The sequence below is a fragment of the Ancylobacter sp. 3268 genome (genome assembly GCF_031456575.1).
GTDB lineage: Bacteria > Pseudomonadota > Alphaproteobacteria > Rhizobiales > Xanthobacteraceae > Ancylobacter.
On record NZ_JAVDUX010000020.1, the window covers coordinates 1 to 105,991 of the forward strand.

Here is a 105,991-nt window from a genome sequence, read left to right on the forward strand (position 1 = left end):
TCTCTTCAGGCTTATGCTTCTTCTGCGCCATGGCGCCATCCTCCAAAGGCCCGAAAGCCTACTTCACGGAGGACCACTTTCCAGGGAGCAGGCCAGTGTAGCTCGCGCAGGATGGCGACGGCTTGCGGCGGAAGGGGAACACGATGCGGACGACGCATCTTCATGCGTTCGGCAGGGATCGACCAAATCCCCTTGTCGAGGTCGAACTCCGGCCAAGTTGCCAAGCGCAACTCACCGGGACGGGGAAACAGCAGCGGCATGAGGCGCAACGCCGCCGTGCTCGCTGGTTGCCCCGCGTAGCCATCGACCGCACGCAACAGCGCGCCAAAAGCCGTAGGGGTGGTGACTGCTGCGCGATGCGTCACCTTGGGCGTCGTCAAGGCATCGCGCAGGGCGAAGGTCGGGTCGTTTTCCGCTCGCGCGGTGGCGATGGCATAACGGAACACGGCGCCGAGTGCGGCCCGCATCCGGCGTGCCGTTTCGTGCCGGCCGGTTTCCTCTACGGTACGGAGAACGTCCAGCAACTCCTTTGCCGTGATCGTGGCAACGTCGCGCTCGCCGAGCACGGGATAGGCTAAGCCAAGAAGCCAGCGCCGCTTGTTCAGCGTGATATCGGCGAGGCCTTCGCGCGCCAGCTTCGCCAGATGTTCCTCGGCGATCGAGCGGAAGGTGTTCGTGATGGCTGCCTTGGCCTTTTGCCGCGTCTCCTTCTTGAGCGCGGAAGGATCGACGCCGTCGGCGATATGCCGCCGTGCCTCGGTGCGCCACTCGCGGGCTTTGGCAAGGGGTATGTCGGGATAGGGGCCTATAGCGAGCAACTTCTCGCGCCCGCCGATCCGGTACTTCAGGCGCCAGAGGCGCGAGCCGATCGGATTGATCAGCAGATAGAGGCCGCCACCGTCCGCCAGCTTATAGGGCCGTTCTCTCGGCTTGGCGTTGCGGATCGCGGTTTCGGTGAGCGCCAAGGGGAACTGCCCGACATGAGGTTTTTTAGCGATACCCCCTCAAATACCCCCAAAAGCGCCAGCTTCCAACGGAAAAAGCTAAACCTTCCCGGAACCTCTTGGCTCCAGGAATTCAGCATTTTCAACGATTTTAGGAAATCTCTGGACCTTGCAAAAAGGTCAAATGGTGCCCAGGAGAGAGGGCCAGAAGGCACCATCGTTAGAGGAACTTACGGACAAGTGGGACGAAAAATCGCCCATTGATCCAAAAGGCTTTTTCGGCGGGGACGTCCCACCGGAAGAGCCCGAGGAATGAGCGACTTTCCCGACCTCATGGAGGCTGTCGCGCGGCGGCTGCTTGGGGAACCGAACCGGGCACACTCGAAGCATGACGAGTGGCGGTACGGCTCCAATGGCAGCCTGGCGGTGCGCGTTGGCGGCCCGCACAAGGGCACCTGGCGGGACCATGAGGCCGGCGAGGGCGGGGGCGTGCTCGACCTGATCGCCCGCATCAAGGGCGGCGGGCACCATGACGCGATCACCTGGCTGAAGCAGGAATTCCCGGACTTCGCCGGCCAGCCGGAGATCTCGCCGAACAAGACCCGCACGGTCGCGACCTATCCCTATCTCGACGAGGCCGGCGAGCTGCTGTTCGAAGTGGTGCGGCTGGAGCCGAAGAGCTTCCGCCAGCGGCGGCCGGACGGCGCCGGCGGGCATATATGGAGCATCAAGGATGTCCGGCAGGTGCCCTACCATCTGCCGGAGCTGATCGAGGCCATCGGTTCCGGGCACCCGATCTACATCGTCGAGGGCGAGAAGGATGTCGACCGCCTGCGGGCGCTGAACATCCCGGCGACCTGCAATGCCGGCGGCGCCGGCAAGTGGCGGCTGGATTATGTCGAGCACTTCCTCGGCGCCGATGTCGTCATCCTGCCCGACAATGACGATACCGGCCGCGAGCATGCCGAGAAGGTGGCGCGGGCGCTCGCCCCCGTCGCTTCCCGCATCCGCGTGCTGGCGCTGCCCGACCTGCCGCGCAAGGGCGACGTGTCGGACTGGCTCGCCGCCGGCGGCACGGTGGAGCGGCTACACCAGCTCACGGGCGCAACGCCGAACTGGCGCCCGGCCGCCGTCACCCGCCTGCCGGCGGTGTGGTGGGGCGACGAGGACAAGCAGCCGCCGTTGGCCTGGCTGGTGAAGGGGCTGCTGATCGAGGGCGGCCTGTCGACGGTGTACGGGCCGCCCGGCACCTCCAAGAGCTTCCTTGTGCTCGACCTCGCCCTGCACATCGCCCATGGTCGCGACTGGTTCGGCCGGCGCGTCGCCGAAGGCGGCGTGGTCTATGTCTCCGGCGAGGGCGGCTCCGGCATGCGGATGCGCATGAAGGCGTGGCGCAAGGAGAAGGGCGGCGAGCCGGGCAAGCCCTTCGTGCTGATCCCCTCCTCGGTGAACCTGTTCGACGATGAGGAGGGCGTCGAGACGCTGATCGCCGATGTGAAGGAGCATCGGGCGGCGATGACCGCGCCGCTGCAACTGGTGGTGCTCGACACGCTGTCGCGCATGATCGGCTCGGGCGACGAGGACAAGGCCCGCGACATCAATGTCGTGGTGAACAAGGCGGAGCGGATGCAGCGCGAGCTGGGCTGTCATGTCCTGGTCGTGCACCACTCCGGCAAGGACCGCGACCGCGGCGCACGGGGCTCCAATGCCCTGCTCGGCGCGGTGGACGCGGCCATCGAGATCACCCGCCACGAGACGGGTGTGTGCGAAGGCAAGATCGCGAAGGTGAAGGACGGCGGCGAGATATCGCCCCTCAAGTATGAGCTGCTGCAATCGGTCCTCGGGACCGACGAGGATGGTGATGACATCACCTCCTGCGTCGTCATGCCCACGGATGCGAGCACCGGCGAGACCAGGGGCACACCGCGGCTCTCCGACCAGGCGCGCATCGCGCTCGACGCACTGAAGCAGGCCATTGCCGAAGAGGGCGTGCCCTCGCCCGGCGGGCAGATCCCCAACAGCGTACGCATCGTCCCCGTCGATACCTGGCGAGATTATGCCTACCGGCGCGGCCTTGGCGATACGCCGGAGGCGAAGAAGAAGGCCTTCCAGCGCGCCCGCGAGAACCTGTCGAGCAAGCAGATCGTCGCGATCAGGGAGCCATGGGTATGGATCGTCTGAGGAAGCGGGACATAGATGTCCCGGCGGGACAGTCCCGATTGTCCCGGTGGCAGCGGGACACGGGACATCCCCCCAAGGGGGGTGTCCCGTGTCCCGACACCCCGACCACCGCCGCCCTGCTGGATCTGGCAGGGAAGGTGCGGCGGCTGGTGCCGAGCCACCGCGATCCGGAGGCGTTCCACGAGGCCAAGTCGGAGATCGAGGCCGAGCTCCGGCGGCTAGCGTGGGTCCTCCCCGGCGCTGATGTATGCGGGCGGCGACAGCGCATGACCTCGCTAGATGAGCCGGATTTGAGCGCTAAACTCCGGCGCTTGAGAAAGGGTTGAGGATGCAGGATTTGCATGGCTCATCCCTGTTCGGCGACCATACCCCTCCGCCGGCGGACACCCTCTCCAAGAAGGGCTTCGCCGAGCTGATCGGCGTGTCGCCGGGCCGCGTCTCGCAGCTGATCGCCGCCGGGCTTCCCGTCGAGCCGAACGGGCGCATCCATGTCGCCCGCGGAAAGGCCTGGGTGGCGGAGAACGTCGACCCGAACCGCCGCCGCGCCTCGCTCGACGCACCGTCACTCGCTCCGATCTCGGCCAGGGCGGTGCGCGATGCCGCCGAGGCGGAGATCGCCCGGCTGAAGGCCGAGCGCATGGGCCGCCAGCTGATCGACCGCGCCGCGACGCTGCGCACCATCGAGGCCCGCGCCCGTTTCGAGCGCGATGCCTGGCTCGGCTGGGTGAACCGCGCGGCGCCGGAGATCGCCAGCACCGTGGGCGCCGACCTGGCCGCCGTGGTCGGCGTGCTCGACCGGCTGGTGCGTGCGCAGCTCGTCACCATCGCCGATATGCCGCTGGAGGATATCCCGCATGACTGACCTTGCCGACCTCACCGCAGAGCTGGTCGACGAGGCCTGGCGGCGTGGCTTGCGGCCCGAGCTGCAGCTGACCGTCACCGAATGGGCGGACGCCAACCGCATCCTGCCCGGCACCAATGCCGAGCCGGGGCCGTGGCGGACGTCGCGCGTGCCGTACCTCAAGGCAATACAGGACTGCCTCTCCACCTCTTCGCCGATCGAGCGCGTGGTGCTGATGAAGGGGGCGCAGACCGGTGGCACCGAGGCCGGGCTCAATGCCATCGGCTACTGGATCGCCCATGCGCCGGGGCTGGTGCTGGCGGTGCGGCCCTCCATCGACATGGTGCGGCGGAACTCGCGCACCCGCATCGATCCGCTGATCGACGGCACGCCAGCGCTGCGCAGCCGCATGGCGCCGGCGCGGGCGAAGGATCCCGGCAACACCGTCGGGCTGAAGGAGTTTCCGGGCGGGGCGCTGGTGATGACCGGCGCCAACTCGGCGACCGGCCTGCGCTCGACGCCGGCGCGCTATCTGGTGCTCGACGAGGTCGACGCCTTCCCGGCCGATGCCGACGGCGAAGGCGATCCGGTGGCGCTCGCTGTGCAGCGCACCGTCACCTTCCGCGGCAGGCGCAAGATCTTCCTCATCTCCACCCCGACCGAGGCCGGGGTGTCGCGGATCGAGAAGGCCTATGCCGAGAGCGACCAGCGGCGCTACTTCGTGCCCTGTCCGCATTGCGGCACGCACCAGGTGCTCGTCTGGCGCGGCGTGACCTGGCCGGAGGGCGAGCCGCGCAAGGCGTTCTATGCCTGCGATGCCTGCGGCGGCATCATGGAGGAAGCCGACAAGCCGGCCATGCTGGCGAAAGGCGAATGGCGGGCGACGGTGGAGGGCGATGGCCTCACTGCCGGCTTCCACCTCTCGGCGCTCTACTCACCCTTCGAGAGCTGGGGCGAAATCGCCGCCGACTTCGTCGCCTCGAAGCGCGACCCGGCTCGGCTGAAGTCCTGGACCAACCTGAAACTCGGCGAACCCTATGAGGATCGCGACATGGCGCCGCTAGCGCCGGACACGTTGCAGCAACGCGGCGTCGCCTGCGACACCCCATGGACCGAGCTGCTACCTGACGGCGTCGCCATCGTCACCGCCGGCGTCGATACCCAGGATGACCGCATCGAGGTGGAGTTCGTCGGCTGGGGCCGCGGCGAAGCCAGCTGGTCGCTCGACTACGAGATCCTGCACGGCGACACCTCCAGGACGGGGGTGTGGGAGGCGCTCGACCGGCTGCTGCTGCGCCGATTCCGCCATCCCCGCGCCATCCCGGATCTGCCGGTGCTGGCGGTCGCCATCGATTCCGGTGGGCATCGCACCGACATGGTGATGAAGTTCTCGGCCGAGCGGCTCAACCGGCGCGTCTGGGCGATCAAGGGACGCGGCGGTCCCGGCGTGCCGCCCTGGCCGAAGCGCCCGCCCAAGCTGCGCATCGCCAACCTGGCGCCGGTCCACATCGTCGGCGTCGACACGCTCAAGCACGGGCTGCTCTCGCGCCTGCGGATCGAGGATGGCGGTGCGGGCGCCTGCCATTGGCCGGTGGATCGCGACTATCTGTGGTTCACCGGCCTCGTCGCCGAACGGCCGGTGCGCCGCTACACCAAGGGCATCGCCCGCATCGAGTGGGTGCCGGATCCCGGCGTGCGCAATGAGCCGCTCGACTGCCGGGTCTACGCCACCGCCGCGCTGCATGGGCTCTATGCGGCGGGGATGAGTTTGCAGGAGGCGATTGCCAGGCATGACGCCGCAGGCGCCAGTGCCGACACCTCCACCCCCGCTTCCGCGCCCGCAATGCCATCCGGCGTCGTTCGCTCCAAGTGGTTGTCAGGAGCATGACGATCGTACCGGGACACGGGCGGACGCCACGGATGCCGGGCTGTGGCTGATTTGCCAAATTGGCACCATCCCGGAAAGGCGCCATATACCAAGATCAAGAACAGTCCAAATCCTGAATGACGTATGGTCAACGCGTTGTAGGACCGAGCTGCGAGCGGGAGGCCGAAATGACGAATGAACTCAAGAAGCTGATCGAGGCGGCCAAGCGTGTGGAACCGTCCCCCGAGCACCGCGAAGAGCAACGGCGCAGCTTCGCCTATGGCAACACCCATTTCGAGAATTCGCGCATCACGCGAGAAATGGTGAATGAGCAGGCTGAGAAGCTGGCGCAGGAGCGTGATAGACACTGATTGCCCGACCCAGCGTTATAGTGCGCCAATAACGCCGAACTGATCACTCGTCCGCTACTAGAGGCAGAGACGGAAACTCTCAACGGCCTTCTGCCAGCGCTCACCTTGGCCATCGCTCCGACGGACATCTAGCGGGTCAATGGCACGGTTGCGCATTAACGCAACGACCACCATTCCCATAGAGAAGTCACTTCGATCGACTAAAGTGACGCAAGCGGTAGAATGACAGAAGTAGCGAACAATAATTATGATTATTCATCAACTTCTGCGTCCAATGCATCCAATTCATCGTCAATTTTGGCAACATCAAATTGCATTCCCAATATTTCAAGCGCACTCTCTTCTAAGTATGTATAAAATGGAATTTTGATGTCTATTATAGGAGATGGGTTGTCATTTATATATGGACGGAATGATCCATTATCATTCTTTCTTTTATTTCTTTCAAATATTTCCCTATACCTACGAGGCGAAACCCCATAAAAATGCTCAAATCTTACAGATGGGTATTGCTGATAATGACCACGATCATTACCTTCAATATGAATTGAATCTGAATGAAGATCGTATGCAAGACTTTTAGGATATGGCTCCAAAAATATCACATTTGTTACGCCAGATGCCACTATATGCTTAGCGCACATATGACAGGGGAATGTCGTACAATATAACGTGCCCCCACGAATTGAACTTCCCACTCTTGCAGCGTCGGATATTGCCGACATTTCAGCGTGCACGATGCGTCCGTACTCCAATGCATCCATAAATTGAGAGTCTTGAATTTCTTTACTTGATATTATTTTATCTATATCGCAATCTGGAGATATTATATTCAATATCTCTACAAGAATCTCTCTTTTTCTTTGATCATTCGAGTCATGGCCTCGAATAAATTCACGATCATCTACACCTTCATCTGACCAATACGTGCCACCCAGCGCCTTCGGAACCTCATTCGAGCCAAGCGAGAGCACCTCTCCCGTCCCGGAAAATATAGCAGCCCCAACCTGCCTGGAAAGATCTAGCGTTCGGAGCGCCGCCGCCTTCGCAAGAAACATTCCATATTCAATACGGGTGGGAGAAATCGCGTTAGATCCAAAGAGAAGCTCACAGAATCTGAAAACTTGTCTTTTGACAGAAAGTTCAACATCTAAATTTATAATAAGATCCGCATCATGAAATATCTTCGCTACCCTCTGTCCATGACTCTTAGCGACTTCGTTTTCATCATTTTGAATCAATTTTTCAGCCTGATACCGGAAGCGATTCGATCCAGCTGAATTTTCACTACTTGCAAATTTCCTAGAAAGATAATCAACTCGCGCCCCACGGCGGGAATACAAGGAAACCTGAAAAAACAATCGACCATACACCGATCTAAATAATTCTATTTCTTCTTTTCTTTTGAATTGATTTATAAAATACACTGTTTTTTGAAATTTATCGAATTCAGAATTATATTTCTGCCTTATACGCTTCTTAACAATTATCTGTATCGTAAGCTTACTCAATATTGAATTATCATCAAAATGCTCCCTTAACTGATTTCCATAATTTATATATGAATTATATCGATCAACAAGAGGAGATTTTTTTAAATCCATTTCAGGAATTATATAGTTTTTCATCACATTAAATACATCAGTTACTTTTATGTCTATCACTTTATATTTTTTTTCTTCAAAATATATTCTGAATTCTTTGATTATAGGGGCAACATCGGCTCCAATTGGCGCGACGAACCCGACGAACAATTCCGGAAATTTTATGGAGTTGAAACTGTCAACCATAGATTCACTCTGACGGAGTTATCTGATAGGGTTCGCTTGCCAAAAAGGGAGGGTATATCAATGGCCGGATTGCGTCCTGAAAGAAGGTCCCGTCAGGAAATTATCGAGGCCAATCAGAGTCTTATAAAGCGCAGTCGCGATTTCCGTGATTCGTGGGTAGCCGCATCCAACGAACACGACCGATCAGTCTGGGCTCATGACAATGGCGATTCGAACAACTCCTCCACTTCAGCCTCGGAACATAGCTCCTACAATATTTCCGATTCAATTCTGAATTGTAAATAGTGTGGCCGCCCCGTTCTAGGGCACAAATTTTCTTTGTCGGCGTTAATAACGAAGCGGGATAAAATTTCGCTTCGTTATTGATGAACTCCATGAACGAGCCGGTATCAGTCCGCGTTGACCAGCACTGCCGGATGGCTGCGGAGATCGCGATCAATCAGATTCATCACGACGGCCGCGATGTGCAGGGCTTCATGGCAGCCGAAGGAGCCAGGTGCAAAATCGACCGCGAGTTCGGCGGCGCTGGTTTCCCGATCAGCGACGGCCTCGGCCAGTTCTTCGAGCCGATGCTGCTCGACCTTGTCCGCGCTGAAGGATACCGCCGGCATGAAAGCGGTTCGGCTCATTGGTGATGCTCCTTCAACCTCAGCCTGTACCTTTGCCATTCTCTTCAGGCCTTTTCACCGCTTCGTCATGGTCCTTGCGGGCCGCCTCACGTGCCAACGCTCGTACCAGTTCCTTGAGCCGTTCATCGATCAGGCGGGGATGGCCTACGTTCTCTCAAGGGTTCTTCCTCAGCCGCACGCCAGGCCCTTCGCCGTTCTCCGCGACGAAGATGGCGCCGACCTTCTCCAGTTCGAATCGCACGACGCGCTCATCCTCCGGCAGGCGCTTCAGGCGCCTTGCGCTGGAGCTGGCGAATTGAGTGCATAGGAGATTCAGCAACGTAATACCGTGCTGTGGGAGCACATCGCGGCGGCGTTCATCATACAGCCGACGTTGCATCCCCCGATGAACACCACTGACAGTGAGTGTGTTAGGCTTGTCGAAGTGGTTGACGGCCTCAAAGTGCTGGCGTTCATGATATTCGACAACAAGCGAGAGGTCGGGATAGTAGGCATCAACCGCGAGCTGTGTGCGCCGGCCGGACTTTCCGGGATCGCCGAGCAGAAAGTGGAACCTGTGCTGGCGAAGTGACATCCTGCCCAACACTTTGTCGCATAGATCGAGGATGTAGGCCTCGTCGCTCTCAACTCGAGATCGGTGCATTCTTCTTCCGAAGCCTCCCCCAGCACTGCCCAATTCTCGGCCGTGAATGCGATTGTCGCAACATTCGCCGCCGCGTACCACTATCGGCCGATTCGGTGCCGATCGATCACGATCGCCTCGTAGATCGCCAGCAGGGCCGCACACCATTGGTCGCGCTGCGTCGGCGTCATGCGACTGTAGGACAGGATATTGGATGCTGGCGGCATCTCCACGAGCGCGAGTTCGTCCGCCAGAAGCAGCAGCTCAAAGGACGTCCGGAGTTCGGGAGGGAAGTCGGCTGGCCTCAGTGGGCGTAGTCGCCCCATTACCACCTTCATCCGACGATCGAGGTCCCATCGACCCCGCAGCAAAGTCTCGACGCTCTCGGTGATGCGAAAGCATAGAGAGGAATCCTCAACCCAAGTTGGTCGCGAGCGCGTCACCTCAACCGACCTCTCGTGTTTTTCTCAATCTCACCCCAGGCCCTTCGCCGTTCTCGGCAACGAAGATGACGCCGGCTTCCTCAAGGGCACGCTTCACCGCAGCGACATTGTTCGTCAAACCTGCGGCGGGGCCAGCGCTCGCCTCCATGCGCCTCAACGTCGGCACCGAGATGGAAGCAGCCTCCGCTAGCTGGGCTTGTCCTAGGCCCGCGAGTACTCGGCCTGCAGCTATCTGGCGGCCTGTCAGGTGATCGTTTTCGCTCACTTTGATTGATACCTATTGACAACCGCTCATTGTGAGCGAAAGGTATCAACATTGACGTTTTCAATCAATGGAGCACGCGCATGGGCACCCATGTTCGCGAACGGGAAAGCCATGTCCCCAGCCGGCGCCAGGCGCTTTGCCTTGGCGCGGCTGCCGTCGCCGTGCCGGCCGGTGTCGTCGCCTTCGGGCCGACGCCGGACCCCATCTTTGCCCGCATCGCCGAGCATCGGCAGCTCATGGCGCCGGTGCGGGCCTGCGACACCACGGTCGACGGCGAGGACCGGCTCGCCGAGCTGGTCGATATAGCCGACGAGCAGTTCGCCGAGCTGCTGGGTACCGTGCCGACCACGCTGCCGGGCTTGCTCGCGTTGGTCCGCTATGTCGGCGTCGCCAATCCCGATCTCCCGCTCGGCACGCAGGAAGATGCGGATGGCACCACCTTCGAGGAGCTGTTGCTCGACACGCTCGCCGCGGCGCTCGGCCGTCTCGTTGCGGAGGGCCGGGCATGAACGCGCATGTTCGCCATTTCACCATGGTGGAGGAGGGCGCCCTGCGCCAGCGGATCGAGGCGGCGATCGAGAGCATGGTCGCGCTTCTCGATCAGCTCGACGGCGATCCCGACCTCGAGCCCAGCCTTGGCGGCAATCTCCCCTATCTCGACGCCGACCCGCAGCTGGTCGACATCGAGGGCGATGAGGTCGAGTTGCTCGAGGGCTACGACGAGGACTCTGAGGAGGACGACCCAGCCGAGGACGAGCACGACCGGGAATACACCTCGATCGAACGCCACGGCATGAGCTTCAGTTGTCCATCGCCGGACGACGAGGAAGGGGAGGCGGGCATATGATCACCCGTCGCCGCCTGTTGATCAGCGCTGGCCCGGCGCTCGTAGCCACACCGGCAGCGGCTGTATGCCTTGCGCCTGTGACGTCGCCCGCCGATCCCATGGAGCGTGCCCGCCGCGCCTGGTCGGACTTCTCGGCCGCCATGGACGAGATGACGGCCGATGCCCAGGGCTGGCTCATCATGGGCGCCGGGCATCGGCGGGCATCGGATCACCTTTGGGAGAGGGAGAGGCGGTGGCTCAACATCAACCGGCTCGACATCATCGAGGATGACGAGGCGGCTGGCGTGTTGCGCGACCACCCGACGCGCATCCGGATCGAGATGTGAGGTGGATGCTCCACCGAACCTCATGACGGGGTCCAGTTGACCCCATGCTGAAGTTGTGCAGAATGGGGTCATCGGTTCACTATTTTCGAGAGCGCCACATGACCCCCGAACGCCCCTTCACCATCGGCCTCGCCTGCGAGGCGCTCGGCATCAAGGTCGAGCGCTTCAAGACCCTCCGCCGCCGCGATCATCTGCCCTTCATCGACCAGTCCCCCGAAGCCAGCGAGCAGTATCAGCTCGAGCCCAGCCCGGCCGGCCTGATCGAGCATAACCGGGCAATCGCTGAAACCGCCGATCGCAGCGGCTGGATCCGCTACACCGTCGAAGAGATTGCGCTTCTCTCGGCGCAGATCGAGCTCGTCGACGTGATGAAGCTGGATGTGGCCGCCGCTTCCCGCATGCTCGCCAATGCGCGTGGCACCTACGAGGGCGAACATCCTGCGACCGCCAAACCCTTCGCCGACATCTGGATCGGCGCGGTGATCTTCGGCGGCGACGACGAGGGGCGAGCACATATCGGCGGCACGCTGGAGGAGGTGAGTGCCCGCATCGCCAAGGAAGCCGCCGCGATGGCGGTTGAATACGGCTCGGCGCCCAGCCAGATCGTGCTGGTCAATCTCTCCAAGCACTTCCGCAAGATCCGTGCGGCTCTGGCCAAGGTGGTGTGATGCTCGCCGGTCTCGCCACCCTCTTCGACCGCAGCAAGGGCGCCTGGCGCTGGTGGGCACGCTCCTATGAGGGCGCGTCCGCCGGCCGGCGCACGTCCGGCTGGGGCAAGATGGCGAACCAGCACGGCGCGGCACAGGCGGCCCGAGCGCCGCTCGCCCAGCGCGCCCGCTATCTGGTCGCCAACAACCCGCACGCGGCAGCCGCGAAGGCGGCGTGGGTGGCAGCACTGGTCGGCACCGGCATCGTGCCGGCGACCACCGGCAAACTGGCGGAGCGCTGGACGGCCTGGACCGACGAAGCCGACGCCGATGGGGTGTGCGATTTCTATGGCCTGACCGCGCTGATGGTCGGCGGCATGATCGTCGACGGCGAAGCGCTGGCGCTGATGATCGCCACCCCGGGCGGCCTGCGGATCCGCGTGCTGCATCCCGACCAGCTCGACGCCTCGCTGACCCGCCCGCTTGCCGCTGGCGGGCGCATCGTCAACGGCGTCGAGTTCGACGTGTTCGGCACCCGCGTCGCTTATTGGATCATCAAGGAGCGGCCGGAGATCGGCCTCGGCCTCAACCTCCAGCCGGTGCGCGTGCCGGCCGAGGACGTGATCCATCTGTTCCGCCCCGATTTTCCCGGCCAGGTGCGCGGCGTGTCGTGGTTCGCCCCGGCGATCCTGCGGCTGGCGGAGCATGACGAATGGCACGGCGCCCAGCTCACCCGTCAGAAGGTCGGCGCACTGCTCGCCGGTGTCATCACCACCAATGACGGCGCGGTGCCGTTCGGCGGCGAGGCGCAGGGCGAGGCGATCATCGGCTCGCTGGAGCCCGGCGCCATGGTGGTGCTGCCGCCGGGTAAGGATGTGAGCTTCTCCAATCCTCCGGCGATCGCCCAGGAGGCGAACGACTTCGCCCGCATCACCCTGCATGAGATCGCCGCCGCGCTCGGCCTGCCCTATGAGGTGCTGACCGGCGATCTGTCGGAGGTGAACTATTCCTCGATCCGCGCCGGCCTCGTCGAGTGGCGCCGACGGATCGAGATGATCCAGCACAATGTCATTGTCTTCCAAGCGCTCCGCCCGATCTGGCGGCGCTGGGTGATGCTGGAGAGCCTCGCCGGCCGCATCGAGGGTCGGATCGAGGATCTGCTCCCCGTGCGCTGGATCACCCCGAAACAGCAATGGGTCGACCCGGGCAAGGACGTGCAGGCAGAGATCGACGCCATCAATGCCGGGCTGATGAGCCGGCGCGAGGCCGTCGCCGCCCGCGGCATGGACGTCGCCGCGCTCGACGCCGAGATCGCCGCCGACAAGGCCCGCGAGGCCGGTCTTGGCCTCAGCTTCGTTACCCCGGCCAAGGCGCCGGCTTCCGCGCTCTCCAACATCGGGGGCGCGGCATGATCGGCGACAAGCTGCAGCCACTGTGGAGCCGGTTCTGGCACGCGGCCTTCCCGCTGCTCGATCCCGAGAAGATCTCGCTCGACGAGCTGCGCCGCCTCGAGCTGGCGGCGCACTATTGGCACGCCCACGTCAAGCGCGCGCTGGACAAGCGGCAGGCCCGCTACGGGAGGAAGGCCACGTGAACGCCCCCTCCGACATCATCATCCGCCGCGCGCCTCTGGCCGCGACCAGCTGGAACCCGGACGAGCGCACCTTCGAGGTGGTGTTCTCGACCGGGGCCACGGTCGAGCGCCAGGACGCGCGCGGCGTCTTCCTCGAGCGGCTTTCCTTGGCGCAGGACTGGAGCGCCTTCATCGGCGCGCCGGTCCTGAACAGCCACCGCCGGGGCATCCTGACCGACGTGCTGGGCTCCGTCCTCACAGCATGGACGGTCGGCGGGAACCGTGAGGCCCGCGCGATCATCAGGATGTCCCGGCGGGACGACGTCGAGCCGATCATTCAGGACATTCTCGACGGGCACCTGCGCGGTGTCTCCGTCGGCTACGCCGTCCACGACTGGAGCGAGACCACCGAAGGCGGCCGGCGGGTGAAGACCGCCACGCGCTGGACCCCGGTGGAGCTCTCCATCGTCCCGATTCCCGCCGACCGCCAGGCCATCATTCGAGGGAATGAGACCATGACGGCACCTGCCCAGCCGGAGCCCGCTCCGGCGCCGACCCCGCCCGCCGCGGCGGCCCCCACCCCCACGGCGTCCGCGGACCGGGCCGCCGTCAATGCGGAGATCCGTTCCATCGGTGCCGTCGCCGGCCTCGACCAGGGCTGGATCGACGGCCAGATCGATGCCGGCGCCAGCGCCGACGCCGCCCGTGCCGCCGCCTTCCAGGCGATGCAGACCCGCACCGCGCCGCTGCAAACCATCCGCACCGTCGCGCCGACGGTGACGATGGACCACTCCGACCCGGCGTCGATCCGCTCGGCGATGGGCGACGCGCTCGCGCACCGTCTGGCGCCGGGCCGGGTCAAGCTGGAGGGTCGCGCCCGCGACTTCGCCGGCTACCGCATGCTCGACATGATCGGCGGCCTTGCGGAGGCGCGCGGCGAGCGCATCAACCTGCGCGACCAGAATGCGCTGATGGAGCGCGCCGTCGGCGCCCACTCGACCAGCGACTTCCCCCTGCTGCTGGCGGATGCAGCCAACAAGAGCCTGCTCGCCAACTACGCGGCGGCCGAGCCGACCTATCGCCGCTGGGCCGGCCGGCGCTCCTTCACCGACTTCCGCGATCATTCCTTCCTGCGCATCGGCGACTTCCCGCAGTTCCAGGAGACCGCCGAGAATGGCGAGCTCAAATACGGCACCATCAGCGAGAACCGCGAGAAGGTACGGGCGAAGGAGCTCAATGCCGGCATCGCCATCGGCCGGCGGGCGCTGATCAATGACGACCTGTCGGCGCTGGCCGACTTCTCGTCGATGATCGCCATCCGTGCCGCGGCCGACGAGAATGCCCGGGTCTATGCGCTGCTCGCCGCCAATGCCGCCCTGTCGGACGGCATCGCGCTCTTCCATGCCAGCCACGGCAACAAGGCGGCGGCCGGCGCGGCGATCAGCGTCGCCTCGCTCGGCGCCGCGGTGGCGGCGTTGCGCACGCAGAAGAGCCTCGACGGCGTGCCGCTCAATCTCGCGCCGCGCTTCCTCGTGGTCGGGCCGGAAAAGGAGCTGGAAGGCCGCCAGGTGCTCGCCGCCGTCACCGCCGCCAAGGCGGGCGACGTGAACCCGTGGGCGGGCACCATGGAGCTGGTGGTCGACGCCAACATCGCCGGCAATGGCTGGTACGTCGTCGCCGACCCGGCGGCGGCGCCCAGCGTGGTCTATGGCTATGTCTCCGGCGCCGAGGGGCCGCAGATCCGCACCGAGATCGACTTCGACACCCGCGCCGTCAAGGTGGCGGCCGGGCTCGACTTCGGCTGCGGCGTCATCGACTTCCGCGGCCTCTACCAGAACGAGGGGGCATGATGGCCGACGCCGCCACCCTCGAACAACGGCTTGAGGCGTTGCGCGGCCTTCGCGCCAGCGGGGAGGCGCGTGTGCGCCTCTCCGACGGGCGCGAGGTGCACTACCGCACCGATGCCGAGATCGCCGCCGCCATCGCCGACCTTGAGCGCCAGCTCCGCACGGCGAGCGCCACGCCCAAGGTCGTTTATCTCACTTCAAGCAAGGGGTTGTGAGGCGATGGCGCGCACCAAGACCCGTTTCAAGGCATCCGACGTCACCCGCGCGCTGAAAGGCGCGCAGGCGGCGGGCATCGCGTTTCCCCGCCTGGAGATCGATCCCGACGGCCGCATCGTCCTCGTCACCGAAAAGATCGTTCCGGTGGCGGTCGCCGCGACGGACGAACCCGCCCCGAACCCTTGGGACGAGGCGCTGTCCTGACATGGCTCGCCCGAACCCGCCCCATCTGTCCCGTGATACGGACCGGCACGGCAATGTCCGCTGGTATGTGCGCATGCCGGGAAAGCCGAAGGTCCGCATCCGGGCAGAGTATGGGACACCGGCGTTCTGGGCAGCCTATAGCAACGTGCTAGCTGGCCGGCCGATCGCCAAGAAGATCGGGCAGCGTGTGGAGAAGGCGCCGGCGGTTTCCGGCTCGCTGCGCGCGCTTTGCGAGGCCTATTATCGCAGTGCTGAATATAAGGGCCTCGACCCGACGACCCAGCGGGTCCGTCGCGGCATTCTTGAGCGTATGTGCCAGGAGACGACTCCCTCGGGCAAGCCCTGCGGCGACCTCCCCTACGCGCCAATGCTGCCGCGGCACATCCGCGCCATGCGGGACAAGCGCGCTGAAACGCCGGGTGCGGCCAACTCCATGGTGAAAGCGCTGCGGCAGATCTTCGCCTTCGCGATCGCCAATGATTTGGCGGACACCAATCCGGCGAAGGAGGTGCCCTACTTCCCGGCGGTGCGGGCCGATGGCATTCCCGCCTGGTCGGATGAAGACGTCCAGGCGTTCGAAGAGGCACACCCGCACGGCACCATGGCGCGGCTGGCGCTGATGCTGTTCCTCGAATTCGGCCAGCGGATTTCCGATATTCACCGGCTGGGGCCAGCAATGGTGAAGGACGGGGCCATCACCTTCACGCAGTGGAAGAACCGTCGGCGCAAGCCGGTGCAGCTGACACTGCCGATCAGTGCCGAGTTGCAGACCGTACTGGGCACACTTCCGACCGGGCGGGAGACATTCCTGGTGAGCGAATGGGCCCGGCCGTTCAAATCGACCAAGACCTTCGGCAACAAGTTCCGCGACTGGTGCGACGAGGCCGGCCTGTCCGGCCGCTCGGCTCATGGCCTGCGCAAATATTTCGCCGCCAAGCTCGCCGAACATGGCGCGAGCGACCGCGAGATCATGTCGATGACCGGTCACCGGACGTCAAAGGAGGTAGATCGCTATACCCGTTCCGCCAGCCAGAAGCAGCTCGCGAAGGCCGCACGGTTGAAGCTGTCGGCGATCGAGATTGTCCCACCGTTTTCGGCGACTTCGGAAAGTGGGACGAAAAATGCAGCTAAGTCTCTGCCAGAAAAAGCTTTTTCTAGCGAGTTGGTGCCCAGGAGAGGACTCGAACCTCCACGGTGTTACCCACTGGTACCTGAAACCAGCGCGTCTACCAATTCCGCCACCTGGGCACATGCCTTGCGGCACGGCGGCGACACATAGTCGGGGGACCTCCCGCTTGTCAACGAGGCAATCACATCAATCACGCTTCTCCTGTGGGGAATTTTCATCCGGCCCTTCCCCTCGCCGCACCCCCGACACCGTCGCCGCGACAGGTCGGTGAGGTGTAGGATGAGGACGATGAGCGCCGATGAGACCGACAGGGCGCCGAGCCGGGCCGCTCGGTGCTGGACGCTGGCGCGGCGGCGCGCTAATCGTCTGGCATACACGATTGACGGGCCGGGAGAGCACCATGGTCGACGCCGCCACCTCCGATGACATGCCGCTTCCCAGCGAAGCGGAACTGGAGGCACGCTCCGCCCCCATGGAGCGCCTCGTCACCATCTATGGCGGTTCCGGTTTCGTCGGCCGCCATGTGGTGCGCTCGCTCGCCCGCATGGGCTGGCGGGTACGCGTCGCCGTGCGCCGCCCGGATCTCGCCGGCCATCTCCAGCCGCTTGGCGCGGTCGGCCAGATCAATCCGGTACAGGCCAATCTGCGCTATCCGGCATCGGTGCTGCGCGCCGCCGAAGGGGCCGAGGTCGTCATCAACCTCGTCGGCGTGCTGCATGAGGGCGGGCGCCAGAGCTTCGAAGCGGTGCACAATTTCGGCGCCAAGCAGGTGGCGCTGGCCGCACGTGAGGTCGGGGCGCGGCTGATCCATGTCTCGGCCATCGGCGCCGATCCGCAGTCCGCCTCGTCCTATGCCCGCACCAAGGCGGCGGGCGAGACCGCGGCCCGCGAGGCGGTGCCGGAAGCGGTGATCTTCCGCCCCTCCATTGTGTTCGGCCCGGAAGACAATTTCTTCAACCGCTTCGCCGCCATGTCCCGCCTTGCCCCGGCACTGCCGCTGATCGGCGGCGGCACCACCCGCTTCCAGCCGGTCTTCGTCGGCGACGTCGCCACCGCGGTGGCCAAGGCGGTGGACGAGATCGCCAGGCCCGGCACCGTCTATGAGCTCGGCGGGCCGGAGATCCTCACCTTCAAGCAGCTGATGGAGCTGATGCTGAAGGAGATCGACCGCAAGCGCCTGCTGGTGCCGATGCCCTTCGGCGTCGCAGCGCTGCAGGCCCGGCTGCTGGAGCTGCTGCCCAACCCGCTGCTCACCCGCGACCAGGTGAAGCTGCTGGCGCATGACAATGTGGTCTCCGCCCAGGCGATCGCCGAGGGCCGCACGCTCGAAGGCCTCGGCATCCACCCGACCGCGCTGGGCGCGGTGCTGCCGGGCTATCTCTGGCGCTACCGCAAGGCCGGCCAGTTCACCCGCATCGTCGCCTGAGCCGGCTCCCTCAAACGAAAAAGGCCGCCGGGGAAGGCTCTCCGGCGGCCTTTTTCATGATGGCTGGGCGTCAGCCCACCAGCGCCAGGGCGATCAGCCCGACGCCGCCCACCGCGATGCGCCACCAGCCGAACGGCGTGAAGCCGTGGCGGGACACGAAGCCGATAAGCGTGCGCACCACCAACAGCGCCGCGATGAAGGCGGCGACGAAACCGACGCCGATGATGACGCCGTCATCCATCGAGAGGGCGTCGCGGTTCTTGTAGAGATCGTAGGCAAAGGCCCCGGCCATGGTCGGCAGGGCGAGGAAGAAGGAAAACTCCGCAGCCGCCGGCTTGCTGACCCCGAGCAGCAGACCGCCGACGATGGTGGAGCCGGAGCGCGATACGCCGGGTATCATCGCCAGGCATTGGATGAAGCCGATCTTCAGCGCCAGCAGCGGCGGCAGCGCCATCGCATCGGTGTGGCGGGGACGGATCTTCAGCGTGTCGACCCACAGCAACACGATGCCGCCGAGAATCAGCGTCACGCAGATCAAGGCCGGCGATTCGAAAAGCACCTCCTTGATGAAGCCGTGCGCCAGGGCGCCGATCACCGCCGCCGGCAGGAAGGCGACGAGGATGCCGAACACGAAATTGCGCGAGCGCGGGCTCGACGGCAGGGTGATCAGCACCTGCCAGAAGCGCTGGAAATAGGCGACCACGATGGCGAGGATGGCGCCGAGCTGGATGAGCACCTCGAAGACCTTGCCCTGGCTCTCGAAGCCGAGGAAATGGCCGGCGAGCAGGATGTGGCCGGTGGAGGAGACGGGCAGGAATTCGGTGAAGCCTTCGAGGAGGCCGAGCAGAAACGCTTCGAGCAATGTGCCGAACGACATGAAGGCAATCCGGGTGAGTGACGGCGGAGGGACGCCCGTCCGCCGATGAACGACGGGCGGGGGCGAGCGGCGAAGGACGGCGAACCGGGCGCATCCTGTCCGGTTCGCGCCCAGGGATCAACGTGACGCAACGGCGGTATTTGGTGATCGACGCCGCGTCGACACCGTGCCATCACGATTCCGCCTCACGAAGGTAATCCATTTCCCCCGGGTCGGCGTTGTAGACACGATGCAACGTCCTGGAGAATACGCATGAAACGTCTTTTGGCCGCGATGGGGGCTCTCATCGCCCTCACCGGCGCGGCAGCCGCGCAGACGGGCGGCTTCGTCACCACCAATGTGAATCTGCGCGCCGGGCCGGGCACAGACTATCCGGCGGTGGTGGTGCTCGGCACCGGAACGCCGCTCACCATATTCGGCTGCCTCGACACCTATAGCTGGTGCGATGTCGACTGGCGCGGCTATCGAGGCTGGGTCGCCGCCGCCTACCTCGAATATGACTATCGCGGCCGACGGGTGGAATTCCCCACTTATGCCCCGATGATCGGCGTGCCGATCATCGGCTTCAGCGTGGACAATTATTGGGGCCGTTACTATCGCGACCGCCCCTGGTACGGCGAGCGGTACCGCTGGGGGTCGCCTCCCGGCCGGCGTCCGCCGCCCCCGCCCCCGGGCGGCGGCTGGTATGGCGGCCCTCCCGGCCCGCCGCCGGGTGGCGGCTGGAATGGCGGCGGCTGGAATGGCGGGCAACCCCCGCGCGGCGGCTGGAGCGGCGGCCAGCCCCCGAGAGGGGACTGGAACGGTGGTCAGCCGCCACGCGGCGGCTGGAATGGCGGCCAGCCCCCGAGAGGTGACTGGAATGGCGGCCAGCCTCCGAGAGGGGATTGGAACGGCGGCCAGCCGCCCCGCGGCAATGGCGGTGGCGGCCAACCGCCGCGCGGCGGCTGGGATGGCGGCGGACAGCCGCCGCGCGGCAATGGCGGGCCTCCGCCCCAACAGGGGCGCCCGCCGCAGCAGGCCCAGCCTTCCGCTCCGCCGCAGCAGGGACGCCCGCCGGGACCGCCGCCGCAGATGGGCGAGCGCCCGGGCCCGCAGCGCAGCGACGATGGCTGCCCGCGCGTGCAGATGCAGAAGGGCGAGTGCTGATCATCGAAGGCACGCTTCGAAGCCAGGCGCGCGACGGCACGGACGAATTACCGCGCCCGTGCCGTTGCGATGGCTGACGGCTCTTGAAATGACGGGCCCGCTCCTGTATGGGGTGCGGCCTTGTTGAACCGCCCGGCCAATCAGGGCTGCCGTGGCGGTTCGGATGCTCACCATCAACAAAATGGCCACGCGTGCCGCAAGGCGCGCCTCCGGCCGCGGAGACCGAGCCAAATGCCCAAGATGAAGACCAAGTCCGGAGCGAAGAAGCGCTTCAAGCTCTCCGGCACCGGCAAGGTGATCATGGCCCAGGCGAATAAGCGCCACGGCATGATCAAGCGCACCAACAAGCAGATCCGGAACCAGCGTGGCACCTCCGTCATGGCCGAGCCGGATGCGGTGGTTGTCCGCAAGTATTTTCTGCCCAACGGCTGACGCCAGCCCTAGCCCGTACCAGGAGATAGTCCCATGGCCCGTGTTAAGCGCGGCGTAACTTCCCACGCCAAGCACAAGAAGGTGCTGAAGGCGGCGAAGGGTTATTTCGGCCGCCGCAAGAATACCATTCGCGTTGCCAAGCAGGCCGTCGAGAAGGCGCAGCAATACGCCTATCGCGACCGCAAGGCGAAGAAGCGCAATTTCCGCGCCCTGTGGATCCAGCGCATCAACGCTGCGACCCGCGAGCTCGGCTTCACCTATGGTCGATTTATCGACGGTCTCGGCAAGGCCGGGATCGAGGTCGACCGCAAGGTGCTCTCGGATATCGCCATCCATGAGCCCGAGGCGTTCAAGGCGCTGGTCGAGCAGGCCAAGGCCGCTCTGGAACAGCCCGCCGCCGCCTGATCTCCAGCAACTGCCGGGACCGAAAAGAGGGAAGAGCCCCGCGCGTCCGCGCCGGGGCTCTTCGCGTTCGTGCGGCCTTTCGCGGTTCCGGTGACCCGGCCGCTTTGCGCCCGCATCCGGCCTCGCTATAAGCGCCGCGTCCGCCGCCTCCGAGGAACCGCCGAGGAACTCCCAAGGAACCCGCCATGTCCGTCGCCGCGTCCACCGCCCTGCCCGATCTCGCCGCGCTCGAAGCCGAGCTCAATGCCGGCGTCGCCGCTGCCGCCGACGAGGCCGCCCTCGAAGCCCTACGCGTCGCCGCGCTCGGCAAGAAGGGCTCGGTGTCCGAACTGCTCAAGAGCCTCGGCGGCATGAGCCCGGAGGAGCGCAAGACCGCCGGCCCCGCCATTAACGGCCTGCGCGACCGCCTCAACGCCGCGCTCGCTGAGCGCCGCACCGCGCTGAAGGCCGCCGCGCTGGAGAAGCGGCTGGAGACCGAGCGGCTCGACGTCACCCTGCCGGTGCGCGAGGCGCCGGCCGAAACGGGGCGCGTGCACCCGATCAGCCAGGTGATCGACGAACTCACCGCCATTTTCGCCGATATGGGCTTCGCGGTGGCCGAGGGGCCGGACATCGAGGACGACTTCCACAATTTCACCGCGCTGAACTTCCCCGAAGGACATCCGGCGCGCGAGATGCACGACACCTTCTACCTGCCCACGAAGGAAGACGGCTCGCGCCTCGTGCTGCGCACCCACACCTCGCCGGTGCAGGTGCGCACCATGCTGGCGAACAAGCCGCCGATCCGCGTCATCTGCCCCGGCCGCACCTATCGCTCGGACAGCGACCAGACCCACACGCCGATGTTCCATCAGGTGGAGGGCCTCGTCATCGACAAGGGCTCGCATCTCGGCCATCTGAAATGGATCCTGCAGGAGTTCTGCAAGGCGTTCTTCGAGGTGGAGAACGTGACGATGCGGTTCCGGCCGTCCTTCTTCCCCTTCACCGAGCCGTCGATGGAAGTGGACATCCAGTGCGACCGCTCGCGCCCCGGCGAGATCCGCTTCGGCGAGGGCAGCGACTGGCTGGAGATCCTCGGCTGCGGCATGGTGCATCCGAACGTCATCCGCAATTGCGGGCTCGACCCGGACGAGTATCAGGGCTTCGCCTGGGGCATGGGCATCGACCGCATCGCCATGCTGAAATACGGCATGCCGGATTTGCGCGCCTTCTTCGAGGCCGATGTCCGCTGGCTCTCCCATTACGGCTTCCGCCCGCTCGATTTCCCGACGCTGGCCGGCGGACTGTCGAACTGAGCGCGCGCAAGGAGCAGATACGATGAAATTCACCCTCTCCTGGCTGCGCGAGCATCTTGCCGGCGGCTACACGCTCGACGACGTCACCGGCGCGCTCAACCGCATCGGCTTCGAGGTCGAGGGCGTCGAGGACAAGGCGGCCAGGCTCAAGGGCTTCACCATCGCCTATGTGATCTCCGCCGAGAAGCACCCGAACGCCGACAAGCTGCGCGTGTGCCTGGTCGATACCGGGCACGGCGAGCCGGTGCAGGTGGTGTGCGGCGCGCCGAACGCCCGCACCGGCATGAAGAGCGTGTTCTCGCCGCCCGGCACCTATATTCCCGGCAAGGACATAACGCTCGGCATCGGCTCGATCCGCGGCGTCGAGAGCCGGGGCATGCTGTGCTCGGCCGCCGAGCTGCAGCTCTCCGAGGACCATGACGGCATCATCGACCTGCCGGACGACGCCCCGGTCGGCGCGACTTACGTCGACTGGATCGGCGCCGGCGACCCGGTGGTCGAGATCGCGGTGACGCCGAACCGCGCCGACGGCCTCGGCATTCACGGCCTCGCCCGCGACCTCGCCGCCGCCGGGGTGGGCACGCTGATCGACGACGCGATCGTCCCGGTGCCCGGCGCCTTCCCCTGCCCGGTGCAGGTGACGATCGCCGACGACGCTCCCTGCCCGGCCTTCGCTCTGCGCCTCATCCGCGGGGTGAAGAACGGCCCGTCGCCCGACTGGGTGCAGGCGAAGCTGCGCGCCATCGGCCTGCGCCCGATCAATGCGCTGGTCGATGTGACCAACCTCCTCACCTTCGACCAGAACCGGCCGCTCCACGTCTTCGACGCCGGCAAGGTGCATGGCGATCTGGTCGTCCGCCGCGCCCGCGATGGCGAGACGCTGCTGGCGCTCGACGGCAAGACCTACACGCTCGACGCCACCATGTGCGTGATCGCCGATGACAAGGCGGTGGAATCGCTGGCCGGCATCATGGGCGGCGAGGAATCCGGCTGCGACGAGGCGACCGTCGACGTGCTGGTCGAATCGGCGCTGTGGGAGCCGATCAACATCGCCCAGACCGGCCGCAAGCTCGGCATCAACTCCGACGCCCGCTTCCGCTTCGAGCGCGGCATCGATCCGGCCTTCACCGTGCCGGGGCTGGAGCTGGCGACCAAACTGATCCTCGATTTCTGCGGCGGCGAGCCGTCCGAAGTGGTGCTGGCCGGCGCCATCCCGGACACCACCCGCAGCATCGCCTTCCCGCTGACGCTCACCCAGAAGCTGGCCGGCCTCGTCGCCAGCGACCACGAACAGGTCGAGGTGCTGCAGAAGCTCGGCTTCAAGATCTCCGCCCCGGCGGAGACGGTGAACGTGATGCCGCCCTCCTGGCGCGGCGACATCGAGGGCAAGGCCGATCTCGTCGAGGAGGTGGTGCGCATCATCGGCCTCGACCGGGTGCCGGCGACCCCGTTCCCGCGCGACGAAACCGCCCGCCAACCGGTGCTCACCACGCTGCAGCTGCGCACCCGCAAGGCCAAGCGGTCGCTCGCCACGCGTGGGCTTGTCGAGGCGGTCACCTGGTCCTTCGTGCCCAAGGCCTCGGCCGAGCTGTTCGGCGGCGGCAGCGAGGCGCTGGCGCTCGCCAACCCGATCGCCGCCGACCTCTCCGACATGCGCCCGAGCCTGCTGCCGGGCCTGATCCGCTCGGCGCAGGCCAATGCCGACCGCGGCTATGGCGACGTCGCGCTATTCGAGGTCGGGCAGGTGTTCAAGGGCGACCGGCCGCAGGACCAGTTCATCTGCGCCACCGGCCTGCGCCGCGCCTTCGCCAAGCCTTCAGGCGCCGGCCGCCACTGGTCGGGCAAGACGGCGCCGGTCGATGCCTTCGACGCCAAGGCGGATGCGCTCGCCGTGCTGGCCGCCTGCGGCGCGCCGGTGGCCAATCTGCAGATCACCACGGATGCGCCGTCCTGGTTCCATCCCGGCCGCTCCGGCAGCTTCCGGCTCGGCGCCAATGTCATCGGCCATTTCGGCGAGCTTCACCCGGCACTGCTGGAGGCGCTCGACGTCGACGGGCCGCTGGTCGGCTTCGAGATCGTGCTCGACAAGATCCCGGAACCCAAGGCCAAGGCGACGAAGGTGAAGCCGCTGCTCGACCTCTCGCCCTTCCAGCCGGTGGAGCGCGACTTCGCCTTCGTGGTGGCGCGGTCGGTGGCGGCCGGCGACATCGTCAAGGCGGTGGCCGGCGTCGACCGCAAGCTGATCACCGCGGTCAACGTGTTCGATGTCTATGAAGGCGAGAATCTGAAAGCGGCCGGCATCGACGCCGACAAGAAGTCGGTGGCGCTGTCCGTCACCCTGCAGCCGCGCGAGAAGACGCTGACCGACGCCGAGATCGAGGCGGTGGCCGGCCGCATCGTCGCCGAGGTGGCGAAGAAGACCGGCGCGACGCTGCGCGGCTGACGGAGCCGCCTGCGAGATTGTCGCCTGTCTCATCCTCTCCCCATTGGGGAGAGGCGGCCCGCGCAGCGGGTCGGTGAGGGGCGATGCGGCTGCGGGGTGAAGAAGACCCCTCACCCCATCCCTCTCTGCCAACATCGGATCTATCCGATGTTGGCAGAGAGGGAGCTACCGGTCTATGGGGAGAGGGAGCCTCCGTGCTATGACGGGCCGCCGGTGAGGCGGATGGCGCGCTCGGCGGCGATCTCGCCGGAGTTCCAGGCCCCGGTGAGCGTGCCCCAGCCGGTCGGCGTGGTGTACTCGCCGGCGAAGACGATGCGGCCCAGCGGCGCGGCGAACAGGCTGCGCTGCGCGCCCTGCCCCGGCGCCGCCACCGCCATGGCGCCGCGGATCAGCGGATCGGCGCTCCAGTTCGAGACCACCGCCTTGCCGATCTCGCCAATGCCGAAGGCACTGCGCATGAAGGCCTGCGCCGCCTCCCGCGCCACCGCCTCTCCCTTGCCGGAGAAGGCCTGCGCCGCCGCCGCGCCGAAGCGCAGGCTGTGCACATCGCTGCCGCCGATGCGCCCGCGCAGCAGCGCCGGTGGGCCATTGCCGAGCCGGGCCAGCACGGTCTCGTTGTCGGCGAGCCGCAGCGGGTTGCCCGGCAACAGGAAAGCCACCTGCTCGATCGCCCCGGACAGGCAGCTGCGCAGGGCGAGCGCGAGGCGGGCGGGCAACACCGGGTTGAAACGGATGGCGCCGGACGCCAGCACCGCCGCCGGCACGGCGAGAATGACCGTGCGCGCCCGGATCACGCTGCGTTCCCCCCGCAGGGACAGCGCGTAGAAACGCCCGGCATTGGTGATCTGCGTCACCGGCGCGTCGGTGCGCAGATTGGTCCAGGCGGCCAGCCGTTCCAGCAGGGTGCCGACGCCGAGCGCGCAGGTCACATCGTCCGGCGGCGGCAGGCGGCGGGCGAGATCGAGCGTCGACACCGCCGCCAGCGCCTGCCCGCAGCCGAGCGGCCCGAGCATCGCCTCGACGCTCGCCGTCCACGGCCCGCGCGTGGCGACCAGCGCCGCCGCCGGCCCGTCCTTGCCGGCATCGGCGGCGGCGAGCAGATCGCGCCGCACCCGGCCAAGGGCGAGGGCGAAGGCGTCGTAATCGCCCTCCGGCGCCTCGCGTCCATCGACGAACAACCGGGCCGATGCCGCAACCGCGCTCAGCGGCAATCCGGCTTGCTCGGCGGCATCGGCCAGGGTGCCGTCCATCCGCGAGAACGCCACCGCCCCGAGATCGACCGCCGGTCCGAGAGCGGCATCGGTGCGCGCCCGTCCGCCGACGCGCGGGGCTGCCTCCAGCAGCACATAGCTGCGCCCGGCAGCCGCGAGCTTGCGCGCCGCCGCGATCCCGGCCGCACCGGCGCCGACGATCGCGACATCGACGCCGGTGCCGGCATTCTGCGCCAGCGCCGGGGTCGCCAGCGCCGCGGCGGAAAGGCCGGCGAGAAACGCACGGCGCGAGGGACGAGGGAATCGGTTCATGCGGCGAAGGCTCTCCGGCAACGGCCGTCACGCTAGCACGAGCGGCGACCCGCCGGAACGCGCCGTCGCCCCGTCAGAGCGCGCCGGCCGGCGCCGGAGGGAATCATGGTTTGTTCGGGGGGAACGAATCGCGACCCGACTCGCCAATCACGATTCGGCAAGCGAAAAATCGCACCGCGGGCGCTGCGGAAGCCGCGCACCCCCTTTGAACCGGCGCCGCCCGTCACTAGGTACAGCCTCCCTTCACGTGCGAGACGCCATGCTCCAGGACGCCGTCGCCGCCTTCGGGCGCAGCTTCTCCCCGGCCTATCGCCGGGTGCTCATCCGCTCGGTCCTCATCGCCCTCGGCCTGCTCGCCGTGCTCGGCATCGGCGCGCATTGGGCGATGACCTATTTCGTGACGCTGCAATGGGGCTGGGCCGAGCTGACGCTCGACATACTCGCCGCGGTCGGCATCTTCATCGGCGCCATCTTCCTGGTGCCGCCGGTGACCTCGCTGGTCGCCGGCCTGTTCCTCGACGAGGTCGCCGAGCGGGTGGAGACGGAGGATTTCCCCGCCGATCCGCCCGGGCAGGCGCTGCCCTTCGTCCGCTCGCTGGCGATGACGCTGAAATTCTTCGGCGTGATGCTGGTGGTGAACCTGATCGCGCTGGCGCTGCTGCTGGTGCCCGGCGTCAACCTCGTGGTGTTCTACATCGCCAACGGCTATCTGCTCGGCCGCGAATATTTCCAGCTCGCCGCCATGCGCTTCCGCGGCGAGGAGGAGGCGGCCGAGCTGCGGCGGCGCTACGGCATCAGCATTTTTCTCGGCGGGCTGGTCATCGCGGTGATGGTGTCGATCCCGATCCTCAACCTCGCCACCCCGGTCTTTGCCACCATCTTCATGGTGCGGCTGCACAAGCGGCTCACGCGGCGGGGGACGCCGTAGGCGCGGGGGCAGTCGCGGGGGCAGGCGTCTTGGACGGCCAGCGGCACAGGTCGGCGATCAGGCAGCGCCAGCATTCCGGCACCCGCGCCTTGCACACATAGCGCCCGTGCAGGATCAGCCAGTGATGGGCGTGCAGCTTGAAGCGGCCGGGGATCACCCGCTCCAGCCCGAGCTCGACCTCGAGCGGATTCCTGCCGGCGGAAAGCCCGGTGCGGTTGGCGACGCGGAACAGATGGGTGTCGACGGCGATGGTCGGCAGGCCGAAGGCGATGTTGAGCACCACATTGGCGGTCTTGCGGCCGACGCCGGGCAGGGTTTCGAGGATGGCGCGATCGGCCGGCACCGCGCCGCCGAACTCCTCCACCAGACGGCGGGAGAGCGCGACGACGTTCCTCGCCTTGCCGCGATAGAGGCCGAGGGTGCGGATATGGGCGGCGACGCCCTCCTCGCCCAGCGCCATCATCGCCTGCGGCGTCGGCGCGGCGGCGAACAGGGTGCGTGTCGCCTTGTTCACCCCGACATCGGTGGCCTGCGCCGAAAGCACCACCGCGACCAGCAGGGTGAAGGGATCGACGTAATCCAGCTCGCCCTTCGGCTCCGGATCGGCCGCCTCGAAGCGGGAAAAGGCTTGCGCAACCTCCGCCGGCGTCCAGGGCGTGATGTCGCGCCCGGCGAGCGCGGCGGCGGCATTCGCCACCGCCCGGCGGCGCTTGCCGGCCTCGGGAGTCGCCGGCGCCACGTCCACTGGCGCCGCCGCACGCTTCCGCCCGGCGGCAGAGGAAACCGACGGCGAGGCGGGTTTCGCCGCCGCCTTCTGCGCCAGCTTGCGCGGGGATTTCCGGGGCGGGGATTTCTTGTCGTCGCGAACCATTTGCGAGCTATAATCTCCAGCCATGAGCGCTGCCAAGGGCTTTACCGACAGCTTTGCCAACGGCCGGACCGCCGGCTCCTTCGCCGGAGCCGAGGCGACGGGCGAAGAGCCGACCCTCTTCCGGGTCCGCCTCGCGCCGCACCGCTCGCTGGATGAGCGCGGCTTCCGGCTGGTGATGCTGCTGGTCGCCGGGGTGAGCCTCGTCTGCGGCACGGCCTTCCTGATGATGGGCGCCTGGCCGGTGTTCGGGGTGTTCGGGCTCGATGTGCTCGTCCTCTACATCGCCTTCCGCATGAGTTTCCGCTCCGCCCGCGCCCGCGAGGAGATCACCGTGACGCCGAGCCTGATCGAGGTGCGCAAGATCGATCCGCGCGGCGCCGCCGACGAGGCGCGGCTGAACCCGTTGTGGACGCGGCTCGACAAGGAGTTCCATGAGGATTACGGCCTGCAGCGCCTCAGCCTCACCTCGCGCGGCGCCCCGGTGGTGGTGGGCGGCTTCCTGCACACGCAGCAGCGCGAGGAACTGGCTGAAGGGCTCGACCGCGCACTGGCGCAGGCCAAGCGCGGCGTGGTGCGATCGCAGCCGTGAGCGAGACCGCGTCGAAATCGGGTGGCCACGTTGCGGCGCGTGTGTCCAGATGGGCAGAACAGGAGGACACCGCCGTGCTCGCGCCAACTCTGGAGAATGCCCGTCCGCTCGAAATCGCCGCGAACGACTATGAGACCGTCCGTCGCGCCGTCGAGTTCGTCAATCGCCGCTTCCGCGACCAGCCCGAGGTCGAGGAGATCGCCCGTGCCGCCGGCGTCACGCCGCGCGCGCTCACCGATCTGTTCCGCCGCTGGTGCGGCCTCAGCCCCAAGGCCTTCCTGCAGGCGGTGACGCTCGACGCCGCCCGGCAGGTGCTGGCCGAATCCGACAATGTGCTGGAAGCCGCCTATGAGCTCGGCTTCTCCGGCCCCGGCCGGCTGCACGATCTGTTCGTGGTGCATGAATCGCTCTCGCCCGGCGAGTGGAAGACCGGCGCGGCGGGGCTGATCATCCGCTGGGGCTTCCATCCCTCGCCGTTCGGGCGGGCGCTCGCCATGGCGACGCCGCGCGGCCTGTGCGGCCTCGCCTTCGCCGACGAGGGCGGCGAGGACGAGGCGCTGGCCGACATGCGCCGGCGCTGGCCCAACGCCATCTATGTCGAGGACCCGCTGGCGACCGCGCCCTATGCGGCCCGCATATTCAACCAGGATTGCTGGCGGCCGGACGACCCGCTGCGCATTGTGTTCATCGGCACCGATTTCGAGGTGCGGGTGTGGGAGACGCTCATGCGCATCCCCATGGGCCGGGCGACCACCTATTCCGCCATCGCCGGCCATATCGACCGGCCGAAGGCCGCGCGGGCGATCGGCGCAGCGGTGGGCAAGAACCCGATGTCCTTCGTGGTGCCCTGCCATCGCGTGCTCGGCAAGAGCGGCGATCTCACCGGCTATCACTGGGGCCTCACCCGCAAGCGCGCCATACTCGGCTGGGAAGCCGGGCAGGTCGGCGGGAAATAGGCGGCCGGGCGCCTGCGTCACTCTTTACCTCTCCCCGAGGGGGAGAGGGAGAAAAGCGGACAGCTCCTGGATCACCCTCATCCTGAGGGGCCCGGCCGCAGGCCGAGCCTCGAAGGTTGACCTTCCGGGCGCGCGCGCCTCAGGATGAGGACCGTGTTGCGGAGTCGGGTCCGCCCCTCACGTCATCGTCAGCCGCCGCACCACGTCGCGCCAGTCGGCAGGCTTGCTCTCGCGCAGCGCCGCCAATGCGACTACGCAAAACATCCGCCTTGTGGCATTCAGCGAGCCGGACGAGAGTGGCAACATGCCGTCTCCCCTCATAACTCGCTCGGTGATGTTTGAGCCGCTGCTTGCAGCGGACCCGTCTTTCCGTCCGCGCTGGAACGAATTCATCGCCGAGTGGGAGGAAGAGGGTGATTTCCCTCTCTATCTGGCGCTTCATTCTCTGGCCGAGCACATACTGGAACGCCACAAGGACGGTGATACGGTGAGATTCAGCGATATCTTCGCCGTGGTCGAGTGCTGGCACACAGAAGGCGACGACTATGTGAAGGAAGCCGCCACGATCGGGTTTCTGGAGTCACTGCAGAACCTCTCTGGCGGCAACGACAGGCAGATCGCGACCATCGAGCCGTGGCTTGGCCTGGAGACAAGGCGCTGGTGGGATAAGCTGGATCGCTTCTGGGACGGCGACGTTGTGGCGTTACGCGATGATGGATGATGGCATCTCCGCTTCCCTCACGGCATGGTCAGGCGCCGCACCACGTCGCGCCAGCCGGCGAGCTTGGCCTCGCGCAAGGCCGGCTCCATGGTCGGCGTGAAGCGCCGGTCCAGCCGCCAGCGATCGGCGAAGCGCGCAGGCTTCGGCAGCACGCCGGCGCGCAGGCCGGCGAGATAGGCGGCGCCCAATGCCGTCGTCTCCCGCACCACCGGGCGATCGACCGGCGCGGCCAAGAGGTCCGACAGCCGCTGCATGGCGAAATTCGAGGCGACCATGCCGCCATCGACGCGCAGCACCGTCTTGGCGCCGTTGCCGCCGGCCTGCGCCCAGTCGGCGCGCATGGCGTCGAGCAGGTCGGCGGTCTGGTAGCAGACGCTCTCCAGCGCCGCGAGGGCGATCTCCGCCCGCCCCGTGCCCCGCGTGAGCCCAAACAGCGCGCCGCGCACATCCGGGTTCCAGTGCGGCGCGCCGAGCCCGACAAAGGCCGGCACCAGATAGACCTGCTGGGCGGGATCGGCTGCCTCGGCCAGCGCCTCGCTTTCGGCCGAGGCCTTGATGATGCCGAGCCCGTCGCGCAGCCACTGCACCGCCGCGCCGGCGACGAAGATCGAGCCCTCCAGCGCATAGGTGCGCTTGCCGTCCAGCTGATAGGCGATGGTGGTGAGCAGCTTGTTCCTCGAGGTCACCGCCGTCGTGCCGGTGTTGAGCAGCGCGAAGCAGCCGGTGCCATAGGTCGACTTGATCATGCCCGGCTGAAAACAGGCCTGGCCGACGGTGGCGGCCTGCTGGTCGCCGGCGATGCCGCAGATGCGGATCGCCCCACCCAGCAGTTCCGGCCGCGCGGTGCCGAAATCGGCGGATGAGTCCTTCACCTCCGGCAGCATGGAGCGCGGCACCCGCAGCAGCGCCAGCAGGTCCTCGTCCCATTCGCCGGTGTGGATGTTGAACAGCAGGGTGCGCGCGGCGTTGGTGGCGTCGGTGGCGTGCACCGTGCCGCCTGTCAGCTGCCAGAGCAGCCACGAATCCACCGTGCCGAAGGCGAGGTCGCCGCGCTCCGCCCGCGCCCGCGCGCCGGGCACGTTGTCGAGGATCCAGCCGATCTTGGTGCCGGAAAAATAAGGATCGAGAATGAGCCCGGTGCGGGCGCTCACCATCGGCTCGTGGCCTTCGGCCTTCAGCCGGGCGCAGAACTCGGCGGTGCGGCGGTCCTGCCAGACGATGGCGCGGTAGATGGCGGCACCGGTCTTGCGGTCCCACACCACGGTGGTCTCGCGCTGGTTGGTGATGCCGATGGCGGCGATGTCGGCCGCCCTGGCGCCGGCCTGCTCCATGGCGGCGCGGCAGGTGGCGAGAGTGGAGGCCCACAGATCATGCGCCTCGTGCTCCACCCAGCCGGAGGCCGGAAAGTGCTGCGGGAATTCCTGCTGCGCCTGCGCCGCGATGCCGGTATCGGGCCGGAACAGGATGGCGCGCGAGGAGGTGGTGCCCTGGTCGATGGCGAGAATGTAGCTGCTCATGCGTGATCCACGTCGCGAATGACCGCCCGAATATACTGAAAGCCGGCTCTGGCCGAGATCATCCACACCCGCAGGCCGGACATCGGCCCGGCGCCGAACACCATGGTGGCGGAGCCGTATCGATCCATTTCTGGCGAGAAGGCAGGCCGGACGGGCGCCGTTGCGGCGTCCGTCCGGGTGTCGGGTGGTTCCTATCCGCTTTGGCGGCGGCCGGTTGACCCGGCCGTCCGGTCGATCAGTTGGTCGACTTCTTCGGCGGGGTTGCCGGCCAGGACTTGATCAGCGCGTCGTAGTCGACGGTCTCGCCCTTCGGCTTCTCGTTGGCGAGCTTGGGCTGCGGGGCGAGGTTGCCCTCCTTCTTGGCCAGCTCCACCCAATACTCCATCGGGTGCTTGGCGTTGAGCTTCGGCCCGCACTCGCCCTGCACGCCGGAACGCTCGAGACGCTCCATCACCGATTCCTGCGCCGCCGCGAGTGAGTCCATCGCCGCCTGCGGCGTCTTGGCGCCGGAGGAGGCGTCGCCGATGTTCTGCCACCACAGCTGCGCCAGCTTCGGGTAATCCGGCACGTTCGAGCCGGTCGGCGACCACTGCACCCGCGCCGGCGAGCGGTAGAACTCGACCAGGCCGCCGAGCTTGGGCGCCCGCTCGGTCATCGACGGCGCCCAGATGTCGCTCTCGCGGATGAAGGTCAGGCCGACATGGCTCTTCTTCAGCGACACCGTCTTGGAGGTGACGAACTGGGCGTAGAGCCAAGCCGCCTTGCGGCGCTCCACCGGCGTCGACTTCAGCAGCGTCCAGGAGCCGACGTCCTGGTAGCCGAGCTTCATGCCGTCCTTCCAATAGGCTCCCTTCGGCGAAGGCGCCATGCGCCATTTCGGCGTGCCGTCGGCATTCATCACCGGCAGGCCGGGCTTCACCATGTCGGCGGTGAAGGCGGTGTACCAGAACATCTGCTGGGCGATGTTGCCCTGCGCCGGCACCGGCCCGGCCTCCGAGAAGGTCATGCCCAGCGCCTGCGGCGGCGTGTATTTCTTCAGCCACTCGATATATTTGACGATCGAATACACCGCCGCCGGGCCGTTGGTGTCGCCGCCGCGCTCCACCGAGGAGCCGGTCGGCCGGCAGCCCTCCATGCGGATGCCCCATTCGTCGACCGGCTTGCCGTTGGGCAGTCCGCGATCGCCATTGCCGGCCATGGACAGCCAGGCGTCGGTGAAGCGCCAGCCCAGCGAGGGGTCCTTCTTGCCGTAGTCCATGTTGCCATAGACCTTGACGCCGTCGATGGTGCCGATGTCGTTGGAGAAGAACTCGGCGATGTCCTCATAGGCCGACCAGTTGACCGGCACGCCGAGCTCGTAGCCGTACTTGGCCTTGAACTTCGCCTTGTAGTCCGGGTTGGTGAACCAGTCGTAGCGGAACCAGTACAGGTTGGCGAACTGCTGGTCGGGCAGCTGGTAGAGCTTGCCGTCCGGCGCGGTGGTGAAGGAGGTGCCGATGAAGTCGGGCAGGTCCAGCGTCGGCGAGGTGACGTCCTTGCCCTCGCCGGCCATCCAGTCGGTCAGCGGCACCGCCTGCTTGTAGCGGAAATGCGTGCCGATCAGGTCCGAATCGTTCACCCAGGCATCGTAGATGTTCTTGCCCGACTGCATCTGCGTCTGGATCTTCTCCACCACGTCGCCCTCCTGGATGAGGTCGTGGGTGAGCTTGATGCCGGTGATCTCTGAGAACGCCTTGGCCAGCGTCTTCGCCTCGTATTCATGGGTGGTGATGGTCTCGGAGACGACGTTGATCTCCATGCCCTTGAAGGGCTCCGCCGCCTTGATGAACCACTGGAGTTCCTTCAGCTGGTCCTCCTTCGACAGCGTCGAAGGCTGGAACTCCGCGTCGATCCACTTCTTCGCCGCCGCCTCGTCCGCGCGGACGGGCGCGGCGAGGGCGATCAGCGCCACGGCGCTGGCGGCAAGCAGAAGCCGCTTTCGGCTCGATGACTGCAACATGGGTCTTTCCTCCCGTTTCACTCCCGGAGCCCGTACGGCCTGCCGCCGCTTCGGGCCGATTCACACGAGGCGGAACACCGCCAGTGCGTAGACAAGGCAGAGCGCGAGCGCCCAGCCGAGTTCTGGTCCCACCAGGCCGAGCCAGGCGAGATTGATGAAGGCGCTGCCGAGCAGCGTGATGAACAGCCGGTCGCCGCGCGTGGTGGGGATGCGCAATATGCCGACCCGCGCCCGCTCCGGCCGCCACAGGGCGAGCAGGGTGAACACCGTCAGCAGGCTGGCGATGCAGGCGAAGAACAGCCCGGTCTGCCAGGTCCAGGCCATCCAGGCGGTATTCTCGGCGAGGCTGGCGGTGAAAGTCTCCATCGCTCCCTCCCTCACACCCGCCCGAGGGCGAAGCCCTTGGCGATGTAGTTGCGCACGAACCAGATTACCAAGGCGCCGGGGATGATGGTCAGCACCCCGGCGGCGGCGAGCAGGCCCCAGTCCATGCCGGCGGCCGAGACGGTGCGGGTCATGGTCACCGCGATCGGCTTGGCGTTGGTGGCGGTCAGCGTGCGGGCGAGCAGCAGTTCCACCCAGGAGAACATGAAGCAGAAGAACGCCGCCACCCCGATGCCGCTCGCGATCAGCGGCATGAAGATCTTCACGAAGAAGCGCGGGAAGGAATAGCCGTCGATCGCCGCCGTCTCGTCGATCTCGCGCGGCACGCCGGACATGAAGCCTTCGAGGATCCACACCGCCAGCGGCACGTTGAACAGGCAGTGCGCCAAGGCGACCGCCCAGGGCGTGTCGAACAGGCCGATGGCGGAGTAGAGATTGAAGAAGGGCAGCGCGAACACCGCCGGCGGCGCCATGCGGTTGGACAGCAGCCAGAAGAACAGGTGCTTGTCGCCGACGAAGGAATAGCGCGAAAAGGCGTAGGCGGCCGGCAGGGCGAGGCTGATCGAGATGATGGTGTTCAGCACCACATAGGTCAGCGAGTTGATGTAGCCCGAATACCAGCTCGAATCAGTGAAGATCTTGATGTAGTGTTCGAAGGTGATGTCCTGCGGCCATAGCGAGACCGTGGTGTTGATCTCGAAATTGGTCTTCAGGCTCATATTGAGGAGCCAGTAGATCGGCAGCATCAGGAAGATCAGGTACAGCGCCATGATGAAGGCGCTGCCGCGCGTGTTGTGGTTGGCCGAGGCGCTCATGCGGCGCTCCCCTGGTCGGGCCGCTCGCTGCTGGCATGATCTTGGCCGGAATGGGTCATCACCGTGTAGAAGACCCAGCACAGCGCGAGCACGATGAGGTTGTAGACCAGCGACATCGCCGCCGCCTTGCCGAGGTCGAACTGCCCCAGCGCCAGCTTCACGAGATCGATGGACAGGAAGGTGGTGGCGTTGCCGGGGCCGCCGCCGGTCAGCACGAAGGGTTCGGTGTAGATCATGAAACTGTCCATGAAGCGCAGCAGCACCGCGATCAGCAGCACCCGCTTCATCTTCGGCAGCTGGATGGTGGTGAAGATCGCCCAGCGCGAGGCGCCGTCGATACGCGCCGCCTGATAGTAGGCGTCGGGGATCGACTTCAGCCCGGCATAGCAGAGCAGCGCGACGAGGCTGGTCCAGTGCCAGACATCCATCACCACGATGGTGATCCACGCCGACAGCGTGTCGCCGGTGTAGTTGTAGGGAATGCCGAGCGCGTTCAGCCCATAGCCGAGCAGGCCGATATCGGCGCGGGCGAACACCTGCCAGATGGTGCCGACCACGTTCCACGGGATCAGCAGCGGCAGCGCCATCAGCACCAGCGTGGCGGCGACCCGCCAGCCGTCGCGCGGCATGGAGAGCGCGACGAGGATGCCGAGCGGCACCTCGATGGCGAGGATGATGCCGGAGAACAGGAGGTTGCGCCACAGCGCGTCGAAGAAGCGGCCGCCGAGCTCGGTCGAGGGATCGAGCAGTTCCTGGAACCAGCCCAGGCCGTTCCAGAAGAACTGGTTGTTGCCGAAGGTGTCCTGAACCGAATAGTTCACCACCGTCATGATCGGGATGATCGCCGAGAAGGCGACGATGGCGAACACCGGGGCGACCAGCCACCAGGCACGGTTGTTGACGGGCTTGTCCATATCAGTGCGCGCCCTCTTTTTGCTCCCTCTCCTCGTGGGGGAGAGGGGTGGGGTGAGGGGGAAGGCGACGGGGAGGTCGAGCGCAAGCGATCAGCCGCGATCCCCCCTTACCCGGATGGCTGCGCCATCCGACCTCTCCGCTGAAGTCGGGTGTTTCCGACTTCAGCCCGTGACGATGCCCAATGCGGCTATAGCCGCATTGGGTGCGGGGAGAGGTGAAAAACGGGTGCGGTGAAACGGACAATCTGCTCATCACGCCCCTCCCTGGCCCGGCACCAGCACGCCGCCGGCATAGATGTGGATCTGCCGCGGCTCGAGGGTCAGGCCGGCGCGGTCGCCGTCGAGGCTGAGCCCGTCCGGCACCATGGCGGCCGCGGGATGGCCGGCGATCTCGACGCGGGCGATGCGGGCGCGGCCGATGTCGTCGATGCGCTTCACGCTCACCGGCAGGCCGGTGCCGGCACGGGCCAGCGTGGCGAATTCCGGCCGCACGCCGAGCTCGATCCTCTCGCCCGCCGGCAGCGCCGGATACGCGCGGGCCAGCGCCACGGCGACATTGCCGATATGGGCAAGGCGCCCCTCCACCCGCGCCGGCAGTACGTTCATGCCCGGCGAGCCGATGAAATGGCCGACGAAGGTGTGCGCCGGCCGCTCGAACAGTTCCTCCGGCGTGCCGGTCTGCACCACCGCGCCGTCATGCATCACCACCACCGTGTCGGCGAAGGTCAGCGCCTCGGTCTGGTCGTGGGTGACGTAGATCATGGTGAGGTCGAGCGCGCGGTGCAGCTCCTTCAGCGTCGAGCGCAGCTGCCATTTCAGGTGCGGGTCGATGACCGTCAGCGGCTCGTCGAACAGGATGGCGGCCACATCCGCCCGCACCAGCCCGCGCCCGAGCGAGATCTTCTGCTTGGCGTCGGCGGTGAGGTTCGAGGCCTTGCGGTCGAGCACCCGCGTCATGTCGAGCCGGGCGGCGATCTCCTCGACCCGCCTGGCGATGGCCTCGCGCGGCAGATGCCGGTTCTTCAGCGGAAAGGCGAGGTTCTCGCGCACCGTCATGGTGTCGTAGACCACCGGGAACTGGAACACCTGCGCGATGTTGCGCGCCTCGGTGGGCAGGTTCGTCACATCCTTGCCGTCGAACAGGATGCGCCCCTGGGTGGGGGTCACCAGGCCGGAGATGATGTTGAGCAGCGTGGTCTTGCCGCAGCCGGAGGGGCCGAGCAGCGCATAGGCGCCGCCCTGCCGCCAGACATGGTTGATCTCCTTCAGCGCATAGTCCTGCGGACCGCGCGGATCGGGCCGGTAGGCATGGGCGAGATGATCGAGGGTGATGCTGGCCATTGTCGCGCTCCCTCAGGCCGCCGCGTCGAGCGCGGTGCCGGTGCTGCGGCCGCTCGCGTCGAACAGGAGAATATGGCGGGGGTCGATCACCACCTCGACCTCGGCTTCCGGCTCCAGCCGGCGCACCCCGGGCACCAGCGCGGTCAGCCGCTCCTTGCCGCCGGCCTCGCCGATGACATCCATGTGCAGGAAGCTCTCCGAGCCGGTCACCTCGGTCACGGCGATGGCGGCGGCGAGGCGGATGAGGCCGCTCTCCCCGCGCGCCGCCTCGCCGAAGGTGCGGTCCTCGACCGCGAGATGGTGCGCGCGCACGCCGATGACATAGGCGCCATCCGCCACCCCGGCGAAGGCGCCGATGGCGGCGACGGTGGTGCCGTTCTCCAGCCGCACCGTGGCGCCGGACTTGGTGACGCGCAGCGTGTTCAGCGGCGGATCGGAGAACACACGGGCGGTGGCAAGGTCGGTGGGCCGGCGATAGACCTCGGCGGTGGGGCCGAACTGGGTGACCGCGCCCTGCATCAGCGTCGCCGTGCTGCCGCCGAGCAGCAGCGCCTCGGTCGGCTCGGTGGTGGCGTAGACGAACACCGCGCCGGTGGAGGCGAAGATGCGCGGCAGTTCCTCGCGCAGCTCCTCGCGCAGCTTGTAGTCGAGATTGGCCAGCGGCTCGTCGAGCAGCACCAGATCGGCGCGCTTCACCAGCGCGCGGGCGATGGCGGTGCGCTGCTGCTGGCCGCCGGACAGCGCCAGCGGGGTGCGCTGGAGATAGGGCTCCAGCTTCAGCAGTCGGGCGGCGGAGGCGACGCGCTCCTCGATCTCCGCCTTCGGCAGGCCCTGCACCCGCAGCGGCGAGGCGATGTTCTCATAGACGGTCAGCGCCGGGTAGTTGATGAATTGCTGGTAGACCATCGCCACCGAGCGCTTCTTCACCGAGAGGCCGGTGACGTCCTGGCCGTTGGCGATGACCCGGCCGGAGGTCGGCGCGTCGAGGCCGGCCATCAGCCGCATCAGGCTGGTCTTGCCGGCCAGCGTCGCCCCCAGCAGCACGTTGAGGCTGCCGCGCTCCAGCGTGAGCGAGACGTCGCGTATATGGACCGCGCCCTTCACCTCGCGACGGACGTTCTGCAGTTCCAGCGTCATTGCGCCGCCCTCCGGGCCGCCGGCCGCTGCTCGTCGGCCATGAAGGTCTCGAGCGCAGCCTTCTGCTCCGGGCTCAGCCGCAGGCCGAGCTTGGAGCGCCGCCACAGCACATCGTCGGCCGAGCGCGCCCATTCCTCGCGCATCAGGTAGCGCACCTCGGCCTCGGTAAGGTCGGCGCCGAAAACCCGGCCAAGATCGGCCTGGCTGCGCGCCCCGTCCAGCAGCCGCAGCGCGCGGGTGCCGTAGGCAATCACCAGCCGGCGGGCCAACGCCTCGTCGAGCCAGGGATGCGCGCGCTTGAGCTGGGCGACCAGGCGCGGCTGGTCCCCCACCGCGAAATCGCCGCCCGGCAGCGGCGCGCCGCGGGTCCAGGCCGGCTTGGCAAGGACGGCGAGATGGGGGCCGAGCTTCTCGATGGCGTGCTCGGCGAGCCGGCGATAGGTGGTGATCTTGCCGCCGAACACCGAGAGCAGCGGCGGCAGCCCCGCCCCATTGCCCTCGCCGCCCTCCAGCTCCAGCACATAGTCGCGGGTGGCTTCCTGCGCCTTGGAGGCGCCGTCGTCATAGAGCGGCCGCACGCCGGAATAGGTCCACACCACCTGGTCCGGCGTCACCGGCGCCTTGAAATATTCGCTCGCCGCCGCGCAGAGATAGGCGATCTCCTCGTCGCTGGCCTTCACCTCGTGCGGCGCGCCCTTGTAGTCGCGGTCGGTGGTGCCGATCAGCGTGAAGTCACGCTCATAGGGGATGGCGAAGATGATGCGGCCATCGGCGTTCTGGAAGATATAGGCGCGGTCGTGGTCGTAGAGCTTCTTCACCACGATGTGGCTGCCCTGCACCAGCCGGACATTGGCCGGCGAATTCACCCGCACCACCTGCGCCAGCACCTGATGCACCCAGGGGCCGGCGGCGTTCACCAGCACGCGGGCGCGGATAGTCTCGCGGGCGCCGCCCTCTTCGCCGCTCCCTTGCACCTCGATGCGCCAGTGGTCGCCCGCTTGTTCGGCGGAGACCACCCGGCAGCGGGGGCGGATGTCGGCGCCGCGCTCGGCGGCGTCGAGGGCGTTCAACACCACGAGACGGGAATCCTCGACCCAGCAGTCGGAATATTCGAAGCCGCGGGTGTAGCCGGCGCGCAGCGGCCTGCCGGCCTCGTCGCGCGTGAGGTCGAGGGTCCTGGTCGCCGGCAGCAGCTTGCGGCCACCGAGATGATCATAGAGGAACAGGCCGAGGCGCAGCAGCCAGGCCGGCCGCAGACCATCATGGTGCGGCAGCACGAAGCGCAGCGGGCGGATGATGTGCGGCGCCATCGCCCACAGCACCTCGCGCTCCATCAGCGCTTCGCGCACCAGCCGGAACTCGTAATGCTCGAGATAGCGCAGGCCGCCATGAATGAGCTTGGTCGAGGCGGAGGACGTCGCCCCGGCGAAATCGCCCTGCTCGAACAGCACCACCGAGGCCCCACGCCCCGCGGCGTCGCGGGCGATGCCGCAGCCGTTCACGCCGCCGCCGATGACGGCGAGGTCATAGATGGAATCGAGCGCACGCGTCGTCACTCACAGCCTCCCGGAGAACCGCCCTGACCCTAGGGGCGATTTCGTTATTATGTTCGTATCGACGCTATATGAAACCCAAATCGGGCGCAACTCGGCTAAAAACGAAAGATTCCAACTTTCGATCAGGTGCAATGCAATAGAAACGGACCGTTGCCGCGGTTATTCGCCTTATATTGGACACGCTTCGGCCATGCTGCGGCGCGTCGTGCCCACGGGATGGGCAGGATCAAATGACCAGCACGCGATCCGGCAATTCGTTGGAATCGTCCCCGGTCGCCGGGAGATGCACCCGCAGAATCTGCCCGGCGGTCTCGACACCGGCCGCCAGACCCTCGGCGAGACGCCCTTGGCGCGCGCCCTCCAGCACGGCGGCGCACACCTCCTGCCAGGCCTCGATGCCGACGCGGGCATGGATCGCCTGGTCGGCGACCACCTCGACGATGCGCTCGGCCGGCGCCACCAGGATCAGCACGCCGGTGCGCCCGCGCGTGCCGTGCATGCCGAGCGCGAGGAAGTGGTCGAGCGCGGCGGCGCGCGCCGCCTCCTCCGCCGCCGCCCGCGGCACCAGCAGGCGCCCCAGCGGCCTGGCGAGCAGCAGCGTGCCGACCAGCGCGAAGGCCGCGGCCTGCGCCGCCAGCAGTTCGGGCACGTCGAGCGTGGTGAGAAAAGCCAGCGGCCAGGGCAGCACCAGCGCCACCAACGCCGCCCACATCAGCGCGTAGAAGGGATGGCGCACCAGCGGATGCGTCACCATCAGCAGCCGGATTTCCCCGCTGGTGCCGGCCTCGGCGCGGCGCACCGCCGCGGCAAGCGCCGCATGCTCGTCGGCGGTGAGAGGGCTTTCGGGGGGCGGGCTTTCGGGGAAACGCGTCTCCATCACCAGCTCCCCGAAGCGCCGCCGCCGCCGGACGAACCGCCGCCGCCGGAAAACCCGCCACCGCCATGCCCGCCCGACCAGCCGCCACCGGAGAAGCCGCCGCGCGAGCGGCCGCGCGACCATTCCCAGCCGGAAATGCCGCCCGGCAACGCCGCGCCGCCGCGCCGCCGCCCGAGATAGCCGCCGCGCATCTGCCGGTAGACCACGAAGACCCAGAACGCGATCATCGCCGCGAAGATGATCAGCGGCACCCAGTCATCCGCCGCCATCGCCGGTTCCGCCGCCTTCCGCGCCCGCGCCTCGGCCTCGGCAGGATCGAGGTTGAGGATCTCGATCACCGCCTCGGCGCCCTTCTCGATGCCGGCGGCAAAGTCGCCGGCGCGGAATGCCGGCACGATCGCCGTCTGGATGATGGTGGAGGCCACCGCGTCCGGCAGCACGCCCTCGAGGCCGTAGCCGACCTCGATGCGCACCCGACGCTCGCCGGGCGCCACCAGCAGCAGCACGCCGTTATCCTTGTCGGCCTGGCCAAGCTTCCAGGCCCGGAACAGCTGGTTGGCGTAGTCCTCCACCGAAGTGCCCTGCAGCGAGGGCACCGTCGCCACCACGAACTGGTCGGTGGTCTTGGCCTCCTGCGCGGCGAGCCTGTCCTCCAGCGCCGCGCGCATCTGCGGCGACAGGATGCCGGCCGCATCGACCACCCGGCCGGTGAGCGGGGGAAAGCTGAGCTCGGCCCGCGCCGTCGCGGCAGCCGCGAGCGCGATGGCGAGGAGGAGGAGAAGGGCGACGCGGCGCAGCATGACGGCCGGCTCCGGTTGTCCGTGATCCGTCGGACGCGACTAGTTGAACTTCACCTGCGGCACCTTCATCTGCTCCTCGGAGATGGTGAACGTCTCCATCGGCTTGCTGGCGCGGTAGAGCGTCGAGGCCCACAGCACGCCGGGGAAGGTCCTCAGCTCGGTGTTGTAGACCCGGACCGCCTCGATATAGTCGCGCCGCGCCACCGCGATGCGGTTCTCCGTGCCTTCGATCTGCGCCTGCAAGGCGAGGAAGTTCTGGTTCGACTTGAGGTCGGGATACGCCTCCGACACCGCAATCAGCCGGCCGAGCGCGCCGGAAAGCTGCGCCTGGGCATCCTGGAATTTCCTGAACGTCTCGGGATCGGTCACGGTGGAGGCATCCACCTTGATCGAGGTGGCGTTGGCGCGCGCCTCCGTCACCTGGGTGAGCACGTCCTTTTCCTGCTGGGCATAGCCCTTCACCGTCTCGACCAGGTTGGGGATCAGCTCGGCGCGCCGCTGGTACTGGTTGAGCACGTCGCTCCAGGCCGCCTTGGCCTTCTCCTCATTGGTCGGGATGTTGTTCACCCCGCAGCCGGCGAGGCCGACCGCCAGGGCGAGGAGGGCCAGCGGCATCAGCAGCCGGCGGCGGGCGATGGTGAGGATCATCGGCATGGAACAGCCCCTTGCAACGCGCGGCGCGACACCGCCTCCACCATTATAGGGCACACGAGCCGGCTCTCCATCCCGGCGACAGGCTGACGATTAGACGTGGACGGCGGGCGGCCGTCCCCGCGACAAGCCGTCCGGCGCCGTGCACAGTCGCGGCGACAATGTGCGAGGTGTCCGTGCCGTCCTGCCTCCGGTGCGCCGCGCGGCGAGCCCTGCTCGTCCTGCTGGTGCTGACGCTTCTGCTCGCGATCCCCGTCGCCGGGCTGGCCTTGTGGTTCCAGACCCCCGGCGACGGACGGGCGATTGCGCTGGCCGCGCTGGCCGCCGCCATGGTGGCGGCGCTGACCGCCACCGTGCGGGGCCGGCTGGGGCTCGGCTGGCTGATCGCGCTCGCGACGCTCGGCATGGTCGGCCTCTGGTGGTCGACCATCCTGCCGTCGAACCAGCGCGACTGGGCGCCGGATGTCGCGCATGGCGTCACCGCCACCGTCGCCGGCGACAACGTGACGCTGCACAATGTCCGCAATTTCGACTGGCGCTCGGAGAGCGAGGCGAGCGAGCGCTGGGAGGAGCGGCGCTACCGGCTCGACCAGATCACCGGCGTCGACCTGTTCTCCTCGGTCTGGAGCAATCCGGCGATCGCGCACACGCTGATCGGCTTCTCCTTCGCCGACGGACAGCGCGTGGTGTTCTCCGCCGAAATCCGGCGCGAGCGGGGCGAGGCATTCTCCGAGATCGGCGGCTTCTTCAAGCAATTCGAGCTGGTACTGATCGCCGCCGACGAGCGCGACATCATCCGCCTGCGCACCAATGAACGGCGCGAGACCGTCTCGCTGTTCCCGCTCCAACTGACGCCCGGACAGAGTCGGGCGCTGTTCCTGTCATTCGCCGCACTCGGCAACGAACTGGCGCGCCGGCCGCGCTTCTACCAGACCGTCACCACCAACTGCACCACGGTGATCTACCGCCTCGCCCGGCTTATCGCGCCGGGCGTGCCGTTCGACTGGCGCATCCTGCTCTCCGGCTATCTGCCGGGCTATCTCTACCAGCAGCACCTCATCGCCACCGACGACCCGCTCGCCGAGATCGAGCGCCGGGCGGTGATCACCCCGCGCGGCCAGGCGGCCGGGAATGCGCCGGACTATTCCGACCGCATCCGCGCCCGCTGAACCTCGCCCCGGGCAGGGCGGCGCGCGGGAAACTAGAGCGACTGGGTATGGGCGCCGCCGGGCCGGGAGATGTCGCCCAGCGCATCGCCGGCGATCGCCTCGCGGCCGGCGACCGCGATGTCGCCCAGCGACAATATGCCGACCAGCTGCTTGTCGCGATTCACCACCGGCAGGCGCCGCACCTGCTGCTCGCCCATATTGCGGCCGATCTCGGCGAGATCCTGATCCTCGAAGCAATATTTCACCTCGCCGCTCATCACCTCGCGCACCAGCGTCGTCGGCCCCTTGCCGAAGGCGACGCCGCGCACGGCGATATCACGGTCGCTGATCATGCCGACCAGCCGGTTGGCGTCTCCCACCGGCATGATACCGGCATCGAGCAACGCCATGGCGCGCGCCGCCTGCTCCAGCGTTTCGTCCGGCGCGACCACCTGCACCTCGCGGGTCATCACATCGCTTACCTTCATGGGGTGTTCTCCTGATCGGGGATTGAAAGCGTCCGGCCGCATCAGCCGGCGCGGTGTTCGGCATTGCGCTTGCGGGTGGCGGCGGCCTTGCGTGCGGCGGCGGAACGGTCCGCCTTGGGACGCTCGGCCGCGGCGTGGCCGCCGATCTCGCCGCCCCGATGCGCCGCCGGATGGCCGGTCTGCTTGCCGCGGCCGGAACCTGACTTCTTGCCGCCGCCATCGTCCTTGTTCACCGTCGCCCAGGCCCGGCGCTCGGCCTCCTCCGGCGATACGCCGCGCTCCTCGTAACCTTCCTCGATATGCTCGGCCTTGCGCTTCTGCTTGTCGGTGTAGGCCGACTTGTCGCCACGGGGCATGGCGTCCTCCTCTGCGTGTGTTCCCCAGCCTCCCCTTCCAGCCAACGACGCCGGCGCCGAAGCGTTCCCTCCGGCGCGTCGGGGGTTGACAGACGGCCCTCGTCGGCATGCCTTGCCGGTGAACGCCAGAGAAGGTACCGCTCCATGACCGTGCTCGCCCGCCTCGCCGAATTTCCGCTCATCGCCATCCTGCGCGGCGTGAAACCGCAGGAGGCCGTCGCGATCGGCGAGGCGCTGGTGGAAGCCGGCTTCCGCATCATCGAGGTGCCGCTCAATTCGCCCGAGCCGATGCGGAGCATCGAGGCGCTGGCCCGCCGCTTTCCCGATGTGCTGATCGGTGCCGGCACCGTGCTCGATCCCGCCGATGTCGACCGGGTGAAGCAGGCCGGCGGCGAGCTGATCCTGATGCCGCACAGCGATCCCGCGGTGATCGCGCGCGCCAAGGCGCTCGGCCAGAGCTGCGTGCCCGGGGTCGCCACGCCGACCGAAGCCTTCGCGGCGCTGAAGGCCGGCGCCGACGCCTTGAAGATGTTCCCGGCGGAGATGCTGCCGCCGCCGGTGGTGAAGGCGTGGCGCGCCATCCTTCCCGCCGCCACCGTGCTGATGCCGGTGGGCGGGGTGACGCCGGAGCGGCTGAAGCCCTATTGGCAGGCCGGCGCCCGCGGCTTCGGCCTCGGCTCGGCGCTGTACGCGCCGGGGCTGACGGCGGGCGAGGTGGCACGAAACGCGCAAGGCTTCGTCGCCGCCGCGGCCGACCTCGAAGCCTCCTGACTCACGGCCTCCTGACTCACGGCCTCCTGATCGCCGCCTGCTGGGGAAACCGACCTTGCCCGACCTGAAGACCGTCGTCGCCGAGATCGCCGAAGAGATGAAGACGCGCCCCGACCGGGGGCAGGTGGCGACCTACATTCCCGAGCTCGCCCGCGTCGATCCCGACCAGTTCGGCATCGCGGTCATCGACGCCAATGGCGAGGTGGCGGCCGGCGGCGACGCCGATGTGGCGTTCTCCATCCAGAGCGTGTCGAAGGTGTTCACCCTCACCCTCGCGCTCGGCAAGATCGGCGACCGCCTGTGGCGCCATGTCGGGCGCGAGCCTTCGGGCAGCGCTTTCAACTCCATCGTGCAGCTCGAATATGAGCAGGGCATCCCACGCAACCCGTTCATCAATGCCGGCGCCATCGCGGTGACCGACCAGATCCTCGCCGGCCACGAGCCGCGCGAGGCGCTGGGCGAGATCCTGCGCTTCATGCACTTCATCGCCGACGACACCTCGATCACCATCGACGAGAAGGTCGCCGCCTCCGAGCGGCGCACCGGCTTCCGCAACGTCGCGCTCGCCAATTACATGAAGTCGTTCGGCGTGCTGCAGAACCCGGTCGACTTCACGCTCGGGGTGTATTTCCACCATTGCTCGATTGCGATGAGCTGCCGCCAGCTCGCCATGGCCGGCCGGTTCCTCGCCTGGCGCGGCAAGAACCCGACCACCGGCCATTCGGTGGTGAACCCGGAGCGAGCGCGGCGCATCAACGCCATCATGCTCACCTGCGGCCATTATGACGGCTCCGGCGAATTCGCCTACCGCGTCGGCCTGCCCGGCAAGAGCGGCGTCGGCGGCGGCATCCTCGCCATCGCGCCCGGGACCGCCTCGATCGCGGTATGGGCGCCGGGGCTGGACGCCGTCGGCAATTCGCATCTCGGGCGCATCGCGCTGGAGACGCTGACCAAGCGCATGGGCTGGTCGATCTTCGGCGAATAGGCGGTTCAGCCCGGCACGGGCGCGGCGGCGATGAGGCGCCTGAGCTCCGGCACGCAGGAGCCGCAATTGGTGCCGGCGTTCAGCACCGCGCCGATGCGCGCGACATCGGCACCCGGCTCGGCGGCGAGCAGGGCGCGGATTGGGTCGGCCGGCACGCCGAAGCAGGAGCACACCAGCGGCCCGCAGGCGGCAGCCGCGCCTGCCGCCCGCCCGGCGAGCACCGCCCGCCGTTCCGCCGGAGCCAGCGGACCGGCGGCGAGGAAGGGCGCCACCGCTGTCCAGTCCGGGGCCTGACCGGCCGGGGCGACGGAGAGGAGCCCCGTCAGCCGGCCGGCTCCGTCATAGGCGGCGGCGCGGTAGATGCCGCTCCGAATATCGAGGAACTCCGCTCGATCGGTCGCGCCGAACAGCGCCCCGGCGCGCATGCGCCAGACCTCCGGCCCCTCCGCATCGGCGATCCGCCAGCCGGCGCCGCCGTCCAGCGCCACCCGCGCCCACCAGCTCGCGGGCGGCGGATCGCTGCTCTCCCGGACGAGCAGGAAGCCGCGCCAGGGGAGCGACACCTTCTCGGCGCGCACCGGCGTCGCCTTGGATTCCGGCTGGCCGGAGAAGGGATCGGTGGCGCCGGCGACCAGCGCGTTCACCCGCGCCTGCGCGGCATTGGCGCCCGACCAGTGGATCGGCGCGAACAGCTCGCCGTGCCGCTGGCCGTTGGAGAGCCGCGCCTCCAGCACCGCCGCGCCATGGACGGAGGACAGGCGCACGAAGTCGCCGGCCTCGATGCCGAGCGCGGCGGCGTCGGCGGGATGCATCTCCACGAAGGGCGCCGGGAGGTGACCGCCGAGCCGGGGGGAAAGCCCGGTACGGGTCATGGTGTGCCATTGGTCGCGGATGCGGCCGGTATTGAGCCGCAACGGAAAGGCGGGATCGGTCGCCTCCGCCGGCGCCGGATCGGCCGGGACGACGAAGCGGGCGCGGCGATCCGGCGTAAAAAAGCCGCCCTCGGCGAAGAAGCGCGTCTCGCCCTCCTCGCCCGGCGACTGCACCGGCCATTGCCGGGGCGCCATGGCGTCGAAGGCCGCGTCATCGAGGCCGGCGAGGCCGCCAATGTCGAAATCGCGGGTGCCCTCGTTCTCGAAGGCGGAGAGCGCGGCATGCTCGCGGAACACGTCGGCGGCGGTGCGCCAGCCGAAGGCCGCGCCATGGCCGAGGCGCCGGCCGACCTCCGCCATCGCCCACCAGTCCGCCCGCGCCTCGCCCGGCGGCGCGAGAAAGGGCCGCTGGCGGGAGATGCGCCGCTCGGAATTGGTGACGGTGCCGTCCTTCTCGCCCCAGGCGAGGGCGGGCAGCAGCACATGCGGCCGGCAGGCCAGCGTGTCGGTGGCGCGTACATTGTCGGAGATGGCGAGGAAGTCGAGCCGGGACAGCGCCACGCGCACCGCGTCCGCGCGCGGCAGGCTCACCGCCGGGTTGGTGCCGAGCACCCACAGCGCCTTGATGCGCCCCTCCGCCACCGCCGCCATCATGTCGACGGCCTTCAGCCCCTCGCGCGTCGCCATGTGCGGCGCACCCCAGAAGCGGCGGACACGGTCGACCTCCTCGGGCGCGAAGCCCATATGGGCGGCGAGCTGGTTGGCGAGGCCGCCGACCTCGCGCCCGCCCATCGCATTGGGCTGGCCGGTGAGCGAGAACGGCCCCATGCCCGGCCAGCCGATTCGCCCGGTGGCAAGGTGGACGTTGAGAATGGCGCTCACCTTGTCGGTGCCCTGCGCCGACTGGTTCACCCCCTGCGAATAGCAGGTGACCACCCGCTCCGTTCCCGCGAACAGCGCGTGGAAGCGGGCGATGTCGGCAGCCGACACGCCTGTCTTCGCCGCCACGGTGGCAAGGTCGGGCGCCAGCTTCCACGCGCCGGCGAGAGCCTCCGCGAAGCCGGAGGTGTGGGCGGCGACATAGGCGTCGTCGAGCGCCCCGGCCTCCGCGAGATGCACCAGCAGCCCGGCGAACAGCACGCTGTCCATGCCCGGCGCGACAGGGAGGAACAGGTCGGCCTCCTCGGCGGTGGCGGTGCGGCGCGGATCGATGACGACGATCTTCGTCCCCCGCCGCGCCCGCGCCGCCTCCAGCCGGCGGAACAGGACGGGATGGCACCAGGCGGCATTGGAGCCGACCAGCACCACCAGATCGGCGTCATCGAGATCGGCATAGACGCCCGGCACGGTGTCGGAGCCGAAGGCCCGCTTGTGGCCGGCGACCGAGGAGGCCATGCACAGGCGCGAATTAGTGTCGACATTGGCGGTGCCTAGGAAACCCTTGGCGAGTTTATTAGCCGCGTAATAATCCTCGGTGAGCAATTGGCCGGAGAGGTAGAATGCCACCGAATCCGGCCCGTGCGCGTCGATGGTGCGGCGGAAGGCACCGGCGATGGCGTCGAGCGCCGCGTCCCAGGAGGCCTCCGCCAGTTCGCCCTCCGCGCCGCGCAGCATCGGGGTGAGCAGCCGGGTGGAGAGGCCCAGCGTCTCGCCCAGTGCCGAGCCCTTGGAGCACAGCCGGCCGCGATTGGCCGGATGATCGGGATCGCCGGCGATCCCCGCGCCGCCGGTGCCGTCCGGTCGCGCCAGCACGCCGCAGCCCACCCCGCAATAGGGGCAGGTGGTCTTCACCGGCTCTCCGGTCGTCACCACCGGCAGCACGGCCGTCTCGGCGAGAGGAAGCGGCACTGGCGCGTTCATCAGTAGACGTCCGCCTGGTAGCGGCCGGCCTTCTTCAGCGCGGCGACATAGGCGAGCGCCGCGTCGGTCGATTTGCTGCCCTGCGCCGCCACCACGTCGACCAGCGCATGCTCGACATCGCGTGCCATGCGCTTGGCATCGCCGCAGATATAGAAATGCGCGCCCTCCTCCAGCCAGCGGTAGAGATCGGCGCCGACCTCGCGCATGCGGTCCTGCACATAGACCTTCTCCGAGCCGTCGCGCGACCAGGCCAGCGTCAGCCGCGAGAGATGGCCGGAGGCCTTCATGCCGGCGAGTTCGTCCTCGTAGAAGAAGTCGCAATCGCTGCGCTGGTGGCCGAAGAACAGCCAGTTGCGCCCCGGCGCCTTCGCCGCCATGCGCTCCCACAGGAAGGAGCGGAACGGCGCGATACCGGTGCCCGGACCGACCATGATGATCGGCACCGACGGATCGGCCGGCAGGCCGAAGCCGTGCGCCTTCTGCACATAGGCGCGGAAGGTGCCGCCCTCCGGCACCCGCGCCGACAGGAAGGTCGAGCCGACGCCGAGCCGAGTGCGCGCGCCGATGCGGTAGCGCACCGCGTCGACGGTGAGCGAGAGGCGGCCGGGCGTCGCCTTCGGGCTCGACGAGATGGAATAGAGGCGCGGCTGCAACGGCTCCAGCGCCTCGGCGAGCACTTCCGGCGCGAGGCGCGGGCGGCCGAATTTCTCCAGCGCGGCGAGCACGTCGAGGCTGGCCGCGTCGCCGTCCGGGTCCTCGCCGGCGGCGAGGGCGCGGGCCTTGCGGCGCATCTCGCCGCCGCAATGATAGGTGAGCAGCTGGAACAGCCCGTCCGGCGCGGCGCCGAGCGCCACATCCTCGCGCAGCACGTCGCGGGCGAGGCGTTCGCCGATCCTCTCCTCGCGGCTGGCGCCGATGGCGTCGAGCACCGCGTCGACCAGATCGTCGTCATTGGCGGGGAAGATGCCGAAGCTGTCGCCGGCCGCATAGTCGAGCCCGGCGGCCGAGAGGTCGAACTCGACATGCCAGGTCTCCTTCTCCGACGCGCCCTTGTTGAGGCGGGTGCGGGAGAGGAAGGTGACGAGCGCCGGGTTGTCGCGCGAGGTGCCCGGCGCGCCCTGCGGCGCGGCGGGGGCGGCCGGCGTGGTGGCGGCGGCCGGCGCCGCATCCATCTCGGCGGCGAGGCTTTTCAGCATGCGCATCGTCTCCTTGCCGCCGGGGGCGCAGAGATTGAGCTTGCTCTCCTTGCCCGAGGCGAGGGCGGCGCCGTAGCTGTCGCAGAGATAGCCGCACTGGCCGCAATCCTGCTGTGCCATCGCCGCCATCATGCGGCGGGCGAGCGGGCGGCCTTCCGCGAGCTTCATGCGCTCGTCGAGCGGCATGGCGGCGTCGTGCCAAGGGGCGCCATCGTCAGCACCGTCGTCCTCCTCGGCGGCAGCCGGGACGACACCCTCGGCCGGCACGGTGGCCCCGCTGGCAAGCCCCTGCGGCGACAGGACCGCCGCGAAGAAGCCGTTCAGCCAGGCGCGCTGCTCCTCGCTGAACGGCGCGGTCTCCGGGAAGAAGGCGATCGCCGGCGGCACCGGCATGGCGGGCACGGCCATCGGGGAGGCCGAGAGCGGGGTGGATGCGTTCATCAGCGCGTTTCCTCGACCAGGGCGCGCAGCGCCTCCGGCTCATGGCGGCGGGTGAAGCGGGCGAGCGTCTCGGCGGCATCGGCGCGATGGGCGAGCCAGGCACGCAAGAGACCTTCGACCACCACCGGCGCCTCGTCGGCCTTCACGTCGCGATAGAGTTCGCGGGCGATGGCGGCGTCGGAGCCGAAGCCGCCGCCCACCACGAGGTGGAAGCCGTCCACCGTGTCGCCGTCCTCGTTCACCGGCACGCGGGCGCCGACGAGGCCGATGTCGCCGATATAGTGCTGGGCGCAGCTGTGCGGGCAGCCGGTGACATGGATGTTGACCGGCAGGTCGAGAGCGACGCGGTCCTCGCAATGGCGGGCGATCGCCTCCGCCGTGCCCTTGGTGTCGGCATTGGCGAAGCGGCAGCCCATCGAGCCGGTGCAGGCGACCAGCCCGGCGCGGATATGGGTCGCGCGGGTGGACAGGCCGAGCGCCGCGACGGCGGCCTCCATCAGCGCCACCTTGTCGTCCGGCACGCCGGAGAGAATGACGTTCTGCCAGACGGTGAGGCGCAGCTCGCCGTCGCCGAGGTCGCGGGCGAGCCGGGCGAGGCCGTGCATCTGCTCGACGCTCATGCGGCCGGTGGGCAGCACCACCCCGACCCAGTTGAGGCCGGCCTGCTTCTGGGGGTGCACGCCGATATGGGCGAGCCGGTCGGGCTCGGGGCGCGGCGCCACGGCGGAAGCCGGCACGCGCGGCAGCGACCGGCCGAGCTTCTCCTCGGCCAAAGCGAGGAATTTCTCGAAGCCGAAGGCGTCCAGCACATATTTCAGCCGCGCCTTCTTGCGGTCGGTGCGGTCGCCATGGTCGATGAACACCCGCACCATGGCGTCGGCGACCTCGCTCGCCTCGTCCGGCCGGACGATGACGCCGGTGTCGCGGGCGAAATCGGCATGGCCGGTGATGCCGCCGAGCACGACGCGGAACCACACGCCCGGCGCGACGCCGTGTCCGTCCGCCACCTCCACCGCTTGGAAGCCGATGTCGTTGGTGTCCTCCAATGCGCCGACCCGGCCGCCGCCGTCGAAGGCGACGTTGAACTTGCGCGGCAGGCCGTAGAGCGAGCGGTCGGCGAGGATGTGGTGGTGCCAGTCGAGAGCATAGGGGCGGGTATCGATAAGTTCCTGCGGATCGATGCCGGCGGTCGGCCCGCCGGTGACGTTGCGGATATTGTCGGCGCCGGAACCGCGCGCAGTGAGCCCGAGGCCAATCAGCCCCTCCAGCACCGCCGGCCCGCCGGTGGCCGGGATCTCTCGGATCTGCAGATTGGCGCGCGTCGTGACATGGGTGTAGCCGCCGCCATGCACCGCCGCGAGATCGGCAACGCCAGCGAACTGCCAGTATTTCAGGATGCCATTGGGAATGCGCAGCCGGCACATATAGCTGTCCTGCGTCGGCGCGACGTAGAACAGGCCGTGGAACTTCCAGCGGAACACGTCGACGCCCTTGGGGAAGGCGCCCTCGCGCGCGTGCTGTTTCATACGGCCATAGGAGTCGAGGCCGAGCTCTTCGCGCTTGGCCTTCTCCTCGTTGACGAGCTTGCGGCCCTGCGCCTCGAAGCGGGCCATGGCGCGATGGGCGGCCGCGTCGGGTCCGGTCGGCTCGGCGGCGGCGGGCTTCGCCGCTGAAGCGGGCGCGGCATTGAGGCCGCCGGCGGCACGGGTCGCGGCGAGGCCGGCGACGAAGCCTTCGAGATAGCGCTTCTGTTCGGGAGCGAAATCGGTGCCCATCACGCGGCCTCCGGCAGGGATTGCGTGGAAAGGTCCGGCGCCAGATAGGCGCGCCCGAAGGCGAGCGCGGCGCGCGCGGCGCCGACATCGCGGCCGGACCGCATCAGGTCGAGATAGAACAGGCCGTCGGTGGTGTCGCCGAACAGCACCGCGCCGACGAGGCGGGTCTCCCCGCCGTCCGTGCGCAGCACCAGCCGGCGATAGAGGCCGAGGCCGGGATCGGCGAGCACCATGTCCTGCGTGCCCCCGGCGCCGAGAAAGTCGCCGGCCGAGAACACATGCACGCCGGAGACCTTGAGATTGGTGGCGAGCACGCTGCCGGCATAGGCGGCGGCAGCTCCGGCGAGGCGGCGGGCCAGCACCCGCGCCTGCTCATAGGCCGGCTCCACTAGCCCGTAGACCTGGCCGCGATGCTCGGCGCATTCGCCGAGGGCGAACACGTCCGGCGCATCGGTCGCCAGATGATCATCGACGCGGATGCCGCGCGTGCAGCCGATGCCGGCGGCGCGGGCGAGCTCGACATTCGGCTTCACGCCGCAAGCGACGACCACGAGGTCGGCGGGCAGCACCCGGCCGTCGGCGAGGCGCAGGCCCTCGACCCGGCCGTCGCCCTCGATCGCCTGCGTCGCGGCGTCGAGATGCACGGCGATGCCGCGCGCCTCCACCGCCCGGCGCAGAAGTTCGCCGGCGCGTTCGTCGAGTTGGCGCTCCATCAGCCGGTCGGCGAGATGGATGATGGCGGTCTCCGCCCCGGCACCCGCGAGGCCGGTGGCGGCCTCCAGCCCCAGCAGTCCGCCACCGATCACCACCGCCCGCAGGCCCGGCCGGGCGGCGGCGAGCAGAGCCTCGACATCGGCCATGTCGCGGAAGGTCATCACGCCCGGCCGCTCCATGCCCGGCACCGGCAGGCGGATGGCGCTGGAGCCGGTGGCGAGCACCAGCTTGCCGTAGGACAGCGCCGTGCCGTCGGCGAGGCGCACCTGCCGGGCCTCGGTGTCGACCGCCACCGCCGGGCAGCCGAGACGCAGCGTGATGCCGCGCGCGGCCCACCAGCCCTCGTCCTGCAGGGTCAGGTCGGCGGCCGCGACCTCGCCGGCCAGCAGCGAGGAGAGCAGCACCCGATTATAGGCCAGATGCGGCTCGGCGCCGATCACGGTGAGCGCGAAACGCTCGGGCGCCAGCGCGGTGAGTTCCTCGCAGAACTTTGCCGCCGCCATGCCATTGCCGATGACCACCACCGGCTCGCGAAGCGAGGTCGGGCTCATGATGCCGCCACCCCGGCGATGCGGCCGAACGGCGTCTCCGGCTCACCCCGCTCCATCGCCTCGATCATCACACCGGCGAGCAGCCCATAGGCCTCGGTCCAGGCCGCGCGCACCGGCGGGGTGAAGGCCTCGCCCAGCCCCTGCTCCAGCGTCCAGATCAGCGCCGCGCCGACCGGGGCGAAATGCTCCGCCGTTACGCCGAGCCCGGCATGGCGGGCGCCGAGCCGCTGCACCGCCGGCAGCAGCGCCGGCAGGTCGTCAATGCCGTTCACCACTACGGAAAGCGTCGCCATCAGCTTGCGGCCCTGCTCGGCCATGTCGCCCTTGAACAGCGGGCGCACCTCGGGAGCGATCTCGAACAGCCGGCCGTAGAACAGCCCCGCCGCCTGGTCGGCGATCGGGCGAACCTTGGCGAAGCTCTCGCGCAGGAGAGCGATGTCGTCGGGTGTCATCCTCGCCTCCTCACGCGGCTTCGACGAAGCGGTGGCGCTCGTACAGGAACTTCAGCACCGCCTCGCGGCAGGCGAGGTAGGCGGGGTCGGTGACCAGCTCCAGCCGGCGGCGGGGGCGCGGCAGGCGCACCTCCAGCACCTCGCCGATGCGGGCGGAAGGGCCGTTGGTCATCATCACGATGCGGTCGGAGAGCAGCACCGCCTCGTCGACGTCATGGGTGATCATGATCACCGTGTTGCCGAGCGCGGCGTGGATCTGCATCACCGAATCCTGCAGATGCGCGCGGGTCAGCGCGTCGAGCGCGCCGAAGGGCTCGTCGAGCAGCAGCACCTTCGGCTGCATGGCCAGTGCGCGGGCGATGCCGACGCGCTGCTTCATGCCGCCGGAAATCTCGGACGGGCGCCGGCCCCTGGCATGGCCCATCTGCACCAGGTCGAGATTGTGCAGCGTCCAGTCATGGCGCTCGGCGCGGCTCTTCACCCCGGCGAACACCTTGTCCACCGCGAGGCGCACATTGTCGTAGACCGACAGCCAGGGCAGCAGCGAGTGGTTCTGGAACACCACGGCGCGGTCCGGGCCGGGGGTATCGACCTGCCGGCCCTCGAGGATCACCCCTCCGGCGGTGGCCTGGGTCAGCCCGGCGACGATGTTGAGCAGGGTCGACTTGCCGCAGCCGGAATGGCCGATGACGGAGATGTACTCGCCCTTGGCGATGTCGAGCGAAACTTCCTTCAGCACCTCGGTGACGCTGCCGCCACGGGCGAAGGACTTGTCGATGTGGTCGAGCTTGAGATAGGCGGTCATCGGATCCTCCTTCAGGCAGCGGCGGTGCCGCGGGTGACGAAGGCGCCGATGCCGGCGACGAGGCGGTCGAGGATGAACCCGACCACGCCGATATAGACCAGCGCCACGATGATGTCGGACAGGCGCGAGGAGTTCCACGCGTCCCAGATGAAGAAGCCGATGCCGACGCCGCCGGTGAGCATTTCCGCCGCCACGATGGCGAGCCAGGACAGGCCGACGCCGATGCGCAGGCCGGTGAAGATGTAGGGCGCCGCCGAGGGCAGCATGATCTTCACGAAGAATTCCAGCGGGTTGAGCCGCAGCACCTGGGCGACGTTGCGGTAGTCCTGCGGGATGTTGCGCACGCCGACCGCGGTGTTGATGATCACCGGCCAGATGGCGGTGATGAAGATCACGAATATCGCCGACGGGTTGGAATCGCGGAAGGCTGCGAGCGCGATCGGCAGCCAGGCCAGCGGCGGCACGGTGCGCAGCACCTGGAAGATCGGGTCGAGCCCGCGCATCGCCCAAACCGACTGGCCGACGATGACGCCGAGCAGCACACCGGCCACCGCCGCGAGGCCGAAACCGACCGCGACGCGCTGCAGCGACACCAGCACCCGCCAGCCCAGGCCGATATCCTGCGAGCCGTTGACGAAGAACGGGTCGACGATGAGATCGTAGGATTCCTGCCAGATGGTGGAAGGCGGCGGCAGTGTCGCGCCCGGCCCGGAGCACAGCAGCTCCCACAGGCCGAGCAGCGCCAGCAGCACCACGAGAGGCGGCACCGTCGCCACGGCGGCGCGATGAACATAGCCAGCAAAGCGATTGGGGCGTGTGGCCGGCCGCGACGGCGTGAGCCGGACGATCTCGGCGGTCTTGATCTTTGCGGCGGCCGGCGAGGCGATGGCCTCGCCCTTCAATGCAGTGATCGGCATGCGAAGCTCCCGGAGCGAGAGGCGGGGTATCGAGCGGATCCGGCGGGCATCCGCCGGAGGGAGGCGGCTCAGGCGATGCGCTTGATGCCGAGGCTGGCGAGATAGGCCGACGGGTTGTCGGGATCGAACACCTTGCCGTCGAAGAAGGTCTCCTTGCCGCGCGAGGTCGAGGCCGGGATGTCCGCGGCCGCGACGCCCAGTTCCTTGGCCGCGGCGCGCCAGATGTCCTCGCGATTCACCTTGTCGACCAGCGCCTTGACGTCGGTGGACGGCTCGAACTTGCCCCAGCGCATGTCCTCGGTGACGAACCAGGCGTCATGGCTCTTGAAGGGATACGAGGCGTGGTCCCGCCAGAACTTCATGTAGAGGTCGGTGCCGGTGGCGACGCGGCCGTCGCCATAATTGATGTCGCCCTTCAGCCGGCCGAGCACGTCCTTGGGCGGCACGTTGAACCACTGCCGGCGGCCGAGGATCTGCGCCATCTCGTCCTTGTTGGCCATGGCGTCGCACCATTGCTGGGCTTCCATCACCGCCATCAGGATCGCCCGGGCGGCGTTGGGGTTCTTGTCGACCCAGGCGGCGCGCATGCCGAGCGCCTTTTCGGGATGATGCTTCCAGATCTCGCCGGTGGTGCAGGCGGTGAAGCCGATGCCCTGGTTGACCAGCTGCTCGTTCCACGGCTCGCCGACGCAGAAGGCGTCCATGTTGCCGACCTTCATGTTCGCCACCATCTGCGGCGGCGGCACCACGATGGTGGAGACGTCCTTGTCGGGATCGATGCCGGCCGAGGCCAGCCAGTAGCGGATCCACAGGTCATGGGTGCCGCCCGGGAAGGTCATGGCGACCTTCACTTCCTTGCCGGCGGCCTTCTTGGCGGCAAACGCCTCCTTCAGCGGCGCGGCGTCGGCGGTGACCTTCAGCCCGGCATATTCCTGCGCGACCGAGATGCCCTGGCTGTCGAGATTGAGCCGCGCGAGGATATACATCGGCGTCGGCACGTTGTTCTGCGTCACCTTGCCGGTGGAGATCAGATACGGCATCGGGGTGAGGATATGCGCGCCGTCGATCCCGTTGCTCTCGCCGCCGAGCACCAGATTGTCGCGGGTGGCACCCCAGGACGCCTGCTTCGCCACCTCGACATCCGGCATGCCGTATTTGGCGAACAGGCCCTTCTCCTTGGCGACGATCAGCGGCGCCGCATCGGTGAGGGCGATATAGCCGAGCACCGCCTTGGTCGTCTCCGGGCTGGCGGCCTGGGCGAAGGGCACGCCGCCGGGAAAGGCGAGGCGCACGCTTTCCATCAGCGCGGCGGTGCCGAGGGCGGCGGCGCCGGATGTGAGGAAGGAACGGCGGGAGACGGCGGAGCCGGCGACAACCGCCTTGCCGGCGGAGTACAGACGGTCGGAGGTGTTGCGGTCGGTCATGAACGTGCCCCTCGGAAATTTTTGAGAAGCCGCGCCCAATTCCGAGCGCGGCGATGAAACGCAAGCAAGCCACGGCGTTGACGGAGATGATCCGTCTTGCTGGCAGCGGCTTTGCTGCAACCCATCGCTGGGCGGAATACGGGAAACCGTGATCGTCGTTGACCGAACGGCGACACTAAACATACACAAATCGTGCCAACTGCGCAAAGACAGCGGCTTGCAGGCTCGATCTGGAACTATTTCAATCGGTTACGGTTCAAAACACCGTCTCGGGGCGCGGTTTCAGGCCGTTTCTCGCGCGCTCAAAATCTGAGCAAGCCGCGCCATTTCGTGCGGATATTTCTTGCAAGCGCGCAAGAAAGCATCGCCGCGGGCCTCGCGCCTCTTTCAGCGCTTTCCCAGCCGCGCCAGATAGGCCGCGACGCTCGCGCTGTCCTCGGCATCGAACGCTTCGCCGAAACGCGTGCCGACCGGATCGCCTTGCGCCGCCGGCGGGCGCGCGGCAAGCCCGAGAGCCGCGTCGTAGAGATCGGGCCGATAGACCGCCTGCGCCTCGTGCACCGCGTCCGCCGCGTAGCCGGCCTGTCCGGCCCGCACCATCTGCGCGTAGATCCACAAGGCGTGGCGCGGATCCGGCCGCGTGGCGCCGCCCCGGTGCAGCACCAGGAAATCCGGGTCGGTGCGGGCGGTGCCGCCGGGCCCGACATCCGGCCGCCCGGTCAGGGTGCGCTCGATGATGTCGGCGCGCACGCCGAGGAAGCGCGGCTCGGCGAGCAGGCGGACGAGATCGCCGCGATTCTCCGGCGCCTCGCTCCAGCGCGCCGCCGCCTCCAGCGCGCGGATCAGCCGGCGCAGCACGTCCGGCTCGGCATTGGCGAAGCGGGCATGCACGCCGAGCACCTTTTCCGGCGCGCGGGCGAATAATTCGGTGCCGAGCAGCGCGATGCGGCCGACCCCGGCCTCCACCGCCACGCTGTTCCAGGGCGAGCCGACGCAGAAGCCGTGGATCAGCCCCGAGCGCAGATTCTCCACCGTGTAGGACGGCGGCACCACCACCAGCCGCACGTCGCGATCGGGATCGAGGCCGCCGGCCTCCATCAGGTGCCGCAGCGCATAGGTGTGGGTGGAGAACGGATAGACCGAGGAGAAGGTCAGCTGCTCCTGCCCCGCGCCCGCCCGCCCGCGCACCACCGCGCCGAGCGCCCGCGCCGTGCCTTCGCCGGTGGCGAGGTCCTCGCCGGTCGCGCCCATCGCCGCATGCAGCTCCGGGGCGACGGTGATGGCGCCGCCATTGAGATTGAGCGCGAAGGCCGCCACCAGCGGCACCCGCACATGGCCGAGGCCGAGCGAGGAGGCGATGGCCTGCGGCGCCAGCATATGCGCCCCGTCGAGCAGGCCGACATTCAGCCGGTCGCGGATATTGGCCCAGGAGACCTCGCGGTGCAGGTCGATCTCCAGCCCCTCGGCGGTGGCGAAGCCGCGCTCGGCGCAGGCGATCAGCGTCGCGGCGTCGGTGAGCGGGATGAAGCCTATGGCAAGCCGTCTCATAGTTGCCGTCTCATGATCGCCGTCTCATTTCAGCATTTCCGCCGCGGTGATGATGGACTGGGCGATATCGGCGAGCCGCTTCTTCTCGTTCATCGCCGTGCGCCGCATCAGCGCATAGGCGGTGGCCTCGTCGAGGTCCTTCAGCCGCATCAGTATGCCCTTGGCGCGGTCGATGGTCTTGCGCTCCTCGAGCTGGGTGCGGGTCTGCTCCAGCTCGGCGCGCAGCTTGGCGAAGGCGCGGAAGCGGCTGATGGTCATGTCGAGGATCGGCTTCACCCGCTCCTTCTTCAGCCCGTCGACGATATAGGCGGAGACGCCGGCATCGATCGCCGCTTCGATGGTGGAGCTGTCCGACTGGTCGACGAACATGGCGACCGGCCGCTTCACCTCGCGGCTGACCTGGAACATCTGCTCCACCACGTCGCGCGAGGGTGTTTCGAGGTCGATGACGATCACGTCGGGGTCGATGGCGTGCAGCCGCGCCAGCAGATTGTGCCGCTCGGGCAGGCAGATCACGTTGACATAGCCCGCCTCGCGCAGCCCCTCGTCGAGGATGGCGGCGCGCAGCGGGCTCTCGTCGACGATGACGATCTTCAGGCCCGGATCAACCGGCATGGGGGCGTGCCATCATCGGAGTCAAAGGCGAACGGCAACGGAGCATCGGCACCACGCACTGGAACATCCCGCGCCAGGAAGCAAGCGGCGGGCCGAAGCCGGCAGCTGCGTCCGTCAGCCGCTCCTCAGCACCGCCAGCTCCTTCTTGAGCGCCCGCGTCTCCTCGAAGCGGCGGGTCACGTCGCGCAGCACCGACGCCATGCCGCGCACCTGCCCTGCCGCGTCCTTGAGCAGGACGATGGTGAATTCGAGCGAAATGCGCCTTCCGTCCTTGGTCAGGCCCGGCACCGCCAGCAGGTCGCCGGCGCCGTAGCGGCTCTTGCCGCTCGCCACCGTCTCGGCATAGCCCTCCCAGTGGCGGGCGCGGAACGGCTCGGGGATGATGATGTCGAGCGATTGGCCGAGCGCCTCCGCCTCGCTGAAGCCGAAAATGCGCGCGGCACCGGGATTCCACATCACGATCCGCCCGTCGCGGTCGCTCGCCACCACCGCATCGGCGGCGCTGTCGATCAGGCCTTCGGCAATCTCGTCGCGGGCGAAGCCGCCTTCGGCCTTGGCCTGATAGGCCTCCACCGCATCGCCTGAAGCCGGCACCGGCGCCGAAGCCTCGCCCTCCGCATCGAACAGGTCCTCGACCGGGCCGAAGAACTCGTAATGCAGCCGCTCCGCCGGGACGCCGGCCTTGGCGAGTGCCGGCACCAGCGCCCGCAGCAAGCCGAGCGGACCGCAGACAAAATACTCCGCCTCGGCCAGCGGCGTCTCGGCCGTCAGCCAGTCGGCCGTCAGCCGGCCGGGCAGGTCGAAATCGCTGCCCTGCCGGTCCTGCGGCCGCGGCTGGCTGTAGAAGAAGGTGGCGCGGGCATTCGGCAGCGCCCCGACCAGCTGCTTCACATGCGCGGCGAAGGCATGGGTGGCGCCGTCGCGGGTGCAGTGGACGAAATGCACCGGCACGCTCGCCTTCTCGGCCGCCAGCGCCTCCAGCATGGCGATCATCGGCGTCAGCCCGACGCCGCCGCTCACCATCACGATCGGCCGCGTCCGCGTTGCCGGCAGCACGAAGCTCCCCGCCGGCGGCGCGATCTTCAGCGCGGTGCCGGCCGGCGCCGCATCGTGCAGCCAGCGCGACACCTGTCCCTGCGGCTCGCGCTTCACCGAAATGCGCAGATGATCGCCATTCGGCGCCGTGGAGATGGTGTAGTTGCGCTTGGTCTCGCCGAGGCCGGGAATCGCGGTGAACAGCGTCAGATACTGCCCGGCGACATGGGCGGGCGGCGGCGTGCCGTCGGCGGGTGCCAGTTCGAAGGAGGTGATGATGTCACTCTCCTGCCGGCGCGCGCGAATGCGGTAGTCGCGCGCCGCGCCGGCCTCGTTCGGGGTGGCGGGCTGCGCCGCCTGTTCGTTGTCACGCATCGGAGCGTCCTCCACTCCGATTTGATGTATACCAAATACAAGGTTTCGACGACCCCGGCGGCACGGGAAAGTCCGGAGGGCCGTCGATCAGTGGGCCAGCTTGTCCAGCACCCGCCGATAGCCGGCCTCGGCCGCCTCGCGGGCATGGTGGCGGCCGCGTTCCACCAGCTTCACCCCGCCCCGCCACACCGCATCGACCGGCGCGCCGCCGGCAAAAATCCAGCCGTCGATGAGCGCATCGCCCGTCTTGCCGTGCAGCGACGGCGTGCCGGCGTCAAAGCTGACGAGGTCGGCCGGCCGCCCCACGGCGATCCCCGCCTGCGCCCCCAGCGCCTGTGCGCCGCCGGAAAGCGCAGCATCGAACAACCGACGCCCGGTCGAGGCGCCCGGCGCCAGCGCCATCACATTACGCGCCCGCTGGCTGAGCCGCTGGGAATATTCCAGCAGCCGCAGCTCCTCCGCCGCATCGATGCGCACATTGGAATCCGAGCCGACGCCATAGCGCCCGCCCAGCTCGGCGAAGCGGCCGCCGGGGAAGATGCCGTCGCCCAGATTGGCCTCGGTGATCGGGCACAGGCCGGCCACCGCGCCGCTCGCCGCCAGCCGCGCGGTCTCCGCCTCGGTCATGTGGGTGGCGTGGATCAGGCACCAGCGCCCGTCCACGGGGGCGTTGTCGTAGAGATAATCCACCGGCCGCGTGCCGGAGAAGGCGAGGCAATCCTCGACCTCCTTCACCTGCTCGGCGACATGGATGTGGACCGGCCCGGCGGTCAGCGGCAGGATGGCGGCGATCTCCTGCGCCGTCGCGGCGCGCAGGCTGTGCGGCGCGAGGCCGAGCACCGCGCCGGGCAGCGGCGCCACCGCCCTTGCGGCGCTTTCCATCAGCCGGCCGAAGCGCTCGACATCGTTCAGGAAGCGCCGCTGGCCGTGCCCGGGCGCCTGCCCGCCGAAGCCGCCATGCGCATAGAACACCGGCAGCAGGGTCAGCCCGATGCCGGTGACCGACGCCGCGGCGGCGATACGGTGCGAGAGCTCGCCGATATCGGCATAGGGCATGCCGTCGCGGTCGTGATGCAGGTAGTGGAATTCGCCGACACGGGTGAAGCCGGCCTCCAGCATCTCGACATAGGCGAGAGCGGCGATCGCCTCGACATCGTCCGGGTCGAGCCGGTCGACGGCACGGTACATCTGGTCGCGCCAGGTCCAGAAGCTGTCGCCCGCCGGGCCGCGCACCTCGGTGAGTCCCGCCATCGCCCGCTGGAAGGCATGGCTGTGCAGGTTGTGCAGGCCGGGAATCACCACCGCATGGCGTTCGTCGCCGGGCTGCGGCGCCACGCCGGCGGCGATGCCGACGATGCGTCCATCGGCTAGGCTGAGACGCACATCGCGCATCCAGCCCTTGGAAAGCAGCACACTGCCGCACCACAACACAGTCATCGCCGCCGCCTTTCGCCGATTCGATATGGACAAGCCGCCTTCGCTGTATTTATGTATATACATATTAAGGCCGTTGCCAACGACTTTGCCGGGAGCCCGGACATGAGATGCGAGCGTATCTGGCGCGGTGCCCGCCTCGCCACCCTCGACGAGGCCCGGCCGGGGCTCGGCATCGTCGAGGACGGCCTGATCGCCGCCGCCGATGGCCGCATTGTCTATGCCGGTCCGGCCACCGAGGCTCCCGCCTTGGAGGCGGAGGAAACCCTCGACGTCGAGGGCCGCTGGATCACCCCCGGCCTGATAGATTGCCACACCCATCTCGTCTTCGGCGGCGACCGCGCGCATGAGTTCGAATTGCGGCTCGCCGGCGCCTCCTATGAGGAGATCGCCCGCGCCGGCGGCGGCATCGTCTCCACCATGAAGGCCACCCGGGCCGCCAGCGAAGAGGACCTCGTCGCCGCCGCCCTGCCGCGCCTCGACGCGCTGATCGCCGAGGGCGTCACCACCATCGAGATCAAGTCCGGCTACGGTCTTTCCGACGAGGCGGAGCTGAAGAGCCTGCGCGCCGCCCGCGCGCTCGGCAAGGCGCGCCCGGTGTCGGTCGCCGCCACCTATCTCGGCGCCCACGCCCTACCGCCGGAGGCGAACGGCGACAAGGCCGGCTATATCGATCAGGTCATCGCCCTCTTGCCGCGCATCGCCGCCGAGAAGCTCGCCGATGCGGTGGACGCCTTCTGCGAGGGCATCGCCTTCCCGCCCGACGAGGTCGCCCACCTGTTCGCCGCCTCCCGCGCCCTCGGCCTGCCGGTGAAGCTGCATGCCGACCAGCTCTCCAACCTGCACGGCGCCAAATTGGCCGCCGAATTCGGCGCGCTGTCCGCCGACCATCTCGAGCACACCGACGCCGACGGCGCCGCCGCCATGGCGCGGGCCGGCACGGTGGCGGTGCTGCTGCCGGGCGCCTTCTACTTCATCCGCGAAACCAAGCTGCCGCCGGTCGATCTTTTCCGCGCGCATGGCACGAAGATCGCGCTGGCCACCGATTGCAATCCCGGCACCTCGCCGCTCACCTCGCTCTTGCTCACCATGAACATGGGCGCGACGCTGTTCCGCCTGACGGTGGACGAGTGCCTCGCCGGCGTCACCCGCGAGGCCGCCCGCGCGCTCGGGCGTCTCGACGACATTGGCACGCTGGAAGCCGGCAAACAGTGCGACCTCGCCATCTGGGACATCGAGCGCCCGGCCGAGCTGGTCTACCGCATGGGGTTCAACCCGCTGCATGCGCGGGTGTGGAGGGGAAAATGACCGAGATCGTCCTGAAGCCCGGCGCCGTCTCCCTCGCGGAGTGGCGCGCCATCTATCGCGGCGCCAGCGCCCGGCTCGATTCCGCCTGCCTGCCGGCGGTGGAACGCTCGGCCAGGGCGGTGGCCGACATCCTGGCGAAAGGGGAACCCGTCTACGGCATCAATACCGGTTTCGGAAAGCTGGCGACGGTGAAGATCGGCGATGCCGACCTCGCCACGCTCCAGCGCAACATCGTGCTATCGCATGCCGCCGGCGTCGGTGCGCCGATGCCGGTGCCGGTCGCCCGGCTGATGATGGCCTTGAAGCTCGCCAGCCTCGCCCAGGGCGCCTCCGGCATCCAGCCGGCGACACTCAAGCTGCTCGAAGCCATGCTGCAGAAGGGCCTCACCCCGGTGGTGCCCTGCCAGGGCTCGGTCGGCGCCTCCGGCGACCTCGCGCCGCTGTCGCACATGACCACCACCATGATCGGCGTCGGCGAGATCTTCGTCGACGGCACCCGGCTGCCGGCCGCCACCGCCTTGGCCGATGCCGGGCTCGCGCCCGTCGAGCTGGGCCCCAAGGAAGGCCTCGCCCTCCTCAACGGCACGCAGTTCTCCACCGCCAATGCGCTGGCCGGCCTGTTCGAGGCGGAAAACCTCTACCGCTCGGCCCTCGTCACCGGCGCGCTGTCCACCGATGCCGCGCGCGGCTCGGATGCGCCGTTCGATCCGCGCATCCACGCGCTGCGCAAGCACAAGGGCCAGATCGAGACCGCCGAGGCGCTGCGCCGGCTGATGGCCGGCTCGGCGATCCGCGCCTCGCATCTCGTCGGCGACGAGCGGGTGCAGGATCCCTATTGCCTGCGCTGCCAGCCGCAGGTGATGGGCGCGGCGCTCGACGTGCTCAGACAGGCCGCGACCACGCTGGAGACCGAGGCCAACGGCGTCTCCGACAATCCTCTGATCTTCGCCGAGGACGGCGTCGCGCTGTCGGGCGGCAATTTCCACGCCGAGCCGGTAGCCTTTGCCGCCGATATGATCGCATTGGCCGTCTGCGAAATCGGCTCGCTGGCCGAGCGGCGCATCGCCATGCTGGTCGACCCGGCGCTGTCGGGCATGCCGGCCTTCCTCACCCCCAAGCCTGGGCTCAATTCCGGTTTCATGATCCCGCAGGTCACCGCCGCCGCGCTGGTCTCGGAGAACAAGCAGAAGGCCTATCCGGCCAGCGTCGATTCCATCCCGACTTCCGCCAACCAGGAGGACCATGTCTCCATGGCCGCCCACGGCGCCCGCCGCTTGCTGGGCATGGTGGAGAACGCCGTGGCGGTGATCGGCATCGAGTTGCTGGCGAGTGCGCAGGGCTGCGATTTCCACGCCCCGCTCGCCTCCTCGCCGGTGCTGGAGAAGGTACGCGCCGCCATCCGCGCACAGGTGCCGCATCTCGATGACGACCGCTATTTCGCCCCCGACATGGAAGCGGCCAACGCGCTCATCCGCTCCGGCGTCATCGCCGCGCTGGTGGGCGGCGTGCTGCCGGCGATCAGCGGGGAGACAGAGTGATGACGGACGCCTTGGCTTACCTCTCCCCGTGGGGGAGAGGTCGGCGCGCAGCGCCGGGTGAGAGGGGACGACATCGGGGGGCCGGGAAGCCCCCTCAGCCCAGCCCTCTCCGCCAACATCGGATGTCTCCGATGTTGGCCATGCCGAATGCCGAACTCGGCAACAGCCGAGTTCGGTGCGGGGAGAGGGAGCCCCGGCATCCTTGCGGAAATCAACGCCCATGACTGACCGCCCCGATTTCCTCTCCGTCCATCGCGGTACTGCGCCGCTGGTGGTGTCGCTGCCGCACACCGGCACCGACATTCCCGACGACATCGCGCCCGACCTCGTCTCGCCCTGGCTCGCCCGCAAGGATTGCGACTGGTGGATCGAACAGCTCTACGATTTCGCCGCCGGCATGGGCGCCAGCGTGGTGCGCACCTCGATTTCCCGCACCGCCGTCGACGTCAACCGCGATCCGTCCGGCGTCTCGCTCTATCCCGGACAGGCGACCACCGAGCTGTGCCCGACCACCAGCTTCGACGGCGAACCGCTCTACAGGGACGGCAAGGACCCGGACGTTGCCGCCCGCCGCGCGGCCTATTTCGATCCTTATCACGCCGCCCTGTCGGCGGAGATCGAGCATGCCCGCGCCACCCACGGCACGGTGGTGCTGTATGACTGCCACTCGATCCGCTCGGTGATCCCCCGCCTGTTTCCGGGCACGCTGCCGGACTTCAACCTCGGCACCAATTCCGGCGCCAGCTGCGCAGCGGAGTTGCAGGCCGCCATCGAGGCGATCTGCGACGCCACCGCCTTCTCGCGCGTCAGCAATGGCCGCTTCAAGGGCGGCTACATCACCCGCCATTACGGCGCGCCGGAACGCGGCGTGCATGCGGTGCAGATGGAACTCGCCTGCCGCGCCTACATGCCCGAGCCGCTCGGCCCCGTCGGCCCGGACAACTGGCCGGCGCCCTATGATCCCGCCTACGCTGCCCCCGTCCGTTCCGCGCTCGTCGCCATCTTCGAGGCGTGCCTCGCCTTCGCCCGCTCTGAGGGAGCCCGTCCATGACCCGTATCGACAATTCCCGCACCATCCGCGCCGCCCGCGGCACCGAGCTCACGGCGAAGAGCTGGCTCACCGAGGCGCCGCTGCGCATGCTGATGAACAATCTCGATCCCGATGTCGCCGAGAAGCCGGGCGAACTGGTGGTCTATGGCGGCATCGGCCGGGCGGCGCGCGACTGGGAGAGCTTCGACCGCATCGTCGCCACACTGCGCCGGCTGGAGGAGGACCAGACCCTGCTGGTGCAGTCCGGCAAGCCGGTCGGGGTGTTCCGCACCCACAGGGACGCGCCGCGGGTGCTGATCGCCAATTCCAACCTCGTGCCGCGCTGGGCGACCTGGGAGCACTTCAACGAGCTCGATAAGAAGGGCCTGATGATGTACGGCCAGATGACGGCCGGCTCGTGGATCTATATCGGCGCCCAGGGCATCGTGCAGGGCACCTACGAGACCTTCGTCGAGATGGGCCGCCAGCATTTCGGCGGCTCGCTGAAGGGCAAATGGATCCTCACCGGCGGCTTGGGGGGCATGGGCGGGGCGCAACCGCTCGCCGCCACCATGGCGGGGGCGAGTTGCCTCGCGGTGGAATGCCGGCCCTCCTCCATCGAGTTCCGGCTGCGCACCGGCTATCTCGACACCTCGACCACCAGCCTCGACGAGGCGCTGCTGATGATTGAGCGCTCCTGCGCCGAGGGCAAGCCGCTCTCGGTCGGCCTTCTCGGCAACACCGCCGAGGTGCTGCCGGAACTGGTCAGGCGCGGCATCCGGCCGGATGCGGTGACCGACCAGACCTCGGCCCATGACCCGGTCAACGGCTATTTGCCGGCCGGCTGGACGCTGGGACAGTGGGAGGATCGCAAGCTCTCCGATCCCGCCGGGGTGGCGAAGGCGGCCAAGGCCTCGATGGCGGTGCACGTCACGGCAATGCTCGACTTCTTCCATCAGGGCATCCCCACCGTCGACTACGGCAACAACATCCGCCAGATGGCGCTGGAGGAAGGCGTCGCCAACGCCTTCGATTTCCCCGGCTTCGTGCCGGCCTATATCCGCCCGCTGTTCTGCCGCGGCATCGGCCCGTTCCGCTGGGCGGCGCTGTCCGGCGACCCGGAGGACATCGCCCGGACCGACGCCAAGGTGAAGGAGCTGATCCCCGACAATCCGCACCTGCACAACTGGCTGGACATGGCGGCCGAGCGCATCCAGTTCCAGGGCCTGCCGGCGCGCATCTGCTGGGTCGGCCTCGGCGACCGCCACCGGCTCGGCCTGGCCTTCAACGAGATGGTGCGGACAGGCGAACTCAAGGCCCCCATCGTTATCGGCCGCGACCATCTCGATTCCGGTTCGGTCGCCTCGCCCAACCGCGAGACCGAAGCGATGCAGGACGGCTCGGACGCGGTGTCCGACTGGCCGCTGCTCAACGCCCTGCTCAACACCGCGTCGGGCGCCACCTGGGTGTCACTGCATCATGGCGGCGGCGTCGGCATGGGGTTCTCCCAGCATGCCGGCATGGTGATCTGCTGCGACGGCACGGCGGAGGCCGATGCCCGCCTCGCCCGCGTGCTGTGGAACGACCCCGCCACCGGGGTCATGCGCCATGCCGATGCCGGCTACGACATCGCGCTCGACTGCGCCCGCGAGCACCAGCTCGACCTGCCGGGCATATTGGGCTGAGGGCGGTGGTGCCGCGGGGGCGCCCGCCTCGTTGACCGCTGTCGCTGCCGCCGCTTCGGTGGCATGATCCGTCGGCGCGGGCGCGGCCGGCCGCCGGCCGTGCCACGAGCCGGGACGAGGCGGGGCGGCGCGGGGCGGGGCGGCGCGGGGCATGAAAAACGGGGGCATGAGGAATTGGCTTGTCGGGCTCGGCAGCGTCATCGCCGCCGTCGCCCTGGTCGTCGGCAATGCCGATAAGATCCTGTCCTTCGCCAAAACCTGGGTAGCGCCGAGCCTCGCCCCCTATTTCACCGACCAGGCGGTGATGACCGTCCGCATCGAGCCGGGCGTCGACCTCGCCGCCGACGTCTTCGCCGCCGATCCGGCGAACGCCAACCGCGCCGTCGCGGTGGCGCAGGCGCGTAAGGGCGAGGACGCCCGGCTGACGGTGCCGGCGCGGATGCTCTACACGCTTGGCTGGCAGGGGCCGGGGCTGAAAGCCGGCGCCGCCGAGAAGCTGCTCGCGGTGGAGGGCGGCTCGGTCTATATGCTGGGCCGCAAGAGCGAGGCGGATGGGCTGGTGGAGCTGACCCTGCGGCGCGGCGCCTCGTCCGACGGTGGCGGCGAACCGCCGGCACCGGCCGCCGGCGAGCCGAGCGCCGGCCTGCTGCTGTCGGCGCGGGCCGCACGCGCCGTTGCCGATCCCGGCGCGGCGCCGCCGGCCTCCGGCAGCTTGCCGGAATTCGACCGCGCGCTCGCCATTGTCGGGCTGTTCGAAACCGGTACCACCGATTGCGGCCGCCGGGTTTCGGTGGAACGAGCGGTGCGCGGCTTCGGCCGAAGCCTCTCGGTCGGGTGCGTCGGAGCCTCGATACCGGGCTGGCTCGGCGAGATGATCGCCGCACTCGACGATGGCACCACACGCCGGCTGGACACGCTGCTGGGCGAGGATGCCAAGCCCTTGCGCGCGCTTGCCAACGGCTTCAACGACGTCGGCGGCGACGACCTCGCCCGCGCCGGCCGCCAGCTGATGGCCCTGCCGGAGTTCCGCATTGCTTACCAGCAGCGGGTGCTCGACGCCTACAGGCAAGCGGCCGAGTTCGCCCGTGCATTCGGCCTTGCGAGCGAGCGCGGCCGCCTGCTCGTCTTCGACCGCCTGGTGCAGGCCGGCCCGGGCTCGGTGCGGCGGGCGCTCACCCAGTTCGCCGCCCTCGATCCGGCGCCGCCCACTGGCGAGCCGGAACGGATCGCGGCGGTGGGGGCCCTCTTCGCCGGGCAAAGGTCGGGCGCCCCGCAGCCAGCCGTCGCCCGGCGGATCGACACCATCGTCACCGGCCGCGGCACGGTGCGTGGGATCGCCTTCTCGCTGGACGAACTCGGCGTTTCGGCGACACCCTGATCCCGCCTCACCCCTTCGGCGAGAAGTGGGCGACGAGATTATAGGCATCGCCGCGGAACAGCTGGCGGGCATAGGTGATGGTCTGCTCGGCGCGGAAGGTGCGCCGCTCCAGGCACAGGCATGGCGCGCCCTTGGTCACGTCGAGGTCGCGCGCCTCGCGCGCCCCCGCGGCCAAGGCCGAGATGCGGTGCTCGGCCGCCGTCCATGGCACATGGCCCAGCAGCCAGGAACCCGGCGCGGTCCGCGAGAAATCCACCGACGCCGCCTCCGGCACCACGGCAAGCGCGATCAGCCGATCCTCCACCGCGAAGGGCCGTCCATTGGAGAGGTGCAGGCAGCGCAGCTCCACCACGCCCTCGCCGGTCGCCATGCCGCTCTCGGCGGGGTCGGCACCGCCCGCCACCCGCAGCCGGCGCGACAGCAGCCGGTAGCCATAAGCCTCGCCGCGCGCGGCGATCTCGTTGGCGAGGTCGGGGATCTCCAGCACCGCCGACTGGATGCGCGGCTGGATGACGAAGGAGCCGGCCCGCCGCCGCCGCTCGATGAGCCCGGCGGCCACCAGCCCGGCGATCACCTTGTTCACCGTCATCCGGGCGCAGCCATACTGCGCCATCAACTCGTGCTCGAACGGAATGCGGTGGCCCGGCTTCCACTCCCCGGAGAGGATCTTCCCCTCGAGATCGGCGCGGATGCGCTGGTGCAGCGTGGTCGGCTCGGCCGGCGGCACGGTTTTGGCGGAAACGGTCACTCCGGCAGCCACTCCCTTTGCCGCGCCCCGCCGGCGTGGCCCCCTCGCCCATATGTGTAGACATGAGCGCGGCGGCTGCCAATGCACGTGCCGATGTTTATGCTTACTGTGCGAGGCTCATATCTTCGGGCGACCCGTCCGATCGCGAGAAAGCTGCCATCGTGCCTACTCTCCATCGAAACGACCATGATCCCGGCGGCGTGCAAGACCTCGACGGGGTACCAAACCTCGATTGCGTCATTGCCGGCGCCGGACCGGCCGGCCTCATGCTGGCGCTGCTTCTGGCGCGTGCCGGGCTGAGGGTCACCTTGGTCGAGAAGCACGCCGATTTCCTGCGCGACTTTCGCGGCGACACCATCCATCCCTCGACGCTGGAGGTGATGCACGAGCTCGGCCTCGCCGAGGCGCTGCTCCAGCTGCCGCACACTCGGGCGCCGACCTTGCATGCCGAGATCGGCGGGGCCGACGTCACCCTTGCCGATTTCTCGCGGCTGCCGGTGCGGGCCCGCTTCATCGCCTTCATGCCGCAATGGGATTTCCTGGCTTTTCTGGCCCGCGAGGCCGCCCGCTTTCCCGGCTTCCGGCTGATCATGAACGCCGAGGTGACGGCGCTGATCGAGGAAGCCGGCCGCATTGGCGGGCTCGTCATCCGTACCCCGGAAGGCGAGATGCCGATCCGTGCCGCGCTCACCGTCGGCGCCGATGGACGCGGCTCGCGGGTGCGCGCGCTGGCGGGGCTGCACGTCACGCAGTTCGGCAGTCCGAGCGATGTCCTGTGGTTCAAGCTGTCGCATCGGCCGGGCGATCCGAGCCCGACCATGGCTCATGCCGGACCGCGGCAGGGCTTCGTGCTCATCGACCGTGGCGAGCATTGGCAATGCGGCTATGTGGTACGAAAGGGCAGCTATGCCGATGTGCAGGCGCTGGGGCTCGATGCCTTCCGCGCCGCCGTCGCCGCCGTCTCGCCGCTGCCGGCGGAGCGGGTCGGCGAGATCACATCCTGGGACGACATCCACCTGCTCAGCGTGCGCATCGACCGGCTGGCGCGCTGGTGGCGGCCGGGCCTGATCTGCATCGGCGACGCCGCGCATGCGATGTCGCCGATCGGCGGGGTCGGCGTGAACCTTGCCATCCAGGACGCGGTGGCCGCCGCCAACCGCCTCATCGCGCCGCTGCGGGCCGGCCGGCTCGGCAATGCCGATCTCGCGGCGGTGGAGGCGCGGCGCCGCTTTCCCACCTGGGCGACCCAGAAGCTCCAGCTGATGATGCGCCGCAATCCCGACAAGCCGCGCAGCGCCAGCCGCAGCGGGCCGCCCGGCTTCCTGAAGGCCATTGCCCGCTGGCCCGTGCTCGCGCATCTCGCCGGCCGGCTGATCGGCCTCGGCTTCCGGCCCGAGCACGTAAAGCCCGAGCATGTGAAGCCCAGCATGTGAAACCGACGACGTGAAGCCCCTGCCTGCGCGGCCGGACCGGCAGGAAGCTGGCGCCCGAAAGCAGCGGCAGAAACGAAAACGACCGGGCCACCGGCCCGGTCGTGTGATGTCGCCGCCTCACGCCACGACCGATGGCCGTGGCGCGTGATGTCTGGCGTTCAGGCCGCCGCCTTGCGGCTACGGCCGCGGGGCTTGGCGGGAGCGACCGGCGCCGGCTTCTTGCGCTGCTGGCCGAGGCCCATCTTCTTGGCGAGGTTGGAGCGCGCCTCGGCATAGCTCGGTGCAACCATCGGATAGTCGTTCGGCAGACCCCACTTAGCGCGGTACTCTTCCGGAGTCATATTGTACTTCGTGCGCAGATGACGCTTGAGCGACTTGAACTTCAGCCCGTCCTCCAAGCACACGATGAACTCCGGCGTCACCGACTTCTTCACCGGGATGGCAGGCTTCAGAACTTCTTCCACTACCACCGGGGCGGGCGTGTTCAGGCGAAGCAGTGCCGTGTGCACCTTCGAAATCAGATCAGGCAACTCCGACGCCGGCACGGAATTGTTACCGACGAAAGCGGCAACCACATCCGCCGTAAGACCGAGGTAATCCACCGACGAATCTTCTGTTCCCGACATCTATCTTCTCCATACAAGTCTTGATTCGGTGTAACACCTCCGCGGGAAAGGTCAACAAGCAAAATTGTCAAAAACCTTCCCGATACGAAAATAAAGCCTCCAAACCGCGCGTCATTGACCTCGCCTGACGTCACCCGCCTCAGTTGATTCACCCACCCAAAAGCACTGCCTGCGATTGCATCAGCGCACCGCGCGCTGCGGGCCGGCGGATGTATTGCGCCCGGCGAACTATTGTGGCGCCTCACTTTCGAGCCGCCGGGAATAGTTTCGGAAATTCTGGCAAAAATCCGGCATTCGCGATCAATTGCGGCGTGTCGACCGTGATTTTATTGGTTCCGCCCGCTCACACGTCACTAGCGTAGACGTGATCGAAGAAGTCTCGCTCACAGGCGACAGCACGACGGAACAGATCGGCGGCACGCGCCCGGTTTTCTTCATCCGCCGCCGCGCCGGCGCGATCGAGCTCCCGGCGCAGCCAGGTTACGAAAGCACGAAAACCATCATTGTTGTGCAGCGTGATCCACTCGGCATGCACGAAACCGTCCGGCAGCGCCGCACCGGGCCGGTCGGCCCAGTCGAGATACAGCCACTCGGCCACGCAAAGCACGGCAAGGCAGCACGCATAGCTGCGCGCGCCCGCTGCCTCCTCCATCAAATTCCGGAAGGCGCGGGTCGGCGCGGTCAGTACCGGCGCCAGGCGCTGGTCTTCCGGCACGCCGAGCGCGTCGAAGGCGCGCAGGAAATAGGTGTTCTCGTCGCTGGTGATCATGGCGGCGAATTGCGAGAAGCGTACCCGCGATTCAAAGCGGTCGGCCGTGGCGATCGCGGCGCCGATCAGCGCCACGAAACGGTCGACGAACTGATAGTCCTGGATGAGATAGCGGCGCATGACATCGTCCGCCACCGCGCCGCGAAAGATCTCGTCGACGAAACGGTGATGGGTCGATGCGCTCCAGTTGCCTTTGTTTTCCTCGCGAAGCTGGTCACTGAATCCGGCCATGTCGGCTCCTCCCTGTCGTTCTCGCCGCTGTATGGAGCGGCAGGGACGCGGCGTCGAGAGGGCCGGGAGGCGCAGCTACATGCGCACCGTCTGGCCGCCATCGACGGTCAGGACATGGCCGTTGACGAAGGACGCCTCGTCGGAGGCGAGGAACACCGCCGCCGCGCCGATCTCGTGCGGCCGCCCCCAGCGCCCCATCGGCACCCGCACATCGACGAAGGCGGAGAAGGCGGCATCGTGCACCAGCCCCTGATTGGTCTCGGTGGCGAACATGCCGGGCGCGATGGCGTTGCTGGTCACCCCGTCGCGGGCATAATCCACCGCGAGCGCCCGCATCAGCCCGGCCAATCCGGCCTTGGCGGCGGTGTAGACCGGGTCGTGGCGATTGGCGACCTGCCCGGCGATCGAGGTGACGGCGATGAGCCTGCCATGTCCCTGCGCCGCCATGTAGCCGGCGGCCTGGCGCGCCAGCAGCATCGGCGCCAGAAGATCTGTGGCCAACAGCCGCTCCGCCTCCTCCGCGGTGAAGGTCTCCAGGGCCCGCCGGTCGCGGGCGCCGACATTGTTGACGAGAATGTCGAGCCGGCCATGACGCGCGTGCAGCGCCGCGAGCGCCGCCGACGCCGCGGCGTGATCGGCGATGTCGAAGGCCGCGACCTCCACCTCGCAGCCGGTCGCGGCGGCGAGCGCCTGCGCCGCGGCGGCGAGCCGCCCGTGGTCGCGCCCGTTAATGGTCACCTTCGCTCCGGCCAGCGCCAGCGCCTTCGCCATCTCGAAGCCGAGCCCGCGGGCGGAGCCGGTGACCAGCGCCACCCTCCCGTCGAGACGGAACGGCGCGCGGAACGGGGCGGGGGCGGAAAGCTGGGGGTCGGCGGTCATGACGGGTTTCTCCGTGGAGGGGGCCGGCTTCTGCGAAGAGCCGATAGTCCTCCCTCTGCATCTTTCCTTGGATGTGTACCACCCGTTCTCGGTGACGCCCGTCATTTGCCAGAGACCTGACGGACGAGACCTGACGGACGCAGCTTGACGGACGATGACCTGACGGTCGCCGGCGCACGACGCCGCCAGCACCGCCTCCCCGCCGAGGGCACCCTGCCGCCCGGCCGTCCCGCGCCATGGCGCGGAGCGGCGGTCTCCCATGCGGCGCTTGACCGCGCCCGGCGGTATTTTGCGCCAGCGCATTGCCGCCGCGCCCGCAATAGCGAAATCTGCGTCCCAGTCCGTCGCGATGGAACAGGGGCCCGGCCGCGGCATGCGCATTGCTTCGCCCGGCCCGAGGGCTGAAGAAGGGGAGACTGACATGCCATTGATCCGCAACAGCTATGGCAAGGGCCGGGTGCGCATCATGCGCGTCGAGCGCGACAGCCCCCGCCACCAGGTCCGCGAGCTGACGGTGCAGTGCATGCTCACCGGCGCCTTCGACGCCGCCTATACCGCAGGCGACAACAGCAAGGTCGTCGCCACCGATTCGATCAAGAACATCGTCAACATCGTCGCCCGCGACCATGTCGGCCTCGACAACGAGGCCTATTGCGCGGTGCTCGCCCGCCATTTCCTCGACCGCTACGACCATGTCGAGACGGTGGAGATCACCGCCAGCGAGACCCGATGGGTGCGCATCGCCGTCGACGGCGCCCCGCACGACCATGCCTATGTGCTCGACGGCAATGGCCATCCCGTGGTGAAGGTTTCGGCCGCGCGCGCCGGCACCACCATCGTCTCGGGGATTTCCGGCTTCACCTTCCTCAAGACCACCGAATCGGGCTGGGAGGATTACTGGTTCGACGAGGCCACCACGCTGAAGCCGACGGCGGACCGGCTGTTCGCCACCGCGATGGAGGCCAGCTGGCGCTGGGCGCAGGCGCCCGCCTCCTATCCCGAGGCCAATGCCGCCGTGCTGGCCGAAGCGCTGAAGGTGTTCGCCACCACCTACAGCCCCGGCGTGCAGAACACGCTCTATCTGATGGGCGAGGCGGTGCTGGCGGCGGTGCCGGAGATCGCCGAGATCAGCTTCGCCTGCCCCAACAAGCACTATCTGCCCATCGATCTGTCGCCGTTCGGCCGCGCTTTCGACGGGCGGGTGTTCACCCCCACCGACGAGCCGCATGGCCAGATCGAGTGCACCATCGCCCGCAGCTGAGGCGGCGGAGGCCCATGGACATCAACACCATCACCGAGGTGCTGCGCCCCCGCGCACGCGACGAGATCGGCTCCGCCCGGCCGGGCGACGCCTTCCTCGGCGGCGGCACCTTCCTGTTCTCCGAGCCGCAGCCGGAACTGCGCCGGCTCATCGATCTGTCGAAGCTGCGCTGGCCGCCGCTCTCAGCCGGCGAAGCCGGGCTCGACATCGCCGCCACCTGCACCATCGCCGAGCTCCATGCCTACGAGGCGCCCGCCGGCTGGACGGCGGCGCCGCTGATCGGCGAATGCTGCCGCGCCTTCCTCGCCTCGTTCAAGGTGTGGAACATGGCGACGGTCGGCGGCAATATCTGCCTCGGCCTGCCGGCGGGGCCGATGATCTCGCTTGCCGCCGCGCTCGACGGAAGCTGCGTGCTGTGGGCCGGCGATGGCGGCGAGCGCCGCCTGCCCGTGCTCGATTTCGTGCGCGGCCCGCGCGAGAACGCGCTGGCGCCCGGCGAATTGCTGCGCCGCATCGAGCTGCCGGCCGCCGCGCTGGCCCGCCGCTTCGCCTTCCGCCGGGCGTCGCTCACCCCGCTCGGGCGCTCCGGCGTGCTCGTCATCGGCACGCTGGACCGCGACGGCAGCTTCCGGCTGACGGTGACGGCGGCGACGCGGCGGCCGCAGCGGCTGGATTTTCCGGCGCCGCCGGACCGTGCCGCCCTCGCCGGGCGGCTCGCCGCCGCACTCCCGCCGGCGCTGTATTATGACGACGTTCACGGCCGCCCCGACTGGCGGCGGCACATGACCCATCTGTTCGCCGAGGAAGTCCGTGCCGAACTTCTGGGAGAAGCGGCATGAATCTCGTCGTCAACGGCGCCGCCGTCGCCATCGACCCGCGCCCCGGCCAGTGCCTGCGCACGCTGCTGCGCCAGCTCGGCTGGTTCGGCGTCAAGAAGGGCTGCGATGCGGGGGATTGCGGCGCCTGCACCGTGCATGTCGACGGGCGGCCGGTGCATTCCTGCCTCTATCCCGCCTTCCGGGCCGAGGGCGCCAGCGTCACCACCATCGAGGGCCTGGCGCCGGAGGGCGGCCTGCATCCCATGCAGCAGGCCTTCCTCGACGCCCAGGGCTACCAATGCGGCTTCTGCACGGCGGGCATGGTGATGACCGCCGCCGCCCTCGATCAGGCGCAGCGCCGCGACCTGCCGAACGCGCTCAAGGGCAATCTGTGCCGCTGCACCGGCTATCGCGGCATCGCCGACGCGATCGACGGCGTCACCCATGTCGAGGCCGACGCTCCCGGCGCCGCCTGCGGCCGCAGCCTGCCGGCCCCCGCCGGCCCGGCCATCGTCACCGGCCGCGCCGGCTACACCATGGACGTGGCGCCGGAGGACGAGCTCGCCGGCCTCACGCATATGAAGATCCTGCGGGCGCCGCACCCCCATGCGCGGATCGTGGCGATCGACGCGGCGGCGGCGCTGGCGCTGCCCGGCGTGGTCGCGGTGCTGACCCATGCCGACGCGCCCGAGGCGCTGTTCTCCACCGCCCGCCACCACCACGCCACCGACGACGTCGACGACACCCGGGTGCTCGATCCGGTCATCCGCCATATCGGCCAGCGTGTCGCCGCCGTGGTCGCCGAGAGCGAGGCGGTGGCCGAGGCCGCCTGCGCCCTGATCGACGTCACCTATGCGCCGCTTCCGGCGGTGTTCGATCCCTTCGAGGCGATGGCGCCGGGGGCGCCGGTGCTGCACGACAAGCCAGCCTCCTCCCGCATCGCCGATGCGCGGCGCAACATCGTCGCCGAGCTGCATGGCGAGATCGGCGACATCGCGGCAGGGTTGGCGCAGGCCGACCACGTCTTCGCCGCCACCTACCGCACCCAGCGCGTGCAGCACGCGCATCTGGAGACCCACGGCGCCATCGGCTGGCGCGACGGCGAGGGCCGCCTCGTGCTGCGCACCTCCTCGCAGACGCCCTTCCTCACCCGCGATGCCCTCGCCAACCTCTTTGGCCTGCCGCGCGAAAAGGTGCGCGTCGTCACCGGGCGGGTCGGCGGCGGCTTCGGCGGCAAGCAGGAAATGCTGGTCGAGGACATTGTGGCGCTGGCGGTGCTGAAGACCGGCCGGCCGGTGAAGCTGGAATATACCCGCGCCGAGCAGTTCGCCGCGTCCACCTGCCGTCACCCGATGAGCATCGAGGTGAAGATCGGCGCCAGGGCGGACGGCACCCTCACCGCCCTCGCCCTCACCGTGGTGTCCAATACCGGCGCCTATGGCAATCATGGCCCCGGCGTGCTGTTCCACGGCGCCAATGAGTGCCTCACCCTCTACCGCTGTGCCAATAAGCGGGTGGACGGCTATGCCGTCTACACCAACACCCCGCCCAGCGGCGCCTTTCGCGGCTATGGCCTCAGCCAGACCATCTTCGCGGTGGAATCGGCGATGGACGAGCTGGCGCACGCGCTCGGCATCGATCCGTTCGCGCTGCGGCGGCGGAACGTCATCGTGCCCGGCGACGCGCTGGTCGCCTATGACGATCATCCCCACGATGTCGAGTTCGGCTCCTATGGCCTCGACCAGTGCCTGGATCGGGTCGAAACCGCGCTCCGGGCGGGGCCGAAGCCCGATCCGGGGCCGGACTGGCTGGTCGGGCGCGGCATGGCGGCGTCGATGATCGACACCGTCCCGCCGCGCGGCCATGTCGGCATGAGCCATCTCGCCCTGATGCCGGATGGCGGTTTCGAGCTGAAGGTCGGCACCGCCGAATTCGGCAACGGCACCACCACCGTGCACGCGCAGATCGCCGCCACCGTGCTCGGGATCACCAGCGCCGCCATCCGCATCCGCCAGTCCGACACCGACCATGTGGCGCATGACACCGGCGCCTATGGCTCCACCGGCACGGTGGTGGCCGGCGAGGCCACCCGCCGCGCCGCGCAGGCCCTGCTCGGGCGCATCCTCGCCGTGGCCGCCGCCCGCGCCGGCGTCGTCACCGATCTCTGCCGCATCGAGGGCGGGCATGTCGTCGCCGGCGCGGCGCGCATCCCGCTCGCCGATCTGGCTCCGCTGGAGGCCGAAGGGCGCGCCGATGGCTCGCCGCGCTCGATCGCCTTCAATGTCCAGGCCTTCGAGGTCGGCGTGCACCGTCGTTCCGGCGAGATCCGCCTGCTGCGCTCGCTGCACGCCGCCGATGCCGGCGTGGTCATCAACCCGATGCAGTGCCGCGGCCAAATAGAGGGCGGCGTCGCCCAGGCCATCGGCGCCGCGCTCTATGAGGACCTGCTGGTCGACGCCGCCGGCGCCGTCGCCAACCCGACCTTTCGCGGCTATCACATCCCCACCTTCGCCGATGTGCCGCGCACCGAGGTGTTCTTTGCCGATACCCATGACACGCTCGGCCCGCTCGGCGCCAAGTCGATGAGCGAAAGCCCGTATAATCCGGTGGCCCCGGCGCTCGCCAACGCGATCTTCGATGCCACCGGCGTGCGGCTGCGCGCCACGCCGTTCAAGGCGGACGAGCTCTACGCGCTGATCCCGGCCGAGCCGGCGGAGGATGCATGACCGGCAGCCCCCCCACATCCGCACGCCCCACATCCGCACGCCCCACATCCGCGCGCCCCGCACCCGCGCGCACCGCGCGCCTCGCCCTTCGCGGTCCCGCCCTCAGCCTCAAGGCCGATCCCTTCGCCCTGCCGGCCGGCGACTGCCTCGACCATATCGAGGATGCGCTGATCGTCATCGAGGACGGCGTCATCGCCGCCATCGGTCCCTATGCCGATCTGGCGCCGGGACTTTCGCCGGACATCGATCTCATCGATCACCGCACCGGCCTCATCGTCCCCGGCTTCATCGACGCCCACGTGCATTATCCGCAGCTGCAGATGATCGGCGCCCATGGCGCGCAGCTGCTCGAATGGCTCGACACCTACACCTTCCCCGCCGAGATGAGCTTTGCCGACGCCGCCCACGCCGAGCGGGTCGCCGGCCTGTTCCTGCGCGAGTTGCTGCGCGCCGGCACCACTACGGCTATGGTCTACTGCACGGTACACCCCCATTCGGTGGACGCCTTCTTCGCCGAATCCGAGCGCTTCAACACCCGCATGATCGCCGGCAAGGTGCTGATGGACCGCAACGCCCCGGCGCCGCTGCTCGATACCGCCCAGCGCGGATTCGAGGAGAGCGCCGCGCTCATCGCCCGCTGGCACGGCCGAGGGCGCCAGCACTACTGCGTCACCCCCCGCTTCGCCCCGACAAGCACCGAGGCCCAGCTCGACGCCGCCGGGGCGCTACTCCATGAGGCTAACGGATTGTTTTTGCAAACACATCTCTGCGAGAACCCCGGCGAGGTGGAGTGGGTGCGCGAACTCTTCCCCGCCCGCGCCTCCTATCTCGACGTCTACGCCCATGCCGGGCTGGTGGGGCCGCGCTCGATGTTCGGCCACGCCGTGCATCTGCATGAGGGCGATTTCTGCACCTGCCACCAGGCCGGCGCCGGCCTCGCCCATTGCCCGACCTCCAACCTGTTCCTCGGTTCCGGCCTGTTCCGGCTGTTCGAGGCGGTGGACCCGCGATGCCCGGTCCGGGTCGGGCTCGGCACCGATGTCGGCGGCGGCACGTCACTGTCTCAATTGCAATCGCTTAACGAGGCCTACAAGGTGGCGGCGCTGACGGGCCACAAGCTCGGTGCCGCGCAGGCGCTTTATCTCGCGACGCTCGGCGGCGCCCGGGCGCTGCATCTCGACGACCGGCTCGGCCGCCTCGCCCCCGGCTACGAGGCCGACATCGTGGTGCTGGACCCGAAGGCGACGCCGCTGCTCGGCTTCCGCACCGATTATTGCCGCAGCATCGAGGAACTGGTCTTCGTGCTCATGACGCTCGGCGACGACCGCGCGGTACGGGCCACCTATGTCGCCGGCGCGCCGATCTATGATCGCGACCGCACCAGCGAGCAATTCCGCTACCCGACACACGCCTGAGGACCGCCATGGCCGCCATCACGCTCGCCGCCCTCAACGCCATGGACGTGCCCGGCTTCGTCGCCGCGCTCGACGGCATCTTCGAACACTCGCCCTGGGTCGCCGAAGCCGCCGCCACCCATCGCCCCTACCCGACCCTCGCCGCGCTGCACGAGGGATTGATGGCCGCCGTCGAGGCTCGCCCGCGGGGCGAGCGGATCGCCTTCATCGCCGCCCATCCCGACCTCGCCGGCAAGGCCGCACGTGCCGGCTCCATCGCCGCCGAATCGGTTTCCGAACAGGCCGGGCTCGGGCTCGACCGGCTGTCGGATGCCGAGTTCACCCGGTTCGAGGCGCTCAACGACGCCTATCGCAGCCGTTTCGGCTTTCCCTTCGTCATCTGCGTACGCCGCCAGACCCGCGACGCCGTGCTCGCCGCCTTCGAGACCCGGCTCGCCAACTCGCCGGACGAGGAACTGGCCGCGGCGCTTGCCGAGATCGGCTTCATCACCCGTCTCCGGCTCGTCGAACGTGTCGAAGGGCCGGGCGCGCCGCCAACCACCGGGCGCCTGTCCACCCACGTGCTCGACACCCACAAGGGCGGGCCGGCCGCGGGGGTCAAGGTCGAGCTCTACGAGGTTGGCGCCTCCGGCCGTGCCAGGCTGGCCGTGCGGATGACCAATGCGGATGGACGCACCGGTTCCCCGCTGCTCGCGGACGCACCGCTGCGCATCGGCACCTATGAACTGGTGTTCCATCTCGGGCCGTACTTTGCCGCGCGCGACCTGCCCTTGCCCGAGCGCCCCTTTCTTGACGAGGTGCCGGTACGCTTTTCGATCGCCGAACCCGAGGGCCATTACCACGTTCCGCTGGTCGCCACCCCCTGGAGTTATTCAACCTATAGGGGAAGCTGACGCACGACTCTTCTGGGCGACCGGGCGCATTTCGGCTATGCTCTTTCCGGGTACTCATGGTGGCCGGGAAGCCCTATGTCGCCGATCGAGCCGAACATGCCGACCGATGGCGCTTTCAGCCAACGGCCGATGATGAGGCGTTTCCGTCGTTCAGGCGGCGGTTCGGCTTGCCTTGCCCTGCTGACCCTCGCCTTGATTGGCCTTGCCGCCCTGTCGCCCGCCGCCGCCCGTGCCGCGGGTTGCCCGACGACCTTCGACACAGGCGTCGTGGCACGCGGCCTGGATGCGCATGGCGATATCGCGCTCGCCGATGGCCGCACCATACGCCTCGCCGCGCTGGTGGACATCACCGCCTCCCCCGATCCAGCCCGTCGGGCGGCGCTGGGCCGGCTCGTGGCCGGTCAGACGCTCGCCCTCGCCATGGCCGATTCGTCGCCGGATCGCTATGGCCGCCTCGCCGCCCTGGTCCGCCTGCCGGACGGGAGGCTGCTCCAGCAGGCCGCATTGGAACGCGGCCTCGCCGTCGCCCGGCCGGAGGCCGGCTATATTGGCTGCATGCCGGAGCTCATTGCCGCCGAGCGGCCGGCCCGCGCCGCCGGTCTCGGCGTGTGGGCGCACTTGCCGCTGAAGGCCGCCCCGCCGGAGGCTCTCGCACGCGCCGCCGGTCACTTTTCCGTTGTTGCCGGCCGGGTGCTGACAGTTGGCAGCACCCGCCGACTTGATTATCTCAATTTCGGCCCAGTCTGGCGGCAGGACACCACAGTGAGGGTGGACGAATCCGGACGCGCCGCCCTCAAGGCTCGTGGCCTCGACGTGGCGTCGCTCGCCGGACGCGAGGTGATTCTGCGCGGCGACGTCGATCTCGCCGACGGGCCGCTCATCGATCTGCGCTGGGCTGAACAGATGGAAGTGGTTGCGGAGGCTGCAAAGCCGTGACGGGGATGACGGGCCGGTGAACGAGACGGCGCACCGGATGGAACGGGACGAGGGGCAGCGCGTCGCCTTCGCGGCACCGCGTGCGCTTGTGCTCGCGCTCCTGTTCGCGGCCGGCCTCGCCCTGTCCGGCTGTTCCAATTTGCAGGAGACGCCGTCGACCGCCGCCGCACCGGCGCCGCCTTCCTTCGAGGACACGCTGACTCCGACCCAGCGCAAGGAGCACGAACGGCTCGTCGCCTCATATGGCGGCGCCTATAACGACCCCAAGCTGCAGGGCATGATCCAGGAGACGGTGACCCGCCTCGTCGCCGCGTCCGAGCGGCCGGACCAGAAATACCGCGTCACCATCCTCAATTCGCCGGCGATCAACGCTTTCGCCCTGCCGAACGGGTCGATCTACGTCACCCGCGGCCTGCTGGCGCTGGCCGACGACGATGCCGAGCTCGCCTCGGTGCTGGCGCACGAGATGGCGCATGTCATCGCCAATCATGCCGCCATCCGCGAGGACCAGGTGAAGCAGGCGGTGCTGGTCAGCCGCGTGATCTCCGATGTGGTGAACGATCCCGATCTCGGGGCATTGGCGCTGGCCAAGAGCCGCATGTCGCTGGCGAGCTTCTCGCGGGCGCAGGAACTCGAGGCCGACGCCATAGGGGTGGGCATCAGCGCCCGCGCCGGTTTCGACCCCTATGGCGCCGAGCGCTTCCTCACCACGATGGGCCGCCAGCAGGGGCTGCGCGCGTCGAGCCCGATGGGCCGCACCGCCTCGACCGACGCCGCCGACTTCCTGGCCACCCATCCGGCGACGCCCGAGCGCATTTCCATCGTCATGGCGAATGCCCGCGAATATGCCTCGCCGGACAAGCCGGGCGAGCGCGATGCCAAACAATATCTCACCGCCATTGACGGGCTGGTCTATGGCGACGACCCGAAGGAAGGCTTCATCCGCGGGCGGCGTTTCTTCCATCCGAAGCTCGGCTTCACCTTCACCGCCCCGGAAGGATTCGCGCTGGAGAATACTTCTCAGGCGGTTCTCGGGGCCGATGCCTCCGGTGCCGAGGCGCTGCGGCTCGATGCGGTGCGCGTCACCGGCGACCAGTCGCTGGCGCAGTATCTGTCGTCCGGCTGGATCGAGGGGGTCGAGATCTCGTCGGTGGAAAGTCTGGTGCTGAACGGCTTCCCGGCGGCCACGGCGGTGGCCCGCGGCGAGCAATGGTCGTTCCGCATGTTCGCCATCCGCTTCGGCAGTGACGTTTACCGGCTAATCTTCGCGGCGCGGGACCTGACGCCGGACCTCGACCGCCAGTTCCGCGAGGCGGCAGAGACTTTCCGCCGGGTCTCCATCGAGGAGGCGGAAAAGGTGAGGCCGCTGCGTATACGCACCGTGAAGGTCGGCCTAACCGACACGCCCGAAACCCTGGCCGCCAAGATGGACGTGCCGGACCGTCCGCTGGAGCGCTTCCTGATCCTCAACGGGTTGGAGAAGGGCGCCAAGCTGAAATATGGCGAGCTGGTGAAGATCGTCGCGGAATAGCCGGCGCCTGTCCTTAAGCCGCACTCGCCATGGATATGCCCTGCTATGCAAACGCCCCGGCTGGCATTCCCGCCCCGCTGACCAGCGTGGCGCGCAGCTTCTCGATGGCGCGGTTCTCGATCTGCCGCACACGCTCCTTGGAGATGCCGAGCCGCGCGCCCAACGTCTCCAGCGTCTCGCTTTCCTCGGCAAGGCGCCGGGCACGGATGATGCGCATCTCGCGGTCGGAAAGCGAGCGCAGCGCCAGCGAGAGCCAGCGGCGCTGACGCTCGCCGTCGATGCTCTCGGCAACCTGCTCGTCGGGCAGCGGGTCGTCGGCGACCAGCTGGTCGACCCGCGCGGTGCCCTCTTCCTCGCCGGTGAAAAGCGGGGCGTTCAGCGACAGATCGGGCGCGGTCAGCCGGGCATCCATGCGCGCCACCTCCGCGGAGGGGACGCCGAGCGCATCGGCCACCGCATCATACATTTGATCCCGGGTCGCGTGCGCGAACTCCTCGGCCTTCTCAAGGCGCGCGCGCACCCGGCGCAGATTGAAGAACAGCGCCTTTTGCCCCGAGGAGGTGCCGCCACGCACGATCGACCAGTTGCGCAGCACGTAGTCCTGGATGGCGGCGCGAATCCACCAGGTGGCATAGGTTGAGAACCGCACGTCCCGCGCCACTTCGAAGCGGGCGGCCGCCTCCATCAGGCCGATATGGCCTTCCTGGACGAGATCGGCCATCGGCAGGCCATAATGACGAAAGCGGCGGGCGATGGAGATAGCAAGGCGCATATGTGCCTGGACGAGGCGATGCAGCGCCCGCTCGTCGTGCTCTTCGCACCAGCGGCGGGCGAGTTCGAATTCCTGCTCACGCACCAGCAGCGGCTCAGCTTTGGCCGCCCTTGCAAGAGAGGTCGAGGGAACCACCGATTGACCGCCCAGATCGCCCATGCGCGCCTCCCCGGATCATGCGGACCCGCGGCGCATCAGGCGCAAACAAGCGCCGTCCGGGGCGGGACCCGACGAAGTGACATGCGCAGAACGCCTGGGAGACGGTTCGGTTCCACGCATTGATGGATTCCGCCCGCCCACCGCCGCGCTTTAGCCACCACAGGAAAACGCCTGTGGCATTCGCGTCGCATCCACGTTGAAGCGGATGGTGGGCGAGCGACCGGCGAGGAGGTCGCATTGGGAATTCGGCGGAATGCCGAGCGCGAAGGTATCGAAGCCCGGCATCCATGCACCGGTCCATCTCATAGTGCGAGATGAGCTTGGCGAAATAGGGCGGATAGCACGCGGCGATGAGGCGTGAGGATACCGGGGTTTGATCCTCATCGGCGATCGTGATCGCGGTCCGGTTCAGAACCTCCGGCATGGCGCTCAATGCGGTGTAGATCGAGACCGTGAAGGAAGAGACGATCAACACCGGCAGTATCGGATCGCGCGCCAGGCTGCGCAATTCCTTGATCCCGAACTGGGAGATGTTGGCGCGCGCATCGTCAGTTCGCCTGCTTTTTGAGAAGCGCGATGCCAAGTCCGAGGGGAACCGGCCGGCGATCAGCAACGGAATGAAGGCGTCGGCGAGGTCGGCGAAACGAGCCCCTTTGAAAACGCCCGCGCGAGATCGTCATGCAATAGGTCGCCGGGTAGATCCGGCCGAAGGCGCCGGCCCCTTGCAGCGATGAAGGGGCTCGATCATGTCGGTTTAATTGACGGCAGGGATGAGAGTGAGCAGCGCCGTGCTGAAGATTGCGGCGATCTGGGCGCTCATGAAGGTCGACAACAGCAGTCCCCAGAGCCGTGGCGGCAAACATGGAGCAGGGCCGCCAGACTTGGCGCGGGATGGCTGCCCCGCCGCTCCCGACTTTCGGGGCGCCGGCGCAGCCACATTCCCGCAGACGGCGGCCGGAATCATGCGATGGGCTCCGGCGACACAGTCGCTTTCCGCTCGTGGGGCATTGCGCGTCGATACCTTTCCGGGATCAGATGGAGCAGTCCCCAAATCCGGAGTCCTCATGGCCAACTACGCGAAGATTGGCGGCCTCATTGGCGCGTGCATCACCGGCGTGGCTCATTTGCTCGCCGACCTGCGCAAAGCCCCCGCCTTGGCCGAGGACGCCGGCTATGGCGACTTGCCGAGCCTGCCCAAGCCGAAACCCACCCTCATTCCCATCATGAAGATCGCGCCTGCGGTCGGCTGGGCCGAGGGCCAGAAACCCAAGCCGGCAACGGGACTGAAGGTCGATGCCTTCGCCGGGCAGCTCGATCACCCGCGCTGGGTGTACGAGTTGCCGAATGGCGACATCCTTGTTGCCGAGACCGCCGCGCCGCCGACGCCGGGCGGCATCTTCAGCCTGCGCTGGTGGGTGATGGGCTTCGTGATGGTACGCGCCGGGGCGGGCGTGAAGAGCGCCAACCGCATCTCACTGCTGCGCGATGCCGACGGCGACGGCGTGGCCGAGATCAAGCTTCCCTTCCTCGAAAACCTCAACTCGCCCTTCGGCATGGCGCTGGTCGGCGACCAGCTCTATGTCGCCAACGCCGACGCGCTGGTGCGCTTCCCTTACCAGCCGGGTGCGACCCGCATCGATTCCCCGCCGGTGAAGCTGTGCGACCTGCCCGCGGGCCGCAACCATCACTGGACCAAGAGCCTCGTCGCCAACAAGGCCAGCACCAAGCTCTATGTCGGCGTCGGTTCCAACTCCAACGTCGCCGAGTTCGGGATGGAGGAGGAGGAAAACCGCGCCGCCATCCTCGAGGTCGACATCGCGACCGGGTCGGTACGCGTCTTCGCCGGCGGTCTGCGCAACCCGGTCGGCATGGACTGGAACCCGGTGACCGGGGAGCTGTGGACCAGCGTCAACGAGCGCGACGAGATCGGCGACGACCTGGTGCCCGACTACATGACCTCGGTGAAGGACGGCGCCTTCTATGGCTGGCCCTATTGCTACTGGGATAAAATCATCGACGAACGGGTGAAGCCGCAGCGTCCCGATCTGGTTGCCGCTTCGCTGAAGCCGGACTACGCGCTCGGCTCGCACACCGCCTCGCTCGGCCTGACCTTTGTCGATGACGAACGCTTCGGTGCGCGGTTCAAGGGCGGCGTGTTCATCGGCCAACACGGCTCGTGGAATCGCAATCCGCCCTCCGGCTACCGGGTGATCTTCATTCCCTTCTCCGAGGGTGTTCCCGCCGGGCCGCCGGAAGAAATCCTCGGCGGCTTCCGGGTGGACGGCAAGGCGCTCGGACGCCCGGTCGGCGTGATCGTCGACCGGCGAGGCGGCCTGCTGGTGGTCGATGACGTAGGCGACTGCATCTGGCGCGTGACGTAGGCCTGAGCCTCGCCTTCAAGAAGGGGAACGTCTTCACCGATGAGCCGGTCCGCCCTTTGCCAAGGGTGCTCGCCACACCAGGGCGTCAGGGCTTTGCGACCGGGGTCGCGCGACGGCGCAAGATCATGCCGCCGTGATGCAAGGTGTCGGGGTCGACAAAGTCGCCATCGGCGGTGAAGCCGGTGTCGTCCCAATATTCGATATGCGTGCCGGTCACTTCATAACGGCCTTCATAGGCGCGTTCGCGGGTGCCCCGCGCCTCGACATAGCGACCGTTGGGTAGGAGTTCGTGACGGATACGGCCATCGTCGGTCACCCACATGCCGCTATAGGGATGGTTCGGCGGCGATGCGGGCTCCTCTGCCTGTACGGATTGGCTCAGGAGTGTGGCGGTCATCAGGACGGCGAATGCTTGTCGCATGATCGAATTCCTCAATATCGACAGGGCCGTCGGCCACGAAGGCCGAACGGGACACTGCAGGGGTTATGAAGTCGGTCGCCCGGCGCGCCGTGCCCGAGGCCGGCCGTGGATCGGCCCGCGGCTCGGCCGGGCGACCTCCCTCTATTGCGCGCGCGGCTCGTTATTCTCGACGACTCGCTGGTAGGCGACGAGATCGAGGAACGCCTCGGCCTCGACGACCAGGCCATCCTTCATCCGGAACATCCAGAGGAACCGGTTGCGATAGGGGGCGCCCGAGGTTGTCGTCGCCGAACCGTCGAAGCGGATGAGGACCGTGTCTCCCACGGCATAGATGCCGCGTACCTCCGGCACGACCGGGGTAGCGAGACGGCTTGTCAGGGGGCGCGATGCCCGTTCGACGAAGTCGTCCTGGCTACGGTAGGTGCCCGCGACCGGGCCGGAGCCGTGGATCGTCCAGACGACATCGGGGGCGAGAAGCGCGCCGAAGACATAGGTTCCTTCACGCCATTTCTCGAAGGCATCCTGGACGATGGCCTTGTTCCGTTTTTCGATGGCGGTGTCATGGGCCTCCGCGCCCGGGTCGGACGCCGTGATCTCGGCATGCGCCGGTCCGATGACGGCGAGGAAGGCCGACGCGATGAGCAGCCTGTGGCCCGCGCCGACAAGGCGGGAGCTCAATGAAAAGAGGGTCATCGGATCGTTCCTTTCGTTGGCATGCGGAGGGCAGTAAGTCTTGTCGTGTTGCGGTCGATCAGAAACCGAAGAGCTGCCGGGACTCCTCGGGCGTGATACGGCGCGTGCTGTTGTGTTCGCGCACGATCTTCCAGACATCGCCGGTGCATCGCCAAACCAGCGTCGAGCGTGCGCGGATCGAGACGATCGGCTGGCCTTCGGCCGGCTCGAGCCGCGCCGCGAATTCCAGCGTCGACGTCGCCAGCTCGGTGCCGATAATGGTCTCCGGACCGTTCAGGACGAGGTGGTGGGCGCGGCGCAGCGCCTGGAACGATGTCTCCCACAACGCACGGTATTCCTCCGGCGAGCGGGCGATGCGGAAATCGGGAGCCATGTCGTCATAGAGCACGACGTCGCGGGCCTCCCAGTCGTAGTATTTGCCAAGCTTTTCGCGGAAGTCCCAGGGTTGAGCGGCGACGGGCTTGTCCCAGCCGACGAGGATCCATTCCCTGTGGAGTTCGGCAACCGAGCTTGCGCCCGAAACCGCGCATCGGGTTGTCGCCACCGCTTGCGCCTGCGACGCGCTCGGCAAGGCAAGCGCCAGGGTTCCGGCAGCGATGATCGAGGATAGGCGGATACGCATGTGGTTCTCCTGCGGAGTCAGCTGCGGCGCGCCACGGAAGCTCCGCCGAAGATGAGCTGCTGGACCATGGGCCGCTCCACGAAGCGGGCCGGGAAGATCGGATCGGGATCGCTGACCCGGTTCAGGCGATCGAGCTGTTCTGCCGACAGAGCCACGTCCAAGGCGCCCAGATTCTCCTGCGCCTGGGCGAGGGTGCGGACGCCGATGATCGGCGAGACGACCGCCGGGTTCGCGAGCGTCCATGCCAGCGCGATCTGGGACGGCGTCGATTCCATCTCGTCGGCCACGGCGCGAACTTCCTGCGCGATCTCGATCGAGCGCTCGGTGAGATGCCCTGACGAGGCAATGACACCCTTGCGGCTGGCAGACACCGCGGCCTCGCGTGAATCTTCGACGTCCGCCCTGGTGTATTTGCCGGCCAGCACGCCGCCCCCCAGCGGCGACCAGGGGAGCACGCCGAGACCCATGGCGGCGGCCATCGGCATGAGTTCGTGCTCGACGGTGCGCTCCACCAGGCTGTATTCGATCTGAAGCGCGACGAAGGGCGACCATCCCCGGATGTCGGCGAGGGTCTGCATCTCGGCAATCCGCCAGGCGGGCGTATTACAGATGCCGAGATAGAGGATCTTGCCGGAGCGGACGAGGTCGTCGAGCGCCCGCATCATGTCATCCGGCCGGGTCGTCATGTCCCAGGCATGGAGGTAGAGGAGATCGATCCGGTCGGTGGCGAGCTGCCTGAGGCTTTGCTCGACGGACCGCACCATGTTGAGGCGATGGTTGCCGCCTGCATTCGGGTTGCCGGCCTCGCGGGCCATCGTGAACTTCGTCGCGAGGACGAGCCGCTCCCGCTTATCGCCGATGAACGCACCGAGGAAGCGTTCGGCTGTCCCGTTGGTGTAGTTCACCGAGGTATCAACGAAATTTCCGCCATGATCGATGTAAATATCGAAGATGCGGCGGGCTTCGTTGCTGTCCGCGCCCCAGCCCCAATCGGATCCGAACGTCATGGTTCCCAGGCTCAACGGTGAAACACGCAAGCCGGAACGTCCCAGAAGCTTGTAGTCAGCGAGCGTCATCTGTCGGCCACCTCCATTCACCGACCGAAAACTAAGGGTCCCCAACAAAGCCGACAACTTGCCCAACCGTGACTACGCTGGTAATCTCACATTACCAATGGCTACCGATCTCACGGGAATCTCTGTCTTTCTGGCCGTCGCGGAGATGCGGAGCTTCCGCGCGGCCGCCGCGCATCTGGGCGTGACGCGGCCGGCGGTAAGCCAAGCCATCCGTCGGCTCGAAGATCGCCTCGGCGTCGCGCTCGTCCAGCGCACGACGCGAAGCGTCAGCCTCACCGAGGCCGGCGAGCAGCTTTTCCAGCGCGTGGCGCCGGCCATCGCCGAGGTCGGCCTGGCCCTGGACGCCGCAGCGGATAGGGACATGGCGCCGAGCGGCCTTTTGCGGCTGGCGGTATCCTCGATCGCGGAACGGTTCATCTCAGGGCCACTGCTGGCCGGCTTCGCGGACGCCCATCCGGCCGTTCAGCTCGATGTGACCGTTACCGATGAGGAATTCGACATCGTGGCGGAGGGCTACGATGCCGGGGTGCGGCTTGGCGAGGTGATCGACCAGGACATGATCGCCATCCCGGTGTCGGGCGAGCAGCGCCAGACCGTCGTTGCCGCGCCTGCTTATATCGAGCGCTTCGGCAAGCCTTCGCATCCATCCGAGCTGGCGCAGCATCGCTGCATCGGCTGGCGTCCTGCCCCCCAGACAGCGCCTTACCGCTGGGAGTTTGGCGAAGACGGGCGCGAATACGACGTCGCCGTCAATCCCGAGATCACCACCAATGACATGTGGCTGATGATCCGCACGGCTTGCGCGGGGGGAGGGATAACCTTCGGCATGGAGGAGACCTTCAGGCCCTATGTCGCCTCCGGCCAGCTGGTGCCTCTTCTCGAAGAATTTTGTCCGCCCTTTGCGGGCTTCTTTCTGTATTTTCCGAACCGTCGGAATCTCGCCCCGAAGCTGCGGGCCCTGGTCGACCACGTAAAGCGATGGCGATAGCGCCTATTGCCGTGAACACCGGACTGTTGAGGAACGGCCTAGCGCCACACGGGTGCCCCGGCGGCGGCGAGACGCGCTACCGCGCCAGCCCGCTCGATCTACGAGGGCGCCCGAGATATGGCACGGGACATCGCTGCCACCGACGCCTATGTCACCTCCCGCCGGCAGTGCAACAGGGTGGAGGTGCTGTCCGCCCACCTCAAGCGCATTCTGACGCTCGACCGACTGCGACTACGTGGCCGAACGGCGCCCGCGACGAGTTTCATCTCGCCGCCGCACGGAATCTTAGGAAGCTCGCCAAGCTCCTGCCGAACGGTCCGCCGGCCACGGCCGGAGAAAGGGAGTGTGCGCGCGTCGACATGAGCGGCGATGTCACCACGCTCCAGCACCGACTTTTTCAACATGGGGTAATAGGCGGCAGCTCCCCTGCGGAGACCGATACGCTCGGCTCCGTCATTGGAAGAGGAGACCCCACCATGGAGTATTTTGCGGGCCTGGATGTCTCGATGGAAGAGACGCACATCTGCGTTGTCGACCGGGACGGGGCAATTGTTCACGAAGCAATGGCCACGTCTGCACCGGACGCCATCGAGGCAGAACTGGCGAGGGCTCCAGCGTGTCGACGTGTCGTCTTCGAGACCGGTCGGATGGCGCCGATGCTCTACCATGGCCTGGTCGCCCTCGGCCTGCCGGTGGTCTGTATCGAGAGCCGGCAGGCCTATCAGGCGCTCAAGTCGCTGGCGACCCACAAGACCGATCGCAACGATGCGCGCGGCCTTGCGCATCTCGCCCGGACCGGCTTCTTCAAGCCAACGCACGTGAAGTCGCTCCCGGCACACGCCATTCGCTCGCTGATCATCGCCCGCAAGAAACTGGTCGGGCAGCGCGTGATGATGGAGAACCAGATCCGCGGACTCGCCGTGGTGTTCGGTGTCCGTTTGCCACGAGCGCTCAGCCCTGCCTTCATCGAGCGGGCGCTGCGAGCAAGCGAAGGGATCGATGGCCTTTCCGCCGCTATGCGAGGCCTCATCGCGGCGCGCGGCGCCGTGCTCTCCGCCATCACGGCCATCGATGCCGACATGAAGAAGCTGGCCAGGTCATCTGAAGCCTGCCGCCGATTGATGACGATCCCGGGCGTCGGCCATATCACCGCGCTTGCCTTCACGGCTGCCGTCGACGACCCCGAACGCTTCCGGCGCGCCCGAGACATCGGCGCCTATCTGGGCCTGGTGCCGCGTCGCTATCAATCCGGCGAGGTCGACTACACCGGTAGCATCTCCAAATGCGGCGACCGAGGCGTGCGCACGCTCCTCTACGAGGCTGCGAACGTCATGCTCACGCGCTACCGAGGATCTCTGAAGCTGAAGGAATGGGCTTTGGGCATCGCCAAGCGATCCAGCATGCGGAAGGCGCGGGTCGCGCTTGCCCGGCGGCTCGCCATCATCATGCACGCCATGCTCCGGCACGGCACGGAGTTCAAGCCAGCGTAGCCGATCTCGGCGCCGGATCACACAGGAGGCCGTAACAGCTCCCCGAGCGGGAGCGACGCCGAGGGAGGGAATGGATGACGGCGCCGATTCTGTCGCATGCTGCCGACCCGTCGGCCGACTGCGGTTTCAACCAAGCTGCTCCACGCCCAGCCAACCCCATCAAGTGCCCATGAGCACGTAGAGAACGCAGGCACCCGAAAGCGTCGATATCGCTCCCAAACTGAGCTGCCACCCTTGACCTATTAGAGAACGATATCGGCGCGGGGCCGACGATCCGTACCAGGCACGGTCCTATCCCCACGACGCAAAGTTCTCGCTTCGTGGCGAACGGATCTGCAGCCGACCCAAGCGACGCCTGCGAACATCATCAGCTTGTAGCGATCGCTGGCGGAAGCAGCTGACGTTGCGGCATGAAGCTTGGCAGAGCTAGGCCAGGAATAGGGAAGCCGTGCATGAGCACGGATAAAGCCCGCCAGAAGATCCGCAAACGGCTTCGACCGGTCGGTCGAGATTTTGGAATGCCTGCACGAGGCCGGCGAGCCGCTGGCGGTCACATCAGCTTGTCCAGCGTGATGGGAAGCTCGCGCACGCGCTTGCCCGTTGCGTTGCAGATCGCGTTGGCAATTGCCGCCCCGGTGCCGGTGATCCCGATCTCGCCAATGCCACGAGGCCCCCATGGGTGTGTGCGGGTCGGGGATATCGGTCCATATGACATCGATCTCTGGCACGTCCATGTGGACCGGCACATGGTACTCGGCGAGACTCGGATTCATCACCCGTCCATTCCTTTCGTCGATCTGGGTCTCCTCCATAAGGGCGAGGCCCATTCCCATGATGATGCCGCCACGAAACTGGCTGGCGGCGGTCTTGGGATTGAGGATGCGCCCGCAATCGAACGAGCCCAGGAACCGGCCGATGCGCGGTTCGCCGGTGACGGCGTTCACCCGGACCTCGCAGAACATCGCGGCGTGGCTGTGCATGGACCAATGCTGCATCTCGAGCGGCAGCGCCCGCATCACCGGCAGGCTATCGCCTCCGGCCGCTTTCTGTTCCGACAGGAACACCGGCGGCGGCGTGAGTCGTGGGGCGTTCTGGTGCGTCATGACGAGCGCGATGCCAGCCGACGCCGCGGCCTCGCTTATGTCGAGCTCAAGGATGCGGCCCTTGGCGATGGTGCTGTAGGCGAGCGCGGCATAGGTCATGTCCGCCATCGGAAACTCGGCGGCGAAGCGCGCCTTGCCGCTGACCTTGAGCGGCCGTCGATCCGCGACACCGGCCTGCCGACATGCCCATACTGGTGCAGGAGTGGATCCGGCGTGCCGCCGGGAATCCAGCTATCCGGCGCCAGCGCCACCGCCTTGCCCATCACGCCCTGCAGGGTACCCTGAACGCGTGTCTTGACCTCATCGATGATGCCCATCACGCGCCTCCCGCTAACTCGTCCAGCACGGCGACGATCGTGCGGCGCGCAAGCTCGATCTTGAAGCCGTTATGTTCGAGCGGATGCGCCTCCGTGAGTTCGGCATCGGCCGCAGCGACGAAGCTTGCCTCGGTCGCGCGCTTGCCACGAAGGATGTCCTCGGCCTTGAAGGCGCGCCACGGCTTGTGCGCGACACCGCCGAGCGCCAGCCGCACATCGGCGACCCGGCCCTCCTCGATCGTCAGCGCGGCGGCGACCGAGACGAGCGCGAACGCATAGCTCGACCGGTCGCGCACCTTGCGATAGGTCGATCGCGCGGCGGCGGCGAGCGGCGGCAGCTCGATCCCGGTGATCAATTCGCCCGGTTTCAGCACTGTCTCGATATCCGGCCGGTCGCCCGGTAAGCGATGGAAATCAGTGAAGGCGACTTGGCGCTCTCCATCTCCCATCTTCAGATGGACGACCGCCCCGAGCGCCGCGAGGGCAACGCTCATGTCAGAGGGATGCACCGCGACACACGCGCTGGAGGCATCGAAGGTGGCATGGTACCGGGAGAATCCTTCGAGGGCGTCGCAGCCCTGTCCGGGCCTGCGCTTGTTACAGCGCGCCCTCCTGGTCATAGAAATAGGTGCATCGGGTACGCTGCAGCAGATTGCCGCCGACGGTGGCCATGTTGCGGATTTGCGCGCTTGCCCCGGCGACGATGGCGCGGGTGAGCACAGGATAGCGCACACGGATGAGCGGGTGCTCCGCCAGTGCGGGGTTCCGCATGGCGGCGCCGATGAGAACGCCGCCATTCGCCGTTTCGCTGATGCCGCTCGACAATCCGGTCACGTCGACCAGCGACCGAGGCCGCTCGATGGTCTCGCGCATCAGGTCGACGAGGTTGGTCCCGCCGCCGAGATAATGGGCGCCGGCGGTGCCCGCGTGGCGGACGGCATCGATCGGATCGGTCGACCGGTGATAGCTGAACGGGTTCATTCGGCCGCCTCCCGGCTCGGGGCGGAATGCTGTCCGGTCCCGGCCTCCTCCCAAATCTCCTCGATCGCCGCGACGATGCCGTTATAGGCGCCGCAACGGCACAAATTGCCGCTCATCCGCTCGCGCAACTCGTCACGGCTGAAGGGAATGACGGATGCCTCGAGATCATCGGTCATATGGCTGGGAACGCCGCGGCGCAGTTCCTCGATCATGCCGACGGCAGAGCAGATCTGACCCGGCGTGCAATAGCCGCACTGGAAGCCGTCCTGCACGACAAAAGCTTGCTGCAACGGGTGCAGGGCCTCGGGCGTCCCGAGCCCTTCGATCGTCGTGACTGATCGCCCCTAATATTGAACAGCCAGCGCCAGGCAGGCAAGGATGCGCTCGCCGTCGACGATGACGGTGCAGGCACCGCAGGCTCCCTGGTTGCAGCCCATCTTGGAGCCGGTCGGCCCAATATGCTCGCACAGCAGATCGAGGAGAGACGTGCGCGGATCGAAGTCGATCTCGACCGGCATATCTTTGATGGTGAACTTCATGGCGGTGCTCCTGGCAGAAGTTTGCCCTTCGATCCAGTTCGCTAACACCGCAGGCGGGATCGGTTCACCGAACCCGGCTGGTGCCGCAACGACATGCGAGCTTCGGCCGCTCTCATTCACTCGCGCCGAAACGGATGCCGCTTCGCAGACCCGAGGGGCGCGCCATTGGCGTGAAGCCCCCGTTATGATCGGCTCGTCTATATGAAGAGCTTCACTTGCCCGTGCGGCCCCGATCGCTCTTCTTTCCCGCCTCCTTAGAAAACATATAAACTATTGAATTTGCACGATTAATTTTCTACCGATAGACTGTGCGGCATTGGTCACCGGCTCCGTTGCACATCGATTCAATGTCGTCGACAGCCTCTCAAGCGGCCCGACTTTATGCCTCCGAGCACGGCAGGCTCGCGCGGCTGATCCAGCGCATCGTCCGCAACCGGGCGACGACCGAGGATCTCGTCCACGATTCCTTCGTCAGGCTGCTCGACCGGCTCGGCGCCGGCGCCGGCATCTCCGACAAGGAAGCCTATCTCACCCGGATCGCGCAGAATCTGGCCATCGACCACCGGCGGCGGGAGAAGGAACTGCTTAGCCTCGACGAGGCCGGGCTTTTCGAGATGGCCGATGCCGCCCCCACGCCCGAGACCGTGCTGGCGGATCGGCAGGCGCTGGAAAGAACCATCGTCATTCTCGCCGGCATGCCGGAGCGCACGCGCCAGGCCTTCGAGATGCATCGCCTTGGCGAGGCCACGCTCGTCGAGATCGGCGGCGCCATCGGCATCTCGACCGCCCATGCGGGACGGCTGGTGATGGACGGGTATCGCCAATTGCGCGACGGTCTGCGCACTGCCGGCTTCGATTAGCCCTCGCGCGACCTGAGAAAATTCCGCGCCAGGACGTCATTGTCTATAGGTGGCGCGCCTTGCAAATATGGCCATGTCGATGACGGCTGAGAGCGACGATCTCTGGAACGAAGCGATGGCGCTGCTGCTCGCCTGGCAGGCGCGGCCGGACGACGAGGCCGTGCGTGAAGATGTGCGCCGCTTCTGCGCGCTCGGCAGCGATCGCCGCGCGGCATGGGAAGAGGCGAAGATGGTCTATCGCCTGGCGGGAAGCGCGGTTGCCGAGAAGCGGGTGCGGCAGCGCCGGCGCGTCACTCGGCGGCAGGCCCTTGCTGGCGTCGGCGCTCTGGGACTGATCGGCGCGGGCGCGCTGTTCGGGCCCGGCCAGTGGCAGCGCTGGCACGCCGACTACACGACGAGCGTTGCCGAGATCAAGAGCATCCAGCTTCCCGATGGAAGCTGGCTGACGCTCGGCCCCGAGAGCGCCGTCGACATCGCCTTCAGCGACAGGCTGCGGCGGGTCGACGTGCTCGACGGCATGGCGCTGTGCGAGGTCGCGCCGGAAATGCGACCGTTCGAGGCCAATACCGGCGATCTGCGGGCCACGGCGCTTGGGACGCGGTTCGAGTTGCGTCAGAACGGCGGACGCAGTGTGGTCGGGGTCGAGCAAGGCACGGTCGAGGTGATCGCCGGAGCCGAGGCGGCGACACTGCATGCCGGCGACTGGCTGGCTTCCGGCCCGGGCAGCAGCATCGAGCGCGGCCATCGCGATGCAGGCCAGACCGCTGCGTGGCGGCAGAAGCTGCTCGTCGCCGAACGAGACCCTGTCGGCGCCGTGGTGGCGGAGATCGCCCGCTGGCGCACGGGCGAGGTCTTCATTGCCGATCCCGGCCTGATGGGCGTGCCCGTCAGCGGCCTCTACGACCTGCAGGACCCCGACGCGGCGCTGGCGGCCGTGGTGGCGCCCTATGGCGGCAAGGTCCGACACGTGTCGCCCTGGATCACCGTGCTGACCCGAATCTGATCTCAGAAATTTCGTCGCCGTGAGGAGAAATCCGCCGGCCTGCCCCGTCAACCCATCAGGAAGCGCGCCGAACCACCCCTCAAGAGACGGACGGCGTGTCGGGCTGATGAATGGGGAACAGGGATGAATCGGAACAGGCTTGGCGCCGCGCCTCGCTCCTTGGCGGGCGGCGCGACGGGGGCTTCCGTGCTGGTGATGGCGATGCTGGTGGCGTCGCCCGCGACGCTGGCGCAGGAGACCTCGGTCGCGGCGGCGCAGCGTAGCTTCTCGGTCGCCGCCGGTCCGCTGTCCTCCGCGCTGGTGGTGTTTGGCCGGCAGGCCGGCGTGCAGATCAGCTATGTGCCCTCGGTGGCCTCGGGCGTGTCGACGCCGGGCGTGTCCGGCGGCATGAGCGTCCAGGCGGCACTGGCGCGGCTGCTGGCGGGAACCGGCCTCGCCCATGAGTTCCAGGGCGCCACGGTGGTGATCCGGCGGCCCGCGCCGCTCACCGGCGAGGCACCGGGTGGTGCCATCGAGCTCGACACCATCGACGTCGCCGGCGACGGCACCGACGGCTTCGTCGCCACCCGCACCGACGCCGGCACCAAGACCAACACCCCGCTCATCGAGGTGCCGCAGTCCATCTCGGTGGTCACACGCGCCGAGCTCGACGTGCGCAACGTGCAGACCGATGCGGAGGCGCTGACCTATACCCCCGGCATCTACGCCCAGCCCTTCGGCGGTGCGCAGAACCAGCAGAACCCCTATTACATCATCCGCGGCTTCCCCAGTGCGCAGGGCGGCTCCTATGTCGACGGGCTGATCAGCTTCATCAACTACCGCTATGAGCCCTACGGATATTCCCGCTACGACGTCGTGCGCGGCCCCTCCTCCAGCCTCTACGGCCAGAGCGATCCGGGCGGCCTCGTCAACCGCGTCTCCAAGCTGCCGACCGAACAGCCTTTCGGCGAGATCCAAGTGCAGGGCGGCACCTTCGACCGCCTGCAGGGCGCCTTCGACATTGGCGGCCCGCTCGACAAGGACAACCAGTTTCTCTACCGGCTGACCGGCCTGTTCCGTGATGGCGACGCGCCGATCACCTATGATTACGGCATCACCTCGCCCGACGAGCGCCAGTTCATCGCGCCGGCGCTGACCTGGCAGCCGAACGAGGACACCAAGATCACCTTCCTCGGCAACTACCTGAAGGACAAGATCGGCCAGGAAAACTCCTTCATGTGGCCGCAGACGCGCCAGCTGACGCATCTCGCCATCCTGCCCTCGGACTATGGCATATGGGACCAGGAGCAGTATTCGCTCGGCTACCTGCTGGAGCACAATTTCACCGACAACCTCACCTTCCGGCAGAACCTTCGCTACAGCCACATGGAGAGCAACATCCGCTCCGGCTGGGTGTGGGACGTGACCGACGGCATGGCGGCCCGCGTCATCGACGGCAATGACGAGCGGCGCAGCGACCTCGTGATGGACAACCAGGTGCAATACGAGTTCGGCACCGGCCCCGTCTCGCATTCGCTGCTCGTCGGCTTCGACTACCAGAACACCTCGGATTGGATCGCCTTCGTTGACAATTGGGACGCGCGCCGCTCAACATCTTCGACCCCGACTACAATGTACCGCTGCCCAGCGCGACGCCCTGGCAGTCGGTCACCTATACCGGTGAGAATTACGGCCTCTATCTGCAGGACCAGATGAAGTTCGGCGACGGGTGGATCCTCACCCTCGGCGGCCGGCAGGACTGGGTGAACGGCAAGTCGGTCGGCTATGACCTCTACGCCGCCGATCCGGTGATCGACGCCAGCAGCGACGACGAGAAGTTCACCTACCGCGCCGGCCTGACCTATCTCTTCGCCAATGGCGTCGCCCCCTATGCGAGCTACGCCACCTCGTTCCTGCCGCAGTCCGGCGTCGATGCCTTCGGCGACGTCATGGAGCCGACCACCGGCGAGCAGGTCGAGGCCGGCGTCAAGTTCCAGCCGGTCGGCTGGAACGCCATGTTCACCGCCGCCGTGTTCCAGCTCACCAAGCAGAACGTGCCGACGCCCTATGGCGAGGACCCGTTCGGCCCGATGGTGCAGGATGGCGAGGTCCGCTCGCGCGGCGTCGAGCTGCAGGCGACGCTCAGCATCAGCGGCTGGAACCTCAACGCCTCCTATACCTACAATGACGTGGTGGTGACCGAGGCCAATCCCGAGGTACCGAACAGTTCGCTGGCGCTGGGCAAGCATCCTCGCTGGGTGCCCGAGCATATGGGCTCGATCTGGCTCGACTACACCTTCGCCACCGGCAAGCTCGCCGGGCTCAATCTCGGCGGCGGCGTGCGCCATGTCGGCACCACCTATGCCGACGCGCTCAACGAGATCGCCAACGATCCCTACACGCTGGTCGACGCGGTGATCCGCTACGACCTGTCGAAGATGTGGCCGAAGATGAAGGGCGTTGAATTGGCGGTGAACGCCACCAACCTGCTCGGCACCGAATATGTCACCTGCTTCAGCGCCGCCGACTGCAAATGGGGCGCCGAACGCACGGTGATCGGCACGCTGACTTATCGCTGGTGATGACGGGCGGCATCACCCGCCGCGCCGCTCTGGCTACCGCCGGGGCGGCGCTGCTCGTTTCAGCGCGGCGCGCGGCGGCGTCCGCAGGTGGCGCGACGCGCATCGCCGTGATGGAGCTCGACATAGCGGAAGCGATGTTGGCGCTGGGCACGCCTCCCATCGCGATGGCCGAAGTCGGCCGCTTCCGCGCGCTGTTCACCGCCTCGCCGTTGCCCGCCTCCTGCGCCGAGCTGGGCGCTTCGTGGGAGCCCAATCTGGAGCGGCTTCAGGAGCTCGCCCCCGCCCGCATCCTGACATCGCGCGACCGCGAGATGCTGGTGCCGCTGCTGGAGCGGATCGCCCCGGTAACGCTGATCGAACCGGACGACGCGAACGGGCGCTATCGGCGCGGCGTCGACCTGATGCGCTTGGTCGGCAGCGAACTCGGGCGGGCAGAGGCGACACATGAGGTGATCAAGGTGGCAGAGCGGCGCCTCGACGTTCTCCGCGACAGGCTCGCCCGCCTCGACATCCCGCCGGTGTTCCTCGTCTCGCTGGTCGACGGCGGCGGGCATCTGGAACTCTACGGCGCGGGCTGCCTGCTCGACGACGCGTTGGTCCGCCTTGGGCTGCGCAATGCCAGCCCGATGGCCATGCCTTCCTATGGCTGGATCATCGCCGGCATCGAACACCTCGCCGACCGGCCCGACGCCGCCGTGCTCGTGCTCGATTTCGGCGCATCGACGCGGCGCACGCTGGCGCAGCTCGCAGGCAGCCCGCTCTGGCAGAGCCTGCCGCCCGTGGCGGGCGGGCGCGTGCGGCTGGTCAAGGCGGCGAGCGTCTGGGGCGGCGTGCCGACGCTCGCCGCATTCGCCGGCCGCATCGCCGCCGCCCTCGATCCTTCGATCGATACCGGCAATGCCGGCTAGGGCGGCGCACATGGCCGAACGGACGGCGGCGCCCGCCACGGGAGCGATGCTGATCCTCCTCGCTATGGCGGCCGGGATCGCACTTACGATCAGCGGGTTCGCCGCCCGGCTATCGCCGGACAGATGGGCCGGCGCGTTGCTGGCGCCGCACATGGACGCGGCCGAGTTGCTGTTCCATTTCGGCCTGCTGCCGCGCCTCGCCGTCAGCCTGCTGGCCGGTGCCGCGCTCGGCCTGTCGGGCGCGATCTTCGGTCATGTCCTGCGCAACCCGCTCGCCGAGCCTTCGACGCTGGGCACTTCTACGGGCGCCGGCCTGGCGCTCGCCTTTGCCACGCTCTACGCGCCCTTCCTGCTGGAGGCGGGCCCGTTCTGGGTAGCGCTCGCGGGAGCGCTCGCGGCCACGGGAGTGGCGCTCGCCATCGCCTGGCGGAACCGGCTTTCGCCGCTCGCCCTCATCCTTGCCGGCCTCGTCGTCGGACTGAGCTGCAGCGCCGCCGGCGGCGTCCTGGTGCTGTTCGAGCATCACCACCTCACCGCGCTGTTCCTCTGGCAGGCAGGCTCTCTCGCGCAGAATGGCTGGCAAAGCACGGTGGCGCTGGCGGCGGTCGTCATGGCGACGTGCGCGGCCAGCCTCCTGCTGCGGCGGTCCCTCGCGGCGATCGACCTCGATGATGCCGGCGCCCGCAGCCTCGGCGTGCCGGTCACCGCGCTCCGCTTCACGGCGCTCGCCATCGCCACCGCGCTCGCGGCGGCCGTTGCCGCCAATGTCGGCGTCATCGCCTTCATCGGATTGGCCGCGCCTGCCCTCGCCCGGCTCGCCGGCGCACGCACGATCACCGCGCGGCTGCTCGCCAGCGCGGCGACGGGTGCGCTGCTGCTCTGGCCCGCCGATCAGTTCGCGCAACTGGCGGATCGGCTGATCGGGGCGGCGCTGCCAACCGGGCTGCTCACCGCCCTGTTCGGGGCGCCGCTGCTCCTGGTGCTGCTGCCGCGCCTGAAGGATATCGGGTCGGTGTCGACGCAGGCGGAGCCGATCTCCCCTGGCAGGCCGCTCATCCGCATCGCCGTGCTCGCCATCGCGATGATCTCCGTGCTGGCCATGGTGCTCCTGCTCGGGCGGGGAGGAAGCGGCTGGTGGCTCGCCATGCCCGGCGATCCGGTGCTGGGCTGGCGATGGCCGCGAACCCTGTGTGCCTTCGGCGCCGGCGCGATGCTCGGCCTCGCCGGCATGATGATCCAGCGCGTCAGCGCCAATCCCATGGCGAGCCCGGAAGTGCTCGGCATCTCCTCCGGCGCCGCCGCCGGCGCCACGCTGCTGGTGATCCTCGCGCCGGTGGTCGAGCGTCCCGCCGTGCTCGGCGCGGCCTTTGCGGGCGCGGGAGCGGGGACGGGCCTACTGATGCTGCTGGCCCGCCGCTCGGGCTTCGCACCGGAACGCCTGCTGCTCACCGGCGTCGCGCTCACCACCATCCTCGGCGCGTTCCTTGGCCTGATCATGCTCAGCGGCCATCCGCGGCTCGATCTTTTGCTGCGCATGATGGCGGGATCGACCTATCTCGCCTCTTCCGGCGAGGCCGTCGCGACGCTGGCGCTAGCCGCCGCCGGGCTGGTCACGCTGCCGCTGACCGCGCGCGCCCTCACCCTTCTCACGCTCGGCGCCCCGGTGGCGGCCTCGCTTGGCCTTGCCGTGCGCATCAGCCGGCTGGGCGTCATCGTCCTCGTATCGGCGCTGACGGCGGCGGCGACGCTGGTGACGGGCCCGCTCAGCTTCGTCGGTCTCGTCGCGCCGCATGCCGCGCGCCTCCAGGGCTTCGGCCGGCCGGGGATGCAAGGCGTCGCCGCCATGCTGATCGGTGGAACGCTGATGGCGCTGGGCGACTGGCTCGGCCGCAACCTCGCCTTTCCCTGGCAGTTGCCGGCGGGCCTCGTCGTGAGCCTCGCGGGCGGCCCCTATTTCCTCTGGCTCATGCTGCGGAGGCGGGCATGAACGCCTCGAGGGAGCTGTGCCCGCTGGAGGTTCTGCCGCCTCGACATGCCGGCAACTATGCCTATGTGAACGCCTGTTTTTGGCCGGCACCGGGTCCGGGCGGGGGCGTGCCCGGTACCGCTCTGACGGACCGAACGCTGGTCGCGCCGCTGATCGACGCCTTTGCCGCGCATTATCCGGGCTGTGACCGGCGCCCCATCGTCTCCATGTGGTTCCAGATCTATGTCGCGGCGCTGCTGCCGCCACTCTTCGCCGCCGACCTTTTCCGCGCCCTCGCCCTTCCTGTCGCCCTGCAGGATGTGACCGTGCTGTTCGCACCTGACGGAAGCTGCACCGGCTTCGTGCTGCTGCCCGGCGTCGGCGCGAAAGGCGATGCGTTCGAGCGCTTCGCTCCGGTGATCTTCGATCACCTCGAACCGCTGATCGAAGCGCTCGCGGTGGAGATGCGGCTTTCGCGACGCCTGCTCTGGGCCAATGTCGCCGAAAGCCTTCAGGCCATCGCCGCCGTCGCCGAACATCTGCCCGGCGCGCCTGCCGACGCGGCGGCGGACGCCGATCTGCTTCTGGAATCGCGCCTCTGGACTGACGGCCGACGCAACCCGCTGGCCGGACATACGCTCTACCGGCCGACCGACCATGATCACCGCCACCGTTCCCGCCGCGTCTGCTGCCTGCGCCGCCTGCTGACCGGCTTCGAAACCTGCCCGGAATGCCCGGCACCAACGGAGCGCGCCGGATGACCTCGCTTCTCATGCTCATGCGCCCCTTTGTCGGGCCGCTCGCCATCGCCGGCCTGTTCGGCGTGCTTGCGAGCGTCACCACCGTCGCGCTTCTGGCGACGACGAATGCGATGCTCACCGGCGCCGACCTCAAAACCGGCACCTTGCCTGTCTTCGCGCTTCTGTGCCTCCTGGCGTTCGGCGGCACGGCTTTGGCCGATGTCGTCACCAACAGCGTGGGGCAGAGGCTGGTCGCCGGCCTGCGCCGCTCCCTGTCGGAAAAGATCGGCGCCGCGCCGATCGACACGCTGGAGCGCTACCGGACGCATCGCCTGATGCCGGTGCTGACCGGCGACGGCGACGCCGTCAGCGACCTCGCCTTCCTCTTCGCGCCGCTGGCGATTGCCGGCGCGGTCATCGCCGGCTGCGTCGCCTATCTTGTCTGGCTGTCACCGCTGTTCGCCCTCGTCGTGTGCAGCCTGCTCGTCATCGGCTCGGTCGCGGTCTATGCGGCCCGCACCCACGGCATCTCCGGCTTCCGGCTGGCGCGCGAGAGCGAGGACAGCCTGCACAAATTTGCCGGACGCTGATCGACGGCGCGCGAACGCCGCCGACCGCGACCTCAAGACCCTCAATGCGGTGCGGGATCGCATCCGCGGCGTCTACGCCCTCCCGTCCAATCCCAATGGCCTGCTGGTGCGCGCCGGCCGCATCGCCCGGAACCTGAATTACCTCAGGCTCATGGGCGGCGTGACCATCTCGTCGATCCCCGATCTCGGGCGCCCGGTCATGGAATATGGCCTGGTCCGCACCTTCCGGGACGGCTGGATCCCCTTCATCGCCGGCTTCAAGGACATCCGCCCGATCGCCCGGCGCGAGGCGCAGCTCGCCGGCACCGCCATCGACATGGCGCTCGATAGCCGCGCGCTGTCCATCGCGGATCTCATGGACGATTACGGTCGCACCTCGAAGTTCGAGCGGGCCATCCACGGCATGTCCAGCAACTTCGGCCTGGTCAGCCTGATGGCGCCGTGGACTGATGCCATGCAGCAGGTCACGTCGCTCATCGCCATGAACGGCATGTTGCATACCGCCGGGGCGGCCTCGCGCGGCACGGCGGCGTCGCGCGAGATCGGAAAGCTCGCCACCAGCGGCATCGACCAACCGATGACGAAGCGGATCTGGTCCGAGTTCTCCCGCGAGGGCCGTGGCGACACGGTGCGCGAGCTGCGGCTGCCGAACCCCGAGGCGTGGGCCGACCGCGGCGCCATCGAGGCCTTCCGTGGCGCATTGGTGCGCGAGGTCGACCGGGTGATCATAAAGCCCGTCCAGGACAAGCCGCTCTGGATGTCGACCGAACTCGGCAAGCTGGTCGGGCAATTTAAGGGGTTTGCCGTCGCGTCCACTCAGCGCATCCTCCTCGCCGGGCTGCAGCAGCGCGACGCGCATGCACTGAGCGGGCTCCCGATGATGGTTGGGCTGGCGCCGCCTCCTACGGCATCCGATCCGCTACCTATGGCCGGGATGTGTCGGACGATCCTGTACCTGGGCGATCGAGGGCATCGACCGCTCGGGCGCGCTCGGCTGGCTGATGGAGGCAAACGGCATCTCGGAGCGGCTGTCGCGCGGTCATGTCGGTCTGTCGGCGCTCACCGGCGAATATGCCAGCCGCTATCAGTCGCGCAAAATTTACGGAGTTCTCGGCGGTCCGACCGCCGATCTCGCCGGCGACGTGGCGCAGATATCGGGCGCCGTCGCCGTCGCCGCCGGCGACCTGCGTGCCACCGACCTGCATCTCGCGCGGCGGATGGCGCCATACAACAATCTCTTCTGGTTGAGCACGGTGCTCGATCGTGCCGAGCACGGCCTTGCGGATGCCTTCAGCTTGCCGGGGCGCCGATGACCAGGCTGGATTGGACCCGCGGCCGTCGCAGCGGCGGCTACTCGATCGAGCTCGCCATTCCGGCCTTTCACGCCGAGCGAGATCCTGCGCGGTGGTGTTCAGCATAGGCCGAAGCGCGAGATCGCCGCGGCGCCTATAACCCTGACGCGCCTCGTCACCCACGGCATCAATCGGCTGTCGATCTGGTGTCCGGCTTGCCGCCGACCGGAGCATCACGACATTGCCCCCCTGGCGGCGGAGGCGCTGACGGTGCCCCTGACCGAGCTCGGTGCTGCTGTGCGTTGTGCCCATTGCAGCGGGCCGACCATGGTCGCACCGTTCCGCTCAAAGGTGCGCACCCGACGTGTTTGACAGCCCCCCGCCCGAACCAAAGGACGAGGCTGCTGCCAGCACGACCGCCGAGCCGCGGCGCCCGGCGGTGAGCCATATGTACCGCGCGCTGGCTGCACAGCTGCACGATCGGATCCGCCGCCTCGGCCTGCCCATGTGCCGGTGCGATGACCTGAGCGGCGTGCAGGACGGCTACACCCCGAAGATGCTGCACCCGGACACACCGTCCGGTCGCCAGGCCAGCTGGCCCACGCTAGATCTGGTCATGACGGCGCTATTCCCGGACGGCTACTCCATCATCATCAAGCCCAACGACGGCCGGAAGGCGCTCAAGCTCACCGCCCTGCGCAATCCGACGGTGGACGCCCGCGAGCGCGCCATCATGCAAAAGATGGGCAGACTCGGCGGGTTGAAGGCGGCTGCCAACAGGCGCTCACGTCAGTCAGCGGCGGAGTAGGCTTCGGGGGCCGGAGCGTTACACCGTCTTATTCAGAGATAATCCGCCGAAGAGAAAATGCGGTTGGTCCGCACAATGTGCCTCCCATTTGCCGCTCGAGCTTGTGTACCTGCGTATTGCTGATCCAACTTGGGAGGCTCTGGAAAATTCTCCCTCAGGTGATCAGGAAATTGCTCGTCGTCAGCTGGGCCAGCTTGGCGTTCTGTAAGACGATGCCGTCGCTGCCGTCCCAGATCACCACGTCGGTGCCGTTCTGGAACGCCGCGTCCATTGCCGCGCCGATCGAGGAGAAGATCGCGCTGTCGAACACCACCCGGTCGCGGGTGACGTTCCAGTCGACGAAGTAATCCACCCCGCCGCCTTCCTCCAGTATCGCGTAGTCGTAGCCCAGCCCGCCATAATAGGCGTC

98 protein-coding genes, 1 tRNA gene and 8 pseudogenes are annotated in these 105,991 nt (G+C 68.0%); 54 read left to right on the top strand and 53 right to left on the bottom strand.

What is annotated here, in order from left to right:
- Window positions 1-11: 11 nt before the first annotated feature.
- Window positions 12-965 carry an integrase arm-type DNA-binding domain-containing protein gene (locus tag J2X65_RS22865; RefSeq protein ID WP_310206386.1) on the bottom strand — a complete coding sequence of 318 codons (954 nt, stop codon included), beginning with the start codon at window positions 963-965 and terminating at the stop codon, window positions 12-14.
- A 291-nt stretch (window positions 966-1,256) separates the two neighbouring features.
- On the opposite strand from J2X65_RS22865, the gene J2X65_RS22870 reads away from it, so the two are divergent.
- The 4 genes from J2X65_RS22870 to J2X65_RS22885 all read left to right on the top strand — a co-directional run bounded on the left by J2X65_RS22870 (window position 1,257) and on the right by J2X65_RS22885 (window position 6,204).
- On the top strand, window positions 1,257-3,125 hold the full coding sequence (locus J2X65_RS22870; RefSeq protein WP_310206390.1) for an AAA family ATPase: 1,869 nt from the start codon (window positions 1,257-1,259) through the stop codon (window positions 3,123-3,125).
- 337 nt (window positions 3,126-3,462) lie between these two features.
- Complete coding sequence (locus tag J2X65_RS22875; RefSeq protein ID WP_310206393.1) at window positions 3,463-3,987, top strand: hypothetical protein; 525 nt, start codon at window positions 3,463-3,465, stop codon at window positions 3,985-3,987.
- Window positions 3,980-5,854, top strand: a complete 1,875-nt coding sequence (locus J2X65_RS22880; protein WP_310206396.1) for a phage terminase large subunit family protein — start codon at window positions 3,980-3,982, stop codon at window positions 5,852-5,854. Before J2X65_RS22875 ends, J2X65_RS22880 begins: the two co-directional genes overlap by 8 nt.
- Before the next feature lie 167 nt (window positions 5,855-6,021).
- Window positions 6,022-6,204, top strand: a complete 183-nt coding sequence (locus J2X65_RS22885; protein ID WP_310206399.1) for a hypothetical protein — start codon at window positions 6,022-6,024, stop codon at window positions 6,202-6,204.
- A gap of 251 nt (window positions 6,205-6,455) precedes the next feature.
- Here the strand turns inward: J2X65_RS22885 and J2X65_RS22890 are convergent, their stop codons facing one another.
- From J2X65_RS22890 to J2X65_RS22910, 5 genes are all read right to left on the bottom strand, one after another.
- Entirely contained in the window at window positions 6,456-7,994 is a 1,539-nt protein-coding gene (locus tag J2X65_RS22890) for an anti-phage dCTP deaminase (protein ID WP_310206402.1), read from the bottom strand.
- A gap of 389 nt (window positions 7,995-8,383) precedes the next feature.
- The gene (locus J2X65_RS22895) at window positions 8,384-8,623 is read right to left on the bottom strand and encodes a hypothetical protein (RefSeq protein ID WP_310206405.1); all 240 of its coding nucleotides are present in this window, start codon (window positions 8,621-8,623) and stop codon (window positions 8,384-8,386) included.
- Between the two features lie 154 nt (window positions 8,624-8,777).
- Window positions 8,778-9,197 (bottom strand): hypothetical protein, encoded by a 420-nt coding sequence (locus J2X65_RS22900; RefSeq protein WP_310206408.1) that lies wholly within the window; start codon window positions 9,195-9,197, stop codon window positions 8,778-8,780.
- Window positions 9,198-9,346: 149 nt separating this feature from the next.
- Window positions 9,347-9,583: a hypothetical protein gene (locus tag J2X65_RS22905; protein ID WP_310206410.1), complete on the bottom strand. Its 237-nt coding sequence runs from the start codon at window positions 9,581-9,583 to the stop codon at window positions 9,347-9,349.
- A 106-nt stretch (window positions 9,584-9,689) separates the two neighbouring features.
- Complete coding sequence (locus J2X65_RS22910; protein WP_310206413.1) at window positions 9,690-9,953, bottom strand: transcriptional regulator; 264 nt, start codon at window positions 9,951-9,953, stop codon at window positions 9,690-9,692.
- 80 nt (window positions 9,954-10,033) lie between these two features.
- On the opposite strand from J2X65_RS22910, the gene J2X65_RS22915 reads away from it, so the two are divergent.
- From J2X65_RS22915 to J2X65_RS22960, 10 genes and pseudogenes are all read left to right on the top strand, one after another.
- Window positions 10,034-10,462 carry a hypothetical protein gene (locus J2X65_RS22915; RefSeq protein ID WP_310206416.1) on the top strand — a complete coding sequence of 143 codons (429 nt, stop codon included), beginning with the start codon at window positions 10,034-10,036 and terminating at the stop codon, window positions 10,460-10,462.
- Entirely contained in the window at window positions 10,459-10,800 is a 342-nt protein-coding gene (locus tag J2X65_RS22920) for a hypothetical protein (protein ID WP_310206419.1), read from the top strand. Before J2X65_RS22915 ends, J2X65_RS22920 begins: the two co-directional genes overlap by 4 nt.
- Window positions 10,797-11,126 carry a hypothetical protein gene (locus J2X65_RS22925; RefSeq protein WP_310206423.1) on the top strand — a complete coding sequence of 110 codons (330 nt, stop codon included), beginning with the start codon at window positions 10,797-10,799 and terminating at the stop codon, window positions 11,124-11,126. Before J2X65_RS22920 ends, J2X65_RS22925 begins: the two co-directional genes overlap by 4 nt.
- A 98-nt stretch (window positions 11,127-11,224) precedes the next feature.
- The gene (locus tag J2X65_RS22930; RefSeq protein ID WP_310206426.1) at window positions 11,225-11,794 is read left to right on the top strand and encodes a hypothetical protein; all 570 of its coding nucleotides are present in this window, start codon (window positions 11,225-11,227) and stop codon (window positions 11,792-11,794) included.
- Window positions 11,794-13,185 carry a phage portal protein gene (locus J2X65_RS22935; protein WP_310206429.1) on the top strand — a complete coding sequence of 464 codons (1,392 nt, stop codon included), beginning with the start codon at window positions 11,794-11,796 and terminating at the stop codon, window positions 13,183-13,185. Before J2X65_RS22930 ends, J2X65_RS22935 begins: the two co-directional genes overlap by 1 nt.
- The gene (locus J2X65_RS22940; protein WP_310206432.1) at window positions 13,182-13,367 is read left to right on the top strand and encodes a hypothetical protein; all 186 of its coding nucleotides are present in this window, start codon (window positions 13,182-13,184) and stop codon (window positions 13,365-13,367) included. The genes J2X65_RS22935 and J2X65_RS22940 overlap by 4 nt, the downstream gene beginning before the upstream one ends.
- Window positions 13,364-15,196, top strand: coding sequence for a prohead protease/major capsid protein fusion protein (locus tag J2X65_RS22945; RefSeq protein ID WP_310206435.1), 1,833 nt, complete (start codon window positions 13,364-13,366; stop codon window positions 15,194-15,196). The genes J2X65_RS22940 and J2X65_RS22945 overlap by 4 nt, the downstream gene beginning before the upstream one ends.
- Window positions 15,193-15,408, top strand: a complete 216-nt coding sequence (locus tag J2X65_RS22950) for a phage head-tail joining protein (RefSeq protein ID WP_310206438.1) — start codon at window positions 15,193-15,195, stop codon at window positions 15,406-15,408. The genes J2X65_RS22945 and J2X65_RS22950 overlap by 4 nt, the downstream gene beginning before the upstream one ends.
- A 4-nt stretch (window positions 15,409-15,412) precedes the next feature.
- Window positions 15,413-15,613 carry a hypothetical protein gene (locus J2X65_RS22955; protein ID WP_310206441.1) on the top strand — a complete coding sequence of 67 codons (201 nt, stop codon included), beginning with the start codon at window positions 15,413-15,415 and terminating at the stop codon, window positions 15,611-15,613.
- A 619-nt stretch (window positions 15,614-16,232) separates the two neighbouring features.
- Window positions 16,233-16,586 (top strand): annotated as a pseudogene (locus tag J2X65_RS22960) (tyrosine-type recombinase/integrase); the annotation flags it as partial.
- A 190-nt stretch (window positions 16,587-16,776) separates the two neighbouring features.
- On the opposite strand, the gene J2X65_RS22965 reads toward J2X65_RS22960, so the two are convergent.
- Window positions 16,777-16,861, bottom strand: a tRNA-Leu gene (locus J2X65_RS22965).
- A 281-nt stretch (window positions 16,862-17,142) separates the two neighbouring features.
- On the opposite strand from J2X65_RS22965, the gene J2X65_RS22970 reads away from it, so the two are divergent.
- On the top strand, window positions 17,143-18,168 hold the full coding sequence (locus tag J2X65_RS22970; protein WP_404977785.1) for a complex I NDUFA9 subunit family protein: 1,026 nt from the start codon (window positions 17,143-17,145) through the stop codon (window positions 18,166-18,168).
- Between the two features lie 70 nt (window positions 18,169-18,238).
- Here the strand turns inward: J2X65_RS22970 and J2X65_RS22975 are convergent, their stop codons facing one another.
- Window positions 18,239-19,045, bottom strand: coding sequence for an undecaprenyl-diphosphate phosphatase (locus J2X65_RS22975; protein WP_310206444.1), 807 nt, complete (start codon window positions 19,043-19,045; stop codon window positions 18,239-18,241).
- A 252-nt stretch (window positions 19,046-19,297) separates the two neighbouring features.
- On the opposite strand from J2X65_RS22975, the gene J2X65_RS22980 reads away from it, so the two are divergent.
- From J2X65_RS22980 to pheT, 5 genes are all read left to right on the top strand, one after another.
- A complete protein-coding gene (locus J2X65_RS22980; protein WP_310206447.1) occupies window positions 19,298-20,191 on the top strand; it encodes an SH3 domain-containing protein in 894 nt (297 codons plus the stop codon).
- Between the two features lie 231 nt (window positions 20,192-20,422).
- Window positions 20,423-20,623 (top strand): 50S ribosomal protein L35, encoded by a 201-nt coding sequence (gene rpmI / locus J2X65_RS22985; RefSeq protein WP_213353165.1) that lies wholly within the window; start codon window positions 20,423-20,425, stop codon window positions 20,621-20,623.
- Window positions 20,624-20,656: 33 nt separating this feature from the next.
- Window positions 20,657-21,028 (top strand): 50S ribosomal protein L20, encoded by a 372-nt coding sequence (gene rplT / locus J2X65_RS22990; protein ID WP_310206450.1) that lies wholly within the window; start codon window positions 20,657-20,659, stop codon window positions 21,026-21,028.
- Between the two features lie 185 nt (window positions 21,029-21,213).
- Entirely contained in the window at window positions 21,214-22,323 is a 1,110-nt protein-coding gene (gene pheS, locus J2X65_RS22995) for a phenylalanine--tRNA ligase subunit alpha (RefSeq protein ID WP_404977786.1), read from the top strand.
- Between the two features lie 22 nt (window positions 22,324-22,345).
- Window positions 22,346-24,766, top strand: a complete 2,421-nt coding sequence (pheT, locus tag J2X65_RS23000) for a phenylalanine--tRNA ligase subunit beta (RefSeq protein ID WP_310206453.1) — start codon at window positions 22,346-22,348, stop codon at window positions 24,764-24,766.
- A 197-nt stretch (window positions 24,767-24,963) separates the two neighbouring features.
- Here pheT and J2X65_RS23005 read toward each other — a convergent pair whose 3' ends face one another.
- Window positions 24,964-26,289, bottom strand: coding sequence for an FAD-dependent oxidoreductase (locus tag J2X65_RS23005; protein WP_310206456.1), 1,326 nt, complete (start codon window positions 26,287-26,289; stop codon window positions 24,964-24,966).
- A 259-nt stretch (window positions 26,290-26,548) separates the two neighbouring features.
- Here J2X65_RS23005 and J2X65_RS23010 point away from each other — a divergent pair, with 259 nt between their 5' ends.
- Window positions 26,549-27,217: a sulfate transporter family protein gene (locus J2X65_RS23010; protein ID WP_310206460.1), complete on the top strand. Its 669-nt coding sequence runs from the start codon at window positions 26,549-26,551 to the stop codon at window positions 27,215-27,217.
- On the opposite strand, the gene nth is transcribed toward J2X65_RS23010, so the two are convergent.
- The gene (gene nth, locus J2X65_RS23015; RefSeq protein WP_310206462.1) at window positions 27,195-28,088 is read right to left on the bottom strand and encodes an endonuclease III; all 894 of its coding nucleotides are present in this window, start codon (window positions 28,086-28,088) and stop codon (window positions 27,195-27,197) included. The two genes, J2X65_RS23010 and nth, sit on opposite strands and share 23 nt — an antisense overlap.
- A 22-nt stretch (window positions 28,089-28,110) precedes the next feature.
- Between nth and J2X65_RS23020 the strand changes: the two genes are divergently transcribed.
- Together J2X65_RS23020 and J2X65_RS23025 are read left to right on the top strand one after the other, a co-directional pair.
- The gene (locus tag J2X65_RS23020) at window positions 28,111-28,677 is read left to right on the top strand and encodes a DUF2244 domain-containing protein (RefSeq protein WP_310206465.1); all 567 of its coding nucleotides are present in this window, start codon (window positions 28,111-28,113) and stop codon (window positions 28,675-28,677) included.
- A gap of 74 nt (window positions 28,678-28,751) precedes the next feature.
- Window positions 28,752-29,633, top strand: coding sequence for a bifunctional helix-turn-helix domain-containing protein/methylated-DNA--[protein]-cysteine S-methyltransferase (locus J2X65_RS23025; protein ID WP_310206468.1), 882 nt, complete (start codon window positions 28,752-28,754; stop codon window positions 29,631-29,633).
- Window positions 29,634-29,810: 177 nt separating this feature from the next.
- On the opposite strand, the gene J2X65_RS23030 is transcribed toward J2X65_RS23025, so the two are convergent.
- Window positions 29,811-29,939 carry a hypothetical protein gene (locus J2X65_RS23030; protein ID WP_310206470.1) on the bottom strand — a complete coding sequence of 43 codons (129 nt, stop codon included), beginning with the start codon at window positions 29,937-29,939 and terminating at the stop codon, window positions 29,811-29,813.
- On the opposite strand from J2X65_RS23030, the gene J2X65_RS23035 reads away from it, so the two are divergent.
- Window positions 29,938-30,354 (top strand): hypothetical protein, encoded by a 417-nt coding sequence (locus tag J2X65_RS23035; protein ID WP_310206473.1) that lies wholly within the window; start codon window positions 29,938-29,940, stop codon window positions 30,352-30,354. The genes J2X65_RS23030 and J2X65_RS23035 overlap by 2 nt on opposite strands.
- A 17-nt stretch (window positions 30,355-30,371) precedes the next feature.
- On the opposite strand, the gene glpK is transcribed toward J2X65_RS23035, so the two are convergent.
- The 11 genes from glpK to J2X65_RS23090 form a co-directional block, all read right to left on the bottom strand.
- Window positions 30,372-31,871, bottom strand: a complete 1,500-nt coding sequence (glpK, locus tag J2X65_RS23040) for a glycerol kinase GlpK (protein WP_310206477.1) — start codon at window positions 31,869-31,871, stop codon at window positions 30,372-30,374.
- 235 nt (window positions 31,872-32,106) lie between these two features.
- A complete protein-coding gene (locus J2X65_RS23045; RefSeq protein WP_310206480.1) occupies window positions 32,107-33,870 on the bottom strand; it encodes an ABC transporter substrate-binding protein in 1,764 nt (587 codons plus the stop codon).
- A 60-nt stretch (window positions 33,871-33,930) separates the two neighbouring features.
- The gene (locus tag J2X65_RS23050) at window positions 33,931-34,236 is read right to left on the bottom strand and encodes a DUF2160 domain-containing protein (protein ID WP_310206483.1); all 306 of its coding nucleotides are present in this window, start codon (window positions 34,234-34,236) and stop codon (window positions 33,931-33,933) included.
- Window positions 34,237-34,247: 11 nt separating this feature from the next.
- Window positions 34,248-35,069, bottom strand: coding sequence for a carbohydrate ABC transporter permease (locus J2X65_RS23055; RefSeq protein ID WP_310206486.1), 822 nt, complete (start codon window positions 35,067-35,069; stop codon window positions 34,248-34,250).
- Window positions 35,066-35,983, bottom strand: coding sequence for a sugar ABC transporter permease (locus J2X65_RS23060; protein WP_310206489.1), 918 nt, complete (start codon window positions 35,981-35,983; stop codon window positions 35,066-35,068). Before J2X65_RS23060 ends, J2X65_RS23055 begins: the two co-directional genes overlap by 4 nt.
- A 252-nt stretch (window positions 35,984-36,235) precedes the next feature.
- Window positions 36,236-37,324 (bottom strand): ABC transporter ATP-binding protein, encoded by a 1,089-nt coding sequence (locus J2X65_RS23065; RefSeq protein ID WP_310206492.1) that lies wholly within the window; start codon window positions 37,322-37,324, stop codon window positions 36,236-36,238.
- A gap of 12 nt (window positions 37,325-37,336) precedes the next feature.
- Window positions 37,337-38,461, bottom strand: coding sequence for an ABC transporter ATP-binding protein (locus tag J2X65_RS23070; RefSeq protein ID WP_310206495.1), 1,125 nt, complete (start codon window positions 38,459-38,461; stop codon window positions 37,337-37,339).
- Window positions 38,458-40,017, bottom strand: coding sequence for a glycerol-3-phosphate dehydrogenase (gene glpD / locus J2X65_RS23075; protein ID WP_310206498.1), 1,560 nt, complete (start codon window positions 40,015-40,017; stop codon window positions 38,458-38,460). The genes J2X65_RS23070 and glpD overlap by 4 nt, the downstream gene beginning before the upstream one ends.
- A 226-nt stretch (window positions 40,018-40,243) precedes the next feature.
- Window positions 40,244-40,894, bottom strand: a complete 651-nt coding sequence (locus J2X65_RS23080; RefSeq protein WP_310206501.1) for a hypothetical protein — start codon at window positions 40,892-40,894, stop codon at window positions 40,244-40,246.
- The gene (locus tag J2X65_RS23085) at window positions 40,894-41,694 is read right to left on the bottom strand and encodes a YgcG family protein (protein ID WP_310206503.1); all 801 of its coding nucleotides are present in this window, start codon (window positions 41,692-41,694) and stop codon (window positions 40,894-40,896) included. Before J2X65_RS23085 ends, J2X65_RS23080 begins: the two co-directional genes overlap by 1 nt.
- A gap of 39 nt (window positions 41,695-41,733) precedes the next feature.
- Complete coding sequence (locus tag J2X65_RS23090) at window positions 41,734-42,342, bottom strand: LemA family protein (RefSeq protein ID WP_310206652.1); 609 nt, start codon at window positions 42,340-42,342, stop codon at window positions 41,734-41,736.
- A gap of 179 nt (window positions 42,343-42,521) precedes the next feature.
- Here J2X65_RS23090 and J2X65_RS23095 point away from each other — a divergent pair, with 179 nt between their 5' ends.
- Entirely contained in the window at window positions 42,522-43,514 is a 993-nt protein-coding gene (locus J2X65_RS23095) for a DUF4105 domain-containing protein (protein ID WP_310206506.1), read from the top strand.
- 32 nt (window positions 43,515-43,546) lie between these two features.
- Here the strand turns inward: J2X65_RS23095 and J2X65_RS23100 are convergent, their stop codons facing one another.
- A complete protein-coding gene (locus tag J2X65_RS23100) occupies window positions 43,547-43,981 on the bottom strand; it encodes a CBS domain-containing protein (protein WP_310206509.1) in 435 nt (144 codons plus the stop codon).
- Window positions 43,982-44,022: 41 nt separating this feature from the next.
- Window positions 44,023-44,337, bottom strand: a complete 315-nt coding sequence (locus J2X65_RS23105) for a plasmid stabilization protein (protein WP_310206512.1) — start codon at window positions 44,335-44,337, stop codon at window positions 44,023-44,025.
- A gap of 144 nt (window positions 44,338-44,481) precedes the next feature.
- Between J2X65_RS23105 and J2X65_RS23110 the strand changes: the two genes are divergently transcribed.
- Together J2X65_RS23110 and J2X65_RS23115 are read left to right on the top strand one after the other, a co-directional pair.
- Window positions 44,482-45,108: a 2-dehydro-3-deoxy-6-phosphogalactonate aldolase gene (locus tag J2X65_RS23110; RefSeq protein WP_310206515.1), complete on the top strand. Its 627-nt coding sequence runs from the start codon at window positions 44,482-44,484 to the stop codon at window positions 45,106-45,108.
- A gap of 55 nt (window positions 45,109-45,163) precedes the next feature.
- Window positions 45,164-46,093, top strand: a complete 930-nt coding sequence (locus J2X65_RS23115; protein ID WP_310206518.1) for a glutaminase — start codon at window positions 45,164-45,166, stop codon at window positions 46,091-46,093.
- Between the two features lie 5 nt (window positions 46,094-46,098).
- On the opposite strand, the gene J2X65_RS23120 is transcribed toward J2X65_RS23115, so the two are convergent.
- From J2X65_RS23120 to J2X65_RS23175, 12 genes are all read right to left on the bottom strand, one after another.
- Window positions 46,099-48,825 carry a nitrate reductase gene (locus J2X65_RS23120; RefSeq protein ID WP_310206521.1) on the bottom strand — a complete coding sequence of 909 codons (2,727 nt, stop codon included), beginning with the start codon at window positions 48,823-48,825 and terminating at the stop codon, window positions 46,099-46,101.
- Complete coding sequence (locus tag J2X65_RS23125; protein ID WP_404977787.1) at window positions 48,825-50,462, bottom strand: sulfite reductase subunit alpha; 1,638 nt, start codon at window positions 50,460-50,462, stop codon at window positions 48,825-48,827. The genes J2X65_RS23120 and J2X65_RS23125 overlap by 1 nt, the downstream gene beginning before the upstream one ends.
- Window positions 50,462-52,237 (bottom strand): NirA family protein, encoded by a 1,776-nt coding sequence (locus J2X65_RS23130; protein WP_310206524.1) that lies wholly within the window; start codon window positions 52,235-52,237, stop codon window positions 50,462-50,464. The genes J2X65_RS23125 and J2X65_RS23130 overlap by 1 nt, the downstream gene beginning before the upstream one ends.
- Window positions 52,237-53,502 carry an FAD-dependent oxidoreductase gene (locus J2X65_RS23135; protein WP_310206527.1) on the bottom strand — a complete coding sequence of 422 codons (1,266 nt, stop codon included), beginning with the start codon at window positions 53,500-53,502 and terminating at the stop codon, window positions 52,237-52,239. Before J2X65_RS23135 ends, J2X65_RS23130 begins: the two co-directional genes overlap by 1 nt.
- Window positions 53,499-53,954, bottom strand: coding sequence for a globin family protein (locus J2X65_RS23140; RefSeq protein ID WP_310206530.1), 456 nt, complete (start codon window positions 53,952-53,954; stop codon window positions 53,499-53,501). Before J2X65_RS23140 ends, J2X65_RS23135 begins: the two co-directional genes overlap by 4 nt.
- Window positions 53,955-53,964: 10 nt before the next feature.
- The gene (locus J2X65_RS23145; RefSeq protein ID WP_310206533.1) at window positions 53,965-54,759 is read right to left on the bottom strand and encodes an ABC transporter ATP-binding protein; all 795 of its coding nucleotides are present in this window, start codon (window positions 54,757-54,759) and stop codon (window positions 53,965-53,967) included.
- 11 nt (window positions 54,760-54,770) lie between these two features.
- Window positions 54,771-55,676 carry a nitrate ABC transporter permease gene (gene ntrB / locus J2X65_RS23150; RefSeq protein WP_310206536.1) on the bottom strand — a complete coding sequence of 302 codons (906 nt, stop codon included), beginning with the start codon at window positions 55,674-55,676 and terminating at the stop codon, window positions 54,771-54,773.
- 68 nt (window positions 55,677-55,744) lie between these two features.
- Window positions 55,745-57,100, bottom strand: a complete 1,356-nt coding sequence (locus J2X65_RS23155) for a CmpA/NrtA family ABC transporter substrate-binding protein (RefSeq protein ID WP_310206539.1) — start codon at window positions 57,098-57,100, stop codon at window positions 55,745-55,747.
- 387 nt (window positions 57,101-57,487) lie between these two features.
- Entirely contained in the window at window positions 57,488-58,648 is a 1,161-nt protein-coding gene (locus J2X65_RS23160) for a CmpA/NrtA family ABC transporter substrate-binding protein (protein WP_310206542.1), read from the bottom strand.
- A 24-nt stretch (window positions 58,649-58,672) separates the two neighbouring features.
- Window positions 58,673-59,263 carry an ANTAR domain-containing protein gene (locus tag J2X65_RS23165; RefSeq protein ID WP_310206545.1) on the bottom strand — a complete coding sequence of 197 codons (591 nt, stop codon included), beginning with the start codon at window positions 59,261-59,263 and terminating at the stop codon, window positions 58,673-58,675.
- Window positions 59,264-59,377: 114 nt separating this feature from the next.
- A complete protein-coding gene (locus J2X65_RS23170) occupies window positions 59,378-60,673 on the bottom strand; it encodes a PAS domain S-box protein (RefSeq protein ID WP_310206548.1) in 1,296 nt (431 codons plus the stop codon).
- An 87-nt stretch (window positions 60,674-60,760) separates the two neighbouring features.
- On the bottom strand, window positions 60,761-62,110 hold the full coding sequence (locus tag J2X65_RS23175) for a formimidoylglutamate deiminase (protein ID WP_310206551.1): 1,350 nt from the start codon (window positions 62,108-62,110) through the stop codon (window positions 60,761-60,763).
- A gap of 102 nt (window positions 62,111-62,212) precedes the next feature.
- Here J2X65_RS23175 and hutI point away from each other — a divergent pair, with 102 nt between their 5' ends.
- From hutI to J2X65_RS23200, 5 genes are all read left to right on the top strand, one after another.
- Window positions 62,213-63,415, top strand: a complete 1,203-nt coding sequence (gene hutI / locus J2X65_RS23180; protein ID WP_310206554.1) for an imidazolonepropionase — start codon at window positions 62,213-62,215, stop codon at window positions 63,413-63,415.
- Window positions 63,412-64,953 carry a histidine ammonia-lyase gene (hutH, locus tag J2X65_RS23185; protein WP_310206559.1) on the top strand — a complete coding sequence of 514 codons (1,542 nt, stop codon included), beginning with the start codon at window positions 63,412-63,414 and terminating at the stop codon, window positions 64,951-64,953. Before hutI ends, hutH begins: the two co-directional genes overlap by 4 nt.
- Before the next feature lie 220 nt (window positions 64,954-65,173).
- Entirely contained in the window at window positions 65,174-66,004 is an 831-nt protein-coding gene (hutG, locus tag J2X65_RS23190) for an N-formylglutamate deformylase (RefSeq protein WP_310206561.1), read from the top strand.
- Window positions 66,001-67,668 carry a urocanate hydratase gene (gene hutU / locus J2X65_RS23195; RefSeq protein WP_310206563.1) on the top strand — a complete coding sequence of 556 codons (1,668 nt, stop codon included), beginning with the start codon at window positions 66,001-66,003 and terminating at the stop codon, window positions 67,666-67,668. Before hutG ends, hutU begins: the two co-directional genes overlap by 4 nt.
- Window positions 67,669-67,834: 166 nt before the next feature.
- Window positions 67,835-69,046, top strand: a complete 1,212-nt coding sequence (locus J2X65_RS23200) for a hypothetical protein (RefSeq protein ID WP_310206566.1) — start codon at window positions 67,835-67,837, stop codon at window positions 69,044-69,046.
- A gap of 7 nt (window positions 69,047-69,053) precedes the next feature.
- On the opposite strand, the gene hutC is transcribed toward J2X65_RS23200, so the two are convergent.
- On the bottom strand, window positions 69,054-69,794 hold the full coding sequence (gene hutC, locus J2X65_RS23205; RefSeq protein ID WP_310206569.1) for a histidine utilization repressor: 741 nt from the start codon (window positions 69,792-69,794) through the stop codon (window positions 69,054-69,056).
- A 200-nt stretch (window positions 69,795-69,994) separates the two neighbouring features.
- Between hutC and J2X65_RS23210 the strand changes: the two genes are divergently transcribed.
- Window positions 69,995-71,227: an FAD-dependent oxidoreductase gene (locus J2X65_RS23210; RefSeq protein ID WP_310206658.1), complete on the top strand. Its 1,233-nt coding sequence runs from the start codon at window positions 69,995-69,997 to the stop codon at window positions 71,225-71,227.
- Window positions 71,228-71,385: 158 nt separating this feature from the next.
- Here J2X65_RS23210 and J2X65_RS23215 read toward each other — a convergent pair whose 3' ends face one another.
- From J2X65_RS23215 to J2X65_RS23225, 3 genes are all read right to left on the bottom strand, one after another.
- Window positions 71,386-71,853: a MucR family transcriptional regulator gene (locus tag J2X65_RS23215; RefSeq protein ID WP_213366999.1), complete on the bottom strand. Its 468-nt coding sequence runs from the start codon at window positions 71,851-71,853 to the stop codon at window positions 71,386-71,388.
- Window positions 71,854-72,196: 343 nt separating this feature from the next.
- Entirely contained in the window at window positions 72,197-72,853 is a 657-nt protein-coding gene (locus J2X65_RS23220) for a TenA family protein (RefSeq protein WP_310206574.1), read from the bottom strand.
- 75 nt (window positions 72,854-72,928) lie between these two features.
- Complete coding sequence (locus J2X65_RS23225; protein ID WP_310206577.1) at window positions 72,929-73,732, bottom strand: SDR family oxidoreductase; 804 nt, start codon at window positions 73,730-73,732, stop codon at window positions 72,929-72,931.
- Window positions 73,733-74,153: 421 nt separating this feature from the next.
- On the opposite strand from J2X65_RS23225, the gene pucL reads away from it, so the two are divergent.
- From pucL to J2X65_RS23260, 7 genes are all read left to right on the top strand, one after another.
- Window positions 74,154-74,993 (top strand): factor-independent urate hydroxylase, encoded by an 840-nt coding sequence (gene pucL, locus J2X65_RS23230; protein ID WP_310206580.1) that lies wholly within the window; start codon window positions 74,154-74,156, stop codon window positions 74,991-74,993.
- Window positions 74,994-75,007: 14 nt separating this feature from the next.
- On the top strand, window positions 75,008-75,832 hold the full coding sequence (locus tag J2X65_RS23235) for an FAD binding domain-containing protein (protein WP_310206583.1): 825 nt from the start codon (window positions 75,008-75,010) through the stop codon (window positions 75,830-75,832).
- On the top strand, window positions 75,829-78,537 hold the full coding sequence (locus J2X65_RS23240) for a molybdopterin cofactor-binding domain-containing protein (protein ID WP_310206586.1): 2,709 nt from the start codon (window positions 75,829-75,831) through the stop codon (window positions 78,535-78,537). Before J2X65_RS23235 ends, J2X65_RS23240 begins: the two co-directional genes overlap by 4 nt.
- On the top strand, window positions 78,534-79,952 hold the full coding sequence (gene guaD / locus J2X65_RS23245) for a guanine deaminase (RefSeq protein ID WP_310206589.1): 1,419 nt from the start codon (window positions 78,534-78,536) through the stop codon (window positions 79,950-79,952). Before J2X65_RS23240 ends, guaD begins: the two co-directional genes overlap by 4 nt.
- An 8-nt stretch (window positions 79,953-79,960) precedes the next feature.
- Window positions 79,961-80,845 (top strand): 2-oxo-4-hydroxy-4-carboxy-5-ureidoimidazoline decarboxylase, encoded by an 885-nt coding sequence (uraD, locus tag J2X65_RS23250; RefSeq protein WP_310206592.1) that lies wholly within the window; start codon window positions 79,961-79,963, stop codon window positions 80,843-80,845.
- A 75-nt stretch (window positions 80,846-80,920) separates the two neighbouring features.
- Window positions 80,921-81,781: a thermonuclease family protein gene (locus J2X65_RS23255; RefSeq protein ID WP_310206595.1), complete on the top strand. Its 861-nt coding sequence runs from the start codon at window positions 80,921-80,923 to the stop codon at window positions 81,779-81,781.
- Window positions 81,782-81,818: 37 nt separating this feature from the next.
- Entirely contained in the window at window positions 81,819-83,312 is a 1,494-nt protein-coding gene (locus J2X65_RS23260) for a M48 family metalloprotease (protein ID WP_310206660.1), read from the top strand.
- Window positions 83,313-83,355: 43 nt separating this feature from the next.
- Here the strand turns inward: J2X65_RS23260 and J2X65_RS23265 are convergent, their stop codons facing one another.
- From J2X65_RS23265 to J2X65_RS23275, 3 genes and pseudogenes are all read right to left on the bottom strand, one after another.
- Window positions 83,356-84,243: an RNA polymerase factor sigma-32 gene (locus J2X65_RS23265; protein WP_310206598.1), complete on the bottom strand. Its 888-nt coding sequence runs from the start codon at window positions 84,241-84,243 to the stop codon at window positions 83,356-83,358.
- Between the two features lie 153 nt (window positions 84,244-84,396).
- Window positions 84,397-84,826: pseudogene (locus J2X65_RS23270) on the bottom strand (hypothetical protein); the annotation flags it as partial.
- Window positions 84,792-85,084 (bottom strand): annotated as a pseudogene (locus tag J2X65_RS23275) (ABC transporter ATP-binding protein/permease); the annotation flags it as partial. The pseudogenes J2X65_RS23270 and J2X65_RS23275, both read right to left, overlap by 35 nt.
- Before the next feature lie 223 nt (window positions 85,085-85,307).
- Here J2X65_RS23275 and J2X65_RS23280 point away from each other — a divergent pair.
- Window positions 85,308-86,624 carry a sorbosone dehydrogenase family protein gene (locus J2X65_RS23280; protein WP_310206602.1) on the top strand — a complete coding sequence of 439 codons (1,317 nt, stop codon included), beginning with the start codon at window positions 85,308-85,310 and terminating at the stop codon, window positions 86,622-86,624.
- Between the two features lie 85 nt (window positions 86,625-86,709).
- On the opposite strand, the gene J2X65_RS23285 is transcribed toward J2X65_RS23280, so the two are convergent.
- The 4 genes from J2X65_RS23285 to J2X65_RS23300 form a co-directional block, all read right to left on the bottom strand.
- Window positions 86,710-87,045 (bottom strand): Atu4866 domain-containing protein, encoded by a 336-nt coding sequence (locus J2X65_RS23285; RefSeq protein WP_310206604.1) that lies wholly within the window; start codon window positions 87,043-87,045, stop codon window positions 86,710-86,712.
- Window positions 87,046-87,186: 141 nt separating this feature from the next.
- Complete coding sequence (locus tag J2X65_RS23290) at window positions 87,187-87,738, bottom strand: nuclear transport factor 2 family protein (protein WP_310206607.1); 552 nt, start codon at window positions 87,736-87,738, stop codon at window positions 87,187-87,189.
- Window positions 87,739-87,796: 58 nt separating this feature from the next.
- Window positions 87,797-88,360, bottom strand: a complete 564-nt coding sequence (locus J2X65_RS23295; RefSeq protein ID WP_310206610.1) for a hypothetical protein — start codon at window positions 88,358-88,360, stop codon at window positions 87,797-87,799.
- Between the two features lie 17 nt (window positions 88,361-88,377).
- Window positions 88,378-89,436 carry an aldo/keto reductase gene (locus J2X65_RS23300; protein WP_310206613.1) on the bottom strand — a complete coding sequence of 353 codons (1,059 nt, stop codon included), beginning with the start codon at window positions 89,434-89,436 and terminating at the stop codon, window positions 88,378-88,380.
- Window positions 89,437-89,533: 97 nt separating this feature from the next.
- On the opposite strand from J2X65_RS23300, the gene J2X65_RS23305 reads away from it, so the two are divergent.
- From J2X65_RS23305 to J2X65_RS23315, 3 genes and pseudogenes are all read left to right on the top strand, one after another.
- Window positions 89,534-90,424: a LysR family transcriptional regulator gene (locus J2X65_RS23305; protein ID WP_310206616.1), complete on the top strand. Its 891-nt coding sequence runs from the start codon at window positions 89,534-89,536 to the stop codon at window positions 90,422-90,424.
- 90 nt (window positions 90,425-90,514) lie between these two features.
- Window positions 90,515-90,753, top strand: a pseudogene (locus J2X65_RS23310) (IS5/IS1182 family transposase); the annotation flags it as partial.
- 147 nt (window positions 90,754-90,900) lie between these two features.
- Window positions 90,901-91,914: an IS110 family transposase gene (locus J2X65_RS23315; RefSeq protein WP_310206663.1), complete on the top strand. Its 1,014-nt coding sequence runs from the start codon at window positions 90,901-90,903 to the stop codon at window positions 91,912-91,914.
- A gap of 550 nt (window positions 91,915-92,464) precedes the next feature.
- On the opposite strand, the pseudogene J2X65_RS23320 reads toward J2X65_RS23315, so the two are convergent.
- From J2X65_RS23320 to J2X65_RS23335, 5 genes and pseudogenes are all read right to left on the bottom strand, one after another.
- Window positions 92,465-92,921: pseudogene (locus J2X65_RS23320) on the bottom strand (molybdopterin cofactor-binding domain-containing protein); the annotation flags it as partial.
- A gap of 129 nt (window positions 92,922-93,050) precedes the next feature.
- Window positions 93,051-93,125 (bottom strand): annotated as a pseudogene (locus tag J2X65_RS27035) (hypothetical protein); the annotation flags it as partial.
- Window positions 93,113-93,334: a hypothetical protein gene (locus J2X65_RS23325; RefSeq protein ID WP_310206619.1), complete on the bottom strand. Its 222-nt coding sequence runs from the start codon at window positions 93,332-93,334 to the stop codon at window positions 93,113-93,115. The pseudogene J2X65_RS27035 and the gene J2X65_RS23325, both read right to left, overlap by 13 nt.
- Window positions 93,334-94,315 (bottom strand): annotated as a pseudogene (locus J2X65_RS23330) (FAD binding domain-containing protein). The gene J2X65_RS23325 and the pseudogene J2X65_RS23330 overlap by 1 nt, the downstream one beginning before the upstream one ends.
- A pseudogene (locus J2X65_RS23335) lies at window positions 94,312-94,854 on the bottom strand (2Fe-2S iron-sulfur cluster-binding protein). Before J2X65_RS23335 ends, J2X65_RS23330 begins: the two co-directional pseudogenes overlap by 4 nt.
- 347 nt (window positions 94,855-95,201) lie before the next feature.
- Here J2X65_RS23335 and J2X65_RS23340 point away from each other — a divergent pair.
- The 10 genes from J2X65_RS23340 (at window position 95,202) to J2X65_RS23385 (ending at window position 105,582) form a co-directional block, all read left to right on the top strand.
- On the top strand, window positions 95,202-95,714 hold the full coding sequence (locus J2X65_RS23340; RefSeq protein WP_310206622.1) for a sigma-70 family RNA polymerase sigma factor: 513 nt from the start codon (window positions 95,202-95,204) through the stop codon (window positions 95,712-95,714).
- 115 nt (window positions 95,715-95,829) lie between these two features.
- On the top strand, window positions 95,830-96,717 hold the full coding sequence (locus J2X65_RS23345; protein ID WP_310206625.1) for a FecR domain-containing protein: 888 nt from the start codon (window positions 95,830-95,832) through the stop codon (window positions 96,715-96,717).
- Window positions 96,718-96,840: 123 nt separating this feature from the next.
- Window positions 96,841-98,412, top strand: a complete 1,572-nt coding sequence (locus tag J2X65_RS23350; RefSeq protein ID WP_310206629.1) for a TonB-dependent receptor plug domain-containing protein — start codon at window positions 96,841-96,843, stop codon at window positions 98,410-98,412.
- Window positions 98,337-99,278 (top strand): TonB-dependent receptor domain-containing protein, encoded by a 942-nt coding sequence (locus J2X65_RS23355; RefSeq protein WP_310206666.1) that lies wholly within the window; start codon window positions 98,337-98,339, stop codon window positions 99,276-99,278. Before J2X65_RS23350 ends, J2X65_RS23355 begins: the two co-directional genes overlap by 76 nt.
- Window positions 99,278-100,186: an ABC transporter substrate-binding protein gene (locus tag J2X65_RS23360; RefSeq protein WP_310206669.1), complete on the top strand. Its 909-nt coding sequence runs from the start codon at window positions 99,278-99,280 to the stop codon at window positions 100,184-100,186. The genes J2X65_RS23355 and J2X65_RS23360 overlap by 1 nt, the downstream gene beginning before the upstream one ends.
- Window positions 100,187-100,196: 10 nt before the next feature.
- Window positions 100,197-102,173 (top strand): Fe(3+)-hydroxamate ABC transporter permease FhuB, encoded by a 1,977-nt coding sequence (gene fhuB / locus J2X65_RS23365; protein WP_310206632.1) that lies wholly within the window; start codon window positions 100,197-100,199, stop codon window positions 102,171-102,173.
- On the top strand, window positions 102,170-102,913 hold the full coding sequence (fhuF, locus tag J2X65_RS23370) for a siderophore-iron reductase FhuF (protein WP_310206634.1): 744 nt from the start codon (window positions 102,170-102,172) through the stop codon (window positions 102,911-102,913). The genes fhuB and fhuF overlap by 4 nt, the downstream gene beginning before the upstream one ends.
- Window positions 102,910-103,482 (top strand): ABC transporter transmembrane domain-containing protein, encoded by a 573-nt coding sequence (locus tag J2X65_RS23375; protein ID WP_310206637.1) that lies wholly within the window; start codon window positions 102,910-102,912, stop codon window positions 103,480-103,482. The genes fhuF and J2X65_RS23375 overlap by 4 nt, the downstream gene beginning before the upstream one ends.
- Entirely contained in the window at window positions 103,469-104,902 is a 1,434-nt protein-coding gene (locus tag J2X65_RS23380; protein ID WP_310206640.1) for a hypothetical protein, read from the top strand. Before J2X65_RS23375 ends, J2X65_RS23380 begins: the two co-directional genes overlap by 14 nt.
- A gap of 320 nt (window positions 104,903-105,222) precedes the next feature.
- Window positions 105,223-105,582 carry a hypothetical protein gene (locus J2X65_RS23385; protein WP_310206643.1) on the top strand — a complete coding sequence of 120 codons (360 nt, stop codon included), beginning with the start codon at window positions 105,223-105,225 and terminating at the stop codon, window positions 105,580-105,582.
- A gap of 154 nt (window positions 105,583-105,736) precedes the next feature.
- Here J2X65_RS23385 and J2X65_RS23390 read toward each other — a convergent pair.
- The coding region (locus tag J2X65_RS23390) for a hypothetical protein (protein WP_404977788.1) at window positions 105,737-105,991 on the bottom strand (255 nt) is incomplete at its 5' end.

Excerpts from the sequence above, each read along its gene's own strand:
- J2X65_RS23120 (WP_310206521.1), bottom strand. The coding sequence starts at position 48,825 with ATGAACGCGCCAGTGCCGCTTCCTCTCGCCGAGACGGCCGTGCTGCCG.
- J2X65_RS22885 (WP_310206399.1), top strand. The coding sequence starts at position 6,022 with ATGACGAATGAACTCAAGAAGCTGATCGAGGCGGCCAAGCGTGTGGAA.
- J2X65_RS23225 (WP_310206577.1), bottom strand. The coding sequence starts at position 73,732 with ATGACCGCCGACCCCCAGCTTTCCGCCCCCGCCCCGTTCCGCGCGCCG.
- J2X65_RS23070 (WP_310206495.1), bottom strand. The coding sequence starts at position 38,461 with ATGACGCTGGAACTGCAGAACGTCCGTCGCGAGGTGAAGGGCGCGGTC.
- guaD (WP_310206589.1), top strand. The coding sequence starts at position 78,534 with ATGACCGGCAGCCCCCCCACATCCGCACGCCCCACATCCGCACGCCCC.
- J2X65_RS23140 (WP_310206530.1), bottom strand. The coding sequence starts at position 53,954 with ATGACACCCGACGACATCGCTCTCCTGCGCGAGAGCTTCGCCAAGGTT.
- J2X65_RS23010 (WP_310206460.1), top strand. The coding sequence starts at position 26,549 with ATGCTCCAGGACGCCGTCGCCGCCTTCGGGCGCAGCTTCTCCCCGGCC.
- J2X65_RS23155 (WP_310206539.1), bottom strand. The coding sequence starts at position 57,100 with ATGACCGACCGCAACACCTCCGACCGTCTGTACTCCGCCGGCAAGGCG.
- J2X65_RS23385 (WP_310206643.1), top strand. The coding sequence starts at position 105,223 with ATGTACCGCGCGCTGGCTGCACAGCTGCACGATCGGATCCGCCGCCTC.
- J2X65_RS23135 (WP_310206527.1), bottom strand. The coding sequence starts at position 53,502 with ATGAGCCCGACCTCGCTTCGCGAGCCGGTGGTGGTCATCGGCAATGGC.
- J2X65_RS23360 (WP_310206669.1), top strand. The coding sequence starts at position 99,278 with ATGACGGGCGGCATCACCCGCCGCGCCGCTCTGGCTACCGCCGGGGCG.
- J2X65_RS23160 (WP_310206542.1), bottom strand. The coding sequence starts at position 58,648 with ATGAGACGGCTTGCCATAGGCTTCATCCCGCTCACCGACGCCGCGACG.
- J2X65_RS22920 (WP_310206419.1), top strand. The coding sequence starts at position 10,459 with ATGAACGCGCATGTTCGCCATTTCACCATGGTGGAGGAGGGCGCCCTG.
- J2X65_RS22935 (WP_310206429.1), top strand. The coding sequence starts at position 11,794 with ATGCTCGCCGGTCTCGCCACCCTCTTCGACCGCAGCAAGGGCGCCTGG.
- fhuB (WP_310206632.1), top strand. The coding sequence starts at position 100,197 with ATGGCCGAACGGACGGCGGCGCCCGCCACGGGAGCGATGCTGATCCTC.
- J2X65_RS23340 (WP_310206622.1), top strand. The coding sequence starts at position 95,202 with ATGTCGTCGACAGCCTCTCAAGCGGCCCGACTTTATGCCTCCGAGCAC.
- J2X65_RS23295 (WP_310206610.1), bottom strand. The coding sequence starts at position 88,360 with ATGCGTATCCGCCTATCCTCGATCATCGCTGCCGGAACCCTGGCGCTT.
- J2X65_RS23055 (WP_310206486.1), bottom strand. The coding sequence starts at position 35,069 with ATGAGCGCCTCGGCCAACCACAACACGCGCGGCAGCGCCTTCATCATG.
- J2X65_RS23200 (WP_310206566.1), top strand. The coding sequence starts at position 67,835 with ATGAGGAATTGGCTTGTCGGGCTCGGCAGCGTCATCGCCGCCGTCGCC.
- J2X65_RS22980 (WP_310206447.1), top strand. The coding sequence starts at position 19,298 with ATGAAACGTCTTTTGGCCGCGATGGGGGCTCTCATCGCCCTCACCGGC.
- J2X65_RS23235 (WP_310206583.1), top strand. The coding sequence starts at position 75,008 with ATGGACATCAACACCATCACCGAGGTGCTGCGCCCCCGCGCACGCGAC.
- J2X65_RS23240 (WP_310206586.1), top strand. The coding sequence starts at position 75,829 with ATGAATCTCGTCGTCAACGGCGCCGCCGTCGCCATCGACCCGCGCCCC.
- J2X65_RS22895 (WP_310206405.1), bottom strand. The coding sequence starts at position 8,623 with ATGAGCCGAACCGCTTTCATGCCGGCGGTATCCTTCAGCGCGGACAAG.
- hutI (WP_310206554.1), top strand. The coding sequence starts at position 62,213 with ATGAGATGCGAGCGTATCTGGCGCGGTGCCCGCCTCGCCACCCTCGAC.
- J2X65_RS23170 (WP_310206548.1), bottom strand. The coding sequence starts at position 60,673 with ATGCGTGACAACGAACAGGCGGCGCAGCCCGCCACCCCGAACGAGGCC.
- J2X65_RS23030 (WP_310206470.1), bottom strand. The coding sequence starts at position 29,939 with ATGTTGCCACTCTCGTCCGGCTCGCTGAATGCCACAAGGCGGATGTTT.
- J2X65_RS23080 (WP_310206501.1), bottom strand. The coding sequence starts at position 40,894 with ATGGAGACGCGTTTCCCCGAAAGCCCGCCCCCCGAAAGCCCTCTCACC.
- J2X65_RS23260 (WP_310206660.1), top strand. The coding sequence starts at position 81,819 with ATGGAACGGGACGAGGGGCAGCGCGTCGCCTTCGCGGCACCGCGTGCG.
- J2X65_RS22915 (WP_310206416.1), top strand. The coding sequence starts at position 10,034 with ATGGGCACCCATGTTCGCGAACGGGAAAGCCATGTCCCCAGCCGGCGC.
- J2X65_RS23060 (WP_310206489.1), bottom strand. The coding sequence starts at position 35,983 with ATGGACAAGCCCGTCAACAACCGTGCCTGGTGGCTGGTCGCCCCGGTG.
- pheS (WP_404977786.1), top strand. The coding sequence starts at position 21,214 with ATGTCCGTCGCCGCGTCCACCGCCCTGCCCGATCTCGCCGCGCTCGAA.
- J2X65_RS23345 (WP_310206625.1), top strand. The coding sequence starts at position 95,830 with ATGGCGCTGCTGCTCGCCTGGCAGGCGCGGCCGGACGACGAGGCCGTG.
- J2X65_RS23065 (WP_310206492.1), bottom strand. The coding sequence starts at position 37,324 with ATGGCCAGCATCACCCTCGATCATCTCGCCCATGCCTACCGGCCCGAT.
- J2X65_RS23105 (WP_310206512.1), bottom strand. The coding sequence starts at position 44,337 with ATGCCCCGTGGCGACAAGTCGGCCTACACCGACAAGCAGAAGCGCAAG.
- rplT (WP_310206450.1), top strand. The coding sequence starts at position 20,657 with ATGGCCCGTGTTAAGCGCGGCGTAACTTCCCACGCCAAGCACAAGAAG.
- J2X65_RS22870 (WP_310206390.1), top strand. The coding sequence starts at position 1,257 with ATGAGCGACTTTCCCGACCTCATGGAGGCTGTCGCGCGGCGGCTGCTT.
- J2X65_RS23290 (WP_310206607.1), bottom strand. The coding sequence starts at position 87,738 with ATGACCCTCTTTTCATTGAGCTCCCGCCTTGTCGGCGCGGGCCACAGG.
- J2X65_RS23035 (WP_310206473.1), top strand. The coding sequence starts at position 29,938 with ATGCCGTCTCCCCTCATAACTCGCTCGGTGATGTTTGAGCCGCTGCTT.
- J2X65_RS23165 (WP_310206545.1), bottom strand. The coding sequence starts at position 59,263 with ATGCCGGTTGATCCGGGCCTGAAGATCGTCATCGTCGACGAGAGCCCG.
- J2X65_RS22930 (WP_310206426.1), top strand. The coding sequence starts at position 11,225 with ATGACCCCCGAACGCCCCTTCACCATCGGCCTCGCCTGCGAGGCGCTC.
- fhuF (WP_310206634.1), top strand. The coding sequence starts at position 102,170 with ATGAACGCCTCGAGGGAGCTGTGCCCGCTGGAGGTTCTGCCGCCTCGA.
- uraD (WP_310206592.1), top strand. The coding sequence starts at position 79,961 with ATGGCCGCCATCACGCTCGCCGCCCTCAACGCCATGGACGTGCCCGGC.
- J2X65_RS23220 (WP_310206574.1), bottom strand. The coding sequence starts at position 72,853 with ATGGCCGGATTCAGTGACCAGCTTCGCGAGGAAAACAAAGGCAACTGG.
- hutU (WP_310206563.1), top strand. The coding sequence starts at position 66,001 with ATGACCCGTATCGACAATTCCCGCACCATCCGCGCCGCCCGCGGCACC.
- J2X65_RS23375 (WP_310206637.1), top strand. The coding sequence starts at position 102,910 with ATGACCTCGCTTCTCATGCTCATGCGCCCCTTTGTCGGGCCGCTCGCC.
- J2X65_RS23125 (WP_404977787.1), bottom strand. The coding sequence starts at position 50,462 with ATGAACGCATCCACCCCGCTCTCGGCCTCCCCGATGGCCGTGCCCGCC.
- J2X65_RS23090 (WP_310206652.1), bottom strand. The coding sequence starts at position 42,342 with ATGATCCTCACCATCGCCCGCCGCCGGCTGCTGATGCCGCTGGCCCTC.
- nth (WP_310206462.1), bottom strand. The coding sequence starts at position 28,088 with ATGGTTCGCGACGACAAGAAATCCCCGCCCCGGAAATCCCCGCGCAAG.
- J2X65_RS22905 (WP_310206410.1), bottom strand. The coding sequence starts at position 9,583 with ATGAAGGTGGTAATGGGGCGACTACGCCCACTGAGGCCAGCCGACTTC.
- rpmI (WP_213353165.1), top strand. The coding sequence starts at position 20,423 with ATGCCCAAGATGAAGACCAAGTCCGGAGCGAAGAAGCGCTTCAAGCTC.
- J2X65_RS23020 (WP_310206465.1), top strand. The coding sequence starts at position 28,111 with ATGAGCGCTGCCAAGGGCTTTACCGACAGCTTTGCCAACGGCCGGACC.
- J2X65_RS22955 (WP_310206441.1), top strand. The coding sequence starts at position 15,413 with ATGGCGCGCACCAAGACCCGTTTCAAGGCATCCGACGTCACCCGCGCG.
- J2X65_RS23315 (WP_310206663.1), top strand. The coding sequence starts at position 90,901 with ATGGAGTATTTTGCGGGCCTGGATGTCTCGATGGAAGAGACGCACATC.
- J2X65_RS23005 (WP_310206456.1), bottom strand. The coding sequence starts at position 26,289 with ATGAACCGATTCCCTCGTCCCTCGCGCCGTGCGTTTCTCGCCGGCCTT.
- J2X65_RS23085 (WP_310206503.1), bottom strand. The coding sequence starts at position 41,694 with ATGCTGCGCCGCGTCGCCCTTCTCCTCCTCCTCGCCATCGCGCTCGCG.
- J2X65_RS23300 (WP_310206613.1), bottom strand. The coding sequence starts at position 89,436 with ATGACGCTCGCTGACTACAAGCTTCTGGGACGTTCCGGCTTGCGTGTT.
- J2X65_RS22975 (WP_310206444.1), bottom strand. The coding sequence starts at position 19,045 with ATGTCGTTCGGCACATTGCTCGAAGCGTTTCTGCTCGGCCTCCTCGAA.
- J2X65_RS23280 (WP_310206602.1), top strand. The coding sequence starts at position 85,308 with ATGGCCAACTACGCGAAGATTGGCGGCCTCATTGGCGCGTGCATCACC.
- J2X65_RS22940 (WP_310206432.1), top strand. The coding sequence starts at position 13,182 with ATGATCGGCGACAAGCTGCAGCCACTGTGGAGCCGGTTCTGGCACGCG.
- J2X65_RS22890 (WP_310206402.1), bottom strand. The coding sequence starts at position 7,994 with ATGGTTGACAGTTTCAACTCCATAAAATTTCCGGAATTGTTCGTCGGG.
- J2X65_RS23215 (WP_213366999.1), bottom strand. The coding sequence starts at position 71,853 with ATGTCGGGAACAGAAGATTCGTCGGTGGATTACCTCGGTCTTACGGCG.
- pheT (WP_310206453.1), top strand. The coding sequence starts at position 22,346 with ATGAAATTCACCCTCTCCTGGCTGCGCGAGCATCTTGCCGGCGGCTAC.
- hutH (WP_310206559.1), top strand. The coding sequence starts at position 63,412 with ATGACCGAGATCGTCCTGAAGCCCGGCGCCGTCTCCCTCGCGGAGTGG.
- J2X65_RS22880 (WP_310206396.1), top strand. The coding sequence starts at position 3,980 with ATGACTGACCTTGCCGACCTCACCGCAGAGCTGGTCGACGAGGCCTGG.
- J2X65_RS23255 (WP_310206595.1), top strand. The coding sequence starts at position 80,921 with ATGTCGCCGATCGAGCCGAACATGCCGACCGATGGCGCTTTCAGCCAA.
- J2X65_RS23265 (WP_310206598.1), bottom strand. The coding sequence starts at position 84,243 with ATGGGCGATCTGGGCGGTCAATCGGTGGTTCCCTCGACCTCTCTTGCA.
- J2X65_RS22970 (WP_404977785.1), top strand. The coding sequence starts at position 17,143 with ATGGTCGACGCCGCCACCTCCGATGACATGCCGCTTCCCAGCGAAGCG.
- J2X65_RS22950 (WP_310206438.1), top strand. The coding sequence starts at position 15,193 with ATGATGGCCGACGCCGCCACCCTCGAACAACGGCTTGAGGCGTTGCGC.
- J2X65_RS23305 (WP_310206616.1), top strand. The coding sequence starts at position 89,534 with ATGGCTACCGATCTCACGGGAATCTCTGTCTTTCTGGCCGTCGCGGAG.
- J2X65_RS23045 (WP_310206480.1), bottom strand. The coding sequence starts at position 33,870 with ATGTTGCAGTCATCGAGCCGAAAGCGGCTTCTGCTTGCCGCCAGCGCC.
- J2X65_RS23145 (WP_310206533.1), bottom strand. The coding sequence starts at position 54,759 with ATGACCGCCTATCTCAAGCTCGACCACATCGACAAGTCCTTCGCCCGT.
- J2X65_RS23175 (WP_310206551.1), bottom strand. The coding sequence starts at position 62,110 with ATGACTGTGTTGTGGTGCGGCAGTGTGCTGCTTTCCAAGGGCTGGATG.
- J2X65_RS23350 (WP_310206629.1), top strand. The coding sequence starts at position 96,841 with ATGAATCGGAACAGGCTTGGCGCCGCGCCTCGCTCCTTGGCGGGCGGC.
- J2X65_RS23110 (WP_310206515.1), top strand. The coding sequence starts at position 44,482 with ATGACCGTGCTCGCCCGCCTCGCCGAATTTCCGCTCATCGCCATCCTG.
- J2X65_RS23100 (WP_310206509.1), bottom strand. The coding sequence starts at position 43,981 with ATGAAGGTAAGCGATGTGATGACCCGCGAGGTGCAGGTGGTCGCGCCG.
- glpK (WP_310206477.1), bottom strand. The coding sequence starts at position 31,871 with ATGAGCAGCTACATTCTCGCCATCGACCAGGGCACCACCTCCTCGCGC.
- J2X65_RS22900 (WP_310206408.1), bottom strand. The coding sequence starts at position 9,197 with ATGTCACTTCGCCAGCACAGGTTCCACTTTCTGCTCGGCGATCCCGGA.
- J2X65_RS23285 (WP_310206604.1), bottom strand. The coding sequence starts at position 87,045 with ATGCGACAAGCATTCGCCGTCCTGATGACCGCCACACTCCTGAGCCAA.
- J2X65_RS22925 (WP_310206423.1), top strand. The coding sequence starts at position 10,797 with ATGATCACCCGTCGCCGCCTGTTGATCAGCGCTGGCCCGGCGCTCGTA.
- ntrB (WP_310206536.1), bottom strand. The coding sequence starts at position 55,676 with ATGCCGATCACTGCATTGAAGGGCGAGGCCATCGCCTCGCCGGCCGCC.
- J2X65_RS23130 (WP_310206524.1), bottom strand. The coding sequence starts at position 52,237 with ATGGGCACCGATTTCGCTCCCGAACAGAAGCGCTATCTCGAAGGCTTC.
- J2X65_RS23050 (WP_310206483.1), bottom strand. The coding sequence starts at position 34,236 with ATGGAGACTTTCACCGCCAGCCTCGCCGAGAATACCGCCTGGATGGCC.
- J2X65_RS23325 (WP_310206619.1), bottom strand. The coding sequence starts at position 93,334 with ATGGGCATCATCGATGAGGTCAAGACACGCGTTCAGGGTACCCTGCAG.
- pucL (WP_310206580.1), top strand. The coding sequence starts at position 74,154 with ATGCCATTGATCCGCAACAGCTATGGCAAGGGCCGGGTGCGCATCATG.
- hutG (WP_310206561.1), top strand. The coding sequence starts at position 65,174 with ATGACTGACCGCCCCGATTTCCTCTCCGTCCATCGCGGTACTGCGCCG.